Raw genomic sequence first — 112,244 nt, forward strand, 5'->3', positions numbered from 1 at the left:
GGGCGCCGCAAGGGTTCGCGTCGGGTCGCTCGCGCGGCCGCTGTGGCGCGACCTCATCACTCGGACGGCCCGTCCGGCCCGTCCTCGACCGACAGGGTGCCGCCCGACAGGTCGTCGTAGAGGAGCCGCGCCTCCGACGCCGGGCCGCGGCGCAGGCCGAGACCGAGGACCCGCACGGCCAGGGTCGCGTGGGGCGCCGCCACCGTGACCACGTCACCGATGCCGATGGCCTTCGCGGGGTTCTCGGCCCGGCTGCCGTTCACCCGCACGAAGCCGTCGGAGGCCAGCCGCGCCGCGAGCGACCGGGTCCGCGCGAAGCGCGCGAACCACAGCCACTTGTCGAGGCGCTGCCGGTCCTCGCGCATCCGCCGCGGATCAGCGCTTCCCGCCGTCGCCGGCCTCGAGCTGCGCCTTCAGAGCCGCGAGCTTGGCGAAGGGCGAGTCCGGATCCGGCGCCCGCTCGCGCCGCGGCGGCCGCTGGTCGGGCCGCGGGCCGGAATGGCGCTGCTCGGCGCCGCGCTGGTCGTCGCGGCGTTCTGGACGGCCGCCCTCGAAGCGGTCGCGGCGCGGACCGCGGTCCCGGCCGGGGCGCGGGCCGCCGTCGCCCTCGGCCCGGCGCTGCTCGGGCCGGCCACCGTCGGGACGCCCCTGTCCCGGGTGCTGGCCCTGCTGGCCACCGTCGCGGCCCCGCCCCGCCCCGCGGGGACGGTTCTGCGGGCGCTGGTGGGCCGGGCGCTGGTGGCGCTGCAGGCGCCAGACCTCGATCTGCGGGATCTCGGCTGCGCCCTCGCCCTCGGCACCAACGGCCTCGGCCGTCTCGGCCGTCTCGGCCGCGGTCTCCTCGGCGATGGGTTCGGCCGCCGGCGCGGCGTCCGCCTCGGCCGGCTGCTCCGCCTCGGCGTGGGGCGACTCGGTCGCAGATGTCTCGGTCGCGAGCGCCTCGGTCGCGGGCGCCTCGGTGGCCGCGTCGACCGGCGTGCCGGCCGACTCGTCCGCAGTCTCGCCCTCGGCGGGCTCCGCCTCGGGGGCGGCCGGGGCTTCCTCGGCCGCGTCAGCGTGATCGGCGGTGGTCTCGACACCCTCGGCGGCCGGGGCCTCGTCGCCCACCGGCTCGGCGGCATCAGCCTGCGCGGCGACAGCCTCCTCGGAGGACGCCTCGGCGGCGGTCGGCGCCGCCGGTGCGGTGGCGGCAGCGGGGACGAGCGACACCGTGATGGCCGGGCCGGGGCGCGCCTCGGAATTGTAGCCGAGCGACTTCAGGATCGAGGCGAAATCCTCGCCCGAGCATCCGACCAGCGAGGTCATGCCGACGGTGGCCACGAAGCCGTCGCCGTCGGCGGTGCCGTCCGGCGGGGCGCCCGGGGTGGTACCGGGCCGGTAGGCGATCGCCGGGCGGATCAGGTCGGCGAGCCGCTCCAGGATGTCGACCCGCACCGCCCGCTCGCCGCTGACCCGGAAGCCGGCCGCGCGGTAGAGGCCCTTGGCGATCTCGCGGTCGACCTTGATCGAGGTGCGGCCGGAGCCGGCGAGATGCGCGATCTCGTCGAGGCCGCGCTGGTCGAGGCCGCCGTTGCGCAGGGCCCAGAGCTGGGCCGCGAGCGTGCGGGGCGCCGGCTTCAGCAGCGCCGGCAGGAAGATGTGGTAGGCGCCGAACCGGACGCCGTGGCGGCGGAGGGCGCCGCGGCCCTCCTGATCGAGGCTGCGCATCTCGTGCGCCACCTTCGAGCGCTCCAGCACGCCCAGCGCCTCGACCACTTGGTAGCCGATTCCCTTGGCGAGGCCGGTGAGGTCTGCCGCGGTCTCGATCTCCATCAGCGGCCCGAGCAGCCGCACGATGTAGGCCTTCAACCACGCGTCGAGGCGCGCCTCGACCTTCTCGCGATGCGCGCCGGTCAGGCTGTCGTCCGCCAGCAGACGGATCTGCGGGGCGAACAGCTTCTCGCCGGGGGTGAGCTTGGCGACGGGCGCGCCGGTCCAGCGGAGCGTGCCGTCGTGCGAGAGCACGAGGGTCGAATCGGCCGTTGCCGAAAACCGCTCGGCCCGGGACTCGATCTCCCCGGCGAGCGCCTTCTCGGCGGCGCTCCTCAGGGTTTTGGCCTCGTGCCCCTCGGCGCTGGCATCGGGAACGAACAGGAATCCGTGAAGGTGGCCGACATGCTGACCCTCGACGGTGACGTCACCGTCGGCGGTGATCTGGGCTTCGAGCATCGTGTTCTCTCTCAGGCGCCGCATCAGGACGCTTGTGCGCCGGTCGACGAAGCGGCTCGCGAGGCGTTCGTGCAGGGCGTCGGACAGCCTGTCCTCTACCCGACGCGTCTCGCCCTGCCAATGTTCTGGGTCGCGCAGCCAGTCGGGACGGTTCGCCACGAAGGTCCAGGTGCGTCCCTGGGCAATCCGGCGGGACAGCGTGTCGATGTCGCCGTCGGTCCGGTCGATCATCGCGACCTGCTCGGCGAACCACGTGTCGGGGATGCGGCCCGCCATGCCCTTCATGAGGAACCGGTAGAGCTGCGCCACGAGATCGGCGTGCACCTGCGGGTGGACCTTGCGGTAATCCGGCACGCCGCAGACGTCCCACAGGCGGCGCACCGTAGCGGCGCTCCGCGCCATGTCGCGGATGTCGTCCTCCTTCATGAGGATCTCGAGGGCCTGCTGGTCCTCCCCCATGGGCGCGCGCGCCAGGCCCGATTCGCGCGGGTGCTCGTCGAGGCTCGCCTGCAGGCCCTCCAGGCTGCCGAAGCTGAGATCCGGATTGCGCCACTGCAGGATGCGCAGGGGATCGAAGTCATGGCTCTCCAGCCGCTCCACCAACTCGGCCTCGAAGGGCGGGCAGCGTCCGGTCGAGCCGAAGGTACCGTCCGCGAGGTGGCGGCCGGCGCGCCCCGCGATCTGGCCCATCTCGGCGGGGGTGAGCTTGCGGAAGCGGGTGCCGTCGTACTTCCAGTTGGCCGCGAACGCGACGTGATCGACGTCGAGGTTGAGGCCCATCCCGACCGCGTCGGTGGCCACGAGGTAGTCGACGTCGCCCGCCTGGTACATCTCGACCTGGGCGTTGCGGGTCCGCGGCGAGAGCGCGCCCAGCACCACCGCGGCGCCCCCGCGCTGGCGGCGGATCAGCTCGGCGATCGCGTAGACCTCCTCGGCCGAGAAGGCGACGATGGCGGTGCGCCGCGGCAGGCGCGACAGCCGCTTCTCCCCCGCGAAGGTGAGTTGCGAGAGCCGCGGCCGGGTCGTCGTATGGACGTTGGGAATGAGGTCCTGGACCAGCGGCAGCATGGTCGAGGAACCGATCAGCAGGGTCTCCTCCCGGCCGCGCACGTAGAGCAGGCGGTCGGTGAAGACGTGGCCGCGATCCATGTCGGCGGCGAGTTGGATCTCGTCGATGGCGACGTACGCCACGTCGAGGTCACGCGGCATCGCCTCGATGGTGCAGATCCAGTAGCGCGGCCGGTCCGGCTTGATCTTCTCCTCGCCGGTCACCAGCGCGACCTTCTCGGGGCCCACCTTCGCGACGACGCGCAGGTAGACCTCGCGGGCGAGCAGCCGCAGGGGCAGCCCGATCATGCCGGTCGGGTGGGCGAGCATCCGCTCGATGGCGAGATGCGTCTTGCCGGTGTTGGTCGGCCCGAGGACCGCGGTGACGCCGCGGGCGCGGGCCTCGCGGGACAGCGAGCGGCTGGGCGTGGGGCGGAGCAGCGCGTCGATGGTCGGCGGTTCCTTCGAGCGGGAAGGCCGTCGCGGCGCCGTCGCGGCGCGGGCGGGGAGGCGGGTTCGACCGGCCGACCGCGTCGGGGACGCTAGGGCCGGTACGGTCCTCCCCCATATGGGATGCCGCCGCCGCCAGGTCCAATCTGCGGCGTGATCATCGGGTAGACGTCGATCTGCGTCGTCGGCGTGCCCGGCTGCGGCGCGAGGTCGGCGCAGAGCGTGTCGGGGGTCGCGACGAGGGGGCCGCGGCGGGGCGGCCTGTTCTCGACGACCTCGGCCGACGAGAAGGCGTCACCGCCGCACCCCGGATCGGCGGACCCGGCACTGAGGGACTGCGCCGCGGCCGGCCCCGCGAGCGCGGCCAGGGCGAGGGCGAGGGCGATTCGGAGGGCAGGCGAGCACATCCGGGCATTATCGCCGGGAACGTGAAGATTCCCTCCACCCGCGCGGCCGCGGTCCCCGCCGCGAGGGTTCCCACCGGCCCGGCGCCTCCCTGGGTCATCTCGCAGCACGCGCCGATGGCGCGGGCCGCGTCGAGCCCGGCTGCGACCGGTACGTCGATCAGTCGACGCCCTCGACGAGCACCACCTCGCCGATGCCCGCGGGCCGCCGCTTGGCCACGGCGGCCTGGTACTCGGGCGAGAAGTAGTAGGTGCGCGCCGCCTCGTAGGATTCGAATTCCAGCACGACGTTGCGCGGACGGCCCTCGCCCTCCAGCGCCTCGCAGCGGCCGCCGCGCACCAGCGGCTTGCAGCCGTACTTGCGCATCGCCTCGGAGGCCATGGCGGCGTAGTCCTTGTAGGTGTCCGGGTCGGTGACCGTCATCCGGACGATGATGTAGCCCTTCGGCACTGCTGACCTCCCCGCGCGGCTGCCGCGCCGCGCCGAGGTGCCGGGAAACCGGCCGCCGGTCAAACGCTCCCTGCGGCAGTTGCCCGTGCAGCCGCTACTGCCCGGGCAGGCTCGCCTGCGCGACACTGTTGCCAGCGGCGCCGGCCGTGCCGGTGGTCGTCGGCGTGCCGCTCTGGCTCCAGCGGGTGGCCTCGATGATGTTGGTGCCGATCGTGGTGAGCACCGAGATGCGCAGCGGGATCAGGACGCGCGTCCCCTCGACGGGGGCGAGCCAGACCGACATCTCGCGGTTCTCCTCCATGAACTTGACGCCCGGCCGGTCCGGCCGGTGGCCGGCGACCGCCTGGTAGCGGGCGTTGCATACGAGGACTTGCCCCGCATAGCCGGGCTTCTGCACCGGGCGGGTCTCGGCGTAGCTCAGCACCACGTTGAAGCGGGTGGCGCCGTCGAAGACCGGCAGGGTCCGGTTGCAGTTCTCCGGGTCGAGGGGCTCGCCGCGCCCCTGGGTCGGCATCAGCAGCGCGCTCACCGGGTCGATGATGCCGCGCTTGTTGGCCGGGGTGACCGGCACGCGGTCCTGCATGTCGACGAGCGGCGGCGTGATCTCGGCCTGGACGACGTTGCCGCGCGCCAGGGCCATGCGCACCGCGATGCCGGAACTCGCCGTCTGGGTGGCGATGGCGAAGGCGCCGGGCTGCGGCGCGGCCGAGAAGCTTCCCGAGGCCCGGGCGGAGCCCTTGCCGCCGGTGATCGCGCCGACGAGGCCGGTGAGCACGGCCGACACGTCCATCAGGTAGCGGTCGCGGTCGAAGGAGCCGGCCAGGCGGGCCGTGCCGATCGGGAGACCGGCGAGGTTGATACCGTAATCGACCGCCACGGTCGCGGCGGCGGGCGCGGCCCGCTTGGCCCGCGACGTCCGCGCGCCGGCATCGGTCGGGGCCGCGAGGACCGCGACCGCGAGGAGGCTGCCCGCGAGGCGCCCGGCAGCGTGCTTCTTCGACGGCTTGATCATTCGACGGATTGGCGTGGCGCTCATGATCCGGATCGCATCCCAGGGCGGGCGGGCCAAGACACTCGCTCGAACGCACCCTCTCGAACACACCCGCTCGCCGACGTCCTCTGCGACGCACGGAGCGGGGAGAGGCGCCTTCCTGCAGGTGGAAGAAGGCTATATCCCGGCATCGTGGTTAACAGACCGTTGGTCGTCCGGCGCGATGCTGAACCCCGCCGGCACCTTGACGCACCGCGCCTTCGTCGCCTATAGGCTCGCGCCTTCAACAGGACTCCGCCGGACCTGGAACACGCAATGGGCGCCGCCCGCTGCGACGATGATCGCGCCGGCCGCGATCGGGTCTTCACCGGGCGGAACGAGACGGGATCGTTTTTTATCATGGCGCGCCGCTGCGAACTCACCGGCAAGGCCGTTCAGGTCGGCCACCTCGTGAGCCACTCGAACCGCAAGACCAAGTGCCGGTTCCTGCCGAACCTGTGCAACGTCACCCTCCAGTCCGACGCGCTGGGCAAGCGCGTCCGCCTGCGGGTCACGGCGCACGCCCTGCGCTCGGTGGAGCACCGCGGCGGCCTCGACGCCTTCCTGATCAAGGCCGGCGAGGGTGACCTGTCGCAGACTGCCCGCCTCCTGAAGCGCGAGATCCATAAGAAGCTCGCCGAGACCCCGGCCGCCGCGGCCTGAGTCGTCGGGCTTCACGCCCCTATCGGACGGTTTGAACCGCCGTGGCCGTCGAGGCCGCGGCGGTTTCCGCTTGTTTGCGGCTGGCATGCCACTCCAAGCAATCCAGAGCTCGGCCGCAGGCTGCCGTCAATGTCCGGCCGATGCCCCTGCGCCGTCGTTGCGAGCGGAGCGAAGCAATCCAGGCGGCGCCACGTGGACAAGCCCCGCGCTGCCCTAGGTCACTTCGCTGCGCTCGTGATGACGGAGGGGGCTTCGCCGTCCAAGTTGCGAACATGAACTGTGTCGAGGTTCGGTCCGGATCTGCCGGCTTCCTCGACGCGGATCGTCTGTTGCGCGCGGCAGCGCGGGGCGTGATTACCGCCGCCCGCCCGCCGCGCGCAGCATCCGCCCCGTCGGCGCCGCGCCGTCCTCCTCGAACAGCTCGGCGAGCTTCTCGGTCATCGCCCCGCCGAGCTCCTCGGCGTCGATGATCGTCACGGCGCGGCGATAGTACCGGGTCACGTCGTGGCCGATGCCGATGGCCAGCAGTTCCACCGGCGAGCGCGTCTCGATCTCCTCGATCATCCAGCGCAGGTGCCGCTCCAGGTAGTTGCCGGCATTCACCGACAGGGTCGAATCGTCCACCGGCGCGCCGTCGGAGATCACCATCAGGATCTTGCGCTGCTCCGGCCGCCCGAGCAGGCGCTTGTGCGCCCAGTCCAGGGCCTCGCCGTCGATGTTCTCCTTGAGCAGCCCCTCGCGCATCATCAGCCCGAGGTTCTTCCGCGCGCGCCGCCAGGGCGCGTCGGCCGACTTGTAGACGATGTGGCGCAGGTCGTTCAGGCGACCGGGATTCGGCGGCTTGCCGGCGGCGAGCCACGCCTCGCGGCTCTGGCCGCCCTTCCAGGCCCGGGTGGTGAAGCCCAGGATCTCCACCTTCACGCCGCAGCGCTCCAATGTCCGCGCCAGGATGTCGGCGCAGGTCGCCGCGACGGTGATCGGCCGGCCGCGCATCGAGCCCGAATTGTCGAGGAGCAGCGTGACCACCGTGTCGCGGAAATTGGTGTCCTTCTCCTGCTTGAAGGAGAGCGGCTGGTACGGGTCGATGACCACGCGCACGAGCCGAGCCGGGTCGAGCTGACCCTCCTCCAGATCGAACTCCCAGGCGCGGTTCTGCTGGGCGAGAAGGCGGCGCTGGAGCCGGTTGGCGAGGCGGCCGACCACGCCCTGCAGGTGCGAGAGCTGCTTGTCGAGGTAGGAGCGCAGGCGCGACAGCTCGTCGGCGTCGCACAGCTCCTCGGCGTGGATGACCTCGTCGAACCGCGGATTGAACACTTTGTACTCGGGCCCGCGCGCCTCGTTGCCCTGCCGCTGCGGCGGGCGCGAGGCCTCCGAGGCCTCCTCCGACTCCGCGTCCTCGGCCTCCTCGGGCAACTCACCGGACGGTGCGTCGGCGGATTCCTGGGCGCCCTCCTCGATCTCGTCGGAGGCCTCCTCGGAGGTCTCGATCTCGGCGCGCTCGCCCTGGCTCTTCTCCTCCGAATCGCCCTCGCTGGGGTTCTGCTCGTCGTCCTGGGCGTCGTTCTCGTCGTCGTTCTCGTCGTCCTCCGCGTCGAACGGCGTCTCGTCCGACATGTCGAGGGAGGTGAGGAGGTCGCGCACCGAGCGGGCGAACTTGCGCTGATCCTCGATCGAGCCGAGCAGCCCGTCGAGGTTCGGGCCAGCCTTGGCCTCGATATGCTCGCGCCACAGCTCGACGATCTTGGTCGCGGCCTCGGGCGGCTTCTGGCCGGTCAGGCGCTCGCGCACCATCAGGGCGACGGCATCCTCCATCGGAGCGTCGGCCCGGTCGGTGATGGACTCGTACTTGCCGCCGCGATGGTAGCGGTCCTCCAGCATCGCCGAGATGTTGCTGGCCACGCCCGCCATCCGGCGCGACCCGATCGCCTCGACCCGGGCCTGCTCGACCGCGTCGTACACGGCGCGCGCGGGTGCGTTCTCGGGGGCGAGACGGCGGTGGACGGCCACGTCGTGGCAGCCCAGCCGCAGCGCCATGGCGTCGGCGTTGCCGCGCAGCACCGCGACGTCCTGCGCCGAGAGCTTGCGCGGGGGTTCGGGGAGGCGGGCCTTGTCGCCGGTGAGCGCCGGCCGGTCGGTCGCGTAGGTGACCTCGACCTCGGAGCGCCGGGCGATGGCGCGCAGGCACCCGGCCACCGAGCGCTTCAGGGGCTCGGCCACAGGTTCGCGGCGCTCGCCGGGCTTGCGGTTGGAGATGGACATCAGCGCTACCGGTCGTCCTCGAACGCGAAGGGGCGGTTCAGGATCTCGTCCCAGCTGTAGGGACAGTCCGCGGGCAGGGTTTCGGGCGATCGCTTCATCTCGCGAGCGGCTCGGATCCGACCGACCCGGTAGCCTTCGCTGGCGGCTTCGGCGATGCGCGGCTTGAGACCTGGATTTTTGCGCACCTGCCTGTCGATCCGCACGCGCTGTTCCGCAATCGTCAGCGACCAGCTTCGGCTGCGCCGCTCGGGCTGGTGATCCCATTTGAGGGCGTGGGCGAGAAGCACTTCGATCGCGCTCTCGAGCTTATCGTACTGCTCCGAACCCACGTCGCTCAGCTCCTCGGCGATGTTGTCGAGGTCGAGCGCGTCCACCCGGCCGGCGCGGAGCAGTGCCACCTGCTCCTGAACCCAGGTGTAGAGATCGTCCGCGTGGCGGGTCCGTCCCCGCGCGTGCGCAGTCGCCGGGGCGTCCTCGCGCGTCGGGGCCGGATGAGCCATCGCGTCCTCCATGCGGGTCAGCTCAGCGCGACGTTCACCGCGCTCTCGGGCAGCTCCTTGCCGAAGGCGCGCTGGTAGAACTCGGCCACCAGCGTCCGCTCCAGCTCGTCGCACTTGTTGAGGAACGTCACCCGGAAAGCGAAGCCGATATCCTTGAAGATGTCGGCATTCTCGGCCCAGGTGATCACCGTGCGCGGGCTCATGACGGTGGAGAGGTCGCCGTTCATGAAGGCGTTGCGGGTGAGATCCGCCACGCGCACCATCCGGTTGACGATGTCGCGGCCTTGGTCGCCCCGGTAATGCGTCGCCTTCGACAGCACGATGTCGACCTCGCGGTCGTGCGGCAGGTAGTTCAGCGTGGTGACGATCGACCAGCGGTCCATCTGGCCCTGGTTGATCTGCTGCGTGCCGTGATAGAGGCCCGACGTGTCGCCGAGGCCCACCGTGTTGGCGGTGGCGAACAGCCGGAAGGCCGGGTGCGGGCGGATCACGCGCTTCTGGTCGAGGAGCGTCAGCCGGCCCGAGAGCTCCAGCACGCGCTGGATCACGAACATCACGTCCGGGCGGCCGGCGTCGTACTCGTCGAACACGAGCGCGACGTTGTTCTGCAGCGCCCAGGGCAGGATCCCGTCCTGGAAGGCGGTGACCTGCTTGCCGTCCTGCAGGACGATGGCGTCCTTGCCGACGAGGTCGATGCGCGAGACGTGGCTGTCGAGGTTGATCCGGATGCACGGCCAGTTCAGCCGGGCGGCGACCTGCTCGATATGGGTCGACTTGCCGGTGCCGTGATAGCCGGTGACCATCACGCGGCGGTTGCGGGCGAAGCCGGCCAGGATCGCGAGCGTCGTCTCCCGGTCGAAGATGTAGTCCGGGTCGACATCCGGCACGTGCTCCTCGGGCTCGGCGAAGGCCGGCACCTTGAGGTCGAGGTCGATGCCGAAGACATCGCGGACGGAGACGGTGCGGTCGGGCAGCGCGGCGGGCGTAGCGTCAGAGAGCATTCGGAACCTCGTGAGGCGCGGGCGCTCCACTCCCAAACAGTGAAGCATCCGCGCGGAAGGACGTCGAGCCGGGCCTCCGCGGCGGGGCGGAGCCATCCTTAGACGGCGGCGCGCTCGCGCGCCACCGACCGGCATGGATCCCATATAGGGCCGCCCCGCGCGGTTTGCCCTATCCTGGGTGCGAACCGGCGTGCATCGTTCGTGCCGCTCAGCAGAGACCGGCCGCGCGGAGCACGTCGTGGGCGCGAATGATGTCGCGCAGGCGCTCCTCGAAGGAGCGGTCGCCGCCGTTGGCGTCCGGGTGGAAGCGCTTCACCAGCACCTTGTACTGCGCCTTGATGGCAGCCGCGTCCGCGCCCTCCTCGAGGCCCATCACGTCGAGGGCGCGGCGCACCGTCGCCGAGTGCTTGGGCTTGCGCGGCTCCTCGGGCTGGCGGGCACGCCGGCGCGCGTCGCCGACGCCCTCGCCGCGCAGGATGCCGAGGGGATCGACGTAGGCCCAGTCCCGAACCGGCTCGTCCGCCGGCTTGGCCTCGCCGGTCCGGTTCACGCCCATCGCCCAGGTTGGGCGATGACCGATGATCGCGTCCTTCTGGTAGGCCTGAACGGCGGCGTCGTTCATGCCATCGAAGTAATTGTAGGTGGCGTTGTAGGCGCGGACATGGTCGATGCAGAAGCGCCAGTACTGGCCCTCCGCCTTCCGCCCCTTCGGCGCCCGGTACAGGCCCGGATGGGTGCAGCCGGGGCTCTCGCAGCCGGCTTCCGCGGCGGGCTTCGGCTCGTCGCAGGTCGGCTTGATCCGGATGCTGTCGAACAGGCGCGAGTTGAGATCCATGACGGGCCGATTATGAGGGGGCGGACCTGAGACACAAGGGCACCGGGCCTGATGACGCATGCGCGGGATCGGGCTTGACGGCGCCCACGGACACGACGCGAGGGCACGATGACGGACGGTGCGGGCGCGGGCGGCACCCTGCGGGACTGGATGGAGGCGCGGCTGCGGGAGCAACTCGCGCCGGCGCGGCTCGACGTGATCGACGAGTCGCATCTGCATGCCGGCCACGCGGGAGCGCGGCCGGGGGGCGAGACCCATTACCGGCTCGACATCGTCGCGTCGGCATTCGAGGGCAAGAGCCGCGTCGAGCGGCACCGCTTGGTGAACGCGCTGCTCGACGACGCGTTCAAGCGGGGCCTACACGCCCTCGCGCTCCGCGCCCGCACGCCGGCCGAGGCGGCCTGAATCGGGGCCCCGCTGGGGACGCGGGCGGGATCGCGCCGACGGGGTACGGGACGGGAGGCACGGGACAGATATGGTGACGGAGCCGCCGATCCGCATCCGCGCGCCCGCGGGCTGCGCACCAGACGCGGGCGCGCGGCCGGGGAGGGTGCCATGCCCCTGCGGGTAACGCCGCGCATCGCCATCGACGAGGACGAGATCGAGCTGTCCTTCATGCGCGCCTCGGGCGCCGGCGGACAGAACGTCAACAAGGTCGAGACCGCGGTCCAGCTGCGCTGGGCGGCGCTGGCCTCGCCCGCCCTCGACGAGCGGGTGCGGGCCAATCTGGTGCGGCTCGCCGGGCGGCGGATGACCAAGGACGGCGTGCTCGTCCTCGCCGGGCAGCGGCACCGGACGCAGGAGCGCAACCGGGCCGACGTGCTGCAGCGGCTCGTCGATCTGGTGGCGGAGGCGGCCAAGCCGCCGCCGCCGATCCGCCGGCCCACGAAGCCGACCCGGGGCTCGCAGGAGCGGCGCATCGGCGCGAAGAAGAGCCGCGCCGCGATCAAGCAGGGCCGGGGCAGCGTCCGGGATTCGGACGGCTGACCCCGATCCCGCCGCCGCGGCCGGGTCTCAGTGGATCGCGTCGATGACCTCGGCCTTCGGGCTGGCGTCGGGCGCCGGGGAGGAGCCCGCCACCAGGGTGCTGCCCGGCTTGGCGATGGTCAGGACGATCGCGATCATCGCCAGGATGGCGGCCAGCGCCGCCGGGAACAGGAAGGCCGATTCGCCGTAGCGCATGTCGAGCAGGCCGCCGACGACGGCGCCGGTGCTGAGCCCGGCCCAGAGCGGCGCCTGGATCCAGAAGGACGGCGCCACCGTGCCGAGCAGCAGGTTGGCGCAGCCCGTGCCGAAACGCACCACGGCGCCCGTGACGTAGGTGAGCGCCAGGGAGCGGCCGCCCTCGTCCTGCAGCGTCGCGTTCTGGAGGCCCAGCGCCAGCACGATCGGGTAGGCGTGGAGCGGGTAGGCGAAGGTGCCCCAGGGCATCAGCAGGCCGCCGGCGAGCAGCAGGGCCTGGAGCGTCAGCAGCACGGCGAGGCGCCAGCGCCCGACCCAGGCGGCGATCAGCGTCCCCAGGAAGGCGCCGAAGCAGAACATGCAGATGGTGCTGGCGACGCGGCTGACATTCTCCCAGTCGGCGTTGGCGACCGCCACGCCGAAGCGGGTGGTGTTGCCCGACATGAACGACATGAAGAGCTGCGAGAATTCCAGGAAGCCGATGGAGTCGGCGCAGCCCGCGAGCGCCGCGAGGGCGATCGCGAAAGGGATGCGGGTTCGCGGATCGGCGGGAAACGACTTGTCGGCCGGTGGCTCAGGTTTCCGCTCCGGTGCTGCACCACCTGTCCGACTTCCGTATTCCGCCATGCTGATCCCCCGATCGAGCCGCCGCGCCTAGTCGCGGTCGACTGACAATGGACGAATAGCGGAGCGGTTTCATGCCGATGTGCGCCGCAACACAACGACGCGCCCCGGCACCGGCCGTCCGCCCTCGCGACGGACTTCCGCCGGTCTCGTCGTCAGCAGCTCTAATCCGGACGCGGCTGCCGTCGCCGCGATGTGGGCCTCCGCGTGGGCGTAGCGGCCGTCCTCGCCCAGGACGGAACCGGGGCCGTCGTGGGATTGCACCGTGACGGCGCCGAGCCCGCCCGGCCGCAGGACCCGCCCCACCCGCGCCAGGAACGTCGCGAGGTCCGCGACGTAGATCAGGACGTCCGCGGCGAGGCAGAGGTCGGCCGAGGCTTCCGGCAGGTCGGCCAGGGCGGCGCCGAGGTCGCCCTCGACGAGGCGCTCGTAGAGCGGCCGACCCCGCGCCGTCTTGGCCCGCGCCAGCGCCAGCATCCCGGGGGAGAGGTCGATTCCGGTGAGATGGTCGACCCGGTCGCGCACGACCTCGCCCATCAGCCCCGTGCCGCAGCCGAGATCGAGACCGACCGCGAAGCGCTCCGGAACGCGCGGCAGGGCGTCGCGGACAATCTGCGGGCCGACATAGCCGAGGCCGTCCACGAGGTGGCGCTCGAACCGCGGCGCGTAGCCGTCGAACAGGGCGCGGACATAGGCCGGCGACAGGACCGGGAGGGTGTCGCCGCCGCCCAGGCGGACGAGATGCGCGCGCACGCCCAGCCGGTCCTCGGGATCGATGTCGAGGGCGCGGGAAAAGGCCTGCGCCGCCGCGTCGCGCAGGGCCGGATCGGGGCCGGCGGCGGCCAAGCCCGCGCGCGCCCGGCCCAGCAGGAGCCAGGCCGGCGCGTAGCGCGGGGCGCGTTCCAAGACCTGCTCGGCGAGGTCGGCGGCGCCCGCGTGGTCGCCCTCGGCGAGGCAGGCCTCGGCGTAGCGGTAGCGGCGATCGGCGAGAAGGTCGCCGGAACTGAGCTGCGAGGCCATGCGTCTGCCGGGTCGGGGGCGCCTATATACCGGGGCCACCGGCGGACTCCACCGGCAGCACGGACCCGATGCCGATACGCGCCAGCGATCTCCTCACCCTGACCCGCGAGGGTCTCTACTGCCCCCTCGGGCGCTTCCACGTCGATCCGACCTGGCCCGTGGAGCGCGCGCTGATCACGCACGGGCACGCCGACCACGCCCGCGCGGGCCACGGCCAGGTGCTGGCGACGCCCGAGACCCTGCGGATCATGGCGGTGCGCTACGGCGCGGATTTCTGCCGCCAGCGGCAGGAGGCGCAGCTCGGCGCGGCGCTCCGCGTCGGCGACGTGACCGTGCGCTTCGCCCCGGCCGGCCACGTCCTCGGGTCGGCGCAGATCGCCATCGAGCGGGACGGCGTCCGCGTCGTGGTGTCGGGCGACTACAAGCGCGCGCCGGACCCGACCTGCCTGCCCTTCGAGGTCGTGCCCTGCGACGTGTTCATCACCGAGGCGACCTTCGGACTGCCGGTCTTCACCCATCCCGATACGCGGGGCGAGGTCCGCAAGCTCCTCGAATCGGTGAAGCTGTTCCCGGAGCGCGCCCACATCGTGGGCGCCTACGCGCTCGGCAAGGCGCAGCGGGTGATGGCGCTCCTGCGCGAGGAGGGCTGGGACCGCCCGATCCACCTGCACGGCGCCATGGAGAAGCTGACGACGCTCTACAAGGAGGAGGGCGTGCCGCTCGGCGACACGCCCAAGGTCGTGGCCGCCGAGCGGAAGGACCTGCACGGGGCGATCGTGCTCTGCCCGCCCTCGTCGATCCAGGACCTGTGGTCCCGCAAGTTCCCCGACCCGGTGACCTGCTTCGCCTCGGGCTGGATGCGGGTGCGCGCCCGCGCCCGCCAGAAGGGCGTCGAGCTGCCGCTGGTGATCTCCGACCATTCCGACTGGCCCGACCTGTGCCGCACCATCCGCGACACCGGCGCCGGCGAGGTCTGGGTGACCCACGGCCAGGAGGACGCGCTGGTCCACTGGTGCGGGACGCAGGGGATCCGGGCGAAGCCGCTCCACCTGCTGGGCTACGGCGATGACGGCGAGGTCGAGGGGACCTCGGAGGCAGGCTCCGAGGCGGAGGCGGCGGCGTGAACGACTTCGCCCACCTGCTCGACCGCCTCGCCTACGAGCCGCGCCGCAACGCCAAGCTGCGCATGCTCCAGGACTACTTCGCGCGCACGCCCGATCCCGAGCGCGGCTACGCGCTCGGCGCCATGACCGGCACGCTGAGCTTCCGCGAGGCCAAGCCGGCCCTGATCCGGGGACTGGTCGAGGAGCGGATCGACCCGGTGCTGTTCCGGCTGTCGCACAATTACGTGGGCGACCTCGCGGAGACGACGGCGCTGATCTGGCCGGGACCGGCGGAGGCGCCGCGGGAACCGGGCCCCGGCCACAACAACCCGCCGCCGCATGTCCCGACCCTGGCCGAGGTCGTGGAAACCCTCGCGACCATCCCCAAGCGCGATCTGCCCCGCCATCTCGCCGACTGGCTCGACGCCCTCGACGAGACCGGGCGCTGGGCGCTCCTGAAGCTGGTCACCGGCAACCTGCGGGTCGGCGTCTCGGCGCGGCTCGCCAAGACGGCGGTGGGCGCGCTGGGCAACCACGACGCCGACGCCGTCGAGGAGGTCTGGCACGGGCTGACCCCACCCTTCGAGACCCTGTTCGCCTGGGTCGAGGGCCGGGCCGAGCGGCCCGAGACCCTGAACCCCGCGCCGTTCCGGCCGCCGATGCTGTCGCACCCGATCGAGGAGGAGGCCGACCTCGAGAAGCTGGAGGCCGGGGCGTTCTCGGCAGAGTGGAAGTGGGACGGCATCCGCGTCCAGCTCGTCGGCGGTCTCGACCGGGCCGGCCAGCAGGTCGGGAAGGTCTATTCGCGCACCGGCGAGGACATCACCGGGGCGTTCCCGGACCTCGCCGAGGCCATCACCTTCGCGGGCGCCCTCGACGGCGAGCTGCTGATCCTCCGCGAGCATCGGGTGCAGAGCTTCAACGTGCTGCAGCAGCGCCTGAACCGGAAGGCCGTGACGGGCAAGCTCCTGGAGGAGTTCCCGGCCCACGTGCGGGCCTACGACCTCCTCACCCTGGAGGGCGACGACCTTCGGGCAGAACCCTTCGCGGAGCGGCGGCGGAAGCTGGAGGCGCTGGTCACGCGCCTCGACCACGCGCGGATCGACATCTCGCCGCTCGTGCCCTTCGCGGACTGGGAGGCCCTGGCGGCCGCCCGGGCGGACCCGGCCTCGGTGGGCGCCGGCGCGGATGCCGACGCCATCGAGGGCGTGATGCTCAAGCGCCTCAACAGCCCCTACCTGCCGGGACGCCCCAAGGGACCCTGGTGGAAGTGGAAGCGCGAGCCGCACATCGTCGACGCCGTGATGATGTATGCCCAGCGCGGGCACGGGAAGCGCTCGTCCTTCTACTCGGACTACACGTTCGGGGTCTGGCGGGAGGCGCCCGAGGGCGGCGACGAGCTGGTGCCGGTGGGCAAGGCCTATCACGGCTTCACCGACGCCGAGCTCGCCAAGCTCGACCGCTACGTCCGCAACAACACCACCAAGCGCTTCGGCCCGGTGCGCGAGGTCGCCCACGGCCGCGAGGCCGGGCTCGTTCTCGAGATCGCCTTCGAGGGCGTGCAGCGCTCGACCCGGCACAAGTCGGGCGTGGCCATGCGCTTCCCCCGGGTCAGCCGCATCCGCTGGGACAAGCCGCCCGCGGAGGCCGACCGGATCGACGTGCTGGAACGGATCCTCGCCCGGGGCGAGCGCGAGATCGCGCCGGGCGCGGCCCTGATGGAGAAGACCGCATGAGGCAGGGACACGGCCGGGAGGGCAGGATCGGGCCGGTCGAGACGCTCGCCTCCGGCGCGGTGGAGCGCCACGCGAGCGGGCGCCTCACCATCGCGACCCCGGGTCCGGGCTTCACGGATTTCACCGCCGCGGTGGCCGCGTTCGTGCGCGGCAGCGGCGTCCGGGACGGTCTCGTCACGGTGTTCTGCCGGCACACCTCGGCCTCGCTGACCATCCAGGAGAACGCCGATCCCGACGTCCAGACCGACCTGATGACCGCGCTCGACGGCTTCGCGCCGCGCCACGCCGGCTACGTCCACGGCGCCGAGGGGCCGGACGACATGCCGGCCCATATCCGCACCCTGGTCACCGATTCGGCCCTGACCATCCCGCTGGTCGGCGGGGCGCTGGCGCTCGGCACCTGGCAGGGGATCTACCTGATCGAGCACCGCGACCGGCCGCACCGGCGGGAGATCGTGCTGAGCGTCCTCGGGGCGTGACGCGTCCGCCGGCGTCGCGCGGGCGGCGCGGGCCGGCTCAGCAACACGCGGTCACACACCGTCGGTTAACCATAGTGGGTCCTTATCGGCCTCCGTCGGATCGGGGACCGTGCCGCTCCGGCGAACGGAGACCCCGATGGGCCTTTACACCGCGCTCTCGAACTCGATTTCCGGCGCCTCGGCGCAGTCCCTGGCCCTGAACAACATCTCGGGGAACATCGCCAACACCCAGACGGTGGGCTTCAAGTCCACCGAGACGCGGTTCGCCGACATGCTGGCCGAGACCCGGGACGGCACGCAGCTGACCGGCGGCGTGCTGCCGAGCACGCGCAACAGCCTCAACATCCAGGGCACGATGCAGTCGACCGGTGTGGCGACCAACCTCGCGATCTCGGGCAACGGCTACTTCGTCGTCAAGAAGAACACCGGGACGCCGGACAGCCCGGCCTTCGCCGGCGACACCGGCTACACGCGGCGCGGCGACTTCGCGCCGGACGCCAGCGGCTACCTCTCCAACGGCGCGGGCTACTACCTGTTCGCCGGCCCCTCGGCGACGACCCCCGTCCAGGTTCCGACCGGGGCGAGCACCCTGGCGAGCCTCGCGGTCTCGCCCGCCGGCACCCTCACGGGCACAGCCGCGGACGGCAGCACCCTGGCCCTCGGCACGCTGCAGCTGGCGCAGTTCGGCATGCAGGACAACCTCGCCTCGCTCGACGGCGGCACCTACGTGGCCACCGGCCAGTCCGGGACGCCGAGCTACGGCCTCAACGGCGCGACCATCACGGCCGGCTCGGTGGAGCAGTCCAATGCCGGGATCTCGGATCAGTTCTCGAAGATGATCGAGACCCAGCAGGCCTACACGGCCAACACCAAGGTCATGAGCACCACCGACCAGATGCTGCAGGACGCCATCGCGATGTACACCTGAGGCGGCCCCGTCAGAGGAACTTCAGCGGGTCCTTCTCGGGCGGGGGCGGCGCCACGTCGGCGCGGTTCCACCAGCCGCCGCCGAGGGCCACGAACAGCGCGGCGGTGTCGGCGTACTGGGTGGCGCGCGCCGCCGCCGAGGTCACCAGCGCCGAGAGGTAGCCCTGCTGCGCGATCAGCACCTGCGAGGAGGTGATCGCCCCGGCCGTGTACTGCTTGCGGATCAGCGCGAGGCTCTGGTTCGTGGCGCTCACCGCCGCGTCGGCGGCGGCCACGGCCTTCGCGTCGGCCTGGAGCGCGCGCAGCGCGTCCGCGACGTTCTGGAAGGCGGTGATCACCGTCGCCTTGTACTGCGCCTGCGCCTCCGTCAGCGATTCCTCGGCGGCCCGCTGGCGCCGGAACAGGGTGCCGGCATCGAAGATCGGCGCCGTCGCCTGCCCGACGATCGTGAAGAACGCCGCGCCCGGGTTGGCGATCTGGGCGATCCGCGTGGCGCTGGAGCCGCCCGTGGCGGTCAGGCTGAACTGCGGCAGGCGGTTCGCCAACGCGACGCCGACATTGGCACTCGCCTGCTGCACCAGGGCCTCCGCCGCCTTCACGTCGGGGCGCTGCTGCACGAGCCGCGAGGGCAGGCTCACCGGGAGCCGGGTCGGCAGGCGCAGGGCGGCGAGGTCGAAGGTCTCGGAGACCTCGTCGGAGGGCAGGCGTCCCGCCAGGGCGGTCAGCAGGTTGCGCTGCTGGGCGAGCGCCTTCTCCAGCGGCGGCAGGAGCTGCTGCGACAGCGCCAGCGCGGCCTGCTGCTGCACCACGTCGGCCCCGGCGATCTGACCCAGCGAGAGCTGCTTGTTGTAGAGCTGCAGGACCTCGGTCTGCGCCTGGATCACCTTGCGGGTCGCGTCGATCTGCGCCCGCAGGGACGCTTCCTGGATCGCGGCGGCGACGACGTTGGCGGTCAGGCTCAGGTAGGCCGCCTCCAGCTGGAAGCGCTGGTTCTCGGTGGTGGCCTCCAGCGACTCGATCTGCCGGCGATTCCCGCCGAACACGTCGGGATTGTACGAGACCACCGCCTGCGGCGTGGACAGGCTGTAGAGGTACCGGCTCTGATTGTTGAGGGGCGATTGCAGGTCGAGGCCGGGCGCCAGCGCCCCCTGGACCTGCGGCGTCGCGGTCAGGCTCGGGTAGAGGGTGCCCTTCTGGGCCAGCACGTTCTGCTGCGCCACCCGCAGGGAGGCCTGCGCGGCCTCCAGCGTCGGGTTGTTGGCGAGCGCCTGCTCGACGACGCGGTTCAGGGCCTTCGAGTGGAACAGCCTCCACCACTCGCCCGGGATGTCGGCGCCGGACACGAAGCTCTGGTCGGCCGAGCCGCCCTGCCGGGTCCGGATGTTGTCGGCCGCGGAGGGATTCTGCAGCGGTTCCTTGGTGTAGCGGCCGACCGGCGGAGCCTCGGGCGCCACGAAGTTCGGGCCGACCGCGCAGGCCGACAGGCCCAGGGAGGCCGCCAGCCACGCGGTCGCCCGTCCGCACCGTCTCGGCGCAAAGCTCACCATCCCGCCCCCGAAAACCTCACCTCGGTAGAGCGGCGCGACCCGCTGCCAAGTCAATCCGACCGTCCCCAGGCGGCGCGCGCGGCGCGGCCGTTGTGGCCCCCCTGCAACGGGCCGCGCGCCGGCCCGCGTGGTCGTGAGCCGGCTCACGCGGCGGCCCGGTGCGCGGGCCGCGCCCGGGCGTCCGGGTTCGGGCGGCGGCGGGAGAACAGCGAGATCAGCACCGGGACGATCACGAGGATCAGGTTCGGCGCCAGGATGATGCCGCCCACCACCACGAGCGCCAGCGGCTTCTGCACCTGCGAGCCGATGCCGGTGGAGACCGCGGCCGGCAGCAGGCCGACGCAGGCCGCCACGCAGGTCATCATCACCGGGCGCATGCGGACCACGGCGGCGTGCCAGACCGCCTCTTGCCGCTTCCAGCCCTCGTCGAGCAGCTGGTTGTAGTAGGCGAGCAGGATCACCCCCTCCATGGTCGAGATCCCGAACAGCGCGATGAAGCCGATCGCCGCCGAGATCGAGAACGGCGTGCCGGTCAGCGCCAGGGCGAAAATGCCGCCGATCATCGCCATCGGGATGACCGACAGGGTCAGCAGCATGTCGGCCACCGATGAGAAGTTGATGTAGAGGAGCAGCGCGATCAGCAGCAGCGTGATCGGCACCACGAGGCTGAGGCGGGCGGCCGCCTCCTTCAGGTTGGTGAACTGGCCGACCCATTCCAGCCGGTAGCCTGGCGGGAGGTCGACCGCGTCGGCGACCTTTCGCTGGGCCTCGAGCACGGCGCTGCCGAGGTCGCGGCCGCGCACCGAGAACTTCACCGGGATGTAGCGCTGCTGGTCCTCGCGGTAGATGAACGAGGCGCCGGAGACGAGGTCGACGTCGGCGATCTCGGAGAGCGGCACCTGGATCACGCCGCCGTTGGGGTTCTGGGCGCCGACTGCGATGTTGCGGATGCCGGCGAGCGAGGAGCGGTACTCCTTGGCGAGCCGCACCCGCATCGGGAAGTGGCGGTCGGAGCCGTACTCGTAGAGGTCGCCCGCGGTCTGGCCGCCGATCGCCGCCTGGATCGTGGTGTTCACGTCGCCGATCGAGAGGCCGTAGCGGGCGGCCTTGTGGCGGTCGACGTCGATCCGCACCGTCGGCTGGCCGAGGGATTCGAACACCGACAGGTCGGTGACGCCCGGGACGGTGGCGAGCGCGGCCTTGACGGCGTTGGCGGTCTTGGTGAGCTGCGCGAGGTCGTTGCCGTAGATCTTGACCGAGTTCTCGCCCTTCACGCCCGAGGCCGCCTCCTGGACGTTGTCCTCGATATACTGCGAGAAGTTGAATTCGATACCGGGGAATTCGGCCTCCAGTTTCTTGCTGAGGTCCTGGATCAGGGTCTCCTTGTCGAGGCCCTTGCGCCACTGGTCGATCGGCTTGAGCGGCGCCAGGATCTCGACGTTGAAGAAGCCGGTGGCGTCGGTGCCGTCGTTCGGGCGGCCCTGGTGCGACAGGACGGTGGTGACCTCCGGAACCTCCTGGAAGATCTTGCGCATGCGCTGGACGTAGCCGTTGCCGGCCTCCAGCGAGATCGAGGACGGCATCGTCCCGCGCACGTAGAGGTTGCCCTCCTCGAGACGCGGCAGAAATTCGAGGCCGAGGTTGCGGGCCGTGAGGCCCGAGACCAGCAGCACCGCCAGCATCACGGCGACCGCCAGGATCCGGTTGCGCAGGCCGAAGCGCAGGGCCGCCTCGTGGCCGACGCGCAGCACCCGCACGATCAGGGTGTCGCGCTCCTCGAGCTTCTTCGGCAGCATGAGGGCCGAGAGCGCGGGCGAGACGGTGAAGGTCGCCAGCAGGCCGCCGAGCAGCGCGTACGCGTAGGTCTTGGCCATCGGGCCGAAGATATGGCCCTCGACGCCGGTCATCGTGAACAGCGGCAGGAAGCCGACGATGATGATCGTCGCCGAGAAGAAGATCGCCCGGTTCACCTCGCGCCCGGCGACCGCGATGGTGCCGAGCCGCCCGGTGAGGCCGTCGGGCGGATCCTCGCCCTTCACGTGATCGGGCTCGGCGATGTGGCGGAAGACGTTCTCCACCATGATCACGGTCGCGTCGACGATCAGGCCGAAATCGATCGCGCCGAGCGACAGCAGGTTGGCCGAGTCGCCGCGCACCACCAGGATCAGGATCGCGAAGCCGAGCGCGAACGGGATCGTGGCCGCCACGATGATCGCGCTCGTGAGCGAGCCGAGGAACAGCCACTGCACCACGAAGACCAGCACCACGCCGAAGACGAGGTTGTGCATCACCGTGTGGGTGGTGGTGTGGATCAGGCCCGAGCGGTCGTAGATCCGCTCGATCTTCACGTCGGGCGGCAGGATCGTGGAGCTGTTGATCTTGTCGATCTCGGCCTCGACCCGCTCCAGCGTCGGCAGGCTCTTGCCGCCGCGGGTCATGAGCACGATGCCCTCGACGATGTCGGGCTGGTTGTCGTGGCCGACGATGCCGAGGCGCGGGGCGTTCGACACGCGCACCTCCGCCACGTCCCGCACGAGCACCGGGGTGCCGTTGACGAGGCTGATCATCGTGTCGCGAATGTCGTCCATGTCGCGGATCAGGCCGATGCCGCGCACCACCGCCGATTGCTGCCCGACGTTCAGCGTCTGGCCGCCGACGTTGATCGAGGCGTTGTTCAGCGCGTTGGTCAGCTGCACCAGGGTCAGGCCCTGGGCCTGGAGGCGGTTCAGGTCGACCGCGACCTCGTACTCCTTGGCCTTGCCGCCGAAGGCCGTGACGTCGACGACGCCGGGGATCGCCTTGAACCGGCGCTGCAGCACCCAGTCCTGCAGGGTCTTCATGTCCATGGGCGAGTAGCCCGCCGGGCCGACGAGCTTGTAGCGCATGATCTCGCCCACCGGGCTCGTCGGCGAGATCTGCGGTGTGGCGCCGTTGGGCAGGGTCGGGGCCTGCGACAGGCGGTTGAGCACCCGCTGCAGCGCCTGCTCGTACGTGTACTCGTAGTTGAACTGGACCTTCACGTCCGAGAGGCCGAACAGCGAGATCGTCCGGACCACCTGGGCGTTCGGGATGCCGGCGAGCGCCACCTCCAGGGGGATGGTGATGTAGCGCTCGATCTCGTCGGCCGACTGGCCCGGATTCTGGGTGATCACGTCGACGAGCGGCGGGACCGGATCCGGGTAGGCCTCGATGTTGAGCTGCGTGTAGGCGCCGTAGCCGACGCCGAGCATCACGACGAACAGCAGCACCACCAGCACGCGCTGGCGCAGCGAGAAGGCGATCAGGGCGTTCATCGGATCCCCGCTCAGGACGCCTTGTCGCCGGTCGCCGCCCGGTCGATGAACAGGGCCCCGCGAGTGACGACCTGCTCGCCCGCGCTCAGGCCCTGGACGACCTGGGCGTTGTCGCCGTTGATCAGGCCGAGCTTGATGTCGCGCGCCTCCACGGCGCCGTCGGGCCGCGCCACCCAGACGTGGGTGCGGTCGCCCTCGTACACGATGGCGGCCACCGGCACGCTCGGGCTCGGCTCACCCTTGCCGGTGATGATCGTGTAGGTGGCGAACATCTCCGGGCGCAGCACCCGGTCCGGGTTGTCGACCTCGCTGCGCACCGCGAGGCGCCGCGTCGCCGGGTCGAGGCTGGAGGCCATGTAGTTCACCCGGGCCTTGAACACCCGCGCGCCGAAGCCCGCCACCTTCGCCTCGACCTCCTGGCCGATGCGGATCTTGGGGATCTCGCTCTCGCGGACGTTGGCCACGAGCCAGACCGTCGACAGGTCGCCGATCACGAAGACCGGGTCGCTGGAGGCCGAGAGGTACTGCCCGATGCCGACCTTGCGCTGGACGATCGTGCCGGCGATCGGCGCCCGGATCTGCGTCTCGGCGCTCATCGTGCCGTTCTTCTCGAAGGCGGCGATCTCGGCGTCGGTCTTGCCCAGCAGGCGCAGGCGGCTCCGCACCGCGTCGAGGGCGCCCTCGGCGGTCTTCAGGTCGCTCTGGGCGGCGATGACGTCGTTCTGGGCCGACTGGTAGTCCTTCAGTGCCGTCGCGCGGGCCTGGAACAGCTCCTGCTGGCGCTGCGCGATGGTCTGGTCGAGCTTCAGGAGCGCCTGCTGCTTCTGGAGGTTGTTCACGGCCGCCTGATAGTCGTTCTGCGCCTGGACCATGTCGGTGGCCTCGAGCGTCAGCAGCACGTCGCCGGCCTTCACGTCGTCGCCGGCGCGGACCAGGACCTTCGTCACCCGGCCGGCATAGGGCGAGACCACCGGGACGTTGTCGTCCTCGTTGAGGGCGATCCGTCCCTCGGCCGAGCCCTCGGGCCGGAACACGAGGTTGGCGACCGGCAAGATTTCGAAGGCGGCCCGCTGCTCCTTGGAGGGCCGGAACACCCGCTCCACCGGGCCGGCCTTCTCCACGTCGATGCCCGGGTCGGGGTTGCCCGGGGCGAACAGCCCGGTCACGGCCGCGACGAGGTGCGCGGCGGCCTCGCGGGTCCGGTCGGGAAACGCGATGGCGGCGCCCAGGGCGGCCGCGAGCAGGACGGCGGCGATCAGCAGGCCGGGCCACCGGCGCCCGCGCGCGGAGACGGCGACGGCCTCGTCCTGGTCCAGCGGATTTCGGGCGTCCATGCGGATGATCTTCTAGGTCCGGACCGAGAGTCCGGGCTGGGTGACGAGAGTACGATACGTGCCCGGACGACGCCTACATCAATGCGGTCGCTGGTGCTTTTCTATGGCGCGCCGCGGGAAGATTCGGGCGGTACGGCGTGCCTAGAGCAAAGCTTGTCCGACAGGCAATCGATCCGGCGCCCCGGTCGCGAAACCGTGTGGCCCCGTCTTCCTTTGACGGGATTTGTTACAATATGACAACGCTCGCGGGTCCAGGCCCGCGCGATCCCGCACCCGTCACCGAAGAAGCCGTCATGTCCGATACGAGCAACGCTTCCGCCCCGGCCGCTCCCGGTTCCGCCGCCGGCAAGATCCCGGTCACCGTGCTCACCGGCTACCTCGGTGCGGGCAAGACCACGCTCCTCAACCGGATCCTCACCGAGAACCACGGCAAGCGCTACGCCGTGATCGTCAACGAGTTCGGCGAGATCGGCATCGACAACGACCTCGTCGTCGGCGCGGACGAGGAGGTGTTCGAGATGAACAACGGCTGCGTCTGCTGCACGGTGCGCGGCGACCTGATCCGGATCATGGACGGGCTGGTGAAGCGCCGGGGCAAGTTCGACGCGATCATCGTCGAGACGACCGGCCTCGCCGACCCGGCCCCCGTGGCGCAGACCTTCTTCGTCGACCAGGATGTCGGCGAGGCCGCCCGCCTCGACGCCGTGGTGACGGTGGCCGACGCCAAGTGGCTGTCGGACCGCCTGAAGGACGCGCCGGAGGCGAAGAACCAGATCGCCTTCGCGGACGTGATCCTGCTCAACAAGAGCGACCTCGTCTCCCCGGCCGACCTCGACCGCGTCGAGGCCGAGATCCGCACGATCAACCCGCTGGCCAAGCTCCACCGCACGCAGAACTGCGCCGTGCCCCTCGACGCGGTCCTCGAGCGCAACGCCTTCGACCTCGACCGCATCCTCGACGTCGAGCCCGACTTCCTCGAGGCAGGGCACCACCACCATCACGATTCCGACATCCGCTCGATCTCGGCCAAGATCGAGGGCGCGGTCGACCCGGACAAGTTCATGCCGTGGATCTCGAACCTCACCCAGTCGCAGGGTCCGGACATCCTGCGGTGCAAGGGGATCGTGGCCTTCCCCGACGAGCCGAAGCGCTTCGTCTTCCAGGGCGTGCACATGATCCTCGACGGCGACGTGCAGGGGGACTGGGGCCAGGACGAGAAGCGGGTCTCGCGGGTGGTGTTCATCGGCCGCAACCTCGATCCGGCGGCGATCAAGGAGGGCTTCGAGGCCTGCCGCGCCTGAACGGGCGCCGCCTCCCCGGCGCCCCGCGCCGGGAAGGCGATTCTCAACGTTTCCGTGGCATCACGGACGGCGCGGGCCCGCGTAACCGGCCCGCGGAGCCCGCGTATCCATGGCCCACACCGCAGCGCCCGCAGGCCCGGTCCCGTCCGGGTCGGCGGGCGGAATCCCGCTCATCGCGGCCGTCGAGGGGCTGGGCAAGGCGCTGTTCGCGGCGTTCGTCTTCTTCGCCTGCTTCGCCTTCTCGGAGACCTCGCCCTACGACGCGGTCGCGATCCCCACGATCCTGCTCTGGCTCTGCCTCGGCGTCCGGCTGCACCGCGGGGCGGTGCCCCTGGTGGCGCTCCTGCTCCTCTACCTCGCTGGCATCGTCACCGCGCTGCTGCCCTACCTGAACGAGGAGTTCCCGGTCACGTGGACGGTGCAGCTGGTCTATCTCTCGATCACCTGCATCTTCTTCGCGATGTTCTTCGCGGACGACACGCACGCCCGGATGGAGCTGGCGCTCAAGGCCTACACGGCGAGCTGCGTGTTCTCGGCGGCGCTGGGCATCGTCGGCTACCTGCAATGGCTCGGGATCGAGGACCTGTTCTACAAGTACGACCGGGCCTCGGGCACGTTCCAGGACCCGAACGTCTTCGGCTCGTTCCTGACGCTCGGCGCGCTCTACCTGATGCACGGCCTGCTCACCGGCTCCACGCGCCGGCCGCTCGTGTCCCTCGCCGGCCTGCTGATCATCGTGGCCGGCATCTTCCTGTCGTTCTCGCGCGGGTCCTGGGGCGGGAGCGCCGTCGCGGTGCTGCTGATGGTGGGATCGGTCTACGCCGGCAGCGACTCCCCGCGCCTGCGCCGCCGCATCGTGCTCCTGACCCTGGCGACCGTCGTTCTCGGCACCGTCGCGGTGATCGGGCTGCTCTCGGTCGACCACGTCCACAAGATGTTCGAGACCCGGGCGGCCCTGACCCAGGACTACGACCAGGGCGAGACCGGCCGCTTCGGCAACCAGATCCGCGGCTTCGCCATGCTGCTGGAGCGGCCGTTCGGGATGGGGCCGATGCACTGGCGGCTGATCTTCGGGCTCGAACCGCACAATTCCTACATCGGCTCCTTCGCCAACGGCGGCTGGCTCGGCGGGGCCGTGTTCATCGGCCTCGTGGTGGCGACCGGCCTCGTCGGCTTCCGGCTCCTGGCGCGGCCGTCGCCGGTCCGGGCGCACGCCCAGATCGTCTGGCCGGCGCTGCTGATGTTCTTCCTGCAGGCCGTCCAGATCGACATCGAGAAGTGGCGCCACGTCTACATGATGCTGGGCATGGTCTGGGCGCTGGAGGCCGCGCGGTTGCGCATGGGCACCCGGCCGCAGGCGGGCGCGCTTGAAACGCGGCGCTAGGCGCGGCATCGCTCGGTCGCGGCCGATCGGCACCCGGAGACGGTACGTGAGCACACAGCCGGACAACGAGCGCGACCGGCTCGCGGCCCTCGAGGCCCTCGCGATCCTCGGGACACCGCCGGAACCGCATTTCGAGGCCGTCTGCCGGACCGCCCGGCGCCTGTTCGGCGTGCGCAGCGCGTTCGTGGCCTTCCTGGGCGACACGCACCAGTGGCTGAAGACGCCCTGTGCCGGGGTGCCGACCACGATGCGGCGGGACGAGAGCTTCTGCCAGCACACGATCCGCAGCGACGCCCTCGTGGTCGTCCCCGACGCGCGGCTCGACGCGCGCTTCCGCGACCTGCCCGTGGCCGCCGCGCCGGACGGGATCCGGTTCTACGCGGGCGTCGCCCTGAGCCTCCAGCCGGGCCTGCGGGTCGGAACCCTCTGCCTCGCCGATCCCGAGCCCCGCTCCGACTTCTCGCCCGAGGACGCGGCCGCCCTCCGCGACCTCGCCGAAATCGTCGTGGCGCATCTGCGCCTCACGGAGGCCAACGCGCGGCGCGACCGGGAGATCGCGCAGGCGGCGATCCGCGAGGCGCTGATCCGCGAGCAGCACCGGGAGATCAACGCCCGGGCCCGCGCCCAGGAGGCGGCGAACCACCAGCTCACCATGGCCGAGCAGCTCGCCAGCGTCGGGAACTGGCGCGTGGAGCTCGCGGACGGGCAGCCGGTCTGGTCGGCGAGCCTCTACGCGATCGCGGGCCGCGACCCGGCGACGCCGCCGCCGCATCTCGACGCCTTCGCGCAGATCTACCACCCCGACGACCGCGCCCGGCTCGAGGCGATCGTCGCCGACGCGATCGCCCGCGGGGTCCGGTTCGATTTCGAGGCCCGGCTGCTGCGGCCGGACGGCGCGCTGCGCGACGTGGTCGTGCGCGGCATGGCCCGGGGGGAGGGGGCGGGCGCCGGCCTGTTCGGCGTCCTGATCGACGTGACCGAGCGCCGGCGCGCCGAGGACGAGGTTCGCCGCAGCGAGCTGCGCTACCGGGGCCTCGCGGAGGCGCTGCCGCTCCTGGTCTGGACCATGCGGGTCGGGGACGGTCAGGCGACCTACGCCAACGCGCAGTTCCAGGCCTATTACGGGCCGATCGGGCCCGAGCGCGCGGAGCGCCTCGTCCGGAACCACCCCGAGGATGCCGCCGCCATGGAGGCGGCCTGGATCCGGGCGGTCGAGACCGGCACGGGCTACAGCGGCCAGTGGCGGATCCGGCGCCAGGACGGCGTCTACCGGTGGCACAAGCTCTCGCTGATCCCGATCCGCCTCGACCCGGCGGACGGCGCGGTGGCGGAGTGGCTCGGGACCGCCCTCGACGTCGACGACATCGTCACGGCGCGGCTCGCCGTCGAGGAGGCGAGCGGCCTGCTCGACATCGCCCTCGACGCCGCGGAGGCCGGCACCTGGGACTGGGACATGCGCACGGGGCTCGCCGTCCTCAGCCCGGAGAGCGCGCGGATGCACGGCCTGCCGGAGACCGGCGGCGCCCACACGATCTCGGCCTCCGCGTGGACGGCGCTGATCGATCCGGACGACGTCTCCGATGTCTGGAACGAGATCCGGCGGGCGGTCGAGTCCGGCACCCCCTACGCGGCCGAGTTCCGGGTCGGCGCGCGCTGGCTCTACGCGCGGGGCCGAACGCTCGGCGGCACCGACGGGCAGCCCCAGCGGATGGTCGGCCTCCACCTCGACATCACCGAGCGCAAGGCGGTCGAGGCGGCCCTGCGCACCGCCACGCGCGACGCCGAGGCGGCCCGCACCGAGGCGGAGCGGGCGAGCGCGGCCAAGAGCGAGTTCCTGGCCGCCATGAGCCACGAGATCCGCACCCCGCTGAACGGCATCCTGGGCTATGCCGAGTTGCTCCTCGACGGCGACGCGATCCAGAACGAGGACCGGCGGCGCCTCGAGCTGATCCAGAGTTCCGGCGCGGCCCTGCTCACGGTCGTCAACGACATCCTCGACTTCTCGAAGATCGAGGCCGGCGAGCTGACCCTCGATCCGGTCACCTTCCCGCTGGCCTCGACCGTCGACAGCACGGTCTCGATCGTGCGGGGCAGCGCGCTCCGCAGCGGCCTCGCCATCGAGGCCCGGATCGACCCGGCCCTGCCGACCTTCGTGGTCGGCGATGCCGGGCGCCTGCGACAGGTGCTGCTCAACCTGCTGAACAACGCCGTGAAGTTCACGCCCGAGGGCTCGGTCACGGTGACCGCGGAGCGGGAGGGCGACGGCGTCGCTCCCGACGGGCGCCCCGGCGACGCGGTCCGGTTCTCCGTGGTCGATACCGGCATCGGCATCGCGCCGGCGCAGCAGGACCGGCTGTTCAAGCGGTTCAGCCAGGTCGACGGCTCGATCAGCCGGCGCTTCGGCGGCACCGGCCTCGGCCTCGCGATCTCCCGGCACCTCGTGTCGCTGATGGGCGGCGAGATCGGGGTCGAGAGCCGCGAGGGGGCGGGCTCGACCTTCTGGTTCCGGCTGGTGCTGCCCCGCGGCGAGCGGGACACCGCGGCCCCGGGCGCCGCGGCCGACGCGAGTGGGCCGTCGCGGCCGCCCCCGGCCGCGGCTCCGGCGGCCGGCGAGGTCCCGGGCGCGCCGCTGCGGCTGCTCCTCGTCGAGGACGTGCCGCTCAACCAGGAACTCGCCTGCGCGGTGCTCGAATCCCAGGGCTACGCGGTGGACGTGGCCGGGGACGGCGCCGAGGCGATCACGGCGGTCGGGTCGTCCGTCGCGGCCGGCCGGGCCTACGATCTCGTGCTGATGGACGTCCAGATGCCCCGCGTCGACGGGCTCACGGCCACGCGCCGCATCCGCGCCCTCGCGCCGCCCGCCTGCGACATCCCGATCGTCGCCATGACCGCCAACGTCCTGCCGTCGCAGATCGAGGAGCTGCGCGAGGCCGGGATGGACGACCATGTGGGCAAGCCGTTCCGGCGGGCCGACCTCTTCGCCACGATCAGCCGCTGGACGGCGCCGGGCGCGCGGCGGCCGGCGCGGGCCGAGGTGCCGCGCCGCCTGCCGCAGGTCGATTCGGCCGTGCTCGACGCGGCGGTCCTGACCGAGATGGAGGCGAGCTTCGGCACCGATCGCGTCGGGGCGCTGCTCGATCTCCTGGCGAACGAGCTGTCCGAGCGGTTCCGGCCGAGCGAGACCGACCGCCTGCAGATCGCCCACGACGCGCACGCCCTGGTGGCGGCGGCCGGGCTGCTGGGCTTCGTCGGCCTGTCGAGCCTGTGCCGGGAGGTCGAGGCCGCCGCCCACGCGGGCGCCGACCTGATGCCGCTGATCCGGCGCCTGGAGATCCAGCGGGCGACCGCGCTCCGCGCCATCCGGCAGCTGCGCGCGGCGTGAGTCCGCGCGCGGGTATCGAGGACCCTTTCCGTCGTCGCGGGCGGAGCGAAGTGACCCAGGGTCGGCGCGCCGCCGGTGAGCGCCGCGTTGCCCTGGATCGCCTACTCCGCTCGCAGAGACGGCGGCCCCGGAGCCGTCAGTCGGGAAGAGAGTCCCCCGGCTCCTCCGGCAGCGGGTCGCCGGTCCAGGTCGTCGCGAAGGCGGCGAGCTCCCGCGCATCGGCGAAGGCCGCCACGGTGACCTCGCGCGCGGCCGGCTCCGCCCCCGGATAGGGGGCGAGCAGGACGCGCACCCGGGCGAGCCGGCCGCTCGGCGCCTTCTCGGCGATCCAGGCCTGCGCCTCCGGCGTGAACCGCTCCGGACCGTCCAGGGCCCGGGCGTCGGTGCGCAGCACGACCACGTAGGTGCCGAGGCTCGGATCGGCCTCCTGCACCGCCTTGACGATGTCGATCACGGGTTTTCCGCGAAGTCGTTGATCTGCACCTGGGCCTGCGCCGCGGTGAAGTTCGGGATGTCGGCGAAGATCTCCTCGCCGTGGGCGGCGACGGCCTTCTTGAAGGCGTCGACCGACTCGAAGGTCAGGAGGGCCATCACCTGGAACGGGGCGGTGCCGCCGTCCGGCGTGCCGGCGCCCTTGACGACCTTCGCGTCGTGGAGGCCGAGGGACGACCAGCGCTCGCGCACCAGCGGCATGTGGTGGCCGAGGTAGTAGCCCATGTCGAAGCTCGGGCCGGCCGGGTACATCACGCTTACCAGGATCATGGCGTTTCCTTCCTGTGTCGCGCCCGGTCGATCCGGGCGCCCGTCCTCGGGTCGTACGGCGACGGTCAGTGCAGCTTCACCCGCGGCTCGGTGCGCCGGGTCAGCGCGCGGGCCAGGGTGTCGAGGGCGGTCTTGGCCGTGCCGTGCAGCGCCCGCTCGTGCATCTTGTAGAGCGAGCGGTACATCATCCGGGCGAACAGACCGGCGATGAGCATGTTCTTGCCGCGCACGAACCCCATCAGGCTGCCCACGGTCGAGTACTCGCCCAGCGAGACCAGCGAGCCGAAATCCTTGTACCGGAACGGCTTCAGCGGCTTGCCGTCGATCTTGGCCGGGATCTGGCTGATCAGGTGGCTCGCCTGCTGGTGGGCCGCCTGCGCGCGCGGCGGCACCGGCGTGTCGGAGCCGGCCTCGACCAGGTAGGCGCAGTCGCCGATGGCGAAGATGTCGGGGTCGCGGGTGGTCTGCAGCGTCGGCGTCACCACCAGCTGGTTGGTCCGCGTCGTCTCCAGGCCGCCGATGCCCTGCAGGAAGGGCGGCGCCTTCACGCCCGCCGCCCAGACGACCAGCTCGGACGGGATGAAGGTGCCGTCGGCGAGCTGCACGCCGTCGGCGCGCACCTCGGTGACCCGCGCCTTCACGCGCACGTCGACGCCGATCTTGCTGAGGAGCTGCATCACCTCGGCCGAGAGGCGCTGCGGCACCGCCGGCAGGATCCGGTCGGCGGCCTCGACCAGGGTGATGCGGATGTCCTTGCCCGGGTCGATCTTGTCGAGCCCGGTCGAGACGACGTGGCGCAGGGTCCGGTGGAGCTCGGCGGCGAGTTCCGTCCCGGTCGCGCCCGCGCCGATCACCGTGACGTGGAGCTGGCCGGGCCGGACCGGGCCGGCCTGCGTGTGCGCGCGCAGCGAGGCGTTCACGAGGCGCTGGTGGAAGCGCACCGCCTGGTCCTGGGTGTCGAGGGCGATGGCGTGCTCGGCGACGCCCGGCGTGCCGAAATCGTTGGTGGTGGAGCCCACCGCCATCACCAGCGTGTCGTAGGGGACGGCGCGCTCGGGCGTGATCTCGCGCCCTTCCGCGTCGTGGCTCGCGGCGAGCTGGATCGTGCGCGCCTCCCGGTCGAGCCCGGTCATCCGCCCGATCCGGTAGCGGAAGCCGTGCATGTGGGCGTGGTGCAGGTAGTCCACCGCGTGGTGGCCGACGTCGAGGCTGCCGGCCGCCACCTCGTGGAGCAGCGGCTTCCAGATATGCGTCCGGGCGCGGTCCACGAGGGTGACGTGCGCGCGCTTGCCGCGCCCGAGCTTGTCGCCGAGCTTCGTGACCAGCTGCAGTCCGGCGGCGCCGCCGCCGACCACCACGACGCGATGAAGGCCCGACTCGTTCTCGACGGATGCCATCGACACTCTTTCTCCTCCCGGACCGGGATCAGTCGCCGGCCTCCTTACACGGCCTGGGTTGCCGAATACCACATCGCCGGCCGCGACCCCCGGTCACGAGTGCGACGTCGCGCACCGGGCGGGCGGCGCGCGGGGCCCGGTCAGGCCGACGGGGCGCCCGGCTGGCGCAGCGGGTGCGCCTCCGCGACCGCCGGCAGGGCGAGGCAGGCCTCGGCGATTCGCGCGACCGTCGGGTAGGCCGCCGTGTCGATGCCGAAGATGCCCGTCCCGACCCAGAGGCTGACGAGGCAGAGGTCGGCATGGCTCACCGAATCGCCCTGGCAGAACCGGCCCGTCCCCGGCTCGGTGGCGAGGCGCGTCTCCAGGGTCCGGAGGCCGGTCTCGAAGGCGTTGCGCAGGAAATCCAGCATGCGCTCCCGGGGCAGGCCGTAATGCTCCATCAGGAAGGTGCGCACCCGGGGCACGTAGAGCGGGTGGGTGTCGCACGCGACCACCTGCGCCAGCGAGCGGGCCCTGGCCCGGGCCCGGGGCTCCTCGGGCAGGAGGCGGACGCCGCCGCGCGTCTCCTCCAGGTAGTCGAGGATCGCCAGCGACTGGGTGAGCGGCGGCCCGTCGCCGTCGAACAGCGCCGGCACCGCGCCCTGCGGGTTGATCTTCCGGAACGCCGGCTCGTGCTGGTCGCCGGCGTCGAGGTCGATGAAGGTCTCCTCGTAGGCGATGCCCTTCAGCTTCAGGGCGATCCGCACCCGGAAGGCCGCGGCCGAGCGCCAGTTGCCGTACATGTGCATGGGTCAGCGATCTCCGACGGGGTCGAGCGAGCACAGCCGACTTCGCTGCGGCCCGCAAGGGGGCTGCGCGCGCGGCGGCCCGGGGGCGACAAGCGGTCCCGCCGGGCCCATATCGGTCTCCCGCCCCGGAGAGCCCGCACGATGGCCGATCAGACCGACGCCCGCCGCTTCATCCCCCTGAACATCGCGGTCCTGACCGTCTCCGACACCCGCCGCCCGGAGGACGACCGGTCGGGCGACACCCTGACCCAGCGCCTCACCGAGGCGGGGCACATCCTGGCGGCCCGGTCGATCGTCCCGGACGAGGTCCCGGCGATCCGCGCGCGGGTGGAGGCGTGGCTGCGCGACCCCGGCGTCGACGTGGTGATCACCACCGGCGGGACCGGCTTCACCGGCCGCGACGTCACCCCCGAGGCGCTGGAGCCGCTGTTCGAGAAGCGCATGGACGGCTTCTCGGCCGTGTTCCACCGGATCTCGTACGACAAGATCGGCACCTCGACCCTGCAGTCCCGCGCCACCGCGGGGGTCGCGCGGGCGACCTACGTGTTCGTGCTGCCGGGCTCGCCCGGCGCCTGCCGCGACGCCTGGGACGGGATCCTGGCCCAGCAGCTCGACTACCGGCACCGGCCCTGCAACTTCGTGGAGATCATGCCGCGCCTCGACGAGCACCTGCGGCGCGGCGCGAGCCTCACGGTGTGAGGCCGCGCGCTACGCGAGGTTCCCCTCCTTGCGGCGCAGGACCGAGTGCTTGCGGCCGTAGAAGAAGTACACGACGAGGCCGATCGCCATCCAGATCACCAGCCGCAGCCACGTGTCGAGGGGCAGGCCGATCATCAGGAGCAGGCAGGACAGGATGCCGAGGATCGGCACGACCGGCACGGCGGGCGCCCGGAACGGCCGCTTCATGGTGCGCTCGGCCCGCCGGAGGTAGAGCACCGAGCCGCAGACGAGGATGAAGGCGGCCAGCGTGCCGATGCTCACCATCTCGCCGAGGATGTGGATCGGCACCAGGGCCGCCACCACGGCGACCGCGGCCCCGATCATCGCCTGGCTGCGATACGGCGTGTGGTAGGTCGGGTGGACGTGGGAGAACATCTTCGGCAGCAGGCCGTCCTGCGCCATGGTGAAGAAGATCCGGCTCTGGCCGTAGAGCAGGACGAGGATCACCGTCGTCAGCCCGGTCAGCGCCCCGAGCTTGATCAGGAACGCGAACCAGCCGATGCCGATCACGTCGACGCCCTTGGCGATCGGGTCCGGGACGTTCAGGTCCTTGTAGGGCACGAGGCCGGTGAGCACGGCGGCGACGAGCACGTACAGGATCGTGCAGACCGCGAGCGAGCCCAGGATGCCGATGGGCATGTCCTTCTGGGGCTTGCGCGCCTCCTGGGCGGCGGTGGAGACCGCGTCGAAGCCGATGAAGGCGAAGAACACCACGCCCGCGCCGCGCAGGACGCCGCTGTAGCCGAAATGGCCGAAGGTCCCGTCGTTGTCCGGGATGAGCGGGCTCCAGTTCGCGGCGTTCACGTGGCCCCAGCCCAGGGCGATGAAGGCGACCACGACGGTGAGCTTCACCGCGACCATGATGTTGTTGAAGAGCGCCGATTCCTTCGTGCCCCGCATCAGCAGGATCGTGATCAGCGCCACGATCAGGACCGCCGGCAGGTTCAGCAGCGCGGTTCCGCCGCCCTCGATCGGCGTGCCCGGCGCGTTGGCGAACTGCGCCGGGATCACGATGCCGACGCTCTTCAGGATGCTGGTCACGTAGCCCGACCAGCCGACCGCCACGGTGGCGGCGCCCATGGCGTATTCGAGGATCAGGTCCCAGCCGATCAGCCACGCGAAGAACTCGCCGAGCGTCGCGTAGGTGTAGGTGTAGCTCGATCCGGCGACCGGGATCAGGGCGGCCATCTCCGAGTAGCAGAGGCCGACGAAGGCGCAGGCGATGCCGCCGAGCACGAAGGACAGCATGATCCCCGGCCCGGCATACTGGGCCGCGGCCGTGCCGGTCAGGACGAAGATGCCGGCGCCGATGATCGCCCCGATGCCCATCGCGGTGATCGAGAGGGCGCCCAGCGACTTCGAGAGCTGCTGCTCGCCCTCGCCGCTCTCGACGATGTCCTCGACCGACTTGCGCCCCATCAGGCCCGACGAATCCATTGCACCATCCTTCCAGATCGGGGTGGCTCAGCGCGCGTCATCATGTCCGGAGACGGCGACGATCCTGCCGCGCTTTCAGAGTTGTAGAGGCGGATCGACCGACAACAACGTGAGCGGGCGCAAGATTCTTTCGAGCAAGATTCTCCCGAGCAAGATCTTTCCGGTCAGGCGCGCTCGATCCGGGCGATCAGCGGCCTGACCTTGAGGCGACCCGTGAACGCGCCCTCGGCACGCAGGGCCTCGCGCCGGACGACGTCGCCGGCCCGGGCCTGCCGGGCGCCGACGACGGTCTCCGCCCGTCTGACGAGCCGGCCGAGCCAGCGCCCGGCCGGGCGATGAAGGCGGCCGAGCGCCGTCTCCGGCCGCGCGGTCCCGACGAAGCGGTCGAGGGTGCGGATCCAGCCCTCGGCCGGGACGTCGCCGGCCTCCAGGCACAGGATCCAGTCCCGCCGGGCCGCGGCGGCGCCCGCCGCGTAGGGATTGCCGCCCCGGTGCAGCACGAGGGTCGCGCCCGTGGCCTCCGCGACGGCCGCCACGGCCTCGCTCTCGCGGCCCGCGACGATCACCGCGTCGCCGACGAGGCCGCCGGCCACGCCGGAGACGAGCACGCTGAGCGTGTCGGCCAGGCGATCGATCGCGTCCGGATCGGCCGGTTCGGCCAGATAGGTCACGGCGGAGAGCATGAGCGCGCGCATAGACGATTCTGCGGCGCCGTAAACTGCCCCGCGGCCCGCGCGCCGACGCGCCGCCGTTCGGGCGGGCTGCAGAGCCGCATTTGCCTGAAAAAAAGGCGCCCTTCGCCATCGCGTTCGCTCTATGTTCTTATATGGATGCGTGAGGGAGGCGAGTCGTCATGGGGGACACGCGCGACGGGACCGCCTCCGGGGCCGCGCCGCGACTCGGGCCGAGCGTCGCGGAACCGGCCGCCCGGCGCGGGCGCGGCGCGACGGCCAACCCGACGGGCCGGTACGAATCCGCCCGGCGCGAGGCGTTCCAAGACGAGACCTGGACGGCGGACGCTCCGGCACCCCTGCGCACGGAGGTCACGCCGGAGCGGTCCGCCCGGATCATCGCGCACAACAGCTCGCCCGACATCCCGTTCGACCGGTCGATCAACCCGTACCGGGGCTGCGAGCACGGCTGCATCTACTGCTACGCGCGCCCGACCCATGCCTGGCTCGGACTGTCGCCGGGGCTCGACTTCGAGTCGCGGATCTTCACCAAGCCGGACGCCGCCCGCCTCCTCGCCCGCGAGATCGCCGCGCCGGGCTACCGGCCCGACACGATCGCCCTCGGCACCGCCACGGATCCCTACCAGCCGGTCGAGCGGGAGCACCGGCTCACCCGCGCGGTTCTGGAGGTGCTGCGGGAGGCCCGCCACCCCGTCAGCATCACCACCAAGTCGGACCTCGTGCTGCGCGACCTCGACCTCCTGGCCGAGATGGCGGCGGAGAACCTCGTGCTGGCGGCGATCTCGCTGCCGACGCTGGATCCGGACCTCGCCCGCCGCCTCGACCCGCGGGCGCCGCGGCCGGGCAAGCGGCTCGCGGCGATGCGGGGCCTGAGCGCGGCGGGCGTGCCCGTCATGGTCAACGTCTCGCCGATCATCCCCGGCCTGACGGACCACGAGATCGAATCGATCCTGGCCGAGGCGCGCGCGCACGGGGCGAGCCGGATCGGCCACGCGCTGCTGCGTCTCCCGGGCGAAGTCGCGGACCTCGTGGCGGACTGGTTCACCGAGCATTATCCCGAACGCAGGGCGCGGGCCTTCGCACTCCTGCGGGAAGCCCGGGGCGGGCGCGAGAACGACCCGCGCTTCGGCCACCGCTTCCGCGGGGAAGGCGCCTACGCGGCGATGATCGGCCAGCGGGTCCGGCTCGCCGGCACGCGTCTCGGTTTCGCCTTCGGGCGCATCGCGCTGAATCGCGACGCCTTCCGGAAGCCCGGCGCGCAGCTGGCGCTGTTCTGACACGCGACCGACGCGGCGGCGCGCGCGAGACGGCGGACCTGTCCCACAGTACGGTTCAGCGAAAATTCCAGTCATTTTGGCCGGAAGCGGCGTAAAAATACATTTCTAAAGATAGAAAACGACTCAAATGTTGCTTCCAAAGTGGATTTTTAGATTTCTAACGTGTGGGGAAAATCGCAGAACGTAAGATTGACATCTGTGTCATTGTGGTTCAAATGCCTGAGATCGCGAGGTTTATTGCGAGATTTTGACCAAGTTTGATTGAGTTATCGAATTTCAATTCTATACTGAGGGTCGTTCTGTGCGTAAGAGCGCGATTTTGTCCGGCGTCCGTGTCCGCAGATCCCGCCAATGGACGCTGTGCGCCGTGATCCGGTCGCGAGCGAGCCGCGCGCCGCGGCCCGGCTCGGTCCTGCTGGTCGCGACTGCCGGCCTTCCTTGAGACGGTAGCGTGTCGGGGTTTCGACCTCCGATGCCGACCGGGCGAACTCCCGGACTCGCCGCGCCCTCGCCGCGCCCTTCGAGCGAACCGGGCCGGCGCCGCGTCGGGGTGCCTGTCGCGTCGCTCAGCCTTTCCGTCGACCGAGGCCGACCGGCCGCCCTGCTCGAACCGGGCAGCCCGGCGGCGGGCCGCACGCCTCGACGCACCGCGAAGAGAGATCCCGACCCTCATGCTGCGTCTTCCGCGTCCGTCCATCGGCACGATCCTGTGCGCGATCCTGTTCTCACTCAGCGCCATGCTGCTGGCCGCGGGTGCCCGGACGGCGCTGGAGGCCGGGGCGCAGGAGCGGGAGAGCCGCCGCGTCGTCGCGCTCACGGAAGGCAGCCGTATCCTCCTCGAGATCCTGCTCGCCGTGCGCCTCGAGCGGGGGCGGACCCTGCAGGCGCTGATCGCCGCGGACAGGATCCCGCCCGCCGACGCGGCCCTGATCGCCCGACAGCGCGCGACCCGGATCGATCGGCTGGAGGCGCTCCTGAGGCTGGTGCGCGCGGTCGACACCGCCGCGGTGGCGAAGACGGTCGATCCGCTCCGACGGGCGCACGAGGCCGTCACCGGCCTGACGTCGCGGATCGACGCGGCCCTCGCGGTCCCGGTCGCGGAGCGCGACGCCGCGACCGCGGAGGTCGCCGCGACCGCCTTCCGGGATCTGCTCGACGCGCTGACGGCGACCAGCGGGGCCGTCGACGTCACGATCCCGCGCCGGGACGCGGCGCTGGCCCGCGCCCTGGACATCAAGCGCGCCGCCTGGATCACGCGGGTCGCGATCGGCGGCAACGTGGCGCGGGCCGAGACGGCCGTGACGCGGGGCACGGGCTAGTCCGAGGAGGAGCGCCTCGCGGAGGCCGAGGAGCGCGGCCGCGTCGCGGCGAGCTGGGCGAATCTCGTCGATCACATGGACGACATGCTGCCGCGGGCGGTCCAGGACGCCTTCGTGAGGGCGGGCAGCAGCAACTTCGAGGGTGAGGTCGCGGCGCGGCGGCAGGCCTTGCGGGCGGCCCTGAGCCGGGGCCAGCCGCCGGGCGTCGCGATCCAGGACCTGCGCGACCGCAACACGCGGGAGGTCAACACCATCGCCGACCTCGCCGAGGCGGCGCTGAACGCGATGGTCGCCCGCGCGCAGGCACTCTTCGCTGAGGCGGGGGCGACGCTGCTGCACACCGGCCTGTTCCTGGCCGCATCGGTGCTGCTCGCCGGTGCCGGCGCCGTCGTCGTCGTCCGCCGCGTGCTCGGGCCGCTCCGGGCCATGATCCAGGCGATGCGGGCGCTCGCCTCCGGCGACGTCGCCGCGGAGATCCCGGCCCGCGGGCGGCGGGACGAGATCGGCGCGATGGCGGCGGCCGTGGAGGTCTTCCGGGACAACCTCGTCCGCACCCGCGCCCTGGAGGCAGAGGCGGACGAGGCGGCGCGCGCCGCGGAGGCGCAGCGCCGGACCATGACGCACACGATGGCGCAGACCTTCGAGGCGGCGGTGGCCGGCATCGTCGGGCAGGCATCCGCCGCCGCGGCCGAACTGCAGACCACGGCCTGGGAGATGACCACCACAGCCCAGGAGACGGCCAGCCAGTCCGATACCGTGGCCGCGGCCGCCGAGGAGGCGTCCGCCGGCGTCAGGACGGTGGCCGCCGCGGTGGAGGAACTCGGCACCTCCGTCCAGGAGATCGGGCGGCAGGTCCAGGGCTCGTCCGAGCTGGCCCGGAGCGCGGTCGGCGAGGCCGACCAGACGGCCGCCCTGGTGGCGGCGCTGAACGCGTCCGTCGCCCGGGTCGACGCCGTCGTCGAGCTGATCGCCCGCATCGCCGCGCAGACGAACCTGCTGGCGCTCAACGCCACGATCGAGGCGGCGCGGGCCGGCGAGGCCGGGCGCGGCTTCGCGGTCGTCGCAACCGAGGTCAAGGAACTGGCCGCCCAGACCGGTCGGGCCACCGACGAGGTCGGCCGGCAGATCGGCGAGATCCGGACCGTGACCGGTCAGGCGGTGCGGGCGATCGGGACGATCACCGGCCGGATCGGGGAGATCGACGCCGTGGCCGCCGCCATCGCGGCCGCGGTGGAGCAGCAGGGGGCGGCGACGCAGGAGATCGTCCGCAACGTCGCCCAGGCCAATGCCGGCACGCAGGAGGTCACCGGCAACATCGCCGGCGTGGCGCAGGCGGCCGACCGAACCGGCCACGCGGCCGACCACGTGCTGACGGCCGCCACCGCGCTCACGCGTCAGTCGGAGGAACTCGCCGCGGAGGTCGAGCGCTTCCTCACCGGCGTCCGGGCCGCGTGACCCGTCGCCCGGCTCAGTCGAAGCCGCGGGTGAAGCTGAGCCGGTGGTGGGGACTGCGCCCGAGCTGCGACAGGCCGGCGCGGTGGACGGCCGTCCCGTAGCCGACATTGCGCTCCCAGCCGTAGCCGGGATGGCGCCGGGCGAGCCGCCGCATCAGCTGGTCCCGGAGCACCTTGGCGACGATCGACGCGGCGGCGATCTGGGGCACCAAGTGGTCGCCGCCGACGACGGCGCGGCCGGGCAAGCCCGGCAGGGCGTCGCGCCCGTCGACCAGCACGGGCGCGGCGAGGCCGAGCCGCGCCACCGCCCGCGCCATGGCGTCGAGGGTCGCGCCGCGGATGTTGATCCGGTCGATCAGGGCGCGCGACCCCGCCGCCACCGCGACCCGCGCGTGGGCGCGGATCAGGGGGGCCAGCCGGTCGCGCACGGGCTCGGGGACGCGCTTGCTGTCGTCGAGGGCCGCGAGCAGGTCGGCCGGGATCGCCGCCGGATCGAACCAGACCGCGGCCACCACCACGGGTCCGCAGAGCGCGCCGCGCCCGACCTCGTCGCAGCCGATCGCCGCCGGATAGGCGGCGGCCCGGGCGGGATCGAACGGCCCGGCTATCGGGGACCGGGCTCTAGCGGACCCGGCCGGTCCGGCGGGCGATCTGACTGGCGATCTGACTGGCGGCTTGGCGGGCGGCATCGCGCCCTCCTGCCATTCCGCGCGGACGCCGTCACGCGTCAGGCGGCGTCGCGGGTGCTCCGGGCGCCGCCATGCGCCTCGACGATGTTGCCGAAGAACTGCCGGGCGCTCACGTCCCAGCCGCGGCGCAGGGCCTCGGCCCGGCACTCGGCGCGCGACAGGCGCAGCGCCGCCAGCGCGGCGACCCGCAGATCCGGGTCGAGCACGCCGACCCGCGTGCCGCCGACGACGTCGTTCGGACCCGGCACCGGGAAGGCCGCCACCGGGAGCCCGCTGGCCAGGGCCTCCAGGAGCACGATGCCGAACGTGTCGGTGAGGCTCGGGAAGACGAAGACGTCGCAGGCCGCGTAGACCGCCGAGAGCGCCGCGCCGGTGCGGGTGCCGAGGAAGCGCGCCTCCGGCGCGAGCGCCTGCAGCCGCGCGCGGTCCGGACCGTCGCCGACCACCACCTTGGTGCCGGGCAGGTCGAGGGCGAGGAAGGCCGCGACGTTCTTCTCCACCGCCAGCCGCCCGACGTAGAGGAACAGCGGCCCCGGCAGGCCGGCGAGTTCCGCCGGCACGGGCGTCCCGGGCTCGGCCGGCCGGAACCGCTCCGTGTCCACGCCCCGGGTCCAGCGCATCAGCCGGCCGAAGCCCCGCGCCGCGAGCTCGCCCTGGAGCGAGGCGGTGCTGACCATCGTCCCGCGGGCGGCGCCGTGGAACCGGCGCAGGTACGCGTAGGACCACGCCTCCGGCACCGGGGCGCGGGCGGCGAGGTATTCCGGGAAGCGCGTGTGGTAGCTCGTCGTGAAGGGCAAATCGTGCGCGAGGCAGTGCCGGCGCGCCGCGAGGCCGACCGGCCCCTCCGTGGCGATGTGCACGTGGCTCGGCCGCTCGGCCCGCCAGCGCGCCGCCACCCGCTCGCGCCCGGCATAGGCGAGGCGGATCTCCGGGTAGCCCGGCAGCGGCAGCGAGCGGAAATCCGCGACGGACAGCAGCGTCGTGGCGAAGCCGTGCTCCGGCGCGCGCCGGACCATCTGCTCGAGGGAGCGCACGACGCCGTTCACCTGGGGGTGCCACGCGTCGCTGGCGATCAGGAGCTTCACGGCGCCGCCCTCACGCCACCGCGCGCCGGCCCGGCAGGGGCTGCGGTACGACCTCGGCCTCCCGCGCCCGCAGGAGGCTCGGGTAGTGCAGCACCTCGATGCGGCCGTCGTAGTGCTCCACGAGCCCGGTGCAGGATTCCACCCAGTCGCCGGTGTTGAGGTAGCGCAGGTCGCCGATCGGCCGGTCCGCGGCGTGGTGGATGTGGCCGCAGATCACCCCGTCGGCGCCCTGGCGGCGGGCCTCCTCGGCCAGGATCGTCTCGAAGCGGCCGATGAAGCTCACCGCGTTCTTCACGCGCAGCTTCGCCCAGGCCGACAGCGACCAGTAGGACAGGCCGAGCCGCCGGCGCACCTTGTTGATCAGCGTGTTGAGGGAGAGCGCCAGCGTGTAGGCGCCGTCGCCCAGATGGGCGAGCCACGGCGAGTGGCGCACGACCATGTCGAACTGGTCGCCGTGGATGACGAGGTAGCGCTTGCCGTCGGCCGCCTCGTGGATCGCGGTCTCGGCGAGCTCGATGCCGCCGAAGCTCGTGCCCACGTAGTCGCGCAGGAACTCGTCGTGGTTGCCGGGCAGGTAGACGATCCGCGCGCCCTTGCGGACCTTGCGCAGGAGCTTCTGCACGACGTCGTTGTGCTCCTGCGGCCAGTACCAGCCCGAGCGGAGCTGCCAGCCGTCCACGATGTCGCCGACGAGGTAGATCGTGTCGGCGTCGTAGTCCTTCAGGAACGACAGCAGCAGGCCGGCCTGGCAGCCGCGCGTGCCGAGATGCAGGTCGGACAGGAACAGCGTCCGCACGCGGACCGGCATCTCCTCAACCTCGGCCACGGCATCCTCTCCCGGCGGCTGTACGGTGTCGGGATCCAGAGCGCGATCGCATCTCAGTTTGATGACGCGAGGTCCGGACCGCGCGGCAAGACTTCGGTGTGCGGTGCCGCGAAGGCTCTCAACCAGCGCTCGACTTCGTTGCGCCGCACAAAAAATTTTTTTGCCAAGTTCCGGAAGTTTTTCCGGTTTTCCTTTCAAGCCTCACCGCCTCATAATACCAAGAACCGGCCGCTCGGCACGAGCACGGCCGGACCTTGACAGGAAGGCGGCGAGGACGGCCCTGGAGCCGTTGGACGGGACGGCAATTCGGAGGCGACCGGCGCGCGGGGGCGCGCCGCGACGCGAGCGGCGTGAGGCCGCCTGCCGCTCCGCGGAGACCCCCCGATCACGGCAGAGGATGGCGTTCGAGGGGGTGCGGCGCGAGCCGCTCTCGACGGCGCCGGACCGACTCCCTGAGGACGCTTGGACAACCCGGCGCGGGTTCACGCCCGCGCGCAATGGACTTTTCGGAGGAAACATCATGGCCGCAACCCGGCGCCCCGGTCGCAACCACCTCTTCATCCCGGGCCCCACCAACATCCCGGAGCGCGTCCTGCGCGCCATGCACGTGCCGTCGGAGGATCACCGCTCGCCGAGCTTCCCCGAGCTGGTGAAGCCGCTCCTGCACGACTCCAAGATGGTGTTCGGCTCGACCAACGGGACGGTCATCCTGTTCCCGTCCTCGGGCACCGGCATCTGGGAATCGGCCCTGTCCAACACCCTCTGCCGCGGCGACAAGGTGCTCACCGCCCGCTACGGCCAGTTCAGCCACCTCTGGGTCGACATGGCCCAGCGCCTCGGCCTCGACGTGATCGTCCAGGACGAGGAGTGGGGCGCCGGCGCCGATCCGCAGAAGATCGAGGAGGCGCTGCGCGCCGACAAGGATCACGCCATCAAGGCCGTGATGGTCGTCCACAACGAGACCGCCACGGGCGTCACCAGCGACATCGGCGCGGTGCGCAAGGCGATCGACGCCGCCGGCCACCCGGCCCTGCTGTTCGTGGACGGCATCTCGTCGATCGGCTCGCTGCCGTTCTACATGGACGACTGGAAGGTCGACTGCGCCATCGCGGGCTCCCAGAAGGGCTTCATGCTGCCGGCCGGCCTCGGCCTGATCTGCATCAGCCCGAAGGCGCTCAAGATCGCCGAGGGCGGCACCGGCCGCAACGACCGGCTCGGCCACGCCTACTTCGCCTGGAAGGACCAGCTGGCCGCCAACGCCACCGGCTACTTCCCCTACACCCCCGTCCTGCCGCTGCTCTACGGCCTCCGCGAGGCCCTGGAGATCGTGAAGGAGGAGGGGCTGGAGAACGTCTACCACCGCCATCACGTGCTCGGTGAGGCGACCCGCCAGGCGGTCGCGGCCTGGGGCCTCAAGCCCTGCGCCAAGGAGCCGAAGTGGAACTCCGACACGGTCACGGCGATCGTGGTGCCGGAGGGCGCCGACGCCGCCAAGGTGATCACCCACGCCTACGAGCGCTACAACCTCTCGCTCGGCGCCGGCCTGTCGAAAGTCGCCGGCAAGGTGTTCCGCATCGGCCACCTGGGCGACCTGAACGAGCTGTCGCTGCTGGGTGCCATCGCGGGCGCCGAGATGGCCATGCTCGATTGCGGCATCAAGGTCACGCCGGGCTCGGGCGTCGCCGCCGCCTCCAGCTACCTGCGCGAGAATCCGCTGCATAAGGCGTGATCTGCGCCCGCGATCGGGGCGGGACCGGGTTGCCGGGCCCGCCCCGACGCGCAAGTAAGAACAAGACTATCGAGGAAACCGCCCGTCGTACGAGAGGGGTCCTATGACCAAGAAGATCGTGTTCCTGGATCGTGAATCCCTCGATGCCAGGGTCCGACCGTTCAATTTCCCCCACGAATACGTCGAGCACGAGTCGACCTGGACGCCGGAGGAGATCGTCTCCCGCCTCAAGGGCGCGGAGATCGCGCTGATCAACAAGGTCCCGATGCGGGCCGAGACGCTGAAGCAGCTCCCCGACCTGAAGCTGATCGCGGTCGCCGCCACTGGCACCGACGTGGTCGACAAGGCCCAGGCCAAGGCCCAGGGGGTCACGGTCGTCAACATCCGCAACTACGCGTTCAACACCGTGCCGGAGCACGTGGTCGGGCTGATGTTCGCCCTGCGCCGGGCGATCGTGCCCTACGCCAACTCGGTGCGGCGCGGCGACTGGGCGAAGTCCAAGCAGTTCTGCTACTTCGACTATCCGATCTACGACATCGCCGGCTCGACGCTCGGCATCGTCGGCTACGGGGCGCTGGGCAAGTCGATCGCCAAGCGCGCCGAGGCGCTGGGCATGAAGGTCATCGCCTACGACGTGTTCCCGCAGGACGGGCTGGTCGATTTCGAGACGATCCTGACGCAGTCCGACGTGATCACGCTGCACGTGCCGCTGACCCCCGACACCAAGGGGATGATCGGCGCCGCCGAGCTCAAGAAGATGAAGAAGAGCGCGATCCTCATCAACACGGCCCGCGGCGGGCTCGTGGACGAGGCGGCGCTGCTCGAGGCGCTCAAGGACGGCACCATCGCGGGCGCCGGGTTCGACGTGGTGGCGCAGGAGCCGCCCAAGGACGGCAACATCCTGTGCGACGCCGACCTGCCGAACCTGATCGTCACGCCGCACGTCGCCTGGGCGAGCAAGGAGGCGATGCAGATCCTGGCCGATCAGCTCGTCGACAACGTCGAGGCCTTCGTGGCGGGCAAGCCGCAGAACGTGGTGGAAGCCTAAGCTCAAGATCTGCGACGGGCGTTCCCCTCCCCCTGCGGGGAGGGGCCAGGGGTGGGGGTGGTGCAGGAGGCACCGCTCCGCGCGATTCAGCACCACCCCCACCTCCGGCTCCTCCCGCAAGGGGCGGAGAGGGGCTGCGTCCACGCACCGACCCAACCAACATCAGCGCCGGCGCCTCACGGGCGCGACGGAAAGGTCCCAGGAAAATGACGAAGAAGCTGCTGTTCCTGTTCGACACCGATGCCGTGCCGAACGTGTTCGACACGGTCGTCGGCTACGACGGCGGCGCCGACCACATCACCGGCTACGGCGGCGTGAATCCCGACAATGTCGGCGCCCTGGTCGACGGCACGATCTACACCCGCGGCGGCTCCGAGAAGAAGTCGACGGCGATCTTCGTCGGCGGCGGCAGCATGGCGGCGGGCGAGGCGCTGTTCACCGCCGTCAAGAAGCGGTTCTTCGGCCCGTTCCGGGTCTCGGTGATGCTCGATTCCAACGGCTCCAACACCACGGCCGCCGCGGGCGTCGCGCTGGTGGCCAAGGCCGCCGGCTCGCTCCAGGGCAAGAAGGCCGTCGTGCTGGCGGGCACCGGTCCGGTCGGCATGCGCTCGGCCGCTCTGCTCGCCGGCGAGGGCGCCGAGGTGACGATCGCGGGCCGCGCCCTCGACAAGACCCAGGCCGCCGCGGACCAGATCAACACGCGCTTCAAGGTCAACGTGAAGGCCGCCGCGACCCCCGACGAGGCCTCCCGCGTCGCTCTGGTGAAGGGCACGAACCTCGTGTTCACGGCCGGCGCCATCGGCGTCGAGCTGCTGCCGGAAGCCGCCTGGGCGCAGGAATCGTCGATCGAGTTCGTCGCCGACTACAACGCCCAGCCCCCGACGGGCATCGGCGGCATCGACGTGATGGACAAGGGCAAGGAGCGCAACGGCAAGCAGGCCTTCGGGGCGCTGGGCATCGGCGGCCTGAAGCTCAAGCTGCACCGGGCCTGCGTCGGCCAGCTCTTCGAGAGCACCGACAAGGTGCTCGACGCCGAGGAGATCTACGCCCTCGCCAAGACGATGGCCTGAGGAGGCGCCGGTGACCGAGACGCATCGCCCCGAGACCGACAGCATCGAGAAATTCCTGACGGAGCTGGCGAGCGCTGCCCCCACCCCCGGGGGCGGCGGCGCGGCGGCGATCTCCGGCGCCATGGGCGCGGCCCTGGTGTCGATGGTCTGCAACCTCACCATCGGCAAGAAGAAGTACGTCGAGGTCGAGGCCGAGCTGAAGGAGGTCCTGGCCAAGTCCGAGGGCCTGCGGGTCGTGCTCACCGGCATGATCGGCGAGGACGTCCAGGCCTTCGACGCCGTCATGGGCGCCTACGGCCTGCCCAAGAACACCGACGACGAGAAGGCGGCCCGCGCCGAGAAGATCCAGGCGGCGCTCAAGACCGCCTGCGACGTGCCGCTCGCCTGCTGCCGGGCCTGCCGCGCGGTGATCGACCTCGCGGCCATCACCGCCGACAAGGGCAACCTCAACGTCGTGTCGGATGCGGGCGTGGCGGTGCTCTCCGCCTATGCCGGCCTGCGCAGCGCGGCGCTGAACGTCTACGTGAACGCCAAGGGTCTCGAGGACCGCGCGTTCGCCGAGGAGCGTCTGAAGGAGCTGGAGGATCTGCTCGGCGATGCCGGCGCACTCACCGAGAAGGTCTACGCGGTCGTCAAGGACAAGGTGAACTGAACCGGCGACTTGGGTCACCACCACGCGTCACAGCGTGTCCGGTCGGCGCCGTCGACGCCGCCGTCTCTGCGAGCGAGTGAAGCAATCCAGTCGGCGCCAACCTCGCAGGCGTCGCGCTGCCCTGGGTCGCTTCGCTGCGCTCGCGATGACGGACAGAGCGTCCTGAGCGAAGCGCTCCGGCGTACTTTGTATCGATTCAACAGTCGAGGCCGGGTGCATCGTGCTCCCGGCCTCGCTGTTTTCCTGTATGCTGCGTTGCAATATGAAATACGATCTGTGTTGCGACCGCGAAAAAGTCGCGGTCAATCAGGAGCTTAAAAAATTTGACGGGCGTAATCTTTCGACTCAACTAAAGTAGAGGGCGTCAACGGCGGCAACGAACCGCGGAGGAGGCGCCGAATGGACGTCCACGAGTATCAGGCCAAGGAGCTGCTCGCGAGCTTCGGCGTGGCCGTCCCGAAAGGCGCGATCGCCTTCAGCCCGGACCAGGCGGTCTACGCGGCCACCGAGCTCGGCGGCTCGTTCTGGGCCGTGAAGGCGCAGATCCACGCCGGCGCCCGCGGCAAGGCCGGCGGCATCAAGCTGTGCCGGACCTACAACGAGGTCCGCGACGCCGCGAAGGACCTCCTCGGCAAGCGCCTCGTCACCCACCAGACCGGCCCCGAGGGCAAGCCGGTCCAGCGGGTCTACGTCGAGACCGCCGACCCGTTCGAGCGCGAGCTCTACCTCGGCTACGTGCTGGACCGGAAGGCCGAGCGCGTGCGGGTCATCGCCAGCCAGCGCGGCGGCATGGACATCGAGGAGATCGCCGCCAAGGAGCCCGACTCGCTCATCCAGGTGGTGGTCGAGCCGGCGGTCGGCCTGCAGCAGTTCCAGGCGCGGGAGATCGCCTTCCAGCTCGGGCTCAACATCAAGCAGGTCTCGGCCGCGGTGAAGACGATCATGAACGCCTACCGGGCGTTCCGCGACTGCGACGGCACCATGCTGGAGATCAACCCGCTCGTCGTCACCAAGGACGACCGGGTGCTGGCGCTCGACGCCAAGATGAGCTTCGACGACAACGCGATGTTCCGCCGGCCGGGCATCGCCGACATGCACGACCCGTCCCAGGGCGATCCCCGCGAGGCGCAGGCCGCCGAGCACAACCTCAGCTATATCGGCCTCGAGGGCGAGATCGGCTGCATCGTCAACGGCGCGGGCCTCGCCATGGCCACCATGGACATGATCAAGCACGCGGGCGGCGAGCCGGCGAACTTTCTGGACGTCGGCGGCGGCGCGTCTCCGGAGCGGGTCGCCACGGCCTTCCGGCTCGTGCTCTCGGACCGCAACGTGAAGGCGATCTTGGTCAACATCTTCGCCGGCATCAACCGCTGCGACTGGGTCGCCGAGGGCGTGGTCCAGGCCGCCCGCGAGGTGAAGATCGACGTGCCGCTGGTGGTCCGGCTCGCCGGCACGAACGTCGAGGCCGGCAAGAAGATCCTGGCCGAGAGCGGCCTCGATCTCATCACCGCCGACACGCTGGCTGAGGCGGCCAAGAAGGCGGTCGACGCCTGCTCCGCCGCCAAGACGCAGCACTGAGAGGGGAGACCGCGCCATGAGCATCCTCATCGACGAGACCACCCCGATCATCGTCCAGGGCATCACGGGCGACAAGGGCACCTTCCACGCCAAGGAGATGCTGGATTACGGCACGAACGTCGTCGGCGGCGTCACCCCGGGCAAGGGCGGGCGCACCCATCTCGGCCTGCCGGTGTTCAACACCGTCAAGGAGGCGGTGGCGGCGACCGGCGCCACCACGTCGATCACCTTCGTGGCGCCCCCCTTCGCGGCGGACGCCATCATGGAGGCGGCCGATGCCGGCCTGCGGCTGGTCTGCTCGATCACCGACGGGATCCCGGCCCAGGACATGATGCGGGTGAAGCGCTACCTGTACCGCTACCCGAAAGAGAAGCGGACCATGGTGGTCGGCCCGAACTGCGCCGGCATCATCTCGCCCGGCAAGGCGATGCTCGGCATCATGCCCGGTCACATCTACCTTCCGGGCAATGTCGGGGTGATCTCCCGCTCCGGGACGCTGGGCTACGAGGCCGCCTCGCAACTCAAGGAACTCGGGCTCGGGATCTCGACCTCGGTGGGCATCGGCGGCGACCCGATCAACGGCTCGTCCTTCCTCGACCACCTCGCCCTGTTCGAGACCGACCCGGACACCGACGCGGTCCTGATGATCGGCGAGATCGGCGGCCCGCAGGAGGCCGAGGCCTCGGCCTGGATCCGCGAGAACATGTCGAAGCCGGTGATCGGCTTCGTGGCCGGGCTGACCGCCCCGAAGGGGCGCCGCATGGGCCATGCCGGCGCGATCATCTCGGCGGCCGGCGACAGCGCCGCCGAGAAGGCCGAGATCATGCGCTCGTATGGGCTCACGGTCGCGCCGGATCCGGGCAGCTTCGGGCAGACCGTGGCCGACGTGCTGGCCCGGGCCGCGTAGCGCGGCCGGCCCGCCTTACGTCCCGGAACGCGGCGCGGGTCCTCTCTCCCGAGCGGGAGAGGGCGCGCGTCGCACTGGGCACCGGCCGATGCGCGCCTCCCTCCCGGAGGTGACGGCGCATCGCGCCGAACATCCTCGAGAAAGACCGTGCGCCACGAGGTGGCTCCATGACCCGCACCCTTCACGCAACCCCCGGTCTCGTCGATGCCACGGCCTTCGCGCCGCCGGTGATCGTCGGCACGTCGTCGGAGCAGGCGCTGGACATCCTGTTCCAGGCGCTGCTCGACGTCGCCCGCCGGCACGACCCCGACCTCGAGGCGGTCCTGCACGGGACGGCCGACATCTCGCGCTTCTCGCCGCAGATGCTGGCGCGCGCGCTGCAGGTGCAGGGCATCTGGTTCCAGCTGATCTCCATCGCCGAGCAGAACGCCGCGATGCGCCGACGCCGGCACGTGGAGCGCACGGAGGGGCGGGCCGCGCTCGGCGGCTCCTTCGCCAAGGTTTTTTCCGACGCGCGCAAACAGGGGGTGCCCCCTGAAAAAATCCAGGCGCTGCTGAGCGACCTGCGCATCCGCCCGACGCTCACCGCCCACCCGACCGAGGGCAAGCGGGTGACGGTGCTGGAGAAGTTCCGCCGGATCTACCTCGTCCTGCGCGAGCTGGAGATGCCGCGCTGGACCGACCGTGAGCGCAACGGGCTCATGAACGAGCTGCGCGACCAGATCGAGCTGGTCTGGATGACGGGCGAGCTGCACCTGGAGAAGGCCACGGTCGAGCGGGAGGTGGCCTGGGGGCTGCACTTCTTCGACGAGACCCTGTTCGAGATGCTGCCCGAGACCCTGGAGACCCTCCACGAGGCGCTGGCCGAGACCTATCCGGGCACGGAGTTCAGGGTGCCGCCGTTCTTCCAGTTCGGCTCCTGGATCGGCGGCGACCGGGACGGCAATCCCTACGTCACGGCGGCCGTCACCCGGCAGACTCTGCACCGGAACGCGCTCGCCTCGCTCACGCGCTACCGCGACGGCGTCCGCGAGCTGGGGCGGACCCTCTCGCTCACCGAGCGCTCGCTGCCGCTGCCCGAGAGCTTCCGCGCGGAGCTCGACCGGAATCTCGCCGAGAGCGGCCAGGCCCGCGCCATCACCCGGCGCAATCCGGGCGAGCCCTATCGCCAGTACCTCTCCTGCGTCCTGCGCAAGATCGAGGCGACCATCGCCCGCAACGAGGGCGAGCACCCGTCCGGCCCCGACTATGCCAGCGCGGACGGGCTGATCGAGGACCTGCGCACCCTGGAGCGCGGCCTGACCGAGGCCAAGTGCGGGGCGCTGGCGCGCGATCTCGTCCGCCCGGTGCGGCGGATGGTCGAGATCTTCCGCTTCTCGACGGTCCGCCTCGACCTGCGCGAGAACACGACCCGGACTACCGACACGCTCCACGCCCTCTGGCGCCAGCGCAACGGCGACGGCGAGCCGCCGGCCCTCGGCTCGGCCGCGTGGCGCCAGTGGCTCGACACGGAGCTCGCCCGGCCGCGCGATCCCGAGCGGTCCTTCGAGGACCTGCCCGACGCGGCCCGCGAGACGCTCGCCACCTTCGCCCTCGTCGCCGAGATGCGCGAGGCCCTCGACCGCGAGGCGTTCGGCGCCTTCGTGCTGTCGATGACCCGCTCGGTGGAGGACGTGCTCGGCGCCTACCTGCTGGCCAAGGAAGCGGGGGTGTTCCTCGACGCCGCCGGGACGGAGATCTGCCCGCTGCCGATCGTGCCCCTGTTCGAGACCATCGACGACCTGCGCGCCGCCCCGGCGATCATGCGGGCGCTGCTCAACGTGCCGGTGGTCCGCCGCTCCACCCGCTGGCAGGGCGGCGTGCAGGAGGTGATGATCGGCTACTCCGACTCCAACAAGGACGGCGGCTTCGTCGCCGCCAACTGGGAACTCTACAAGGCGCAGAGCAAGCTGACCCGGCTCGGCGAGGAGCTCGGCGTCGGGATCGCCTTCTTCCACGGGCGCGGCGGCTCGGTGAGCCGCGGCGGCGTGCCGACCCAGAAGGGCATCATGGCCCAGCCGCCGGGCTCGATCCGCGGCCGGTTCCGGACCACCGAGCAGGGCGAGGTCGTCTCGTTCAAGTACGCCAACCGCGGCACGGCCGCCTACCAGATGGAGCTGCTGGCAGCCTCGGTGTTCGAGCACGCGCTCGCCGGCGACGGCGAGCGGGCGGGCCCCGGCCACGACGACGCCCTCGAGGCGCTCGCCGGGGCCTCGCGGGCGGCCTACGTCCAGCTGCTGCAGACCGACGGCCTGGTCGATTACTTCCAGGCGGCGAGCCCGCTGGACGAGATCTCCCTTCTCAACATCGGCTCGCGTCCGGCCCGCCGCTTCGGCGCGCGCTCGCTCTCGGACCTCCGCGCGATCCCCTGGGTGTTCGCGTGGTCGCAGAACCGGCACGTGATCACCGGCTGGTACGGCGTCGGCTCGGGGCTGGCGAGCTTCATCGACGTGCGCGGCCGCGACGGCGAGGCGACCCTCAAGCGGCTGTTCAACGAGTCCCGCATCCTCCGCCTCGTCCTCGACGAGGTCGAGAAGACGCTGATGATGGTCGATCTCGACATCGCCCGCGCCTACGCGGGCCTCGTCCAGGACGCGGGCGTGCGGGACCGGATCTTCTCGATGATCGAGGCCGAGTACGCGCTCACCCGCGAGATGGTGCTGCGGGTGAGCGGCGGCACGGAGCTGGCCGAGCGCTTCCCCCTGTTCCGGGACCGCCTGAAGGGCCGTCTCCCGACGATCAACCAGGTCAGCCGCGAGCAGGTCGAGCTGCTCGCTCGCTACCGCGCGGAGACCGACGAGGACCGGCGCGAGGCGGTGAAGTCGGCCCTGCTCCTGTCCATCAACTGCATCGCGGTCGGCTTCGGGGCGACCGGATAGGGGAGGGTTCAGCGGGCTCCCTCTCCCGCGCGGGAGACGGGACCCGTGCCTCGATCCCGTACCGGGAACCCGGTCCATTCGTGCAGCCGCGCCCTGTCAGCGACCCACGCGCGCGCCATTTGCCGCCGATGAACGGGACCGCATCCCGCAACGGCACCAGAACCGTCACCAGGAGAGAGAACCCAAGATGAGCTTCACCCTGATCCAGCAGGCCAAGCCGCGCCTGCACCGCTCCGAACTCGCCGTGCCCGGCTCCAACCCGACCTTCATGGAGAAGTCGGCCTCCTCGGCGGCGGACGTGATCTTCCTCGATCTCGAGGACGCGGTCGCCCCGGACGACAAGGAGAAGGCCCGCACCAACATCATCCAGGCGCTGAACGACCTGGATTGGGGCAACAAGACCATGATGATCCGCATCAACGGTCTCGACACCCACTACATGTACCGCGACGTGGTCGACATCGTCGAAGCCTGCCCGCGGCTCGACATGGTGCTGATCCCCAAGGTCGGCGTGCCGGCCGACGTCTACGCCATCGACGTGCTGGTCACCCAGATCGAGCAGGCCAAGAAGCGCGAGAAGCAGATCGGCTTCGAGGTGCTGATCGAGACGGCCCTCGGCATGGCCAACGTCGAGGCAATCGCCCAGTCGTCGAAGCGGCTGGAGGCGATGTCCTTCGGCGTCGCCGACTACGCCGCCTCGACCCGCGCCCGATCCACCGTCATCGGCGGCGTGAACCCCGACTTCTCGGTGCTGACCGACAAGGACGAGTCCGGCAGCCGCCAGACCCACTGGCAGGACCCGTGGCTGTTCGCCCAGAACCGCATGCTGGTCGCCTGCCGCGCCTACGGACTGCGCCCGATCGACGGACCGTTCGGCGACTTCTCGGATCCGGACGGCTACCGCTCGGCGGCCCGCCGCTGCGCGGCCCTCGGCTTCGAGGGCAAGTGGGCGATCCACCCGAGCCAGATCGAGCTCGCCAACGAGGTGTTCACGCCCTCCGAGGCCGAGGTCACCAAGGCCCGGCGCATCCTCGAGGCCATGGAAGAGGCCGCCAAGGCCGGCCGCGGCGCCGTGTCCCTGGACGGCCGCCTCATCGACATCGCCTCGATCCGCATGGCCGAGGCGCTGATCGAGAAGGCGAACGCCATGAAGGGCTGAAGACAGCTCCGACGCGGGCGGATCCCGGCCCCCTGACCGGGATCCGCCCTCCGCACGGCGAGGAACGTCTCGTCCTTGCGAGCGCAGCGAAGCAATCCAGGGTCGCAGCTACGGCGACATGCGTGTCGCTGCCGGGTTGCCTCGCTGCGCGCGCGAGGACGGCGGCGCCGCGCGGCCCGAGTCCCGTCAGAAAGGACGATCGTCCGGCAACCGCGCCGCTGCCATCTCGCCCGGCGTCGGGTCCCGGTGAACCACGATGCCGCTCGACCGATCCGCCGCGATGAGCCCGAGCCGCGCGAACCCGTCGAGCCAGCCGTCCATCGGCCAGATCCCGTGCCGGTCGTGAAAGCGGGCCGCGTTGGCGACGATGTCGCGGAAGTGCTGCAGCGGCGGGTCGTAGCCCGGATGATGCTGGTGGTAGGCGCGGGGGCCGCCGAGGAACAGGATCGGCGCGCCGGCCCGCTCGGCCCGGAAGGCGAGGTCGGTGTCCTCCGCGCCGTAGCCCGAGAAGGTCTCGTCGAAGCCGCCGAGGCGGTCGTAGGTCGCGGCCCGCACCGCGAAGGCGAGGGACCAGAACAGGCCGGGCTGCGGCGCCGGCGCCACCGTGCCGGCGGGCGGGAAGACCCGCACCGGGTGCGGCGCGCCGAGACGCGCCAGATCCGTCTCGCGCCACCCGTCCGCGACCGCGCCGGCCGGCAGGTAGCCGATCTCGCAGCAGATCAGGCCGTCCCGCTCGGCCACCGCCCGTGACAGGCCCGCGACGAGCCCCGCCGAGGGGATGCAGTCCACGTCGAGGAAGATCAGCGTGTCGGCACTGGCGGCCCGGCGCCCGGCATTGCGCGCCGCGGCGAGCGGCAGGCCAGCATGCGGGAACGGGACGCGCTCCACCGGGAAGGGCAGGGTCGGGTAGGGCGCCGCGTCGTCGCCGATCTCGACGACGACGCAGCGGTCGGGCGGGTCGCCGCGGCCGAGGCCTTCGAGCAGACGGGTCAGGTGCGCGCGCCGGCCCTTGTTGAGGGTGATGACCGCGACGCTCACGGGGCGGTTCCGGCGCGCAGGACGTCGATGCGGTACTTGTCCGTCCGCGCCTGGCTCAGGACCTGGGCGAAGGGCGCCGACAGCCGGATGAAGCCCTCGGCGGCGCCGTCACCCGAGAGCGGGTAGTCGGTCTCGCCCAGCCAATGCACCAGCACGATGTCGCCGCCGGGCGCGATCGTCGCGCCGGCCCGGCGCACGAGCGCGGCGAAATCCTCCGGGGCCAGGAAGTACAGGAACTCGGAGAGGACGATCAGGTCGAAGCGCTCCTCGGGCCAGTCCGCCGGCATCGTGCCCTGCCGGATCTCGACGTGGGGGCGATCCGCGCAGCGCGCCCGGGCGTCCTCCAGGGCGGCCGGGACCAGATCCGTGGCGAGCAGACGCTCGCAGCGCTCGGACAGGGCGTGGGTGAAGACGCCGATGGAGCAGGCCGGCTCGAACGCGGCCCGGTAGCGCGCCCGCGGCAGGGCCGCCAGCGTCGCCGCGTACTTGTCGCGCTCGTAGGACGACGAGGTGAAGCGCCAGGGATCCGGGTCGCTGGCGTACATGCCGAGGAAGTAGTCTTCCGGCAGCGTCTGCGTCCGGCGGCTCATGCGGGGACCGCGACGAAGCGCTCGTAGGGGCCGCAGAGCCGGTCGATCATGGCGGGCTCGAGCCGGAAGCCCTGGGGATCGTCCGCGATCAGGTCGGTGGTCTGCGATTCGTGGGCGGCGACGGCTCGCGCCTTGGTCTCGCGATAGGCGGAGACGTCGAGGCGCAGGCCGGCGGGGCTTGGCCCGACCTCGGTCTCGGGCGGCAGGGTCCAGCCCCAGACGGGGTACTCGTAGACGCGGACCCCCGGCATCTGCGGCCGCGCGAGGGCGACGATCGCCGCGGCCGCCTTGTGGTCGCAGTGGGGATCGTGGCGCCACGTGACGAAGACCGCGCCGGCCCCGATCGCCGCGGCCGCGCGGGCGACCGCGGACGCGGCGGCCTCGGCCTCGGGGCCGGCGCTCGGGACGTGCGCGTCCGGGAGGTGCAGGAAGGTGACGGCCTCGGGCCCGAGGCCGAGGACCGCCACGGCCCGCCGGGTCTCCGCCTCGCGCAGGGCGCGCAGTTTCTCGGGCGGGTAGAGACGGGAATGCGTGTGCGACCCGCAGCCGTCGCTGACCACGACGAGATGCACGGGCCGTCCAGACGCCCGGGCGGCGGCGATCAGCCCGCCGCATCCGAGGCTCTCGTCGTCGGGATGGGGCGCGACCACCACGAGCCCCCGGCTCCCCAGGAGGGCGTCGAGGCTCGCCACGGGCAGCGCGTCGGCGGCGGCGAGGAAGGCGTCGGCGCGCATCAGCGGCCTCCGATCCGGTCGGATGCCGACAAGACGAAGGCCAAGAGAAAGCGCCGGTCGCACCGCGACGGGCTGCTGACGGGATCGATCACGGGACGCTCCACGGACGGTGCGCGGGTTGTGGCGTCCCGGGTTGTCAGGCGCGGCGCATGAACGCGCCATGAGCGGCGCGTTCGGGTCGGCCGGCGGGTGTCAGCGATCGTTCTCGGTGGTGAGCGCGTCGGCGCGGGTGCCCTCGTCGACGCCCCGGCCCGCCGCGAGGTGGACGCCGGGCGTCGGCGCATCGCGGAAGACCGCACCGGCGGCGCTGAGGGCGCTGCGCAGGGCCTCGACCTGGCCACTGGGCGCGTCGCTGTAGCCGCCCTCGAAATCCCGCACGAATCGCTCGTCCAGGCCGACCTTGCCGGCGAGATCGGCCTCCGACCAGCCGAGCAGCCCGCGAGCCGCCCGCGACTGCGCCGGGGTCATGGCGAGCGCCCGGGTCCCGCTCTGCGCGCCCTCGTCCGATCCTGCCAAGGTGATCCTCCTGCTTCGCACTGATCAACAACGATCGCGGTCCCGGATCGTTTCCGGGCGGTCTTCGGCCGAGCGCGACCATAATTGTGCTGAAATCCTGTCGCATCCGGCAAGGCGCAAGGATTCGGAGCGGCCCACGCGAGGGGCCGGACCGCGCGGCCCGCGCGGCGTTTCCGGACCGGGATGACCTGCGCGCGGCGCGCGCGACATGGGGACTGGACGATGAGAGGGGTGCTGATCGCGAGCTTGGCCTGTGCCGTGCTGGCCATGGACCTGACCGCGGCGACGCAGGCGCAGGCGCAGATGGGCGGCTCGCCCACGGGCTTCGGCCGGGGCAACCGCCGGCCGGGCGGCGAGGAGGAGAAGAAGCCCCAGTACGTGCCGGGGACCAAGGCCAGCGAGAAGATGTTCCCGCTGGACTCGACCTGGACCGCCGTGAGCCTGAACGGCAAGCCGTTCACGGGCGGCGACCGGCCGAGCTTCATCATCGACAAGCAGTACCGCGCCCGCGGCTACGGCGGCTGCAACACCTTCGCGGCGACCGCCTTCCCGCTCAAGGAGCAGCACATCGCCGTCGGCCCGCTCGCGCTCACCAAGAAGAGCTGCGACAAGGGCCTCGCGGCCGCCGAGCAGGCGTTCTTCATCGCCCTGCGCACTTCGGCCGCGTGGGACATGGTCGGCTCGCAGCTCGTTCTGAAGAGCCCGAACGGCGAGCTGAAGTTCGACCGGGCCCTTTAAGGGCCGGTTCACCACGCCGAACGACGACGGCCGCCGATTCAGACGCTCTTGAGGGACGTCGGCGCTCACTCCTCCGGTATCGAGGAGTGCGCGGATGCCAGTCGGGATCGGGATCGGACGCGGGGATCCCCTGCGTCCCGCGGTGACGCGGACCGCGCGCTTCTCGGGACCCGAGGGCTTCCATCCGGGCGCCCTCTGGCTCGCCGCGGCGGCGCCGCTCCTGGCGACCCTCCTCCTCCTCGTCCGGCTCGCGGCCTGAGGGGAGCCTGCGCCGACCGGTCCTAGCCTAGCGGGTGCCGGTCGCGTCCGGCGCCCGCGAGGTCTCGGAGGCGCGGTGCGTCTCGGGCGAGGCCTCCGAGCGCAGCATCACGGGCGGGAACAGGGCCGCCAGACCCGCGGCCACGCCGTACAGGACGGGATCGGCGTTCGCTCCCGCTTCGGGCGGACGGAGATCGCTGGTCAGCTTCGTGCGCCGGCGGGCATCGCGCGCGTTCGCGAGCATCTGTCCGCGTCTCCGTTGTTAGCGTGTTCGAAACGGTCAATGCCGCGTTCCGCGTTTCGTTGCCGCGGACGTCCGATATTTCTCCCGGCCCTCGATCGCGGCCGATTCTCAGCCGCGGCGCCGGAGGATCGGCACGGACCGACCGTCCGGCAGCGGGCAGGCGACCGGGACGACCTCGACGATCGACGCGCTCGGACAGCGCGCCCGGCAGCCCTCGGCCGCCGCGATCTGATCGCCGCCGCAGGCGTCGGCGAAGCAGAAGGTCCCGAGATCCTCGCACGTCGCCCGGAACCGGCCCAGCGCCGCCGGCCCCCGCAGGTCCGCGGCCCCGGTCCCTTGCGTCAGCAGGAGAAGCGTCAGACCGATCAGGGCCGGGTGGCGTGCCATCTCTGTCTCCGATCCGGGTCGCGACCGCTTGCGGAGCCAGCCTAGCATTGGCAGCCTGGACGCGCCGTACCATTCCCGCGACACGTGCCGCGCGTCATCTGTCGCGATCCCGGCCGCGCCGCGCGGCCGATACCACCGCTCTTCCGTGAAAGGCCGCCATGCCGCTCTACGCCCTCGACGAGCACGTCCCCGACCTCGCCGACCCGGCCCGGGTCTGGATCGCGCCCGACGCGCAGGTGATCGGCCGGGTGCATCTCGGTCTCGATGTCGGCATCTGGTTCGGCGCGGCCCTGCGCGGCGACAACGAGCCGATCCGCATCGGCGACCGCACCAACGTCCAGGAAGGCGTGATCATGCACGTCGATCCCGGCTTCCCCCTCGTGATCGGGACCGACGTCACGATCGGGCACGGCGCGATCGTGCACGGCTGCACCATCGGTGACGGCAGCCTCGTCGGCATGGGTGCGACGGTTCTGAACGGGGCCCGGATCGGCCGCGGCTGCCTCGTCGGCGCCAACGCGCTGGTCACCGAGGGCAAGGAGTTCCCGGATCACAGCCTGATCGTCGGGGCGCCGGCCAAAGCCGTGCGCACCCTCGACGAGGCCGCGATCGAGGGTTTGCGGCAAGCCGCCCTGCGCTACGTGGAGAATGCCCGGCGCTACCGGGCCGGGCTGCGCCGCATCGACGGCTGACGGGTACGGGCCGCTCCCCGGAGGAGCGGCCGGAACACCCTTACTTCTTGGCCTTGCCGCGCTCGATCGCTTCCTCGATCAGCCGGTGGGCCTCCTCCTTGTCGCCCCAGCGGACGAACTTGACCCACTTGCCGGGCTCCAGATCCTTGTAGTGCTCGAAGAAGTGCTGGATCTGCTGGATCGTGATGTCGGGCAGGTCGGTGTAGTTCTCGACCCGGTCGTAGCGCTTGGTCAGGTGGCGCGAGGGCACCGCGATGATCTTCTCGTCCTCGCCGCCCTCGTCCTGCATCACCATGACGCCCACGGGACGCGCGCTGATGATCGCGCCCGGCAGCACGGCGCGGGTGTTGGCCACCAGCACGTCGCAGGGATCGCCGTCGCCCGACAGGGTGTGGGGGATGAAGCCGTAATTGCCCGGGTAGAACATCGGCGTGTACAGGAACCGGTCGACGACCAGCGCGCCGGATTCCTTGTCCATCTCGTACTTGATCGGCTCGCCGCCGAGCGGCACCTCGACGATCACGTTGACGTCGTGCGGCGGCTTCTTGCCGAGCGGGATGGCGTCGATCTTCATGGCCTGTCGCTTCCGGAATGCGGTCTCGTCCGCTTCCCGGATCTCTTAGAGGCGCCGCCTGGCAAAGCAAATCAGTCGATGGTACGGCCCGGCAACGAGCGCTGGAAAACGTTAGCCGAAGAGAAACCCGACCTTCGGGAGCGGGAGGCCCGCCACGCGGTCCAGCACCCGCGGGCCGGCGACGCCGCCGAGCCCTTCGTAGAAGGCGCTGGCGCGGGCGTTGTCCTCCAGGCTCCACACGCCGAGCCGCGCGAGGCCGTGATCCGCGAGGTCGTTGCGCACCGCCCGGAACAGGCGGCGGCCCAGGCCGACGCCCTGGTACTCCGGCAGCAGGTAGAGTTCGTCGATCTCCGCCTCGGTGCCGAGCGACCGGCTGCGCGTCCGACCGTAGGCCGCGTAGCCGACGACGAGTTCGCCTGTCTCGACCACCGCGATCGGCCGGCCGCGGCGCAGGGCGCCCCGCCACCAAGCCCGGTCCCGGGTCGAGATCAGCCGCTCCAGGGCGACGCCCGGGATGATGCCGCGATAGGCCTCGCGCCACGACGCGTCGAACACCTTGGACAAGCCGCCGAGGTCGGCCTCGCGGGCCCGGCGGATGCTCGTGGTGCGCGTGCTCATGGGCCTCGGGCCTCCCATCGTCCGACCGGCGGATAACTCGCGCGGTCCGCGCAGGTTCGATGCCGATCCGGGCGGAGTGAAGGCAAGAACGGCGCCGGATCGCGTCGGTGTGTGGTCGACCGCGTGCCGGTCGGGTGCCGGGCCCGCGAATTGCCGGGCCGCCGGGTGGCTGGTAGAGCCCGGGCTCGTTCCCTCGGCAAGCCCGGCCTTGTTCAACCGCTTCCTCAAGCCCGAGACGCGCTACGCGCGCCGCATGGCCCGGATCGCCCGCTTCGAGCGGCCGATCGCCGGCCCCGGCGACCGGCTGATGGCCTGGGCCAGCATGCTGCTGATGGACCACGGCGTGTTCCGCCTCGCCTACCTCAACCGGCACCGGGTCGGCACCGGCGCCGTCTGGCGCTCGGCCCAGCCCGGTCCCCACCAGCTCGCCCGCTTCCGGGCCGAGGGCGTGCGGACGATCATCTCCCTGCGCGGCGGGCGCGAGCACGGGTCCTGGCCGCTGCAGCGCGAGGCCTGCGAGCGCCACGGCCTCAAGCTCGTCGAGTTCGTTCTCCGCTCGCGGGAGGCGCCGGACCGCGCCACCATCCTCGGCGCCAAGGCGTTCTTCGCCGGCATCGAGTACCCGGCCGTGATGCACTGCAAGTCCGGCGCCGACCGGGCCGGCCTCGCCTCGGCCCTGTACCTGATCCTGCACGAGGGCCGCCCGGTGGCCGAGGCCGCCCGGCAGCTCTCCGCCCGCTACGGCCATCTCCGCTTCGCCAAGACCGGGATCCTCGACGCGTTCTTCGCCCGCTACCGCGTCGAGGGCGAGGCGCAGGGCCTCGACTTCCTGACCTGGGTCGAGACCGTCTACGATCCCGAGGCGCTCAAGCGGGATTTCCGGCCGGGCTTCTGGTCGGATCTGGCCGCCGACCGCATCCTGCGGCGGGAGTGAGGATCACTCCGCGGGCGGCCGCGCCGCCTCGCGGAACGGGTGGGCCGGGTAGGTCCCGATCACCCGCAGCTCGCGCGAGAAGAAGCCGAGCTCGTCCAGCGCGCGGCGGAGGCCCGGATCCTCCGGATGGCCGTCGACCTCGGCGTAGAACTGCGTGGCGGTGAACTCGCCGTCGACCATGTAGCTCTCGAGCTTCGACATGTTGACGCCGTTGGTCGCGAAGCCGCCGAGCGCCTTGTAGAGGGCGGCCGGGATGTTGCGGACGCGGAACACGAAGCTCGTCACGCAGGGCTCGGCGCCCTGGGCGACCGGCTCGGGCTCGGGGGAGAACACCACGAACCGGGTGGTGTTGTGCGCCTCGTCCTCGACGTCGCGCTCGAGGATGTCCAGGCCGTAGACCTCGGCGGCGAGAGCGGGCGCCAGGGCCGCCCGGCTCGGGTCGCCGATCTCGGCGATCTCGCGGGCCGCCCCGGCGGTGTCGCCGGCGACCACGGCCTTCAGGCCCAGCCGGCGGATGATGCGGCGGCACTGGCCCAGCGCGTGGACGTGGCTGTGGACGCTCCTCAGCGCCTCGAGCTTCGTGCCCGGCAGGACCATCAGCTGGAAATGGATCGGCAGGAAGTGCTCGGCCACGATGTGCAGCGGCGAGATCGGGATCAGGTGGTGGATGTCGGCGACGCGGCCCGCGATCGAGTTCTCGATCGGGATCATCGCCCGCTGCGCGCGCCCCTCCGTCACCGCCGCGAAGGCGTCCTCGAAGGTCGGGCAGGGCAGCGGCGTCCAGTCCGGATAGGCCTCCGCGCAGATGATGTGCGAGTTGGCCCCGGGCTCACCCTGGTAGGCGATGGTGCGGTCGGTCATGGCGGCGCGGATTCGTTCGTCGGTCAGTTCAGGCGCCGACCCTGCAGCAGGGCGCGGGCCCGTTCCAGGTCGGCGGGGGTGTCGACGCCGAGCGGCAGGTCGTCGACGATGGCGGCATCGATGCGCATGCCGGCCTCGAGGGCCCGCAGCTGCTCCAGCTTCTCCCGCACCTCCAGCTCGCCGGGCGGCAGGGCCACGAACCGGCTGAGCGCCGTGCGCCGGTAGGCGTACAGGCCGATATGGTGCCAGAGGGGCCCGTTGCCCCAGGGCGCGCGGGCGCGGGTGAAGTAGAGGGCGCGCAGGCGCCCGGGACCGACCGCGTGGCCGACGAGCTTGACCACGTTGGGGTTGTCGGCCTCGTGCGGATCGGTGATCGGCGCGCAGAGGGTGACGATGTCGACGGTGCGGTCGGCGAGCGGCGCGACGGAGGCGCCGATGATCGCCGGGTCGATGGTGGGCAGGTCACCCTGCACGTTGACGACCACGTCGTGGCGGCCCTCCGGATCGACGATCTCCAGGGCCTCGGCGAGGCGATCGGAGCCCGACGGGTGGTCGGCCCGGGTCATCACCGCGAGGCCGCCCGCGGCCTCGACCGTGCGGGCGATCTCCGCCGTGTCGGTGGCGACCACCACCGGGCCGATCCCGGCCTCGACGGCCCGGCGCCAGACATGGACGATCATGGCCTCGCCGGCGATGTCGGCCAGCGGCTTGTTCGGCAGGCGGGTCGCGGCGAGGCGCGCCGGGATCAGGACCAGGGGATCGGACATCGAGATTCGGATCCGGATGCGCGGATCGAGCGGCCGCGACGGGAGGCGGCCGGCTGCTTAACAGGCCGGCCCCCGGTTGTCGTCCCCCGGGAACGGGCCTGCGGAAACGGGCCGGGCCGCGGTGGAGAAAAGGTGCCACCCGGTGACAAGCTGGACAATTCGGTGGAACAATCCTGCGCCGGAGCGACGCGGAACGCCCCTGCGGCATTGTCAGGAGCGGCCCGGAACCGCTAAGGCAACCTCGAAATCTTCCAATGTCCGGTGTCCGAGCCCGCTCGCCCGTGTCAGGCGCGCGTTCGGCACGGCCGAGTTGCGAGAAGAGCATGAACTCGTTCGAGGTGAACAAGGTCCTGGGTGCGGTCCTCGGCGCCCTTCTGTTCGCGGCCGGATCGGGTTTCGTCGCCGAATTGATCTACCACCCGAAGCCGGCGGGCAATGCCGGCTACGACCTGCCCGAGCCGCAGCCCGAGACCGCCGCGGCGGCGCCCGAGGCCAAGGTCGAGCCGATCGCCGTCCGCCTCGCCAGCGCCAATGCCGAGAAGGGCGAGGCCGGCACCAAGGCCTGTCACGCCTGCCACAGCTTCGAGAAGGGCGGCCCGAACAAGGTCGGCCCCGACCTGTACGGCATCGTCGAGCGGCCGAAGGGCGCGCATGCGGGCTTCGACTACTCGGCGGCCATGAAGGAGAAGGGCGGCACCTGGACCTACGCCGACCTCGACGAGTTCCTGACGAACCCGAAGGCCTACGTGAAGGGCACCAAGATGGCCTACGCGGGCATCGCGGCGCCGCAGGAGCGGGCCAACGTCATCGCCTACCTGCGGACGCTCGCCGAATCGCCGAAGCCGCTGCCGGCCGTCGAGAAGACCGACGCCGCGCCGGCGGCCGCGCCCGCCGCGGCCAAGCCCGAGGACAAGCCTGCCGCCGACAAGCCCGCGGCCGACAAGCCGTCCGCCGACAAGCCCGCCGCCAACAAGGCGTCCGAGGGTAAGGACAGCCCGGCCAAGCCCGCCGATACCGGCACCGCCAAGCCGGTCGAGGCGAAGTCGCCCGGCAGCCCGCGCACGACCGGCGAGTCGAGCGACCGCAACGCGCCGGCTCCCCCGGCCAGCGCCCACGACAGCGACCAGCAGGGCCAGCCCTCGAGCCTGATCCCCGCCGAGCCGACCGCGCCGACGGCGCCGGCCGCCAAGGAGCCGGCCGCGAAGGCCAATCCCGAGGCCGTCGAGCGGGCGAAGGATCTGGAGGTCGGCGGCCCGACCAAGGATCTGAACGCTCCGCTGCCGACCCCGCAGCCGCTGCCGAAGGAGTAGACGGCACGGCCGGGTGCGGGGCCGGGCACGGTCCCGCCCCTCGCGTGCCTGGCGCGTTCCGCCGGCATGGCTCCGGGCGTGGCCCTTGCTCTAAGGCGGCTGCGCCCCGGCATCCGGCCGGATCGAGAACCGCGTAGGGCCCCTTGACTGATCGACGTCCCGCCGTGCCGGAGCGCCGGGCCCCCCTGCCGCTCCTCGTCGCCGTGACCATGACCGGAACGGTGGCGCTGCACATCTTCGTGCCGGCGCTGGCGGCGGCGGCCGTCGACCTCGGCACCAACGCCGCCGGCGCGCAGCTGACGATCACCGTCTACCTGATCGGGCTCGCGGGCGGTCAGCTCCTCTACGGGCCGCTCTCGGACCGGTACGGGCGGCGCCCGATCCTGATCGGGGGACTTGGCCTCTACCTCGCCGGCCTGCTCCTCGCGATCCCCGCGCCGAATATCGGGGTCCTGCTCGTCGCCCGCGTCCTGCAATCCCTCGGCGCCTGCGGCTCGCTGGTGATCGGCCGGGCGATGGTCCGCGACGTCTCGACCCGCGAGGACGCCGCCCGGAAGCTCGCGATCCTCACCACCGCGATGACGCTCACGCCCGCGCTGGCCCCGGCGATCGGCGGCGTTGTGAACGAGGCCTTCGGCTGGCGCGCGGTGTTCGTGGTGCTGGCCGGCCTCGTCGCCGTGCTGGGTGCGCTCGTGGTCTTCACCCTGCCCGAGACCAACCGCCACAAGGTGGCGTTGCCGGGCTTCGTCGCCGTCCTGTCCGGCTACCTGCGGCTGGTGCGGGTCCCGGTGTTCCGGGCCTACCTGGTGGCGGGGGCCTGCGGCGGCACCAGCCTGTACGCGTTCCTGGCGGTGGCGCCGTTCCTCCTCGTGGACCGGCTCGGGCGCTCCTCGCAGGAGGTGGGCTTCGACTGCCTGATCGTCGTGTTCGGCATGGTCGGCGGCGCCGTCCTGGCGAGCCGGCTCGCCGCCCGGGTGCCGATCCGCAAGGCGGCGCGGAGCGGCAACCTCCTCTGTATCGGGGCGGCGCTGTCGCTGCTGGTCGTGGACCGCACCGGCATGCTCGGCGTGGTCAGCCTGATCGTGCCGCTCTTCGCCTACGCGGTGGGCGTCGGTCTGCTCAGCCCCAACGCGGTGGCGGGTCTGATGAACGTCGACCCGCACGCCGCCGGGTCGGCCTCCAGCCTCTACGGCTTCACCCAGATGACGTTCGGGGCGCTGTTCACGGCCGCCGCCTCGGCGTGGCCGGCGACCTCGGCGACGCCGGTGGCGCTGGCGCTGCTCGCGGCCGGGCTGATCGCCGCGCTGGCGCTCCGGCGGGCCTGAGCGGGGTTTCGAACGGTCGAGCGCCGGCCCTGGCGGCGCTCGCTGCTCGGCGGACCCGTCGGCCCCCTCCGTCGTCGCGAGCGCAGCGAAGCGACCCAGGGTCAGCGCGCCCTCCGTAAGTGTGGCGCTACTGGATTGCTTCGCTCCGCTCGCAATGACGGCGGCTGCGTGTGGGTTGAGCTGAGCCATTCACGCGCATGCAGAAGACCAGCCCGGTGCGGATCGAAATCACCGTCAGAGAGCTGAGGCACGCCCGTCGGGCCCCGTTTCAGGTCCTGACCGCCTCGATCGGGCCCGACACGCCCGCACGGAACTCCTCGGCCAGTTCCAGCCACAGCAGGCGCGCCGGGTCGACCGGTCCCGGCAGGGTCAGGCGCCCGGGCGGAACCGGCGTGAACCCGAAGCGGGCGTAGTAGGGCGCGTCGCCGACGAGGATCACCAGACCCTCGCCCGCCCGCCGCGCCCCCTCGATCGCCGCGCGGGTCAGGGTGCCCCCGATGCCGCGACCCTCGAAGCTCGGATCGACCGCCAGGGGGCCGAGCATCACGAAGGGCGTCGCCCCGGTCCGCACCGGCCCCATCCGGACCGAGCCGACGAGGAGGCTGCCGACCGAGGCGGTGATGCCGAGGTCGATCCGCTCGGCCGCGCCCTCGCGGAGGCGGTAGGCGGTGCGGGCGAAGCGGCCGGGCCCGAAGGCCCGGGCGTGGAGGCGCTCGATGGCGGGGGCATCCTCCGGCCGCTCCGGCCGGATGACGAGGGACAGATCGGTCACGGGGTACTCGCGGGTCGGACGGGCGCCGCGTAGCAGCGCCGGGCCGGACCCGCAAACCGTCGCGCTACTCGGCGGCGGCCAGGGCGGGCCGCGCGCCGTCCTGCGTGAGCCTCAGGAAGCCCAGGGCCGCGAGCCAGATCACCGCGCCGCAGGCGGAGGCGGCGCCGAGGACCAGCGCGAAGCCGCCGCGGTCGTGTAGGAGGGCGATCGCCGGCACCACGAAGCCGCTCGCCGTGAAGCCGACGAAGTAGCGCACGCTGTAGGCGCGGGCCCGGTAGGCGGGCGGCACGTAGCGGGCGATCATCGCGTCGTTGATCACCACCTGCCCGTAGATCGCCGTCATGGCGAGGACGAGCCCGGCGAGCAGCGGCAGGCCGGTCGAGACGGCCGCGATCCCGAGCCCGAGCGGCTGCAGCACCGACAGGGCCACGAACAGGGACGGCAGGCTGTAGCGGTCGATCAGCCGGCCCATGGAGAGCTGCATCAGCGCGCCGAACAGGAAGACGCCGGTGGCGATCGAGCCGGTCAGCGCCAGGGGCAGCGCCTGCCCGACGCCCTCGTCGATCACCTTGGGCAGGCTGATCGTCGTCAGGTTGAAGGTCAGGCCGCCCGCGAAGATCGACAGGGCGAACATCGCCATGAGCGCCCACGGCCGGGTCACCGGGATCACGGCCGCGCCGCCGGCCTTCCGACCCGCGGCGTCGCCGTCGCCCGGGACCAGGGCCACGAAGGCGGCCCCGCAGGCGAGGCAGACGAGGCCGGGAACGATGAAGGCCGCGCGCCAGCTGACCGCGGCGGCGAGCAGCGCGGTCAGGCCGGAGGCCGAGGCCGCGCCGAGATTGCCCCAGACGCCGTTGATGCCGAGATCGTGCCCGAGCCGGCGCGCATGGGTCACCAGCATGGCCGAGCCGACCGGGTGGTAGATCGCCGAGGCGAGCCCGAGGACGCAGAGCCAGAGGGCGAAGCCCAGCGGCGTCGAGGCGCTCGCCACGCCCAGGCAGGACAGGCCGTAGCCGAAGAAGAACACCGCCAGCATGTTGCGCCGCCCGAACCGGTCGGCGAGCGAGCCCATCGGCAGCGAGCACAGGCCGAAGGCCACGAAGGCGCCGGTGGCGAGCCCGATCAGCTCGCCGTAGCCGAGCCCGGTCTGGGCCGCGATGGCGATGACCGCGGTCGGGTAGATCAGCAGCACGAAGTGGTCGAGGGCGTGCGCGACGTTGACGAAGCGCAGGGTGCGGCGGGACAGCGTGTCCGAATCCATCGCGGCGTATCCTCCGGGACGAACCCCTGATAGCCTGACCCGATGGCGGTGTTGGGCCGGATATGTATGCGAACGGGCCAATCTCGACGGAGGCGCGCGGCGCCGCGGGGCGGTCGACCGAGGCGGCCGACTATCAGGACGTGCCCCGCCCGGTCGCGGTGATGCCCAAGACCTACGCGGCCGGGATGCACCTCGCCCGGCACTTCCATCCCCGCGCGCAGCTGCTCTACGCCACGGCCGGGCTGATGATGGCGTTCGCGGAGGACGGCACCTGGGTGGTTCCCGAGGGGCACGCCCTCTGGATCCCGCCGCTTCTGCCGCACGCGGTCGCGACCCACGGCGCGGTCGCGATGTGCTCGGCCTATCTCGATCCCGCCGCGGTCCGGTCCTTCCCGGCGAGCTGCCGGGTGATCGCGGTGTCGCGGCTCCTCGCCGCCGCGCTCACCGCGCTGGCGGAGGAGCCGGTGCTCTACGCAGAGGCGGGCCGCGGCGGCCACCTCGCCGCCCTCGTGCTCGACGAGATCGGCCGGGCCCCCGCGACGCCGCTCGCGCTGCCGCTCCCCCGCGACCCGCGCCTGCGCCGCGTCTGCCTCGCGCTGATCGAGGATCCGGCCTCGGAGGCCGATCTCGACGCCTGGGCCGACCGTGCCGGCGCGAGTCGGCGCACGCTCACGCGCGGGTTCCGCGCGGAGACCGGCCTCAGCTTCGGCGACTGGCGGGCGAGAGCCCGCGTGATCCGGGCGCTGGCGCTGGCGGCCGAGGGGCGGCCGCCGCAGGCGGTCGCGGCGGCCGTGGGCTACCGGAGCGCGCAGGCGCTGCGCACGACCGTGGCGCGGGTGCTCGGCGCCACGCGTTCGCTCCGCGGCGGAACGCCCTGAGCGCCGCCTAGGCTGCCTGCCGGGGCTCCTCGAAGAGCTCGTCGGCCGGGCCGAAGAACTCGAACTTCACCCGCTCGGCCGGGACGCCGCGGCGCAGCAGGCCGGTGGCGAGATCCCGCAGGAACGGCTTGGGACCGCACAGGTAGTAGGTCGCGCGGTCGTGCGGCGTGTGCTCCGCGAGCCAGTCCGCCGTGATCAGGCCCTGGACGTCGTAGTGCTCACCCGGCCGGTCCGCGGCTTCGGGCTCCGCGTAGAACGTCACGAGCGTCGCGGCGCGGGCCCGCGCCGCGAGCGCCCGGGCGTGGTCGCGCAGGGCGTGGACGCGGCCGAACAGGGCGCCGTGGACGTACCAGGTCGGCCGGTCCGGGCTGTCCGCCGCGATGGTCTCGAGCATGCTGATCATCGGGGTCAGCCCGACGCCGCCGCTGACCAGCACCACGGGCGCGTCGCTCTCGGCGTCGAGGCTGAAGTCGCCCGCCGGTGCGGCGACCTTCAGCACGGTGCCGGGCCGCGCGTGGTCGTGCAGCCAGTTCGAGGCGATCCCGGCCGGACGGCCCGGCGCCGCCTCGCGCTTGACGGTGATGCGGTAGGCCCGGTCGCTCGGCGCGCAGGACACCGAGTAGTTCCGCTTCAGCACGCCGCGGCCCGGCAGGTCCAGGAGGAAGCCGAGATACTGGCCCGGCCGATGCCGCAGCACCGGGCCACCGTCGGCCGGCACCAGGACGAAGGAGTGGATCGTCTCGCTCTCCTGGGTCACGCTGTCGACCACGAAGTCGCGCCAGCCGTTCCAGCCGCCCGGCTTGGAGGCGTGGTCGCGGTAGATCGCGGCCTCCCGGCCGATCAGCAGTTCCGCCAGGAACCAGTAGGCCTCCCCCCAGGCCGTGGCGATCTCCGGCGTGGCGGCCTCGCCGAGGACATCCCCGATCGCGCCGAGGAGGGCGTCGGCCACGTGCGGGTAGTGCTCCGGCAGGATGTTCAGGGCGACGTGCTTCTGCGCGATGCGCTCGACCGCGCCCGCCAGGACGCCGAGATTGTCGATGTTGCGGGCGTAGGCGAGCACGGCCTGGGCCAGGGCCTTCGGCTGAGAGCCGGTCTCGCCGTGATGGGACTGGTTGAAGAGGTCGCGGATCTCGGCGTTCTCGAAGAGGCGCTCGTACATGCGCTTCGTGATGGTGAGGCCGTGGGCCTCCAGGGCCGGCACGGTGGCCTTGATGAGAGCGACGGTGGCGGGGGAGAGGGGCGCGGGCATGGCACAGCTCAAAAGGTGGATATCACATACTTCTTTTAGCGCCCCCTCGAAAAGATGCAAGCGAAATACATCTTATAGGGACGATGCCTGTTCGCCTGCCTGCGGTGGTGCCGGTCCGCGGCTGCGCGTACGGACTCGGACCGCGGCGGACATCGCATCGCGCCACGGCAGGGATCGTCTTCTGGAGTTGAGATGCGCCTGACCCGCTACACGGATTACGCGTTGCGCACGCTGATCTACGTCGGGCTCCACGAGCCCGAGCAGAGTTCGATCGCCGGGATCGCGCGCGCCTACGGCATCTCGGAAAATCACCTGACCAAGGTGGTCCACCAGCTGGGTCGGCTCGGCCTGATCCGGACGATCCGCGGCCGGGGCGGCGGCCTTCGGTTGGCGAAGCCGCCGGAGGAGATCGTCGTCGGTGCAGTGGTGCGCCAGACCGAGGACGACCTGGCGCTGGTCGAGTGTTTCGGCGGCGGCGCCTGCGCCATCACGGCCCCGTGCCGGCTCCGGCGGGTGCTGGGCGAGGCCCTGGCGGCGTTCCTCGCCGTCCTCGACCGCTACACCCTGGCGGACCTCCTCGGCGCGCCGGACGGCGACGCCATCGCGGCGCTGCTGGGCCTGGCCGGCCCCCCGCGCGACGAGCCGCCGGTGCCGGCCGGCGCCGCGAGCCTCCCGGAGACCTGAGGATCCGCGCGCCGCGCGGTCAGGTCGCCCGCGCCGAGAAATCGATCCGCGGGTCGATCCAGACGTAGATCAGGTCGGACAGCAGGTTCACCGCGAGCCCGAGCAGCGAGAAGATGTAGAGCGTGGCGAACACCACCGGATAGTCGCGCCCGACGATCGCCCGGAACGACAGCTCGCCCAGGCCGTCGAGGGAGAAGATCGTCTCGATGAGCAGCGAGCCGGTGAAGAAGGCCGAGATGAAGGCGCCCGGAAAGCCCGCGATCACGATCAGCATCGCGTTGCGGAATACGTGCCCGTAGAGGACGCGCCGCTCGGAGAGCCCCTTCATCCGCGCGGTCAGCACGTACTGCTTGCGGATCTCGTCGAGGAACGAGTTCTTGGTCAGCAGGGTCGAGGTGGCGAAGGCGCCAATCACCAGGGCGGTCAGCGGCAGCACCATATGCCACGCGTAGTCGGTCACCTTGTGCCAGGGCGAGAAGCTCTCCCAGCCCTCGCTGGTCAGGCCGCGCAGCGGGAACCACTGGTAGAACGAGCCGCCAGCGAACAGGATGATGAGCATCAGCCCGAACATGAAGCCCGGGATCGCGTAGCCGATGATCACCACGAAGGAGGTCGCGCGGTCGAAGCGCGTGCCGTCCGCCACGGCCTTGCGGATGCCGAGCGGGATCGAGATCGCGTAGGACAGCAGCGTCATCCACAGGCCCAGCGAGATCGAGACCGGCAGCCGCTCCTTGATCAGCTGGATGACCGTGACGTCGCGGAAGTAGCTGCGGCCGAAATCGAACCGGGCGTAGTCCCAGAGCATCTTGGCGAAGCGCTCGGGCGCCGGCTTGTCGAAACCGAACTGCTTCTCAAGCTTGGCGATGAATTCCGGGCTCAACCCCTGTGCGCCGCGGTAGCGCGAACTGGCGTCGCCGCCGCCGCCCGACGACCGGCTGGCGCCGCCGAGGTCGCCCGAGCCGCCGGTGACGCGGGACATGGCCCCGTCGCGCTGGCCCTGGAGCTGCGACAGCACCCGCTCCACCGGGCCGCCGGGGGCGAATTGCACGATCGTGAAGGTGATCAGCATGATCCCGAACAGGGTCGGGATCATCAGGCCGATGCGGCGCAGGATGTAGGCGAGCATGGCGTCAGTCCCGCCCGATCCGCTTGGCCTTGTCGGCGTCGAACCACCACGTCCCGGGGGCGCCGAGGTCGTATTTCGGCGGGGTCGCCGACCGGCCGTACACGTCCCAGAGGGCGAGGCGGTGGGTCGAGGCGTACCACATCGGCACCCAGTAGCGCCCGGCCCGCAGGACCCGGTCCAGGGCCCGGCAGGCGGTGGTCAGGTCCGCCCGCGACGTCGCGTCGGCGACGGCGGTGAGCAGCGCGTCGATCGCCGGGCTCGCGATCCCCGAGAGGTTGTTGGAGCCCGCGGTCCCGGCGGACCGGGAGCCGTAGGTCTCGCGCAGCTCCGCGCCGGGGGTGAGGCCGCTGCTGTAGCGGCGCGGCGTGACGTCGAAGTCGAAATCCTTCAGCCGCGCCTGGTACTGAGACGGGTCGACCGTGCGCAGGCTCGCCTTGATGCCGAGCAGCCCCAGGTTGCGGATGAAGGGCTGCGTGACCGCCTGGAAGACCGGATCCTCGTCGAGGAACTCGAGGGTCAGGGGCTGGCCGCCGGGCAGCAGCAGGTTGCCACCCTGGCGGGTGCAGCCGGCCTCCCGCAGGAGCGCGTCGGCGCGCTTCAGCAGCGCCCGGTCCTGGCCGGACCCGTCGGAGACCGGCGGCGCCCAGGCCTCGCCGAACACCTCGGGCGGCAGGTCCTTGAACGGCTCCAGCAGGGCGAGCTCCTCGGCCGAGGGCTTGCCGGTCGCCTTGAGGTCGGAATTCTCGAAGAACGAGGCCGTGCGCGCGTAGGCGCCGTACATCAGGTTGCGGTTCGACCATTCGAAATCGAAGCACAGGCCGATCGCCTCGCGCACCCGCGGGTCGCGGAACGCCGCGCGGCGGGTGTTGATCCACCAGCCCTGCGTGCCGCTCGGCCGCGCGTCCGGCACCGTCTCGCGGACAACGCGGCCCTCGGTCATCGCCGGGAAGTCGTAGCCGGTCGCCCAGACCCGGGCGGTGAACTCCTCGCGGAACGTGAAGGCACCGCTCTTGAACGCCTCGAAGGCCACGGTGCGGTCGCGGAAATACTCGTAGCGGATCGCGTCGAAGTTGTTCTGGCCGACATTCACCGGCAGCTCGGCGGCCCAGTAATCCGGGACGCGCTCCAGGCCGATGGACCGGCCCGGATCGACGGTGCCGACCCGGTAGGGACCGGAGCCGAGGGGCGCCTCCAGGGTCGAGGCCTCGAAGTCCCGGCCGGCGTAGTAGGCGGCGGAGAAGAGCGGCAGCTGCGCGACGAACAGCGGCAGGTCCCGGGCGCGGCCCGGCTCGAAGGTCACCACGAGCCGCCCGTCGTCCTCGGCCCGGGCGTCGGTCATGGGCCGGATCACCTCGGCGATCTCGGGGTGGCCCTTGTCGCGCAGGAGCTTGAGGCTGAAGGCCGCGTCCCGCGCGGTCAGCGGCGAGCCGTCGTGGAACCGCGCCTGCGGGCGCAGCGCGAAGGTGTAGGTCAGGCCGTCCGGGCTGACCGTGACGGCGCGCGCCACCAGCCCGTAGAGGGCGTCCGGCTCGTCGAGGGCGCGGACCATCAGGCTGTCGAAGGTCAGGGGCATGCCGGCGGCCCCGTCGCCGCGCAGCACGTAGACGTTGAGCGTGTTGAAGGTGTTGAGCGACTGGTTGCCGGTCGTCGCGGCGAGCTGCGCCGAGAAGCGCCCGCCGCGGGGCGCCATCGGGTTCACGTAGTCGAAATGCGCGAAGTCCGGGCCGTATTTGAGCTCGCCGAAGCTGGACAGGCCGTGGCGCTCCTGCGCGTCGGCCGCCCGGGCGGGGCGCCACGGCGGCATCGCCGCGAGCGCGCCGGCCCCGAGGACCAGCCCGCGCCGGGTCGGCATCCCGGGACCGCCCGTCAACGGGGCGCCCCGGTCTTGGCGGCGAGCTTCTCGTCGTACCACCACGTCGTCGGGAAGCCGGAGCTGGCGTAGAGCGGCAGGATCGCCGGGTGGCCGAACCGGTTCCAGCGCAGCGTCCGCTGCTGGTCGGAGGACCATTGCGGGACGACGTAGTCGTGGGCGAGGAGCACCCGGTCCAGGGCCCGGGTCGCCGCGATCACGGTGTGCCGGTCCTTGGCGAAGATCACCGTCTCGATCAGGGCGTCGATGCCGGGATCCTTGATCCCGATCAGGTTGCGCGAGCCGGGCTTGTCGGCCGCGGCCGAGCCCCAGTACTCACGCTGCTCGTTGCCCGGCGAGAGCGACTCGCCCCACGACGCCGTGGTGACGTCGAAGTCGAAGTTGCGGATGCGGTTCTGGTACTGCGCCTGGTCGATCACCCGCAGGGTGGCGTCGATGCCGATCAGCTTCAGCTGCGCCGCGAACGGCAGGATGACCCGCTCGAAGGTGTTCTGGAACTCCAGGAACTCGACGGTCAGCGGCTCGCCGGTCGCCTTGCTGACCATCTTGCCGCCGCGCAGCTCGTAGCCGGCCTCGCGCAGCAGGCCGACGGCCTCGCGGAGGTTCCTGCGCACCGCCTCGGGGCCGTCGTTGACCGGGTTGGCGTAGGGTGTGGTGAAGACCGAGGCCGGGACCTTGTCCTTGACGCTCTCGAGGATCGCCTTCTCCTCGCCCTCCGGCAGGCCCGAGGAGGCCAGCTCCGAGCCGAAGAAGTAGGAGTTGATGCGCTTGTACAGGCCGTAGAACAGCGCCTTGTTCATCTCCTCGTAGTTCATCGCCAAATTGAAGGCCCGGCGGACGCGCGGATCCTTGAACTTGTCCCGGCGCGTGTTGAACGCGAAGGCCTGCATGATGCCCATGCCGCGCTCGGGGAACGCCTCCTTGATCAGCCGGCCCTCCTTCACGGCCGGGAAATCCTCGTAGGCGGTCGCCCAGTTCCGGGCGATGTTCTCGATCCGGAAATCGTAGAGATCGCCCTTCAGCGCCTCGACCAGCACGGTGCCGTCGCGGAAATACTCGTAGCGCTCGGTGTCGAAGTTGTAGCGCCCGGCATTCACCGGCAGGTCCTTGCCCCAGTAATCGGGCACGCGGGTGTAGGTGGTGGTGCGGCCCGGCTCGAACTTCGCGAGGCGGTAGGGGCCCGAGCCCAGCGGCGGCTCCAGGGTCGTCTCGGTGACGCTGCGCGGCTTGCCGTTGGAATCCTTGGCGGTCCACCAGTGCTTGGGCAGGACGCGGAGCTGCCCGATCACCTGCGGCAGCTCGCGGTTGCCGGTCTCGGTGAAGGTGAAGGTCACCTCGCGCGGCCCGGTCACCTCGGCCTTGGCCACGGTCTGGTAGTAGGCGGCGTAGAACGGGCTGTTGGCCTTCAGCACGTCGAAGGACCAGACCACGTCCTCGGGCGTGATCGGCTTGCCGTCGTGCCAGCGGGCGTTCTCGCGCAGCCGGTACGAGACCGAGCCGAGATCGGGGGCGATCCGCACCGCCTCGGCGAGCAGGCCGTAGGAGGTGAACGGCTCGTCCGACGACTCGGTCATCAGCGGATCGTAGATCTGCTGGATGCCGTTCTCGAGGTCGCCCTTCAGGCCGGCGACGACGATGTTGAAATTGTCGAACCCGCCCTGGGCCCCGAACCGGACCATGCCGCCCTTGGGCGCGGCGGGGTCGGCGTAGTCGAAATGCTTGAAGTCCGGGCCGTATTTCGGCTGGCCCATCAGCGTGATCGCGTGGGTCCACTGGCCGTTGGCGGCCGGCAGGGTGGCCGGCACGGTAGGCGGCGTCGACGGCATCGCGGCCGGTTCCTGCGCACGGGCCGGGGCGAGCTGGAGGCAGGCGACGAGGAGTGTCGCGGCGAGGAGGCGTCCAGTCACGGTCTGCGCTGTCACGGGCAGGCTGTCTCCGTTGGTTCGAGCCCGCGCCGGACGCGGACTCTCTCGACATGTCAGGGGGTCATAGGACGCGGACCGCCGCCCGTCGACCATGCGGGAGCGCACAGGGCCGCACGGGGCCGAAGGCGCGCCCAGCCGCAAGTCTGCGTCACGCCGCCCGCCCCCGCCGGCCCTCGACCAGCCACATGGCGAGAAGGGCGGCCGCCAGCGCGGCCAGCGCCGCGAGGCCGAGTGCCAGCGGGTAGACCTCGACGCCGCGGATGTTGGCGCTGTCGCTCGGCCGGAAGCCGATCCAGTCGCTGCCGGCGAGGCGGCCGCCGCGCACAAGCGCGAGGCGCGGCACCTGGATGCCGCCGGACTCGGCGACCCGGCGGACCGAGCCACCCGACCCGTCGGCCGCGGCTTTCAGGCGCTCGGTGTCGCTGAACACGTCGGCGAGCTCGCGCGGGTTGGCCGGCCCGACGCTGACGAAGGCCACGAGGTTGCCCGACCGCAGGGTGTGCAGGCCCAGGGTCTCCGCGTCGAAGGTCGCGGTGAACAGGCCGGGCTCCTGGGGCTTGAGCGTCAGCGTCGTCACCTTGCCGGTGGGGCCCGTCACTGTGACCGGCTCGGCCTGATCCGCCATCGTCTGGCGCTCGACCCGCACCTCGCGGCCGCGCCCGGTGGTCTGGGCGCGCAGCGCCTCCTCCTCCAGGGCCGGCTCCTTCATCAGCCAGTGGCCGAGGCGGCGCAGCAGGTCGAGATAGGGGCCGCCCTCCTGGTAGCCCCGCGCCCACAGCCAGGCGTGGTCGGACAGGAGCAGGGCGACGCGGCCCTTGTCCTCGCGCGACAGCGCGAGCAGCGGCAGGCCCTCGGCCCCCGACAGGATCGGCTGGATCCCCGGCCGGGTGCGGGCCTCGACGATGCGCAGCCAGTCGCCCCAGGCGGGCGGGTTCGCGTCCGAGCCCGGCAGGGCGCGGGTCACCGGGTGGCGCTGGCCGACCTGCGTCGGCGTCGCCTTGTAGGGCTTCTCGACAACCCGGCCGTCGGGGTCGCCGGGCAGGATGCCGGCGAGCCGGGTGCGGGCGAGGCTGGCCGGTCCGGCGAATTCGGGGCCGGCGGCGATCAGCAGGGCGCCGCCCTCGCGGACGTAGCGGACGATGTTGTCGAAATAGGCCTGCGGCAGCACGCTCTGATTGGCGTAGCGGTCGAAGATGATCAGGTCGAAGTCCTTGATCTTCTGGACGAACAGCTCGCGCGTCGGGAAGGCGATCAGGGAGAGTTCCGAGATCGGCGTGCCGTCCTGCTTCTCCGGCGGCCGCAGGATGGTGAAGTGGACCAAGTCGACGTTGGCGTCCGACTTCAGGAGATTGCGCCACGTGCGCTCGCCCTGGTGCGGCTCGCCGGAGACGAGCAGCACCCGGAGCTTCTCGCGGATCCCCTCGATCGGCAGGACCGCCCGGTTGTTGACCGTGGTGAGCTCGCCCGGCAGCGGCTCGACCTCGATCTCCACCACGTTCGGGCCGCCGTGCTCGATGCGCAGGTTCAGGGAGAACGGCTTGTCGGTGGCGACGTCCCGCCTGCCGATCTCCTCGCCGTCGCGGCGCACGGTGACGACCGCGTGGCCGGTCCCGCCGCGCTCCATGACCTCGGCGCGGATCGTCAGGTCCTTGCCGACGATGCCGAAGCGGGGCGCCTCCAAGAGCTTGATCTGCCGGTCGCGCTCGTCCGGGTGACCGGTGACGAGAACGTGGAGCGGCGCCTTGATGCCGAGCTGGGCCAGGGAGGACGGGATGTCGTGCACCACGCCGTCGGTGAGCATCACGATCCCGGCGAGGCGCTCCGGCGGGACGTCGGCAAGCGCCTGGCTCAGGGCCGTGAACAGCTTCGTGCCGTCGTCGCCGTCCTTGGAATCGGGCACGTCGATGAAGCGGGGCTCGATATCGGTGAGCGCACCGAACCGGCGCTGCAACTCGGCGCGGACCGCGTCGGTCATCTGCGGCCGGTCGCCGAGCTGCTGGGACCCGGACCGGTCAACCACGATGGCGGCGACGTCCTTCACGGGCTCGCGGTCTTCGCGCACCAGCGCCGGATTGGTGAGCGCCGCCAGCACCAGGGCGAGGACGAGGACGCGCAGCAGCGCGGTGCGGCCCCGGGCCAGGACGGCGAACACCGCCAGGACGGCGACGATCGCGCCGAGGACGGCGATGGCCGGCCAGGGCAGGAGGGGCGTGAAGCTGAGGCTCAGCATGGGGCGGAGCGCTCCGAATCCGTGAGGCTGCGCCGCGCTTCGTTCCGGGCACCGCCACGCTCACGCGGCGGCGCGGGCAGGCGCGACGGGCTCCTTCTCCCGCGCGGGAGAGGGCTGGGGTGAGGGTCAGGAAGGTACAGGCTCGAGCACGTTGTCGATGTGCCGGCAGGGAGCGCCGCGTCCGGGGAGATCTGGCCCCTCACCCTGTCCCTCTCCCGCACGGGAGAGGGGACCCGCGCCCCGTCCTGCCGACGCAGCGCCGCGCGCGCGCTTCGAATCTGCAGGCATGCAGAGGAGGGAGGGGAGGCGGCCGCGCGCCGTGTGTCCGAACCGATCACTGCCCCAGCCGCTCCAGCAGCGCGGGCACGTGGACCTGGTCCGCCTTGTAGTTCCCGGTGAGCGTGTACATCACGATGTTCACGCCGCCTCGGAACGCCATCTCGCGCTGGCGCTGGTCGCCGCCCACGACCGGGTAGAGCGGCTCGCCCCGGCGTCCCACCGCCCAGGCGGCGGCGAGGTCGTTGCCGGTGATGATGATCGGGCTCACACCGTCGCCGGCGCGGGCCGGGCGGCGCTCGGCGCCTTCCGCGGCCGGCGGCAAAGCCTCCACCCAGGTCTGGCCCGTGGCGTAGCGGCCGGGGAAGCTGTCCACGAGGTAGAAGGCCTTGGTCAGCACGTGGTCGGCGGGCACCGGCTCCAGTTCCGGCACCTCGAGCGTCGCCAGCATCTTCCGGAGATAGGCTCCTTCCGGGGTGGGCGGCCCGCCCGGCCGCGCGGTGAGCGCGTCGCGGGTGTCGAACAGGACCGTGCCACCGTTGCGCATGAACGCGTCGATCTTGCGGATCGCGACGTCCGAGGGCTGCGGCCGGTTCGGGGCGATCGGCCAGTAGATCAGCGGGTAGAAGGCCAGCTCGTCCTTCGCCGGATCGATCCCGGCGGGCTCGCCGGGCTCCAGGGCGGTGCGCGCGGCCAGCATCTGGGTCAGGCCGGTGAGGCCGGTGCGGCTCGCCTCGTCGACGGCGGCGTCGCCCGTGATCACGTAGGCGAGGCGCGTGACCAGCGCCGACTCGATGCCGTTCGGTCGGTTGGCCGGCGGCTCCTCCGCGCGGACCGGGCGCGCCGGCAGGGCGGCGAGCAGGACGAGGCCGGCGAGGGCCAGCACGGCCGGCCGGCCGCGCAGGCGGGCCGCCAGACCGCCGCGGCGCAGGAAGCCGCCGAGCCACAGCCCCGCCAGGGTGTCGAGCGCCAGCAGCAGCAGCGCCAGGGTGAACAGGCTCGGCCGCAGGTCCAGGGTCTCGGCGCCGGCGAGGGATCCGAACCGGGCGCCCTCGAGCGCGGCGGTGTCGAGGGGCTTCAGCCGGTCATCCGGTTTCAGGGCGTTCACGCTGATGCCTCCGTCCGGCGGGCCGTAGAAGCCCGGCGGATGCTCGAGGTTCGCCCGGTCGGCGTAGTCGGCCGACACCGCGGTGGCCGAGGCCGGCGGCGAGCCCAGCGCGCCGAACCCGTCCAGCGTCACCCGCGGCGCGAGCACCGGGGCCGCGGCCCGCGTCGCGTCCCCCTGGACCGGCGCCGCGGCGCCGGCCAGCGCCACGACGCGCCGGAGCATGTCGATGAACAGGCCGGAGAGCGGCAGGTTCGACCACGTCGTGTCGGCAGTCACGTGGAACAGCACGATCGTGCCCTGGCCGCGCTTCTGCGCGGTGACGATCGGCGTGCCGTCCTGGAGCGACGCCCAGGTCCGGCTCGGCAGGTCGCCGTCCGGCTCGGCCAGGATCTGGCGGCGCACGCCGATATCGGCCGGCGGCGTCAGGCCCGCGAAGGGGCTCTCGGGCGGGAACGGGGCCAGGGTCTTGGGGCTGTCCCAGGAGAGCGTGCCGCCGAGGGTCCGGCCGCCCCGCCGCAGCCGCACCGGCACCAGCGGGTCGTTGCCGGCGGCGAGCCGCGGGCCGGCGAAGCGCAGCAGCATCCCGCCGTCCTTCACGAAGCTCTCGATCCGCGCGGTGGTCTTCTCGTCGAGCGCGCCGACATCGGCCAGCACGAGGACCGAGACCTGATTGTCGAGGAGCTGGTTGATCGAGTCCGCCGTGCCCTTGGCGCCTCGGGGCTCCTGCACGTCCGCGAAGGGCTGGAGCGCCCGCGACAGGTAGTAGGTCGGCGCCAGGAGAGGCTGCGCCTGGTCGAGGGTGCCGCCGAATACGAGCCCGACCCGGCGCCGCTTGCCGCGCTCGTCCTGCAGCACCACGGCGCAAGCCGAGCGCTCGCCCGCGATCTCCAGCCGGCTGATGCTGTTGCGCAGCTCCACAGGCATCTCGAAGGTCGCGTCCGCCTCGATGGCGTCGGCCGCGAAGGCGAAGTCGCGCTCGGCGAGCGGCAGGCCCTTCTGGTCGAGCGCCCGGATCACGCCCGCGTCGCGCCCGTTCGGCGCCGCCCGCAGGACGTGGGTCACGAGCTTGCCGGCGTTCTCGGTGGCGGTCAGGGCGAGGGCCGGCGGCCTGTCGGCCCGCAGCACCGTGAGGGCCGCGCCCCTGTCGCCCGCGAGGTCGGCCAGCCCCTTGGCGAAGCGCGTGTCGCCCGCGCCGGCGACGCCGTCGCTGATCCAGACGAGGCCGGCGCCCCGGTTCTTGTCGAGGAAGGTCTCGATCGTCGCGAGATGCGCGTCGCGGGCGGGGAGGATCGGGCGCGGCGCGAGGGCGCGCAGGCGCTCCAGGGCAGCGGCCGGCGTCTTTGCCTCGAAGGCCGCGGGGGCGTCGGCGAGGCCGATCACCGCGACGGGCCGTCCATCCCGGGCGGCGCCCTCCACGGCGTCGGTGGCGACGCGCAGGCGGTCGCGCCAGTCGTGGGCGGCGGGAAAGCCGTTGTCGAGGAGCACGAGGAGCGCGCTGCGCCCACCCCCGGCCCCGACGCCCCCGGCGTTCCAGACCGGGCCCGCGACCGCGAGGATCAGCGCGGCGGCGATCAGGAGCCGCAGGATCAGCAGCCAGGGCGGCGTGCGCGCCGGGGTCTGCCGCTGCGGGATCAGGTCGGCGACGAGCTTGAGCGGCGGGAAGTTGATCCGGCGCGGGCGCGGCGGGGTCACCCGCAGCAGGAACCACAGGGCCGGCAGGCCGATCAGGGCGGCGAGCGCCAGCGGCGCCGCGAAGGTCAGACCCAGCATGGCGGCCTCACTCGGTGCCGCGGGCGGCGATGAGCGTGGCGAGCCGCAGGGCCGCCTCGCTCGCCGGCCGGTCCGTGCGGTGGATCGTCAGAGTCCAGCCCTGGCCGCGGGCGATGGACGCCAGCGCGGCCCGGTGCTCGGCGATCCGGGCCCGGTAGCGCGCGCCCCAGGCGTCGGCGTCGCCGATATCGAGGCTGAGACCGCCCTCGAGATCGTGCAGGACGGCCTGGCCGGTGAACGGGAAGGTCTCCTCGATCGGGTCCGCCACCATGAGGAGATGGCCGCGGCTGCCGCGGCCGGCGAGGCTCTGCACCGAGGCCGCGATCCGGTCGGGCTCGGTCAGGAAGTCGCCGATCAGCACCACCTCGTCGAAGCGGGCGGGGCTGGCCCGGGGCGGCAGGTCCTGGGTGAGGCCGGCCGTGTCGGCCACGAGGGCCTGGGCCAGGCGCTCGACGATCCCGCGGGAGGCGCTCGCGCGGGTCAGGCCGAGGAGCCCGACCCGCTCGCCGCCCTCCACGAAGGCGTCCGCCAGAGCGAGGCCCACGATCAGCGCGCGCTCGATCTTCGGGGCCGAGGCGAGGTCCGAAACGAAGCCCATCGAGGCCGAGCGGTCGATCCACAGCCAGATGTTGTGGGCGGCCTCCCATTCGCGCTCGCGGACGTAGAGCCGGTCGTCCCGGGCCGAGCGGCGCCAGTCGACGCGGGCCGCGGCCTCGCCGGTGACGAAGGGGCGGAACTGCCAGAAGCTCTCGCCCGGCCCGGCGCGGCGGCGGCCGTGGAGGCCGTGGGCCAGCAGGCTCGACACGCGGCGCGCCTCCAGGACGAGGCGGGGCATCTTGTCGGAGAGGGCGGTCGCGCCCTCGCTCTCGCGCCGGCCGGGGGTGCGCCTGCCGGCGTCGAGGGCGTTCGTCGCGACCAAAGTCAGAGCTTCTCCGCGAGCTTGGCGATCAGGCCCTCGATGGTCTCGCCGTCGGCGCGGGCGGTGTAGCTCAGCGCCATCCGGTGCTTGAGCACCGGCTCGGCGAGCGCCTTCACGTCGGCCACCGACGGCGCGACCCGGCCCTCGATCAGCGCCCGGGCGCGGGCGGCGAGCGTCAGCGCCTGGCTGGCGCGGGGGCCGGGCCCCCAGAGGAGCTTGTCCTTCACGATGGCGTCGCCGCTGTCCGGCCGGGCGGCGCGCACGAGGTCGAGGATCGCCTCGACCACGGCCTCGCCCACCGGCAGCCGGCGCACGAGGCGCTGGGCGGTGAGCAGCTGCTCGGTGGACATCACGGCCCGCGGGCGCGCCTCGTCCACGCCGGTGGTCTCGATCAGGATCCGCCGCTCGGCGGCGCGGTCGGGGTAGCCGACGTCGATCTCCAGGAGGAAGCGGTCGAGCTGCGCCTCGGGCAGGGGATAGGTGCCCTCCTGCTCGATCGGGTTCTGGGTGGCGAGCACGTGGAACGGCCGCGGCAGGTCGTGGCGGGCGCCCGCCACCGAGACGTGGCCCTCCTGCATGGCCTGCAGCAGCGCCGACTGCGTGCGCGGGCTCGCGCGGTTGATCTCGTCGGCCATCAGGAGCTGGGTGAAGACCGGCCCCTGCACGAACCGGAAGGCCCGGCGGCGCGCGGCGTCCTCCTCCAGGATCTCGGTGCCGAGGATGTCGGAGGGCATCAGGTCGGGCGTGAACTGCACGCGCCGCGCGTCGAGGCCCAGCACCGTGCCCAGCGTCTCGACCAGCTTGGTCTTGGCGAGGCCCGGCAGGCCGACCAGCAGGCCGTGGCCGCCGGCCAGGATGGTCACGAGTGCGAGATCGACCACTTTCTCCTGGCCGAAGATCACCCCGTGGATCGCCTCCCGCGCCGCGCCGACGTCGGCGAGGCAGCTCTCGGCCGTCGCCACGATGCCGTCGTCCAGGGTGGTGGCCGGGCTGATCCCCTGCGTCATGCCGATATCCATCTCCTGCCCGGGCCCCGCGGGACCCGCCGGCCAATCCCGCAAGTGTGGGGCTTCAGGTGCCGGGCTGGCAAGGTCGGGATCGCCGCACGCCCGTTCGCGGCCGCGTTGGCGACGTCCGTACGCCCTCGCCGAGACCGGAGCCGCCCGCGATGGGTCGGACGCCGATCCCGCCCCGCTCTTGGCGTCGGCGACCCGGACCTTTAGGAAGGCGCCCAAGCCGGGGCGATCCTCACCCGCGACCGCCGGACCGGCCGAACCCTCTGATGTCTCTCGCGGATCGCGGCGTGGGCAGCTTTGCGGGCTTCCCGCGTATCCGGACCTGACCATGCGCCTTCGAGATGTGTTCGTCGTCGGATCGTCGGAGAAGGCCGGCCTCGCCGGCGCGGCGCAGTCCCTCGCCCGCCCGCTGACCCGGCGCCTCAAGGGCCGCCGCCGCACCGAACCCCGCCAGGCAGACCTCGTCCGCGCGGTCAAGGAATCCGGCCTGTTCGACCCGGCTTGGTACGCGAGGCGCTACCCCGACGTGGTCGGCGAGGGGATCGATCCGGCGGTGCACTACGCGGTCCATGGTGGGCGCGAGGGGCGCTGGCCGCACCCGCTCTTCCACGGCGACCTCTACCTCGATTCCGTCCCGGGCCTCCGGGCCGAGGGCACCAACCCGCTGCTCCACTACCTCGACCGCGGTGCCGCGGCGGGCATCCGCCCCAATCCGCTGTTCGACCCGGACTGGTACGCGACGCGCTACCTCGGCGGCGCGGAGCACCGCGCCCGGGCGTTCTCCGACTTCCTGTCGCGGGGCGACACCGACCCGTCGCCTCAGTTCGACACCGCCTGGTACCTGTCGCGCTACCCGGATGCCCGCGCGGCCGGCGGCAACGCGCTGAGCCACTTCTTCGAGACCGGCCGGAAGCAGGGCTACCTGCGCAACCCGGAGGAGTTCGCCGGCCTGTCGCGGCACGTCGACCTGATCCGGCGGTCGGGGCTGTTCGACGCCGCGTTCTACCGCGAGCGCTGCCCCGAGGCCGAGACCAGCGGGCTCGAGCCCCTGGAGCACTACGTGATGGCCGGCGGCTACCGCCGCTACGCGCCCCACCCGCTGTTCGATCCCGACTGGTACGCGGCCCAGTCCGCCGCGGTGCGGGCCGACAGCCTCAACCCGCTGGTCCATTACCTGGAGCACGGCGCCGCCGAGGGCCTCGACCCGGGGCCCTGGTTCGCCACGCGCTGGTACACCGAGACCTACCTTGAAGACGACGCGGCCGGGCAGAACCCGCTGGCGCATTTCCTCGCCGATGGCGGGCGCACGACGAGCCCGTCGCCGCGCTTCGACGCGCCCTGGTACCGCGCCCGCTACCCGAAGGTCGCGGCGCTCGGCCTCAACCCGCTGATCGACTACGTCACGACCGGCCTGGAGGCGGGCCGTCTGACCCGCCGCGTCCCCGGGGCCGCGGTGCCGGAAGCCTCCGACGCGCGCCTCTCCTGCCTGAAGCGCGAGCCCCGGCGGCACGGCCGCACCGCCCTGTTCATCACCCACTGCCCCGAGGGGCGGATCCGCGGCCACGTCGAGCCCTACCTCAAGGCCTTCGCGGAGAACGGGACCGACCTCGTCCTGATCATCGCCGCCGACCAGCACAAGAACGCCGTGCCGCAGGCGATCCTGGATCTCTGCGCCTCGGTCTACCTGCGCGAGAACAGCGGCTTCGACTTCGCCGCCTGGGCGCATGTCCTCCTGGAGGACACCGACCTCCTCGATTCCGAGACGCTCTACCTCGCCAACGACAGCCTCGTCGGCCCCCTCGACCGCGACGACTTCGCCGGCCTGCTCGCGAAGATCGACGCCTTCCCGGAGGCGGTGATCGGCCTCGCCGACAATTTCTACTACAGCCACCACCTCCAGAGCTTCTTCCTGGCCCTGAAGCGGCGCTGCCTGTCCTCCTACGCCTTCAACCACTTCCTCCTGTCGGTGGCGAACTGGCCGGACAAGAACGCGGTCATCACCGAGTACGAGCTGACCTTCTCGCAGCGGATGCGGGCGGCCGGGCTCGGGATGCGCAGCCTGTTCTCGGCCCAGAACAAGCACATGTCGCTGGTCAACGACCCGCGCAACAACCGCACCCTGTTCGACTGGGAGAACATGCTCAGCCAGGGCTTCCCGTTCGTGAAGCGCTCGCTGCTGGGCGAGCACGCCGCCATCGGCGGGGCGGCGGTGCGGGAGGCGATCGCCGAGCGCGGCTTCGACCTCGACCGGCTCGATGTGACCTACACGTATCCGGGGGCCAGGATCTGGGCCGACCTGCGCCGGCCCCGGGCGCCGGAGCGGCCGCAGCGCGTCGCCTACGTCTCGCCGATGAACTACGCCAACGGCCTCGGCGTCGCGGCCCGGAGCTACGCGCGGGCCCTGCATCGGACCCCCTTCGCGCTGAACGTCCACCCGATGGAGCGGCCGTTCCACGTCCACGCCCGGGTGGCGCCCGCGTGGCAGGCCCGGACCTTCTCGGGCCCCGCCGACGTCGCGCTGGTGCATTTCAACGGCGACAGCTGGCACTCGCTGATGAGCGACCGGCAGCGGGCGATCGCCGCAGAGGCGCGGCTGAAGATCGGGCTGTTCGTCTGGGAGACCTCGCACGTGCCCGGGGGCTGGCTGCCGACCGTCGACGGCCTCGACGCGATCTGGGCGCCCACCGAGTTCTGCGCGGCGATCTTCCGGCAGATCACCGACATCCCGGTCGACGTCGTGCCCTACGTGGTCGAGAACGAGGCCGGCGAGCCGGTGAGCGCCGCCGCCAAGGCGAACCTGCGCAAGGCCTTCTTGATCGACCCGTCCAGGCGGGTGATCCTCTACGCCTTCGACGGCTCCAGCTACCTCGCCCGCAAGAATCCGCACGCGCTGATCCGGGCCTTCCGGGCGGCGGGTCTCGGGCAGGCCGGCTGGCAGCTCGTGCTCAAGACCAAGCACGTGTTCGACCTGCCCGAGGAGGGCAAGAAGCTCCTCGACCTCGTGGGCACGTCCGGCGACGTCGTGGTGATCGACCAGCCGCTCTCCCAGAACGAGCTCGGCGCGCTGTTCGATCTCTGCGCGGTCTACGCGTCGTCGCACTCCTCGGAGGGCTTCGGCCTGACGATCGCCGAAGCGATGGAGATGGGCAAGGTCGTGGTCGCCACCGATTACGGCGGCTGCCGCGACTTCCTCGACGCCACCTGCGGCTTCCCCGTGAAGGCCGAGGTCACGGCCCTCGACCAGACCTACGGCCCGTACCTGCGCGGCGCCGAGTGGGGCCAGGTGGACGAGGCGGACCTCACCCGGGCCCTCAACGACGCGGCCCGGGCGGTGACCGGCGGCGACGCGGCCCGGATCGGCGCCGCCGCCCGGGCCCGCATCCGCGAGCGGCTGTCCATCGGCGCGGTGGCGCGGGCCATGGAGGCGAGCCTGACCCGCCTCCTGGCCGCCGAACGGTCCTGAATCCCCGGAGACGCGACCCGTGTTGAAGAAGAAGCCGGTCCCGGCCCCGTCGGCCTCGTGGGGCACGCTCCCGTGGCCGGACGCGATCCTGCCGCTGCCCCTCGACGGGCAGTTCCGCCCCCTCGACGAGCGCCGGCTCGCCCAGGTCGCGGCCGGCCAGTTCCCCGCCTGCCGGGCGATCTTCGTCGCCCCCGCGGCTTCCGAGCTGCGCCCCGACCTCGCGGCGCACCTGACGCGCGCGCTGGCGGCGCGGCCCGATATCGGCGTCTTCTACGGCGACGACGCCGTGGTGGACGGCGCCGGCCAAGTCCGCAGCGTGCACTGCAAGCCGGCCTTCAACCCGGCCCTCCTCATGGCCGACGACTATATCGGCTTCCCGCTGCTGATCCGCGTCTCGGCCCTGGCCGGCCTGAGCCCCGATTTCGGCCTGCGCCACGGCAGCGCCGCGTGGTTCCGCTTCCTGCTCGGCGCGATCTCCGCGGGGATCGGCATCGACCGGATCCCCCAGACCCTGATCGCCTCGCCGCTGGAGCGCCCGAAGGCGACGCGCACTGCGCGCGCCCACGCCCTCGACCGCTGGTTCGAGACCTCCGGCATGCCGCTGCGCACCGCCCCGGGGCTGACCCCGGACACGCTGGAGATCCGCCGGAGCTTCGACGCGCGGCCGGCCGTGACCCTGGTCGTGCCGACCAACCAGAGCCGCCCGAAGGACGATCAGGGCCGCGCCGTGGAGGGCGCCAAGCCCCACGTGATCAACCTGCTCGACAGTCTCGGCCGCAGCACCTACCCGGCCGACCGGATCCGCGTGCTGATCGGCGACGACGTGGCCGACGACGCGATCTACCGCGGCCGCTCCGACCGCTTCACCGTGACCCGCCTGCTGACGACCCGGGCTCCGGGCGAGCGGTTCAACTACGCGGCCAAGATGAACGCGCTCTGGCGCGCGGCCGAGACCGACCTCGTCATCCTGATGAACGACGACCTCGTGGTGCGCCGGCCCGGCTGGATCGAGGCGCTCCTGACCTTCGCGCTGGACCGCGGCGTCGGCGGCGCCGGCGGCCGGCTGCTGTTCCCCACGGGCAAGATCCAGCATGCCGGCATGACCGGCGGCATCTTCGACGTGTTCGCCCACCCCTGGTACAACCGGGACGCGGCGGAGCCGACCTACGGCGACTGGGCCCTGACGCAGCGCGACTGCTCGGCGGTGACCGGGGCGCTCTTCGCCACCCGCAAGGCGGTGCTGGAGGCGGTCAACGGCTTCGACGAGGGCTTCGCCCTCGACTTCAACGACGTCGACCTGTGCCTGAAGATGCGGCAACTCGGCTACCGCATCGTCTACACGCCCTTCGCCGAGATGGCGCACCACGAGAGCGCCTCGCGGCAGACCAGCTTCGCGCCGGGCTCGCAGATCGCCCGCTTCCTGCGCCGCTGGGGCGACGTCATCGCGGAGGATCCGGCCTACAGCCCGCAGCTGCGCATCGACACCGACGTGGTCGCCCCACGGGCCGACGCGACGCGCTGGATCGCGGAGCGCCGAGCGGACGCCGCCTGAGCGGCCGGCGCGCCCGGGTTAAGCTAAACGCGCGAAGTTCGGCGCGGCGGCCTGGAACGGGGCAGTCCGAGCCTCTACCCATCGTGGCGGATGCGCGGACGGAACCGTCCGCGCCGGGGTGGGGAGCCCAACGTGAAGAAGCCGCTCACCGCCGCCGCCCTCCTCGTCGGCCTCGCCCTGGTCGGCCTCGCGGCGGAGATCCGGCTGCACGAGCGGGGCCGTCCCGTCGCCAGCACGGCGGTCCGGTCGGGCGGCGCCGCCTTCGCCCCGGCTCCGATTCCGGCGGGCTGGGTCGTCTCCGGCGACCCCGTCACCGAGGTCGCGGAGGTCTCGCAGACCCATGACGGCAGCGCGCAGGTCTACCTGTGGCGCACCACGGCCAGCACGTTCCGCTGGACCCACCACGCCGACGAGATCATCACCATCCTCGACGGCGAGGTCTTCGTCACCGACGCCGACGGCAGCCGCCACCACCTGACGCCGGGCGACGTGGCGCATTTCCCGGTCGGGTCCGTCCAGCTCTGGGAGGTGCCGAGGACGCTCCTGAAATCGGCGATCCTCAAGCACCGCAGCCCGACCCTGGTCGAGGCGTCCCTGCGCTGGCTGCGCCGGGCGCGGGCGCTCGTCGCCGGCTGAGGCGCGGGCGCCGGCGGCATCCGCCGCGCCGAGCCGACGAGGCGTAATCTAGGTTGAAGCCCGCGATCCGGTGACACGGCTTGCTAAGGCTCGGCGCGGCATCATCGGCGCTCCGACGCCGCGAACCGACCCGATGTCCCCACCCCGCGACCTGCAGCTCGACGCCGCGCGCGGTCTCGCCGTGCTGCTGGTCCTCTCCGGCCACCTGCTGCAGCCCGTCTTCTACGGCCCGTCGGGGCCCGAGCCGGGGCCGGCCCTCGCGGTCTGGCGGGTCATATACGCCTTCCACATGCCGTTCTTCTTCCTGCTCTGCGGGATGGTCGACCGGATCAAGGGCGAGGCGAGTCTCGGCGAAGCCTGCCGCTCCGCGCTGCGGCTCGTGGCGGTGACGCTGGCGTTCGGCACCCTCGCGCTGGTGCCCCAGGCCCTCGCCGGCACCCTGTCGCCCGGGGACGCGCTGGGCGACGCGCTGTGCGGCCGCGACTTCGGTCTGGGCGTGCTCTGGTTCCTGGTCGCCCTGGGGCTTGTGCGGGTGATCGATGCCGCCGCGCGCGCGGCGACCTTCCCGGGCGGCTACTGGATAGTTCTGGGCGGCGCCCTGGCCTTGTCGTGGACCTGCAGCGCGCGGGCGTTCCCGTACTGGCAGGTCCACGCGCTCGTGGGCGCCCTGCCGTTCTACGTCGCGGGCCTGAGGCTCGGGCCACGGGCGTTCGACGTGTCGGCGCTGCTCGGCGCCTGCGGCCTCGCGGTGCTCCTGCTCTGCGCGCCGCGGAACTTCGTCCACGTCGCGACCGGGCAGTACGGCGACCCGGCGCTGTTCGCCGTGACGGCCGCGGCGGGCTCGGCGTTCGCGCTGGCGGTCGCCGGCCGGCTGCGCGGCCCGTCGCGCGCCGCGGCGGCCGTGATGGGGCGGGCGAGCTTCGAACTCTACATCGTCAGCGGCGTCTTCCTCCTCCTGGCGCCGCACTGGCCCGCCTGGGACCGGTGGGACGGCCTGGTGCTGCTCGCCGCAATCGGCCTGCCCCTGCACCTGATCGCGGCTCGCGGGCTGCGCGGGCCGATCCGGGCCGTCCGCGCGGCCGCCGACAGTGTTGTCGACGGCTTGGTCGACGGGCTCGCCGGCCGCCGGCGTCGCGCGCGGCCGGGCTTGCCCGGGGCGGATCCTTAAGACTTGTGCGGGACGATCCGCCGGCATTCCGGCCGCAAGACCTTCGATGACAGCGCCACACGCCAGGGGCCCCGATGTTCGCTGAGCGCCCGCGCGGCGGCGTCGGCGCGTGGCCCCTCATCGCCGCCACGCTGGTCGCCACGATCGTCTGGATGGCGGTCGCCGGGCTGCACTTCGCCTGGGACAGCGCCCTCGTCACCCTCGCGGCCTGCGGCGGGCTCGAGGCCCTGGCGCGGGTCTACCGCACGCGACGCCCCGAGCCGCGCATCGCCGCGACGCTGAGCGCGCTGGCGCAGGTCATCGCCTTCAGCGCCTGCGCGGCCGCGCTGTCGTACACCGTCGCGAGCACCGGCGGCCCACTCTGGGATTCGACCTTCGACGCCTGGGACCGGCGGCTCGGACTGGATTGGCGCGCCTACCTGGCCTTCGTGGACGGCCATCCGCGGCTCGGGCTCGCGCTCTCGCTGGCCTACCGGAGCCTGATCCTGCAGACCATGCTGGCGGTCATCCTGCTGGGCTTCAGCGGCCGGCTGCGGGCCTTGCGGGACTTCGTCCTGGCCTTCGCCCTCGCCGGCACGGTGACGGTCCTGATCTCCGCGCTGACGCCGGCCCTGGCCAACTTCGTGTTCCTGGGCCTGTCCCCGGCGGACTTCCCCAACCTGCACCCGGCCGCGTCCTACGTCCACGTCGCGGACCTGACCGGCCTGCGCGACGGGACGCTCCGGACGATCTCCCTCGACCACGTCGAGGGCATCATCACGTTTCCGAGCTTCCACGCGGCGCTGGGGGCCCTCTACATCTGGGCCTTCTGGCACCTGCGCGCGGCCCGGATCCCGGCCCTCCTCGTCAACGTCCTCCTCATCGCCGCCACGCCGATCGACGGCGGCCACTACTTCGTCGACGTGATCGCCGGGCTGGTCATCGCGGCCCTGGCGATCTGCGCCGCGCGGGCGCTCGGGCGGCGGCGGGCCGCGGACGCGCTCCGCCCCGGAGCGCGCGAGGGCGGACCCGCGCCCGGGCGGGCCTGACGCGCGCGGCCCGCGGGCGCCTCAGAGCGCCTCAGAGCGCCTCGCCCCGCATCAGCCGGGGCCGCGAGTCGCGCGCGGCCGCGGCCTCGCCGATGAAGAAGCGCTTGAGCCCCGGCAGCCTGTCCACGATCCCGAGGCCGAGGTCGCGGGCGAGCCGCAGCGGCAGGGCGTCGTTCGAGAACAGCCGGTTCAGCCCGTCGGTCGCCGCCGCCATGGCGAAGCTGTCGAAGCGCCGGGCGCGCTCGTAGGCGCGCAGCACGTCGGGGCTGCCGGGGTCGAGGCCGAGGCGCAGCGCGCCGGTCACGGATTCGGCCAGCGCCGCGGCGTCCGCGAGCCCGAGATTGAGGCCCTGGCCGGCGATCGGGTGGATCACGTGCGCCGCGTCGCCCAGCAGGGCGAGGCGCTCGGCGCGGAAGGCGCGGGCGATGCCGAAGGCGAGGGGGTGACGGCTGGGGCCGTGCTCCAGCGCGAGCGCGCCGAGATCCAGGGTGAACCGGCGCTCGATCTCGGCGAGCACCTCGTCGGGGCCGCCGGAGAGCAGGGCCTCGGCGTCGTCCGACCGCTCGGTCCAGACGATGGAGGAGCGGTGCCCCAGGGGGCCGCCGTCCCGCAGCGGCAGGATCGCGAACGGGCCCGCGGGCAGGAAGTGCTCGAAGGCGCGGCCTTCGTGCGGCCGGGCGTGGCCGATCGTCGCCACGATCCCGACCTGCGGGTAGGACCAGCCGACCCAGCCGATCCGCGCCGCCTCGCGCAGCCGCGAGCGCGCGCCGTCGGCGGCCACCAGCAGGTCGCCCCGCAGCGTCTCGCCGGTGGTGAGCGCCGCGCGGATCGCGGCCCCCTCCGGCAGCGCGCGCACCACTCCGGCGGCGACGATCGCGACCCCCGCCGCCCGGCAGGCCTCCGCGAGGGCCGCGGCGAGCGGCTCGGCCTCGATCATGTGGGCGAAGGGCTCGCCGTCGTCGCGCTCCGCGTCCGCCTCGCGGCCGAAGGTCAGGAAGACCGGCCGCACCGGGTCGGCGAGGCGGCTGTCGCTAATCACCATCTCGCCGATCGGCTCGGCCGCTTCGGCGACCCGGGCCCACAGGCCGAGGCGCTCCAGCATGCGCCGCCCGCCCGCCGCGAGGGCGTAGGCGCGGCCGCGATGCCGGGCGGGATCGGCGGCGCCCGGGTCGATCACGGTCACGGCCAGCGCCGGCCCGTGGGCCTGCTTCAGGGCGAGGGCCAGGGCGAGGCTGGGCAGGCCGCCGCCGGCGATCAGGAGGCTGCGGCTGCCGGGGCGAGGCGTCTCGGCCGTCATCGGGGCGGATCTCCTAGGGGTCCCGCGCGGGACGCGTGGATTGGTTCGTCCGAAAAGCCTATGTCGCACGCGGGCAACGAACGGAAACCCCGCGGGTCATGACCGACGCCAACACCGACGCGATGACGGACGCCGTCGCCGAGCTGATCGCCATCCTCGACCTGGAGCGCCTGGAGGTCGACCTGTTCCGCGGCCAGAACCCTAAGACAGGCTGGCAGCGCGTCTTCGGCGGGCAGGTGGTGGCGCAGGCGCTGGTCGCCGCGACCCGGACGGTGCCCGACGACCGTCCCGCCCACTCCCTCCACGCCTACTTCATGCTGCCCGGCGACCCGCGCACGCCCATCGTCTACGAGGTCGAGCGGATCCGGGACGGGCGGAGCTTCACGACCCGCCGGGTCAAGGCGATCCAGCACGGGCGCGCGATCTTCGCCACGACGGTCTCCTATCAGGTCGTCGAGGAGGGGCTCACGCACCAGCCGGCGATGCCGGCGGTGGCCGGGCCCGAGGGGCTCCTCGACGGCAAGGCCCTGGCGGCGGCCGGCGGCACCGGGATGCCGGAGGCGATCGCCGCCTATTTCGGCCGCGAGCGGCCGATCGCGCTGCGGCCGGTCGACCTGAACCGCTATCTGCCCGCCGGCGCGGGCGGCCGGGCGCCGGACCCGATCTTCAATGTCTGGCTGCGCGCGGCCTCGGCGCTGCCGGACGATCCGGCACTCCACCGGGCCGTGCTGGCCTACGCGTCCGACATGACCCTCCTCGACGTCTCGCTGATCCCGCACGCGCGCTCGGTGTTCGACCCGACGATCCAGGCCGCGAGCCTCGACCACGCGCTCTGGTTCCACCGGCCCGTGAAGATCGACGACTGGCTGCTCTACGCCCAGGACAGCCCCGTCGCGGGCGGCGCCCGCGGCTTCGCCCGGGGCCAGATCTTCGACCGGGCCGGCAACCTCGTGGCGTCGGTGGCCCAGGAGGGTCTGATCCGCCCGACGCGGGATTAAAACGCGTTGCCGCGCGTGTGTTGCCGACACGCAACGGGGCGAGATGCACGGAATTGGGCAGATTGCCTCGTCTTTGTGCGGCGGCGCGACCAGACCTGCCCGCGATCTGGCTGCATCGGGCTAATCGATGGGCAAAATGGCGACCGGCGAAAATGTTCCCGGCCAAGCTTGTCTGGCATAGTCCTTGAATAGCGGCCTTCGACCGCGGGTCATCCCGAGCCTGCGGACGGTCCGGGTCGGCTCGTCCCGCAGGTCGGGTGACGGCAACGGTTCCCGAGGACTTCGAAGGGGGCGTCGCCCATGAAAATCGTGATGGCCATCATCAAGCCGTTCAAGCTCGAGGAGGTGCGCGACGCGCTCACCGGAATCGGCGTGCACGGCCTGACGGTGACGGAGGTGAAGGGTTATGGCCGCCAGAAGGGCCACACCGAGATCTACCGCGGCGCGGAATACGCCGTCAGCTTCCTGCCGAAGCTGAAGATCGAGGTCGCCGTCGCCTCGGACCTGACGTCCAGCGTGATCGACGCCATCGCGGGGGCCGCGCGGACCGGCCAGATCGGCGACGGCAAGATCTTCGTGATGCCGCTGGAGAAGGCGGTGCGCATCCGGACCGGCGAGACCGACGCCGACGCCCTCTGATCCGCGGCCCGGTGCGCCCGGGCCCGCCGATCCCCAGACCTCCTGAAACACTACGGACTTGAGACCGGGAGCCACGTGCCCATGAAACTTCGTCATGCCCTCATGCTCGGCTTGGGAGGAGCGGCGATCGCCGCCCTCCTGATCGAGCCGTCCCTCGCGCAGACCCCGACACCCGAAGCCGCCTCGCCGCCGCCCTCGCCGATCCCCAACAAGGGCGACACGGCCTGGATGCTGATCTCGTCGGCCCTGGTGCTGATGATGAGCATCCCGGGCCTCGCGCTGTTCTACGGCGGCCTCGTGCGCACCAAGAACATGCTGTCGGTGCTGACCCAGGTGTTCGCGATCGTGTCGATCGTCGGCCTGCTCTGGGTGTTCTACGGCTACAGCCTCGCCTTCACGAGCGGCGGCGGCCTCAACGACTTCATCGGTGGCTTCTCGAAGGCGTTCCTGAAGGGCGTCGACGCGAACTCGACGGTCGCGACCTTCTCGAACGGCGTCGTGATCCCGGAATACGCCTATCTGTGCTTCCAGATGACGTTCGCCATGATCACACCCGCGCTGATCGTCGGCGCCTTCGCCGAGCGGATGAAGTTCTCCGCGCTGGTGGTGTTCACGATCCTCTGGGTCACGATCATCTACTTCCCGATGGCCCACATGGTCTGGTACTGGGCCGGCCCGGACGCCGTCGGCAACGCCGCGAAGGCGCTGGCCGCCGCCACCGACGACGCCTCGAAGGCGACCGCCCAGGCGGCCCTCGACGCGGTCAACAAGGATGCCGGCTTCCTCTTCCAGAAGGGCGCCCTCGACTTCGCGGGCGGCACGGTCGTGCACATCAACGCGGGCATCGCCGGCTTCGTCGGCTGCCTGATCATGGGCAAGCGCATCGGCTACGGCCGCGACCTGCTCGCCCCGCACTCCCTGACCATGACGATGATCGGCGCCTCGCTGCTGTGGGTCGGCTGGTTCGGCTTCAACGCCGGCTCGAACCTCGAGTCCAACGGCACCGCCGCCCTCGCCATGCTCAACACCTTCGTGGCGACCTGCGGCGCCGCGGTGGCGTGGCTGTTCGCCGAGTGGGCCCTCAAGGGCAAGCCGTCCCTGCTCGGCATGCTGTCGGGCGCCGTCGCCGGCCTCGTCGCGGTCACCCCGGCCTCCGGCTTCGCCGGCCCGATGGGCTCGATCGTGCTCGGCCTCGTCGCCGGCGTGGTCTGCTTCGTGATGTGCTCCACCGTGAAGAACGCGCTGGGCTACGACGACTCGCTGGACGTCTTCGGCGTCCACTGCATCGGCGGCATCCTCGGCGCGCTGGCAACCGGCATCCTGGTCGACCCGAACCTCGGCGGCGTCGGCATCCCCGATTACACCTCGAAGCCGGGCGAGCTCGCCGTCGGTGCCTACGACATGATGAGCCAGCTCATCGTCCAGGCCGAGGCGGTCGGCCTGACGCTCCTGTGGTCGGGCATCGGCTCGGCGATCCTCTACAAGCTCGTCGACGTGACGATCGGCCTGCGCGTCACGCAGGAGGAGGAGCGCGAGGGTCTCGACATCGCCGATCACGGCGAGCGCGCCTACAACTACTGAGACGGACGGCGCGGCCCCGCGGGGCCGCGTCTCCCGAACGAGAAAACCCCGGCTCCGTGAGGACCGGGGTTTTCTGTCGCGTCAGGCCGTCATCGCGAGCGCAGCGAAGCGACCTAGGGCAGCGCTGCGGTCGGAATCGGAGCGAAGCCCTGGATTGCTTCGCTCCGCTCGCAAAGACGATGCGGGGCGGCGATCGGGCATCGACCCCGAAGCATTTACGCCGCCCGCGTCAGCGCCGCCTTCTCCTCCGCGAAGGCCCAGTCGAGCCAGGGCGTCAGCGCTTCCAGATCCGAGGTCTCCACGGTGGCTCCGCACCAGATCCGCAGGCCCGCCGGCGCGTCGCGATAGGCGCCGATGTCGAGGGCGACACCCTCGCGGTCGAGGCGCTCGACGATCCCCGCCGCGAAGGCCGAGACCGCCGCGTCGCCGCGGGCGAGCACGTCCGGATCGGCGATCACGAGGCAGACGCCCGTGTTCGAGTAGGTGGCGGGATCGGCGGCCAGCGGCGCGATCCAGGGCGTGCGCGCGACCCAGTCGTAGACGACCTTCGCGTTGGCGTCGGCCCGCGCGTGCAGCGCCTTCAGGCCGCCGATCCGCTCGGCCCAGTCCAGGGTGTCGAGGTAGTCCTCGACGGCCAGCATCGAGGGCGTGTTGATCGTGTCGCCCTTGAAGATGCCCTCGATCAGCTTGCCGTCCTTGGTGAGGCGGAAGATCTTCGGCAGCGGCCAGGACGGCGTGTGGCTCTCCAGCCGCGCCACGGCGCGGGGCGAGAGGATCAGCATGCCGTGCGCCGCCTCGCCGCCCATCACCTTCTGCCAGGAGAAGGTCACGACATCGAGCTTGTCCCAGGGCAGGGGTTGGGCGAAGGCCGCCGAGGTCGCGTCGCAGATCGTCAGGCCCTCGCGGTCGGCCGCGATCCAGTTGCCGTCCGGCACCTTCACGCCGGCCGCGGTGCCGTTCCAGGTGAAGACCACGTCGCTGTTCTTCGTGTCGATCGCCGCGAGGTCCGGCAGGATCCCGTAGGGCGTCTGGTGAATGCGCGGCGCGATCTTGAGCTGCTTCAACGCGTCCGTGACCCACTCCTTGCCGAACGCCTCCCAGGCGGCGACCTCGACGGGTTTCGGCCCGAGCATCGTCCACATGGCCATCTCGACGGCGCCGGTGTCGGAGGCCGGCACGATGCCGATCCGGTAGTCGGACGGCACCTGCAGGACCGTGCGGGTCAGGTCGATCGCCCGGCCGAGCTTGGCCTTGCCGAGGGGGGAGCGGTGCGACCGGCCGAGGGCGGCGTCGGCCAGCGCGGCCGGGGTCCAGCCGGGGCGCTTGGCGCAGGGGCCGGAGGAGAAGTGGGGCACGCGCGGGCGCTGCGTGGGGCGGCTGGTCATGGCGGATCCATCCTTGCAGAGGGCCGCGCTCCCGGGGGAGGCGCGTCCCGGCTCGCGCATGCGCCGAAACCGGCCGGCTTGCAAGCGCCCGTCCCGGCGGCAGTCTTCGCGGCGCTGCCCCCGGTCGGGACACGGCCCCGGGCGGCGGGGAACAGTCGATTAATCCCGGCCCGTTAGCCTTAATGAGGTGCCGCGTAGCGTTTGAGGTGCGCCGATGACTTTCCACAGCGCCGCGATATTGGCGGTCTGGTCCGTTCTACTCTTGGTTATTGGGGCCTTAATTCCCCGCCTCCTGCAGGCGAGCCGGACACCGCGGCTGGTGCCGCAGCCGCTGCGGCTCGACCCGCCGGATTACGACCGCGACGGCCCGGTGATCGACCTCGAGCCGGCCTGACCGGGGCTGCCCCCGGGGCGCAGGTCCGGGCGCCGCTCGGCGGTGATCCGCTCGGCCTCCGCCCGCCGCCAGCGGGCGATGGCGGCGTGGTTGCCGCCGGAGAGGACGTCCGGGATCGCGCGGCCCTCCCAGTCGCGGGGGCGCGTGTAGTGCGGGTACTCGAGGAGCCCGCCCTCGAAGCTCTCCTCGACGCCGGATTCCACCTTGCCCATCACGCCGGGCAGGAGGCGCACGCAGGCGTCCAGAACCACCAGCGCGGCGATCTCGCCGCCGGACAGCACGTAGTCGCCGATCGAGACCTCCTCCAGGCCGCGCCCGGCGATGACGCGCTCGTCGACGCCCTCGAAGCGGCCGCAGACGATCAGCGCGCCCGGTCCCGCCGCGAGGTCGCGCACGCGCGCCTGGGTGAGCGGCCGGCCGCGGGGCGACATCAGCAGGCGCGGGCGCGGGTCGACGGCCCCGGTTGCGGCGTCGAGGGTCGCGGCGTCGATGGCGGCGCCGAGCACGTCGCAGCGCAGGACCATCCCGGCCCCGCCGCCGGCCGGCGTGTCGTCCACCGAGCGGTGGCGGCCGAGGCCGTGCGCGCGGATGTTGCGGGCCTCCAGGGTCCAGTCGCCCCGCGCCAGGGCGTCGCCCGACAGGGACACGCCCAGCGGGCCCGGGAACATCTCCGGGTAGAGGGTGAGGATCGTGGCCCGCCAGGGCGTGTCCGCGCGCGTCATGGCGCTTGATGGCGCGCGGGGTGCGGCACGGTCAACGGGCCCGGCACCGCCGGCGCGCCCCGCGGGTTGTCGGCCATGATCCGCGCCCTCGCCCTCCTCGCCGCCGCCACTGCCGCCCTGGCCGGCCCGGCCCGCGCCGCCGAGCCGCTGGCGCCCCCGGGCGCGCCCGCCGCCGCCTTCCCCGGGCCCGACCGGCCGGTGGCCGAGATCGTCGCGCCGCGCTGGTCCTCGGAGGCCGAGCGCGACAGGGCGGGCGAGTTCGCGCAGGTGGCCGAGGGGATTGGCATCGCGCCCGGCGAGACGGTGGCGGATATCGGCGCCGGCAGCGGCTACTACGCGGTGCGGTTGAGCGCGCGGGTCGGGCCGCGGGGCCGCGTGCTCGCCGAGGACGTGACGCCGTCCTACCTGGCGGCCTTAGAGAAGCGGGTGAAGGCGCTCGGGAACGTCACGGTCGTGCGCGGCGAGCCGCACGACCCGCGCCTGCCCCCGGCCTCGGTGGACGCGGCGATCCTCGTCCACATGTACCACGAGATCACCCAGCCCTTCGGCCTGCTCCACAACCTCGCCGCCGCGATGCGCCCGGGCGGCCGGGTCGGGATCGTCGACGCCGACGCGATCCCGTCGCGGCACGGCACGCCGCCGGCGCTCCTGCGCTGCGAGCTCGCCGCCGCGGGCTACCGGGAGACCGGCTTCCGGCCGCTCGCTGACGGGGCCTACCTGGCAATCTTCGCGGCCCCCGCCCCGGAGGCGCGCCCGCGGCCGGAGACGGTCCGGCCCTGCCGGGACGACGCGACGGCGCGGTAGCGGCGCCTCAGGAGCGCCAGCGCAGCTCGCGGCGCTCCAGCGGGTTGACGAACGGGCGCCCGTCGCGGGCCGCTTCCAGGGCCTCGCGCTTCAGCCGGAAATACCATTGCGAGGGCAGGTCGCCCTGGCCGAACAGCACCATGGTGGGCTTGCGGTCGAGCCCGTCCTGCGCGTGCTGGAGCACCTGCTGGTCCTGGGTCAGGAACTGCCGCATCAGCGGGCGCGCGATCGGCTTCAGCAGGTTCAGGGCCGGCATGCTCCAGTAGAGCGCGTTCGTGAGCAGCGTCCGGTCCGGCGTCAGCGGCGTCGCGAAGGTGTAGTTCGCGACCCGCTTCGCGCCCGCGCGGATGCGCTCCAGGCGCACGCCGGGCAGGCGGAACTCGATCTCGACCTCGGGGACGCCGCCGAGCAGGCGGTAGACCGGCGAGCTCGTCGTGGTCGCGTGGCTGGTCATCACGAAGCCGTGGGGCACCGGCTGGAAGGTCTTCACCTTCTCGCGGAGCTGCTTCGAGGGTCGGAACCACCACGAATCGTGGACGAAGGCGACGTGCCCGGGATCGACGAGGCTCAGCGTCGTCAGGTCGAAGGAGGCCTCGACCTCCAGCTCGACCACGAGGGAGCCGGCCGGCTCGAAATCCAGCGCCGGCACCTCCGGTACCGCGCCGGCGGCAGGGCCGAGATGCGGGTTGACCCAGAGGAAGCCGGCGCTCTCCCGGACGGGGAAGCGCTGCACCTGGATGCGCGAGAAGTCGGCGGCGTCGTGCTCCGACAGGGTCGGGACGTCGCGGCAGCGCCCGTCGGTGCCGAAGCGCCAGCCGTGGAACGGGCACATCAGGGTGTCGCCGTCGAAGCGGCCCTTCGACAGGGCCATGCCGCGGTGGGGGCAGCGGTCGCGCAGCGCGAAGGGCGCGCCGTCGGGGGCGCGGCCCAGCACGATCTGCTCGCCGTTCAGCGCCACGGCCCGCAGGGCCGACCGGCCGCCCGCCCTGCCGAGGCTCCGGGACTGCCCGACGCAGTACCACGCGTTGCCGAGCGGCTGGCGCATCGCGTCGGGATCGAGCGCGGCCTCGTCGGCGGGGCGCGGCGGGTTGGCGAAGGGCGCGTTCAAGGCGGTTCGGGCAGACCTCGGGGCGCCCGTCATACGCCCGGCCGCCGGGACGGGGAAGCGCCGCGCCGGGGAGGACAAACGGGCGCAGGCACGGGGCTTCACAAGCCGGGCGCGGCCACCTACCTTCGCCTCACCCGCAACCAACGAAAGGAGGTGATCCAGTGTCTCATTGTCATCAGCCGTGTGTCTCGGCTCATCGGACCTGGACCGTCGCCTCCGGCGCGTCGCTCTAAGACGCGTCAGAGACCCGATCTCGGGACAGTTCCGCCGGACAACACGGTTCGGCAATGGAAGGGCCACCCTCTCGGGTGGCCCTTCGGCGTTTCAGGGTCCGGACACGCGGTCGGCGCCGCTCAGCGCCGCTGGGACTGGAACAGCGGTTGGGCCAGCGCCTCGGTCCGGGCGCGCCACAGGTCCCGCTCCTCGCGCAGGGCGTCGCGCTCGCCGGCCAGGGTCAGCCGCTCGGCCCGCAGGGCGTCCCGCTCGGCGATCGCCCGGTCGCGCTCGGCGCGCAGCTCCTCGCGCTCGGCCCGGAAGCGTTCCCGCTCGCCGCGGAACTCCTCGCGCTCGACGCGGACGTCCTCCTGCTCGGCCCGGAGATCCTCCAGGGAGCCGATCTCGTCGCGGATATGCTCGCGGAGCGTCCGGATCTCGTCGGCCAGGATGGCCTGCAGCTCGTCCTGGCGCTCGGCCTCGACGCGGAGCCGGGCCTTCAGCATCAGGTTCTCGGCCATCAGCTCGGCGATGTCGGGATCCTCGGCCGCGGCCCGCGGCGCCTCGGGGGCCGGGACGACGCGGGGCGACCACGCCGTCTCCCCGCCGCGCGGCCGCTTCGCCTCGGGCAGGGTCTCCTCGGGCCGGGCGTCGCCGCGGGCCTCGGCCGGCGCCTGGGCCTTCATCGCCGTCAGCCAGTCGCGGAGCGGACCGGTCGCGGGAAAGCTGCCGGACTCGGTCGGCGAGTGAGAGCGGGCGGGTTCCGACATCGGCGGGCGTCCTGATCGAATATGGCCCGAAGACAATCCCAACATGCTTAACGATCGGTAAAGGTTAACACCGATCGGCGGCCCGTTTCGGCACCGCCGCGGCGCCAGGCCGGCCGAAAAATTGACTTTCCGGCCGGCTGCCGCTACGCCCCGGCCTCCCGATCCGTAGCAGATCGACCGATGCCAAGCCGACCGGTCCCGCGAGGCCGGAGGTCAACGCCCGACAGCGCGTCCGCGCCCTCGGGCGCGATGGGCGTTGGCCGATATGCGAGGACGGGATCCGCCGGCCGAGGCACCCGCATGACGCGAGATCAAGAAGCGTTGAAGATCGAGGACGCGATCAACGAGACCTGCCCGTGGTCGGGCAAGCCGATCTCGGCGGACTCGCTGACGCTCTACAACGGCGCCGTGGTGGGCTTCTGCAACCCGGACTGCCGGGACAAGTTCGCCAAGGCCGTGCGCGGCTTCGAGGCCGCCCTCCAGGCGCGCCGCGTCGAGCGCGCCGGGCTCGAGCAGTAACGGCGGGGCGTCAGGAACATGTTCGAAGGCCTGTCCGACCGCCTCTCCGGCATCCTCTCGGGGCTCACCCGTCGCGGTGCCCTGACCGAGGCCGACGTCACCGCCGCCATGCGCGAGGTGCGCCGCGCCCTGCTGGAGGCCGACGTCGCCCTCGAGGTGGTCCGCGGCTTCACCGACCGGGTGAAGGAGAAGGCCGTCGGCGCCGTCGTGCTCAAGTCGGTGACGCCCGGCCAGATGGTCGTGAAGATCGTCAACGACGAGCTCGTCGCGATGCTCGGCACCGACGCCGAGACCGTCGACTTGAATGCCCCCGCCCCGGTGCCGATCCTGATGGTCGGCCTGCAGGGCTCGGGCAAGACCACGACCACCGCCAAGATCGCCCGGCGCCTCTCCGACCGCGAGAAGCGCAAGGTCCTGCTCGCCTCGCTCGACACCCGCCGCCCGGCCGCCATGGAGCAGCTCGCGGTGCTGGCCAAGCAGGTCGGCGTGGAGAGCCTGCCGATCATCGCCGGCCAGTCGGCGGTGCAGATCGCCAAGCGCGCCATGGACGCGGCCCGCCTCGGCGGCTTCGACGTGGTGATGCTCGACACCGCCGGCCGCACCACGGTGGACGAGGGCCTGATGGCCGAGGCCGCCGAGGTGAAGGCCGCGACGAGGCCCCACGAGGTGCTGCTCGTCGCCGACGCGCTCACCGGCCAGGACGCGGTCAATACCGCCCGCGCCTTCGACCAGCGGCTCGGCGTCACCGGCATCGTGCTGACCCGCATGGACGGCGATTCCCGCGGCGGCGCGGCGCTGTCGATGCGCGCCGTCACCGGCAAGCCGATCAAGCTCGTCGGCGTCGGCGAGAAGGTCGACGCGCTGGAGGAGTTCCACCCGGCCCGCGTGGCCAACCGCATCCTCGGCATGGGCGACATCGTCTCGCTCGTCGAGAAGGCCGCCGAGACCATCGACCACGAGCAGGCGCTCCGCACCGCGGAGAAGATGCGCAAGGGCAAGTTCGACCTGGAGGATCTCTCCATGCAGCTCGCCCAGATGGAGAAGATGGGCGGCATCGGCGGCCTGATGGGCATGCTGCCCGGGATGGGCCAGATCAAGAAGCAGGTCGAGGGCGCCAACCTCGACGAGAAGATGTTCAAGCGCCAGCGGGCGATCATCTCGTCGATGACCCCGCAGGAGCGGAAGAACCCCGACCTCCTCAAGAACAGCCGCAAGAAGCGCATCGCGGCGGGCTCGGGGGTCGACGTCTCGGAGATCAACAAGCTCCTGAAGATGCACCGGACCATGGCCGACATGATGAAGGCGATGGGCCAGGGCAAGCGCGGGATCGGGCAGGCGCTCGGCTCGATGTTCGGCCTGGGCGGCGGCGGGATGGGCGGTGGCATGGGCGGTGGAATGCCCGGCCTCCCGCCCGGCATGCCGGAGCCGACGCCGGAGCAGATCGCGCAGCTCGAGAAGCAGTTCGGCGGCAAGCTGCCGCCGATGCCGCCGGGCCTGGGCGGGGGCGGGATGCCCAAGCTTCCCGGACTTCCGGGCCTCGGCGGTCCGAAGCTGCCGGGTCTCGGTGGGTTCATGCCGGGGAAGAAGAAATGAGCGTGCTCGCGGCCCAGGCCGTCGATCCCGAACTCGCGCGCCTGCGGGACAGCATCGACAACTTCGATGCGGCGCTGATCCACCTCCTCGCCGAGCGATTCCGCTGCACGCAGCGGGTCGGCGAGCTCAAGGCCCGAAAGGGGATCCCCCCTTCCGATCCGGACCGGGAGGCCCGTCAGGTCGCCCGGCTCCGCAAGCTCGCGGTCGAGGCCAAGCTCGACCCCGACTTCGCCGAGAAGTTTCTGGCCTTCGTGGTCAAGGAAGTCATTCGGCACCACCAGTCGATCAAGGCGGACCACGAGTCCCAGATCGAGCAACAGCGAAAGTAGTCAGACCATGGCCCTCAAGATCCGTCTCACCCGCGGCGGCGCCAAGAAGCGCCCCTACTACCGCATCGTCGTCGCCGACGCCCGCGCCCCGCGCGACGGCCGCTTCATCGACAAGGTCGGCGCCTACGACCCGATGAAGGCCAAGGACGATCCGGCCCGCATCGTGCTCGACAACGAGAAGATCCAGAGCTGGCTCGCCAAGGGTGCGCAGCCGACCGACCGCGTCCTGCGCTTTCTCGACCAGGCCGGTCTCGCCAAGCGCCCGACCCGCAACAACCCGCAGAAGGCCGAGCCGGGCGAGAAGGCCAAGGAGCGCGCCGCCAAGCGCGCCGAGAAGGCCGCCGCTCCCGCCGAGGACGCCGCCGCGTAAGGCGCACCGGTCATGGCGCGCCGCCCCGCAGGTCCCACCTCCCGCGACGGCGGCCGCCGAGGCCGCACGAGCTCGGCGATCGGCAAGATCGCGCCCGACGCGGCGACCTCGCCCAAGGCGCCGGCCCCCAAGCCGGCGCCCCGGCCCGCACCGCCCGATCCGAACCTCGTCCTGCTGGGCGAGTTCGGGCGGGCGCACGGCCTCACCGGCGAGGTCCGGCTCAAATCCTACACCGGCGATCCGCAGGCGATCGCCGGCTACGGAACGCTCCAGACGGCCGACGGCCGGACGCTGACGCTCGCCGACGTGCGTCCCGCCCCCGGCCCGTCGCCCGACATGCTGATCGCCCGGGTCAAGGGCGTCTCGGGCCGCAGCGCCGCGGAGGCGCTCAACCGCGTCGCCCTGTACGTTCCGCGCGACCGTCTGGCCGCGCCCGAGGACGACGACGAGGTCTACGCCGCCGACCTGATCGGCGCCGCGGCGGTGGACGAGGCCGGGACCCTCGTCGGGACGATCGTGGCCGTGCCGAATTACGGCGGCGGCGACCTCCTGGAACTGCGCTCACCGAACGGCGGCGCCACCGCGCTCCTGCCCTTCACGAAGGCCTTCGTGCCGGTCCTCGACGTGGCGCAGCGCCGCGTCACCGTCGTCGCGCCGGAGGACCTGTTCGCGGCGCCGGGTGAGAAGCCCGCCGACGATCCGGGCTAGGGACGGCGGTCGGTCCGCGCGCCGGCGGCGCGTCCGGAGGCCGGGCGGCGCCCTGGCCGCGACCGCCCTCAGTGCCCCCCGGCCGGCGCCCCGCCGCCGAGCTTGACGCTCTTCAGGCTCAGGGCCAGCGGGACCGCGCAGGCCGCGACGAGGCCGAGCACCCAGAACACGTCGATATAGGCCCAGTAGGCCACCTGCGTGCTGAGGACGCTCCCGATCCACGCCGTCGCCTGGTTCTGGGCCTCGATCCCGGCGTAGCCGTGCTCGGAGAAGTACTGCGTCGCCTGCCGCATGGTCTCCTGATACGCCGGCGAGGCCGGGTTGACGCTCTCCACGAGGCGGCTCTGATGGAACTGGCTCCGGTAGGCCAGGATGTTCTGCGCCAGGGAGACGCCCATCGAGCCGCCGACGTTGCGGGCGACGTTGATCAGCGCCGAGGCCTGGTCGGTCTGGTCCTTGCGGATCCCCTCGTACGAGGCCGAGGTGATCGACAGGAACACCATCGGCAGGCCGATGCCGATATAGACCCGCGACCACGCGAAGAACGCGAAGGTCGTGCTGCCGTCGATCCGCGTCAGGTCGTACATGCCCAGCGCCACGATGGTCATGCCGGTGGCGATCAGCCATTTCGGCTGGACGTAGGACGAGATCCGGCCGGTGAGGAACATCATCACCACCGTGACGATGCCGCCCGGGCCGAGGACGAGGCCCGACAGGGTGGCGGTGTAGCCGTAATATTCCTGCGTGATCTGCGGGATGAACTGCGTGGTGGCGATCAGGATCGCCCCGGTGAACATCATCACCAGGAAGCACGAGCCGAACTGCCGGTTGCCGATGAGGCGGAGGTCGACGGCCGGGTTCTCGCGGGTCAGCAGCCACGGGATCATGGCGATGAACGAGACGACCATCAGCACGCCGGACACGTTCATCAGCGTCGAGGTGCCGAACCAGTCCTTCCGCTGGCCCTCGTCGAGGATCACCTCCAGCGAGCCGAGGAACAGGGCGACCAGCACGAAGCCGACGATGTCGAAGCGGATGCCCTTGCGCACCAGGGCGCGGCGCTCCTTCTTGGCCGCGTCGCTGTCCTCGATCAGCCAGTACATCAGCCCCAGCGCGATCACGCCCACCGGCCCGTTGATCAGGAAGCACCAGTGCCAGGAGGCGTTGTCGGAGAGCCAGCCGCCGAGCGTCGGGCCGATCACCGGCGCCACCACGATGGCGACCCCGTAGAGCGCGAAGGCCTGGCCGCGCTTCGCCGGTGGGAAGGAATCGGCCAGGATCGACTGCGCGAGCGGCGCCATGCCGCCGCCGCCGAGCCCCTGCATCACCCGGAACAGCAGCAGCGATTCCAGGCTCCAGGCGAAGCCGCACAGGATCGACGAGACGGTGAACAGCGCCACCGACCACATGAAGAACGCCTTGCGGCCGTAGCGCTTGGCCAGGAAGCTCGACGCCGTGAGCGTGATCGCGTTGGCGACGAGGTAGCTCGTCACCACCCAGGCCGCCTCGTCCGGACCGACCGCGAGGCCGCCCGAGATGTAGCGCAGGGCCACGTTGGCGATGGTGGTGTCGAGCACCTCCATGAAGGTCGCCAGCGCGACCACGCCGGCGATCAGCCACGGATTGTGGCCGCCCGGCGCCTTCCCGGACGCGGACCTGCCGCCCGCCGCCTTGCCGCCTGCCGCCTTGCCCGCACCCGGCCTGCGCCCGGGCGCGGCCGCGCTCCCCCGGCCGGCCACGTTGCTCACCGCACCGTGACGGTCGGGACGATCGACATGCCCGGGCCGATCGACACGTCCGTCGGCCAGGTCTTGACCACGATCTTGACCGGGATGCGCTGGGTCACCTTCACGTAGTTGCCGGTGGCGTTCTGCGCCGGCAGCAGGCTGAAGGCCGTGCCCGAGCCCGGCTGCACCGAGGCCACCGTGCCCTGGATCTTGCGGCCGGGATACGCGTCGATCTCGATGTCGACCGGCTGGCCCGGCCGCATGTCGGTGATCTGCGTCTCCTTGAAGTTCGCCGTCACCCAGATATCGTCGGGCACGAACATCGCCAGGGTCTGGCCGGCCTGGGCGAGCTGGCCGACGCCGCCGGTGAGCCGCACGACGCGGCCGGCCTGCACGGCGCGGACCGTCGTGTAGCCGAGGTTCAACTCGGCCTGCTCGACCTGCGCCCGGTCGCGGCCGAGCTGCGCCTGGGTCGAGGCCTTCTGGGCCTGGAGCGAGCCGACCTGCTTCTGCGCGGCGACCACGCTGGCATTGGCGCTCTGAACCGCCGCCTGCCGCTGCTGCAGCGTCGAGGTCGCCGACTGCGACTGCTGGACCGAGCCGGAGCCGCGCTCGGCGAGGTCCTTGTAGCGGGCCGCGTCCTCCTGGGCGAATTTCAGCGCCGCCTCGGCGGTGGCGACCTGCGCCTTGGACACCTCGATGTTGGCGTACTGCGCCTGGATCTGCGCGTCGATGTTCTTGATGCCGGCCTCGTCAGCGGCGACCTGCGCCTTCGCCTGGTCGAGGGCGATGTCGTAGTCGCGCTGGAAGACCTGGAACAGGATCTGGCCGGCCTCGACGTGCTGGTTGTCGGTGACCGGCACGTCCACGAGGTAGCCGCCGACCTTCGGCTGGATCGAGATGCTGCGCGCGTCGACGAAGGCGTCGTCGGTGCTCTCGTAGGGGTGCATGTAGAGCAGCCAGTAGAAGAACACGCCGACGCAGAGCGCGACGACCGCGAGCCCGCCGAGCAGGAACGCGAGCGGGTGGCGCCGCAGGACGTTGGGGCGCCGCGCCTCGTCCCCGTCGTCGTCGGAATCCGCCGCGTCGTCGTCGGCCTGCCCGTCCTGCGCCTCGGGCGCGCCGTCGGCCTCGTCCGCGCCGGGCTTGCGCGCGGTCTCGCGGTCGGTCTCGCGGTCCGCGGCCGGCACGGCGCGGTTGAGATCGAGCACGTCGCGCTCGCGCGCGACGGCCCGGCCGTCGGCCGGCCGCGGGCGCGCCTCGTCCTCGGAGAGGTGCCGCTGATCGTCGAACATGGAAAGTCGTCGCCCGATGGGCCGGCCACCCGGGGGTGACCGGGCTTGTCGCATCGCCCGCCTCAGGCAGCAAAAGCCGGCCGCAGGCCCAAGGTTCCACGCGCGGATCAGCCCGCCTAGGAACGCATGCCGCACTGCGGCGTTCTGCGCCCGGAACCTTTGCCGTTCCCGGCCTCAAGGCCCAGGAGTTCGCCATGACCAGCAGCCCATCCCCGACGCCGAACCGCCCCGGTTCCGGCCCCGCGACCACCCCCACCGGCATCCCGCTCGTCGGCGCGGCGCGCCTCGACGCCATGAGTGCGGCCCTGGCGCGGAACTGGTGGCTCGTCGCCCTGCGCGGCGTCATCGCGGTCCTGTTCGGGGCGATCGCGTTCATCGCGCCGGGCGCCTTCGTGCTGTCCCTGGTCCTGTTCTTCGCCGCCTACATGCTCGTCGACGGCGTTGTCGCCGTCGTCGGCGCGGTCCGGGCCGCGCAGCGCCACGAGCGCTGGGGCTTCCTGCTGGTCGAGGGCCTCGTCGACATCGTGGTGGGCGTCGCGGCGGTGCTGGTGCCGGCCGCCGCCGTCTGGGCGTTCGTGCTGCTGCTCGCCGCGTGGGCGCTGGTCACCGGCGGCCTGATGATCGCCGCCGCCTTCCGCCTGCACCTCCATTACGGGCGCTGGTGGCTGGGCCTCGGCGGCGTGGTGTCGATCCTGTTCGGCCTCGCGCTGCTCATCAACCCGGGCATGTCGGCCCTGGTGCTGACGTGGTGGATCGGCTCCTACACCTTCGCCTTCGGCATCCTCCTGCTGATCCTGGCCTTCAAGCTGCGCGCCCAGCACGGGGCCGTCGGTCCGGGAGCGCCGCTCGGCCGGTGAGCCGGCCGGGACCGGATCGGGCCCCGTGGCCCGATCCACACGGTGGCGGCGCGATCGACGCGCCGCCCGTCCCGCGACCCCGCGGCTGCGGGACACCGCGACGGATGCGGCTTAGAAGGCTCGGTCGGCCGGATCGGCCGGTCCCGGAACACCCACCACGATGACGCCCGACGCGCCGGAACGCGCCCCGGCCGACGGGCCGAAACCGCCGAAGCCGGACCCCGCCGTCGACGCCCCGGACCCGCGGCTCGCCGCCCGGGAGGCCGGGCGGGCCGCGCGCGACCTCGCGCGCCATCTCCGGACCCTCTTCGCCGCGGCCGCGCTCGGCCTCGCGCGGACCGGCCGGGCCCTGTCGGCCCGCGCGGCGGAGCGCGCGGCGCGGGCGCGACGGGCACCGGCGGAGCGCCCGCCCGCCGTCGAGGAGACGGACGCGCGCGCCCTGAACCGGCGTTCCCGGCCGATCCTCGGCCGCCGGCACCCGGCCCTGCTCGCCGCCGCCCTGGTGGTCCTGCTGCCGGCCCTGGCGCTGGCGATCTACCTGTTCGCGGCCTTCGTGAGCCTGCCGCCGCTGGGCGGCGCCGTGGTCGAGACCGGCCAGCGGGCGATCACCGTCGAGGCCGACGACGGCCGGGTCTTCGCCACCCGCGGCAGCTTCCGCGGACAGAAGCTCACCGCGGCCGACCTGCCGCCGCACCTCGCCCAGGCGATCGTGGCGATCGAGGACCGCCGCTTCTACAGCCACTGGGGCATCGACCTGCGCGGCCTCGCCCGGGCGGCGTGGCGCAATCTCCGCGGCGGCGGCGTGCGCGAGGGCGGCTCGACCATCACCCAGCAATATGTCCGCCTGACCTCCCTCAACCAGGAGAAGACGCTCTGGCGGAAGGTGCAGGAAGCCTTCCTGGCGCTGCGGGTCGAGTCGACCATGAGCAAGGACGCGATCCTGCTCGGCTACCTCGACTCCGCGTATTTCGGCGCCGGCGCCTACGGGGCGGACGCGGCGGCGCGCCGCTACTTCGGCAAGCCCGCCAAGGCGCTGAACCTGCCGGAATCGGCGATGCTGGCCGGTCTGGTGCGGGCGCCCTCGCAGCTCGCCCCGACCCGCAACCTCGGGGGCGCCAAGGAGCGCGCCGACGTGGTGCTCCAGGCCATGGTCGAGACCGGCGCGATCTCGCAGGCCGAGGCCGACGCCGCGCGCAAGCAGAGCGTGACCCTGAAATCGCCCCCCGAGGCGCCGCCCGGCACCAACTACTTCCTCGACATGATCGCGGGCGACGTGAAGCGCCTCGCCGGCACCGACGGCGACATGACGGTGCGCTCGACCCTCAACCTCGACCTGCAGAGCCTCGCCGAGGGCGTCGTGGCCCGCCGCCTCGACAAGGACGGCGCCCGCCGCAAGGTCGGCCAGGCCGCCATGGTGGTGCTGTCGAAGGAGGGCGCGATCCTCGCCATGGTCGGCGGCCGCGACTACGAGGACAGCCAGTTCAACCGCGCCGTTCAGGCCAAGCGCCAGCCCGGCTCCCTGTTCAAGCTCCTCGCCTACCTGACGGCCTACGAGAAGGGCTACACGCCGGAATCCGTGATGGTCGACCGCCCGGTCCAGATCGGCGACTGGCAGCCCGAGAACGACGACGGCCGCTACCGGGGGCCCGTGCCCCTGCGGACCGCCTTCGCGCTCTCGATCAACACCGTGGCGGCCCAGCTCGGGCAGGATGTCGGCATCCCGGCGGTGATCGCCACCGCCCGCAAGCTCGGGATCCAGTCGGACCTGCCCAACGTGCCGAGCCTCGTCCTCGGCTCGGGCGCCGTGAGCCTCCTGGAGATGACCCGCGCCTACGGCTCGGTCCTGTCCGGGCGCACCCCGCTCCAGTCCTACGGTATCCAGGCGATCCGCGGGGCCGCGCCGCAGCCGCTCTACGTCCGCGCCGACGCGGGCCCGGGCCCGATGCTGGCGCAGGAGCCGCGCACCATGATGCTCGACTCGCTGCAGGCGGTGGTGGAATCCGGCACCGGCCGCGCCGCGCGGGTGCCCGGCCAGATCATCGGCGGCAAGACCGGCACGAGCCAGGATTTCCGCGACGCGTGGTTCGTCGGCATGACCCCCGACCTCGTGGTCGGGATCTGGGTCGGCAACGACGACGACAGCCCGATGAACCGCATGTTCGGCGGCGAGATGCCGGCCGGGATCTTCCACGACTTCGTCCAGCGGGCCGCCGAGAAGCTCGCGAAGGGCAAGGCCCGCCCCTCGGCGGAGCGGGCCGAGCCGGCCCGGGCCGCCGCCGCGCCCGCGGCCGAACCTGTCGCGGCCGGCGAGGTTCGCGGCGTGCCGGAGGTGATCGATACCGGCACCCTCAACCTGCGCGGGCGGGTCGTGCGCCTCCTCGGCGTGGTCGGCGAGCGCGGCCATCTCGCCCGCCAGCTCGCCAGCTACCTGCGCCGCCGCGAGGTGGTCTGCACCGGCCTGTCCGACGGGGCCACGGCCCGCTGCCGCATCGAGGGCGACGACCTCGCCGGGCTGATCCTGGCCGCGGGCGGCGCCCGCGCCTCCGAGGACGCCCCGCCGGACCTCCTGGGCGCGGAGGAGCAGGCGCGCGCCGAGCGGGTCGGGCTGTGGGGCCGGTGAGGGCCTAGCCCGTCCCGAGCTTCGCCAGCGTCCGCGGGTCGGGGTCGCCGTCGAAGTAGCGCGCCAGCGCGTCGGCGAAGACCGGCTCGCCCGGCACGGCGCGCGCGAAGAGCGTCATGCTGGAGCGGAACTTCAGATCGTCGGGCGAGCCGAAGATCGCGTGGGCCGAGAGCCCGGCGACGGCGTTGACGGCCGCCGTGCAGGCGCGCAGGCGCCCGCCGAGCACCGGGTGCGCCGCGTAGGCCTGCGCCTCCGCGAGAGACCCGATGGCGTAGCGCTGCGCCATCGGGCTCGCGCCGAGCCCGGCGATCTGCGGGAAGATGAACCACATCCAGTGGCTGCGCTTGTCGCCGGCCTGCAACTCCGCCAGGGCGCGCCCGTAGACGCCCTCCTGCGCGGCGACGAAGCGGCCGAGGTCGTAGGTGTCGCTCATGCGCGGCTCCGTTGTTCCGGTCCCGCACCGTCAACCGCGCGGCGCCCGCCGGTGATGCAGGCGCGGGTCCGGAGTGCCGCTGACGCCGCGCCGGGATTGGTGTAAGCGCCGCCCATGCTCGGAACGCTCGTCGCCTTCATGGTCGCGAACCCGGCGATGAGCCACGCCCTGACGGCGATCCCCGAGACCGCCGGAATGGCGGCCGTTCTGATCCTGCTGCGCAGTCCCCGACCGGAAGGCGTCGCGGCGCTCGTGGTCTCGACCTACTATTACGGCCGCGAGGCTGGGCAGCGGGAACACGTCCTCAAGCACGCGGGCTGGGACGCCGTTCAGGCGCATCTCGGCGCCGAGTTCCTGTACGGCTGGTCCCTGCCGAACCTGCAGCAGTGGGTGGCGCCGACCTGCGCGGCCTGGGCGGTCGCGGCCGCGATCTATCTGGTCCGGTCGCGGATGGCGCGGGCGGCTCTGCCGGGTACCCGGCTCAGGCGCGGGTGAACGGTCCGTCCGACGGCCCGATCTCGCTCCGGTCTCCGAGGAGCCGCCGGCCCGAGGCGATGATCTGGACCGTCTCGCGGCTGGAGCACTGGCGCCGCGCCAGGGCCTCCAGGTCGCGCAGGTAGTCGATGATGGGACCAGGCTGCTTGTCGGCTCGGCCGATCACCGGCTCGACCTTGGCGGTCACGAGGCCGCCGACCGTGTCCCAGAACTCCGCCGGTCGGATCGCGGCGTCGCCCATCGCAGGCTCGTGCATCCCCGGTCTCCGCTGTGCTCGCACCGCTCTTGTCGAGCGTTTCGGCCGCCGGCGCATTGACCCATGTTGAAGACGCTCCTCCGGAGCGCGGGGCTCGCGGCATCGTCATCCGCGCGCCGGGCGATCCGGCGGGGCAGCATCCGGTGCGCCGCCCCATAATGGACCGCGCCACCGCGCGCGTTTCGGATCGACCGCAGGGAGCCCGCATGCCCGCCGACGACGTCCCAACCCGCGATGCCCGCGCACCCGAGCCCGCACGGACGCGCGCGCCCCCAGCCGGGGAGAGCCGCCTCCGCTCGATCGCCAAGGCCGTGAGCTGGCGCGTCGTCGGGAGCCTCGACACGCTGCTGCTGTCCTACCTGTTCACCGGCAGCGTGCTGGTCGCCGGCTCGATCGCCTCGACCGAGACCGTGACCAAGACCGTGCTGTACTACCTCCACGAGCGCGGCTGGGGCCTGATTCCCCTCGGTCGCGCCTGAGACCCGTCCGGGAGGCCGCGTTGCCCGCCAGCTCCGCCCCGCCGCCCGGCGGCGTGACATCCTCGAGAGCCCGAACCGGAGAGAGCCGCATGCCGCAGATCACCGTCGGAGGACTCGGCCTCCGCTACCACCTCGAGGGCCCGGAGGACGCCCCGGTCGTCGCTTTCTCGAACTCGCTGGGGGCGACCCTGGAGATGTGGGACGCGCTGGTGCCCGCGCTGACGGGGCGTTACCGGACGCTGCGCTACGACACGCGCGGCCACGGCGGGTCGGAGACGCGCGACGGGCCCGTCGCGATCGCGGATCTGGCCGGCGATCTCGCGGGCCTTCTGGACGCCCTCGGCATCGGACGCGCCCATCTCGTCGGCCTCTCGCTCGGCGGGATGACCGTGCAGGCGCTGGCGAGCGCCGATCCCGGACGCGCGCTCAGCGCCACCCTGATGGCGACGGCGGCCTTCCTGCCGAGCC

Annotated in this window: 101 protein-coding genes (1 of these 101 running past the window's edge); 49 read left to right on the top strand and 52 right to left on the bottom strand. The window is 72.1% G+C overall.

Annotated features, from left to right (window positions below; translation table 11 throughout):
* Positions 1–56 precede the first annotated feature (56 nt).
* The 5 genes from ASG32_RS11445 to ASG32_RS11465 all read right to left on the bottom strand — a co-directional run bounded on the left by ASG32_RS11445 (position 57) and on the right by ASG32_RS11465 (position 5,596).
* Positions 57–365, bottom strand: coding sequence for an RNA-binding S4 domain-containing protein (locus ASG32_RS11445; protein ID WP_020092692.1), 309 nt, complete (start codon positions 363–365; stop codon positions 57–59).
* A 10-nt stretch (positions 366–375) separates the two neighbouring features.
* Positions 376–3,585 carry a helicase-related protein gene (locus tag ASG32_RS11450; RefSeq protein WP_056525813.1) on the bottom strand — a complete coding sequence of 1,070 codons (3,210 nt, stop codon included), beginning with the start codon at positions 3,583–3,585 and terminating at the stop codon, positions 376–378.
* Positions 3,586–3,797: 212 nt separating this feature from the next.
* A complete protein-coding gene (locus ASG32_RS11455; RefSeq protein WP_020092690.1) occupies positions 3,798–4,112 on the bottom strand; it encodes a hypothetical protein in 315 nt (104 codons plus the stop codon).
* A gap of 157 nt (positions 4,113–4,269) precedes the next feature.
* Positions 4,270–4,560, bottom strand: a complete 291-nt coding sequence (locus ASG32_RS11460; RefSeq protein ID WP_020092689.1) for a DUF1330 domain-containing protein — start codon at positions 4,558–4,560, stop codon at positions 4,270–4,272.
* Between the two features lie 94 nt (positions 4,561–4,654).
* A complete protein-coding gene (locus ASG32_RS11465) occupies positions 4,655–5,596 on the bottom strand; it encodes a DUF3108 domain-containing protein (RefSeq protein ID WP_244491894.1) in 942 nt (313 codons plus the stop codon).
* 354 nt (positions 5,597–5,950) lie between these two features.
* On the opposite strand from ASG32_RS11465, the gene rpmB reads away from it, so the two are divergent.
* A complete protein-coding gene (gene rpmB / locus ASG32_RS11470) occupies positions 5,951–6,253 on the top strand; it encodes a 50S ribosomal protein L28 (RefSeq protein ID WP_012320636.1) in 303 nt (100 codons plus the stop codon).
* Positions 6,254–6,607: 354 nt separating this feature from the next.
* Here rpmB and cobT read toward each other — a convergent pair whose 3' ends face one another.
* The 4 genes from cobT to ASG32_RS11490 form a co-directional block, all read right to left on the bottom strand.
* Positions 6,608–8,512, bottom strand: coding sequence for a cobaltochelatase subunit CobT (cobT, locus tag ASG32_RS11475; RefSeq protein ID WP_020092686.1), 1,905 nt, complete (start codon positions 8,510–8,512; stop codon positions 6,608–6,610).
* Positions 8,513–8,517: 5 nt separating this feature from the next.
* Entirely contained in the window at positions 8,518–9,024 is a 507-nt protein-coding gene (locus ASG32_RS11480) for a DUF29 domain-containing protein (RefSeq protein ID WP_082557830.1), read from the bottom strand.
* 5 nt (positions 9,025–9,029) lie between these two features.
* A complete protein-coding gene (gene cobS, locus ASG32_RS11485; protein ID WP_012320633.1) occupies positions 9,030–10,013 on the bottom strand; it encodes a cobaltochelatase subunit CobS in 984 nt (327 codons plus the stop codon).
* 208 nt (positions 10,014–10,221) lie between these two features.
* Entirely contained in the window at positions 10,222–10,848 is a 627-nt protein-coding gene (locus tag ASG32_RS11490) for a DnaJ domain-containing protein (RefSeq protein WP_020092684.1), read from the bottom strand.
* 108 nt (positions 10,849–10,956) lie between these two features.
* On the opposite strand from ASG32_RS11490, the gene ASG32_RS11495 reads away from it, so the two are divergent.
* On the top strand, positions 10,957–11,253 hold the full coding sequence (locus ASG32_RS11495) for a BolA family protein (protein ID WP_020092683.1): 297 nt from the start codon (positions 10,957–10,959) through the stop codon (positions 11,251–11,253).
* Between the two features lie 150 nt (positions 11,254–11,403).
* On the top strand, positions 11,404–11,835 hold the full coding sequence (gene arfB / locus ASG32_RS11500; RefSeq protein WP_056525821.1) for an alternative ribosome rescue aminoacyl-tRNA hydrolase ArfB: 432 nt from the start codon (positions 11,404–11,406) through the stop codon (positions 11,833–11,835).
* 27 nt (positions 11,836–11,862) lie between these two features.
* Here arfB and ASG32_RS11505 read toward each other — a convergent pair whose 3' ends face one another.
* Together ASG32_RS11505 and ASG32_RS11510 are read right to left on the bottom strand one after the other, a co-directional pair.
* The gene (locus ASG32_RS11505) at positions 11,863–12,657 is read right to left on the bottom strand and encodes a YoaK family protein (protein ID WP_056525824.1); all 795 of its coding nucleotides are present in this window, start codon (positions 12,655–12,657) and stop codon (positions 11,863–11,865) included.
* Positions 12,658–12,726: 69 nt separating this feature from the next.
* Positions 12,727–13,674, bottom strand: a complete 948-nt coding sequence (locus ASG32_RS11510) for a methyltransferase domain-containing protein (RefSeq protein ID WP_056525827.1) — start codon at positions 13,672–13,674, stop codon at positions 12,727–12,729.
* Positions 13,675–13,742: 68 nt separating this feature from the next.
* On the opposite strand from ASG32_RS11510, the gene ASG32_RS11515 reads away from it, so the two are divergent.
* From ASG32_RS11515 to ASG32_RS11530, 4 genes are all read left to right on the top strand, one after another.
* Positions 13,743–14,798, top strand: coding sequence for a ligase-associated DNA damage response exonuclease (locus ASG32_RS11515; RefSeq protein ID WP_056525831.1), 1,056 nt, complete (start codon positions 13,743–13,745; stop codon positions 14,796–14,798).
* The gene (locus ASG32_RS11520) at positions 14,795–16,513 is read left to right on the top strand and encodes a cisplatin damage response ATP-dependent DNA ligase (protein WP_056525835.1); all 1,719 of its coding nucleotides are present in this window, start codon (positions 14,795–14,797) and stop codon (positions 16,511–16,513) included. The genes ASG32_RS11515 and ASG32_RS11520 overlap by 4 nt, the downstream gene beginning before the upstream one ends.
* Entirely contained in the window at positions 16,510–16,992 is a 483-nt protein-coding gene (locus ASG32_RS11525; RefSeq protein WP_056525838.1) for a secondary thiamine-phosphate synthase enzyme YjbQ, read from the top strand. The genes ASG32_RS11520 and ASG32_RS11525 overlap by 4 nt, the downstream gene beginning before the upstream one ends.
* Before the next feature lie 136 nt (positions 16,993–17,128).
* Positions 17,129–17,920, top strand: coding sequence for a flagellar hook basal-body protein (locus ASG32_RS11530; protein WP_056525841.1), 792 nt, complete (start codon positions 17,129–17,131; stop codon positions 17,918–17,920).
* Between the two features lie 10 nt (positions 17,921–17,930).
* Here the strand turns inward: ASG32_RS11530 and ASG32_RS11535 are convergent, their stop codons facing one another.
* The 3 genes from ASG32_RS11535 to ASG32_RS11545 form a co-directional block, all read right to left on the bottom strand.
* The gene (locus tag ASG32_RS11535; protein WP_056525844.1) at positions 17,931–19,466 is read right to left on the bottom strand and encodes an efflux transporter outer membrane subunit; all 1,536 of its coding nucleotides are present in this window, start codon (positions 19,464–19,466) and stop codon (positions 17,931–17,933) included.
* Between the two features lie 143 nt (positions 19,467–19,609).
* Entirely contained in the window at positions 19,610–22,759 is a 3,150-nt protein-coding gene (locus tag ASG32_RS11540) for a CusA/CzcA family heavy metal efflux RND transporter (protein ID WP_056525847.1), read from the bottom strand.
* 11 nt (positions 22,760–22,770) lie between these two features.
* Positions 22,771–24,093, bottom strand: coding sequence for an efflux RND transporter periplasmic adaptor subunit (locus tag ASG32_RS11545; protein WP_056525850.1), 1,323 nt, complete (start codon positions 24,091–24,093; stop codon positions 22,771–22,773).
* A 293-nt stretch (positions 24,094–24,386) separates the two neighbouring features.
* Here ASG32_RS11545 and ASG32_RS11550 point away from each other — a divergent pair, with 293 nt between their 5' ends.
* The 3 genes from ASG32_RS11550 (at position 24,387) to ASG32_RS11560 (ending at position 30,160) form a co-directional block, all read left to right on the top strand.
* Positions 24,387–25,394 (top strand): GTP-binding protein, encoded by a 1,008-nt coding sequence (locus tag ASG32_RS11550; RefSeq protein WP_056525853.1) that lies wholly within the window; start codon positions 24,387–24,389, stop codon positions 25,392–25,394.
* A 109-nt stretch (positions 25,395–25,503) separates the two neighbouring features.
* Complete coding sequence (locus ASG32_RS11555; protein WP_056525856.1) at positions 25,504–26,778, top strand: O-antigen ligase family protein; 1,275 nt, start codon at positions 25,504–25,506, stop codon at positions 26,776–26,778.
* Positions 26,779–26,824: 46 nt separating this feature from the next.
* Positions 26,825–30,160, top strand: a complete 3,336-nt coding sequence (locus tag ASG32_RS11560; protein ID WP_056525859.1) for a GAF domain-containing hybrid sensor histidine kinase/response regulator — start codon at positions 26,825–26,827, stop codon at positions 30,158–30,160.
* Between the two features lie 136 nt (positions 30,161–30,296).
* On the opposite strand, the gene ASG32_RS11565 is transcribed toward ASG32_RS11560, so the two are convergent.
* The 4 genes from ASG32_RS11565 to maiA form a co-directional block, all read right to left on the bottom strand.
* Positions 30,297–30,614, bottom strand: coding sequence for a hypothetical protein (locus tag ASG32_RS11565; RefSeq protein ID WP_020092669.1), 318 nt, complete (start codon positions 30,612–30,614; stop codon positions 30,297–30,299).
* Positions 30,611–30,922 (bottom strand): EthD family reductase, encoded by a 312-nt coding sequence (locus tag ASG32_RS11570; protein ID WP_056525862.1) that lies wholly within the window; start codon positions 30,920–30,922, stop codon positions 30,611–30,613. Before ASG32_RS11570 ends, ASG32_RS11565 begins: the two co-directional genes overlap by 4 nt.
* A 65-nt stretch (positions 30,923–30,987) precedes the next feature.
* Positions 30,988–32,319: an NAD(P)/FAD-dependent oxidoreductase gene (locus ASG32_RS11575; protein ID WP_056525865.1), complete on the bottom strand. Its 1,332-nt coding sequence runs from the start codon at positions 32,317–32,319 to the stop codon at positions 30,988–30,990.
* Between the two features lie 140 nt (positions 32,320–32,459).
* Positions 32,460–33,107: a maleylacetoacetate isomerase gene (gene maiA, locus ASG32_RS11580; protein ID WP_056525868.1), complete on the bottom strand. Its 648-nt coding sequence runs from the start codon at positions 33,105–33,107 to the stop codon at positions 32,460–32,462.
* A 141-nt stretch (positions 33,108–33,248) separates the two neighbouring features.
* Between maiA and moaB the strand changes: the two genes are divergently transcribed.
* A complete protein-coding gene (gene moaB / locus ASG32_RS11585) occupies positions 33,249–33,806 on the top strand; it encodes a molybdenum cofactor biosynthesis protein B (protein ID WP_020092665.1) in 558 nt (185 codons plus the stop codon).
* A 9-nt stretch (positions 33,807–33,815) separates the two neighbouring features.
* Here moaB and ASG32_RS11590 read toward each other — a convergent pair whose 3' ends face one another.
* A complete protein-coding gene (locus tag ASG32_RS11590; RefSeq protein ID WP_056525872.1) occupies positions 33,816–35,264 on the bottom strand; it encodes an amino acid permease in 1,449 nt (482 codons plus the stop codon).
* Positions 35,265–35,428: 164 nt separating this feature from the next.
* The gene (locus tag ASG32_RS11595; RefSeq protein ID WP_020092663.1) at positions 35,429–35,959 is read right to left on the bottom strand and encodes a hypothetical protein; all 531 of its coding nucleotides are present in this window, start codon (positions 35,957–35,959) and stop codon (positions 35,429–35,431) included.
* Between the two features lie 158 nt (positions 35,960–36,117).
* Between ASG32_RS11595 and ASG32_RS11600 the strand changes: the two genes are divergently transcribed.
* The 3 genes from ASG32_RS11600 to ASG32_RS11605 all read left to right on the top strand — a co-directional run bounded on the left by ASG32_RS11600 (position 36,118) and on the right by ASG32_RS11605 (position 40,007).
* Positions 36,118–37,233 (top strand): PA0069 family radical SAM protein, encoded by a 1,116-nt coding sequence (locus tag ASG32_RS11600; RefSeq protein ID WP_056525875.1) that lies wholly within the window; start codon positions 36,118–36,120, stop codon positions 37,231–37,233.
* Between the two features lie 671 nt (positions 37,234–37,904).
* Positions 37,905–38,552, top strand: a complete 648-nt coding sequence (locus ASG32_RS35020; RefSeq protein ID WP_244491895.1) for a hypothetical protein — start codon at positions 37,905–37,907, stop codon at positions 38,550–38,552.
* 75 nt (positions 38,553–38,627) lie between these two features.
* Positions 38,628–40,007, top strand: a complete 1,380-nt coding sequence (locus ASG32_RS11605) for a HAMP domain-containing methyl-accepting chemotaxis protein (RefSeq protein WP_244491897.1) — start codon at positions 38,628–38,630, stop codon at positions 40,005–40,007.
* A gap of 13 nt (positions 40,008–40,020) precedes the next feature.
* Here ASG32_RS11605 and ASG32_RS11610 read toward each other — a convergent pair whose 3' ends face one another.
* Genes ASG32_RS11610 through ASG32_RS11620 form a run of 3 tightly spaced genes read right to left on the bottom strand, consistent with a single transcriptional unit; the run spans position 40,021 to position 42,606 of the window.
* A complete protein-coding gene (locus ASG32_RS11610; protein ID WP_056525878.1) occupies positions 40,021–40,695 on the bottom strand; it encodes a ribonuclease HII in 675 nt (224 codons plus the stop codon).
* Between the two features lie 38 nt (positions 40,696–40,733).
* Complete coding sequence (locus ASG32_RS11615) at positions 40,734–41,780, bottom strand: glycosyltransferase family 1 protein (protein WP_056525881.1); 1,047 nt, start codon at positions 41,778–41,780, stop codon at positions 40,734–40,736.
* Positions 41,781–41,790: 10 nt separating this feature from the next.
* A complete protein-coding gene (locus tag ASG32_RS11620) occupies positions 41,791–42,606 on the bottom strand; it encodes a UDP-2,3-diacylglucosamine diphosphatase (RefSeq protein WP_020092658.1) in 816 nt (271 codons plus the stop codon).
* A gap of 520 nt (positions 42,607–43,126) precedes the next feature.
* Between ASG32_RS11620 and ASG32_RS11625 the strand changes: the two genes are divergently transcribed.
* From ASG32_RS11625 to ASG32_RS11660, 8 genes are all read left to right on the top strand, one after another.
* The gene (locus ASG32_RS11625) at positions 43,127–44,335 is read left to right on the top strand and encodes an aminotransferase class V-fold PLP-dependent enzyme (RefSeq protein ID WP_056525884.1); all 1,209 of its coding nucleotides are present in this window, start codon (positions 43,127–43,129) and stop codon (positions 44,333–44,335) included.
* A gap of 103 nt (positions 44,336–44,438) precedes the next feature.
* The gene (locus tag ASG32_RS11630) at positions 44,439–45,383 is read left to right on the top strand and encodes a D-2-hydroxyacid dehydrogenase (protein WP_056525887.1); all 945 of its coding nucleotides are present in this window, start codon (positions 44,439–44,441) and stop codon (positions 45,381–45,383) included.
* A gap of 206 nt (positions 45,384–45,589) precedes the next feature.
* The gene (locus ASG32_RS11635; protein WP_042673897.1) at positions 45,590–46,453 is read left to right on the top strand and encodes an NADP-dependent methylenetetrahydromethanopterin/methylenetetrahydrofolate dehydrogenase; all 864 of its coding nucleotides are present in this window, start codon (positions 45,590–45,592) and stop codon (positions 46,451–46,453) included.
* Positions 46,454–46,463: 10 nt separating this feature from the next.
* Positions 46,464–47,105: a methenyltetrahydrofolate cyclohydrolase gene (fchA, locus tag ASG32_RS11640; protein ID WP_056525891.1), complete on the top strand. Its 642-nt coding sequence runs from the start codon at positions 46,464–46,466 to the stop codon at positions 47,103–47,105.
* A gap of 399 nt (positions 47,106–47,504) precedes the next feature.
* Positions 47,505–48,683: a malate--CoA ligase subunit beta gene (locus tag ASG32_RS11645; protein WP_020092653.1), complete on the top strand. Its 1,179-nt coding sequence runs from the start codon at positions 47,505–47,507 to the stop codon at positions 48,681–48,683.
* A gap of 16 nt (positions 48,684–48,699) precedes the next feature.
* Positions 48,700–49,590 carry a succinate--CoA ligase subunit alpha gene (gene sucD / locus ASG32_RS11650; RefSeq protein WP_010687110.1) on the top strand — a complete coding sequence of 297 codons (891 nt, stop codon included), beginning with the start codon at positions 48,700–48,702 and terminating at the stop codon, positions 49,588–49,590.
* A 167-nt stretch (positions 49,591–49,757) separates the two neighbouring features.
* Complete coding sequence (locus ASG32_RS11655; RefSeq protein ID WP_056525893.1) at positions 49,758–52,508, top strand: phosphoenolpyruvate carboxylase; 2,751 nt, start codon at positions 49,758–49,760, stop codon at positions 52,506–52,508.
* A 187-nt stretch (positions 52,509–52,695) separates the two neighbouring features.
* Entirely contained in the window at positions 52,696–53,667 is a 972-nt protein-coding gene (locus ASG32_RS11660) for a CoA ester lyase (protein ID WP_012320599.1), read from the top strand.
* Between the two features lie 186 nt (positions 53,668–53,853).
* Here the strand turns inward: ASG32_RS11660 and ASG32_RS11665 are convergent, their stop codons facing one another.
* The 4 genes from ASG32_RS11665 to ASG32_RS11680 form a co-directional block, all read right to left on the bottom strand.
* Positions 53,854–54,705 carry a galactosyltransferase-related protein gene (locus ASG32_RS11665; protein ID WP_056525895.1) on the bottom strand — a complete coding sequence of 284 codons (852 nt, stop codon included), beginning with the start codon at positions 54,703–54,705 and terminating at the stop codon, positions 53,854–53,856.
* On the bottom strand, positions 54,702–55,295 hold the full coding sequence (locus tag ASG32_RS11670; RefSeq protein WP_056525897.1) for an SAM-dependent methyltransferase: 594 nt from the start codon (positions 55,293–55,295) through the stop codon (positions 54,702–54,704). The genes ASG32_RS11665 and ASG32_RS11670 overlap by 4 nt, the downstream gene beginning before the upstream one ends.
* Positions 55,292–56,029: a PIG-L family deacetylase gene (locus ASG32_RS11675; protein WP_056525900.1), complete on the bottom strand. Its 738-nt coding sequence runs from the start codon at positions 56,027–56,029 to the stop codon at positions 55,292–55,294. Before ASG32_RS11675 ends, ASG32_RS11670 begins: the two co-directional genes overlap by 4 nt.
* 192 nt (positions 56,030–56,221) lie before the next feature.
* Positions 56,222–56,545, bottom strand: a complete 324-nt coding sequence (locus tag ASG32_RS11680) for an XRE family transcriptional regulator (RefSeq protein WP_020092648.1) — start codon at positions 56,543–56,545, stop codon at positions 56,222–56,224.
* Positions 56,546–56,767: 222 nt separating this feature from the next.
* Between ASG32_RS11680 and ASG32_RS11685 the strand changes: the two genes are divergently transcribed.
* Both ASG32_RS11685 and ASG32_RS34445 read left to right on the top strand, forming a co-directional pair.
* Positions 56,768–57,283, top strand: a complete 516-nt coding sequence (locus ASG32_RS11685; protein ID WP_056525903.1) for an META domain-containing protein — start codon at positions 56,768–56,770, stop codon at positions 57,281–57,283.
* A 94-nt stretch (positions 57,284–57,377) separates the two neighbouring features.
* Complete coding sequence (locus ASG32_RS34445; protein ID WP_170862923.1) at positions 57,378–57,542, top strand: hypothetical protein; 165 nt, start codon at positions 57,378–57,380, stop codon at positions 57,540–57,542.
* A gap of 27 nt (positions 57,543–57,569) precedes the next feature.
* Here the strand turns inward: ASG32_RS34445 and ASG32_RS11690 are convergent, their stop codons facing one another.
* Together ASG32_RS11690 and ASG32_RS11695 are read right to left on the bottom strand one after the other, a co-directional pair.
* Positions 57,570–57,785, bottom strand: coding sequence for a hypothetical protein (locus ASG32_RS11690; protein WP_020092645.1), 216 nt, complete (start codon positions 57,783–57,785; stop codon positions 57,570–57,572).
* Positions 57,786–57,893: 108 nt separating this feature from the next.
* Positions 57,894–58,172, bottom strand: coding sequence for a hypothetical protein (locus ASG32_RS11695; RefSeq protein WP_056525906.1), 279 nt, complete (start codon positions 58,170–58,172; stop codon positions 57,894–57,896).
* A gap of 158 nt (positions 58,173–58,330) precedes the next feature.
* Here ASG32_RS11695 and ASG32_RS11700 point away from each other — a divergent pair, with 158 nt between their 5' ends.
* Positions 58,331–58,864: a gamma carbonic anhydrase family protein gene (locus ASG32_RS11700; RefSeq protein WP_020092643.1), complete on the top strand. Its 534-nt coding sequence runs from the start codon at positions 58,331–58,333 to the stop codon at positions 58,862–58,864.
* Between the two features lie 40 nt (positions 58,865–58,904).
* Here ASG32_RS11700 and ppa read toward each other — a convergent pair whose 3' ends face one another.
* Positions 58,905–59,438, bottom strand: coding sequence for an inorganic diphosphatase (ppa, locus tag ASG32_RS11705; RefSeq protein ID WP_020092642.1), 534 nt, complete (start codon positions 59,436–59,438; stop codon positions 58,905–58,907).
* Positions 59,439–59,549: 111 nt separating this feature from the next.
* Complete coding sequence (locus tag ASG32_RS11710) at positions 59,550–60,056, bottom strand: N-acetyltransferase (RefSeq protein ID WP_056525909.1); 507 nt, start codon at positions 60,054–60,056, stop codon at positions 59,550–59,552.
* Positions 60,057–60,264: 208 nt separating this feature from the next.
* Here ASG32_RS11710 and ASG32_RS11715 point away from each other — a divergent pair, with 208 nt between their 5' ends.
* Positions 60,265–60,990 (top strand): tyrosine-protein phosphatase, encoded by a 726-nt coding sequence (locus ASG32_RS11715; RefSeq protein WP_020092640.1) that lies wholly within the window; start codon positions 60,265–60,267, stop codon positions 60,988–60,990.
* A 3-nt stretch (positions 60,991–60,993) separates the two neighbouring features.
* Here the strand turns inward: ASG32_RS11715 and ASG32_RS11720 are convergent, their stop codons facing one another.
* Complete coding sequence (locus tag ASG32_RS11720; RefSeq protein ID WP_056525912.1) at positions 60,994–61,851, bottom strand: prephenate dehydratase; 858 nt, start codon at positions 61,849–61,851, stop codon at positions 60,994–60,996.
* A gap of 23 nt (positions 61,852–61,874) precedes the next feature.
* Positions 61,875–62,618 carry a 3-deoxy-manno-octulosonate cytidylyltransferase gene (locus ASG32_RS11725; RefSeq protein ID WP_056525914.1) on the bottom strand — a complete coding sequence of 248 codons (744 nt, stop codon included), beginning with the start codon at positions 62,616–62,618 and terminating at the stop codon, positions 61,875–61,877.
* Between the two features lie 323 nt (positions 62,619–62,941).
* On the opposite strand from ASG32_RS11725, the gene ASG32_RS32385 reads away from it, so the two are divergent.
* Both ASG32_RS32385 and ASG32_RS11735 read left to right on the top strand, forming a co-directional pair.
* The gene (locus tag ASG32_RS32385; protein ID WP_082557831.1) at positions 62,942–63,928 is read left to right on the top strand and encodes a cytochrome c family protein; all 987 of its coding nucleotides are present in this window, start codon (positions 62,942–62,944) and stop codon (positions 63,926–63,928) included.
* Between the two features lie 143 nt (positions 63,929–64,071).
* The gene (locus ASG32_RS11735; RefSeq protein ID WP_234081219.1) at positions 64,072–65,253 is read left to right on the top strand and encodes a multidrug effflux MFS transporter; all 1,182 of its coding nucleotides are present in this window, start codon (positions 64,072–64,074) and stop codon (positions 65,251–65,253) included.
* A gap of 268 nt (positions 65,254–65,521) precedes the next feature.
* On the opposite strand, the gene ASG32_RS11740 is transcribed toward ASG32_RS11735, so the two are convergent.
* Both ASG32_RS11740 and ASG32_RS11745 read right to left on the bottom strand, forming a co-directional pair.
* The gene (locus tag ASG32_RS11740) at positions 65,522–66,025 is read right to left on the bottom strand and encodes an N-acetyltransferase (RefSeq protein ID WP_056525916.1); all 504 of its coding nucleotides are present in this window, start codon (positions 66,023–66,025) and stop codon (positions 65,522–65,524) included.
* 64 nt (positions 66,026–66,089) lie between these two features.
* Positions 66,090–67,286 carry an MFS transporter gene (locus tag ASG32_RS11745; protein ID WP_056525918.1) on the bottom strand — a complete coding sequence of 399 codons (1,197 nt, stop codon included), beginning with the start codon at positions 67,284–67,286 and terminating at the stop codon, positions 66,090–66,092.
* A gap of 62 nt (positions 67,287–67,348) precedes the next feature.
* Here ASG32_RS11745 and ASG32_RS11750 point away from each other — a divergent pair, with 62 nt between their 5' ends.
* On the top strand, positions 67,349–68,164 hold the full coding sequence (locus tag ASG32_RS11750) for a helix-turn-helix transcriptional regulator (protein WP_056525921.1): 816 nt from the start codon (positions 67,349–67,351) through the stop codon (positions 68,162–68,164).
* Between the two features lie 7 nt (positions 68,165–68,171).
* Here ASG32_RS11750 and hmpA read toward each other — a convergent pair whose 3' ends face one another.
* Positions 68,172–69,413 carry an NO-inducible flavohemoprotein gene (gene hmpA, locus ASG32_RS11755; RefSeq protein ID WP_056525924.1) on the bottom strand — a complete coding sequence of 414 codons (1,242 nt, stop codon included), beginning with the start codon at positions 69,411–69,413 and terminating at the stop codon, positions 68,172–68,174.
* Between the two features lie 192 nt (positions 69,414–69,605).
* On the opposite strand from hmpA, the gene ASG32_RS11760 reads away from it, so the two are divergent.
* A complete protein-coding gene (locus ASG32_RS11760; protein WP_056525927.1) occupies positions 69,606–70,097 on the top strand; it encodes an Rrf2 family transcriptional regulator in 492 nt (163 codons plus the stop codon).
* A gap of 19 nt (positions 70,098–70,116) precedes the next feature.
* Here ASG32_RS11760 and ASG32_RS11765 read toward each other — a convergent pair whose 3' ends face one another.
* From ASG32_RS11765 to ASG32_RS11795, 7 genes are all read right to left on the bottom strand, one after another.
* Positions 70,117–71,223: a microcin C ABC transporter permease YejB gene (locus tag ASG32_RS11765; protein WP_056525930.1), complete on the bottom strand. Its 1,107-nt coding sequence runs from the start codon at positions 71,221–71,223 to the stop codon at positions 70,117–70,119.
* 4 nt (positions 71,224–71,227) lie between these two features.
* Positions 71,228–73,075: an extracellular solute-binding protein gene (locus ASG32_RS11770; RefSeq protein WP_056525933.1), complete on the bottom strand. Its 1,848-nt coding sequence runs from the start codon at positions 73,073–73,075 to the stop codon at positions 71,228–71,230.
* 14 nt (positions 73,076–73,089) lie between these two features.
* The gene (locus ASG32_RS11775; RefSeq protein ID WP_082557833.1) at positions 73,090–75,015 is read right to left on the bottom strand and encodes an extracellular solute-binding protein; all 1,926 of its coding nucleotides are present in this window, start codon (positions 75,013–75,015) and stop codon (positions 73,090–73,092) included.
* Positions 75,016–75,166: 151 nt separating this feature from the next.
* Entirely contained in the window at positions 75,167–77,248 is a 2,082-nt protein-coding gene (locus tag ASG32_RS11780; protein WP_056525936.1) for a hypothetical protein, read from the bottom strand.
* A 334-nt stretch (positions 77,249–77,582) separates the two neighbouring features.
* Positions 77,583–80,402, bottom strand: coding sequence for a DUF4159 domain-containing protein (locus ASG32_RS11785; RefSeq protein ID WP_056525939.1), 2,820 nt, complete (start codon positions 80,400–80,402; stop codon positions 77,583–77,585).
* Between the two features lie 7 nt (positions 80,403–80,409).
* Entirely contained in the window at positions 80,410–81,321 is a 912-nt protein-coding gene (locus tag ASG32_RS11790; RefSeq protein ID WP_056525942.1) for a DUF58 domain-containing protein, read from the bottom strand.
* Positions 81,322–81,323: 2 nt separating this feature from the next.
* Entirely contained in the window at positions 81,324–82,328 is a 1,005-nt protein-coding gene (locus ASG32_RS11795) for a MoxR family ATPase (protein WP_056526168.1), read from the bottom strand.
* Positions 82,329–82,665: 337 nt separating this feature from the next.
* Between ASG32_RS11795 and ASG32_RS11800 the strand changes: the two genes are divergently transcribed.
* The 5 genes from ASG32_RS11800 (at position 82,666) to ASG32_RS11820 (ending at position 90,184) form a co-directional block, all read left to right on the top strand.
* Positions 82,666–85,800 carry a rhamnan synthesis F family protein gene (locus ASG32_RS11800; protein WP_056525944.1) on the top strand — a complete coding sequence of 1,045 codons (3,135 nt, stop codon included), beginning with the start codon at positions 82,666–82,668 and terminating at the stop codon, positions 85,798–85,800.
* A gap of 19 nt (positions 85,801–85,819) precedes the next feature.
* The gene (locus ASG32_RS11805; RefSeq protein WP_056525948.1) at positions 85,820–87,352 is read left to right on the top strand and encodes a glycosyltransferase; all 1,533 of its coding nucleotides are present in this window, start codon (positions 85,820–85,822) and stop codon (positions 87,350–87,352) included.
* 132 nt (positions 87,353–87,484) lie between these two features.
* Complete coding sequence (locus tag ASG32_RS11810) at positions 87,485–87,988, top strand: cupin domain-containing protein (RefSeq protein WP_056525951.1); 504 nt, start codon at positions 87,485–87,487, stop codon at positions 87,986–87,988.
* A 133-nt stretch (positions 87,989–88,121) separates the two neighbouring features.
* Positions 88,122–89,156, top strand: a complete 1,035-nt coding sequence (locus ASG32_RS11815; protein ID WP_056525954.1) for an acyltransferase — start codon at positions 88,122–88,124, stop codon at positions 89,154–89,156.
* A 74-nt stretch (positions 89,157–89,230) separates the two neighbouring features.
* The gene (locus ASG32_RS11820; RefSeq protein WP_056525957.1) at positions 89,231–90,184 is read left to right on the top strand and encodes a phosphatase PAP2 family protein; all 954 of its coding nucleotides are present in this window, start codon (positions 89,231–89,233) and stop codon (positions 90,182–90,184) included.
* Between the two features lie 31 nt (positions 90,185–90,215).
* Here ASG32_RS11820 and ASG32_RS11825 read toward each other — a convergent pair whose 3' ends face one another.
* Positions 90,216–91,481, bottom strand: coding sequence for an FAD-dependent monooxygenase (locus ASG32_RS11825; protein ID WP_056525960.1), 1,266 nt, complete (start codon positions 91,479–91,481; stop codon positions 90,216–90,218).
* Positions 91,482–91,579: 98 nt separating this feature from the next.
* On the opposite strand from ASG32_RS11825, the gene tesB reads away from it, so the two are divergent.
* From tesB to ASG32_RS11840, 3 genes are all read left to right on the top strand, one after another.
* Positions 91,580–92,479, top strand: a complete 900-nt coding sequence (gene tesB, locus ASG32_RS11830; RefSeq protein WP_082557834.1) for an acyl-CoA thioesterase II — start codon at positions 91,580–91,582, stop codon at positions 92,477–92,479.
* A 300-nt stretch (positions 92,480–92,779) separates the two neighbouring features.
* Positions 92,780–93,118 (top strand): P-II family nitrogen regulator, encoded by a 339-nt coding sequence (locus ASG32_RS11835; protein ID WP_010683623.1) that lies wholly within the window; start codon positions 92,780–92,782, stop codon positions 93,116–93,118.
* Positions 93,119–93,199: 81 nt separating this feature from the next.
* Entirely contained in the window at positions 93,200–94,699 is a 1,500-nt protein-coding gene (locus tag ASG32_RS11840; protein ID WP_056525963.1) for an ammonium transporter, read from the top strand.
* Positions 94,700–94,914: 215 nt separating this feature from the next.
* On the opposite strand, the gene ASG32_RS11845 is transcribed toward ASG32_RS11840, so the two are convergent.
* A complete protein-coding gene (locus ASG32_RS11845; protein ID WP_056525967.1) occupies positions 94,915–96,084 on the bottom strand; it encodes a phosphoserine transaminase in 1,170 nt (389 codons plus the stop codon).
* A 351-nt stretch (positions 96,085–96,435) separates the two neighbouring features.
* The gene (gene trmD, locus ASG32_RS11855) at positions 96,436–97,200 is read right to left on the bottom strand and encodes a tRNA (guanosine(37)-N1)-methyltransferase TrmD (protein ID WP_056525970.1); all 765 of its coding nucleotides are present in this window, start codon (positions 97,198–97,200) and stop codon (positions 96,436–96,438) included.
* 75 nt (positions 97,201–97,275) lie between these two features.
* Here trmD and ASG32_RS11860 point away from each other — a divergent pair, with 75 nt between their 5' ends.
* A complete protein-coding gene (locus ASG32_RS11860; RefSeq protein WP_056525973.1) occupies positions 97,276–98,004 on the top strand; it encodes a methyltransferase domain-containing protein in 729 nt (242 codons plus the stop codon).
* Between the two features lie 7 nt (positions 98,005–98,011).
* On the opposite strand, the gene ASG32_RS11865 is transcribed toward ASG32_RS11860, so the two are convergent.
* Positions 98,012–99,145, bottom strand: coding sequence for an aromatic ring-hydroxylating dioxygenase subunit alpha (locus tag ASG32_RS11865; RefSeq protein ID WP_056525976.1), 1,134 nt, complete (start codon positions 99,143–99,145; stop codon positions 98,012–98,014).
* A gap of 320 nt (positions 99,146–99,465) precedes the next feature.
* Positions 99,466–100,095 (bottom strand): hypothetical protein, encoded by a 630-nt coding sequence (locus tag ASG32_RS11870; RefSeq protein ID WP_056525979.1) that lies wholly within the window; start codon positions 100,093–100,095, stop codon positions 99,466–99,468.
* Between the two features lie 300 nt (positions 100,096–100,395).
* On the opposite strand from ASG32_RS11870, the gene ASG32_RS11875 reads away from it, so the two are divergent.
* From ASG32_RS11875 to rimM, 5 genes are read left to right on the top strand one after another with little or no spacing between them, the layout of a single operon-like run.
* Positions 100,396–100,614 carry a glutathione S-transferase gene (locus ASG32_RS11875; protein WP_026604841.1) on the top strand — a complete coding sequence of 73 codons (219 nt, stop codon included), beginning with the start codon at positions 100,396–100,398 and terminating at the stop codon, positions 100,612–100,614.
* Between the two features lie 18 nt (positions 100,615–100,632).
* Positions 100,633–102,207, top strand: a complete 1,575-nt coding sequence (gene ffh, locus ASG32_RS11880; RefSeq protein WP_056525982.1) for a signal recognition particle protein — start codon at positions 100,633–100,635, stop codon at positions 102,205–102,207.
* Positions 102,204–102,536: a chorismate mutase gene (locus ASG32_RS11885; protein WP_012320554.1), complete on the top strand. Its 333-nt coding sequence runs from the start codon at positions 102,204–102,206 to the stop codon at positions 102,534–102,536. The genes ffh and ASG32_RS11885 overlap by 4 nt, the downstream gene beginning before the upstream one ends.
* Before the next feature lie 7 nt (positions 102,537–102,543).
* Complete coding sequence (rpsP, locus tag ASG32_RS11890; protein ID WP_020092607.1) at positions 102,544–102,906, top strand: 30S ribosomal protein S16; 363 nt, start codon at positions 102,544–102,546, stop codon at positions 102,904–102,906.
* A 12-nt stretch (positions 102,907–102,918) separates the two neighbouring features.
* Positions 102,919–103,614, top strand: a complete 696-nt coding sequence (gene rimM, locus ASG32_RS11895) for a ribosome maturation factor RimM (RefSeq protein WP_056525985.1) — start codon at positions 102,919–102,921, stop codon at positions 103,612–103,614.
* A 68-nt stretch (positions 103,615–103,682) separates the two neighbouring features.
* On the opposite strand, the gene ASG32_RS11900 is transcribed toward rimM, so the two are convergent.
* A complete protein-coding gene (locus ASG32_RS11900) occupies positions 103,683–105,353 on the bottom strand; it encodes a DHA2 family efflux MFS transporter permease subunit (protein WP_082557838.1) in 1,671 nt (556 codons plus the stop codon).
* Between the two features lie 5 nt (positions 105,354–105,358).
* Positions 105,359–106,636: an HlyD family secretion protein gene (locus ASG32_RS11905; protein WP_056525991.1), complete on the bottom strand. Its 1,278-nt coding sequence runs from the start codon at positions 106,634–106,636 to the stop codon at positions 105,359–105,361.
* Positions 106,637–106,830: 194 nt separating this feature from the next.
* Here ASG32_RS11905 and ASG32_RS11910 point away from each other — a divergent pair, with 194 nt between their 5' ends.
* Positions 106,831–107,493 (top strand): DUF308 domain-containing protein, encoded by a 663-nt coding sequence (locus ASG32_RS11910; RefSeq protein WP_056525994.1) that lies wholly within the window; start codon positions 106,831–106,833, stop codon positions 107,491–107,493.
* Positions 107,494–107,653: 160 nt separating this feature from the next.
* Entirely contained in the window at positions 107,654–110,113 is a 2,460-nt protein-coding gene (locus ASG32_RS11915; RefSeq protein ID WP_056525997.1) for a PBP1A family penicillin-binding protein, read from the top strand.
* A gap of 4 nt (positions 110,114–110,117) precedes the next feature.
* Here ASG32_RS11915 and ASG32_RS11920 read toward each other — a convergent pair whose 3' ends face one another.
* Positions 110,118–110,546 (bottom strand): DUF1810 domain-containing protein, encoded by a 429-nt coding sequence (locus ASG32_RS11920; RefSeq protein WP_056526001.1) that lies wholly within the window; start codon positions 110,544–110,546, stop codon positions 110,118–110,120.
* Between the two features lie 114 nt (positions 110,547–110,660).
* On the opposite strand from ASG32_RS11920, the gene ASG32_RS11925 reads away from it, so the two are divergent.
* A complete protein-coding gene (locus ASG32_RS11925) occupies positions 110,661–111,041 on the top strand; it encodes a hypothetical protein (protein WP_056526004.1) in 381 nt (126 codons plus the stop codon).
* On the opposite strand, the gene ASG32_RS11930 is transcribed toward ASG32_RS11925, so the two are convergent.
* Positions 111,028–111,297, bottom strand: a complete 270-nt coding sequence (locus tag ASG32_RS11930; RefSeq protein WP_056526007.1) for a hypothetical protein — start codon at positions 111,295–111,297, stop codon at positions 111,028–111,030. The two genes, ASG32_RS11925 and ASG32_RS11930, sit on opposite strands and share 14 nt — an antisense overlap.
* Positions 111,298–111,503: 206 nt before the next feature.
* Here ASG32_RS11930 and ASG32_RS11935 point away from each other — a divergent pair, with 206 nt between their 5' ends.
* Together ASG32_RS11935 and pcaD are read left to right on the top strand one after the other, a co-directional pair.
* A complete protein-coding gene (locus ASG32_RS11935; protein WP_020092598.1) occupies positions 111,504–111,776 on the top strand; it encodes a DUF2061 domain-containing protein in 273 nt (90 codons plus the stop codon).
* A gap of 89 nt (positions 111,777–111,865) precedes the next feature.
* Positions 111,866–112,244: the beginning of a 3-oxoadipate enol-lactonase gene (gene pcaD, locus ASG32_RS11940; RefSeq protein WP_056526010.1), read on the top strand. 419 nt of this gene lie beyond the right edge of the window; only the first 379 of its 798 coding nucleotides appear in the window; it begins with the start codon at positions 111,866–111,868; its stop codon lies off the right edge, out of view.

Origin of the sequence: Methylobacterium sp. Leaf361 (assembly GCF_001424445.1) — a bacterium.
GTDB lineage: Bacteria > Pseudomonadota > Alphaproteobacteria > Rhizobiales > Beijerinckiaceae > Methylobacterium.

What these genes read in the sequence shown, in the direction of transcription:
- ASG32_RS11700 (WP_020092643.1), top strand. Translation starts at nt 58,331, where the DNA reads ATGCCGCTCTACGCCCTCGACGAGCACGTCCCCGACCTCGCCGACCCG.
- ASG32_RS11925 (WP_056526004.1), top strand. Translation starts at nt 110,661, where the DNA reads ATGCTCGGAACGCTCGTCGCCTTCATGGTCGCGAACCCGGCGATGAGC.
- ASG32_RS11760 (WP_056525927.1), top strand. Translation starts at nt 69,606, where the DNA reads ATGCGCCTGACCCGCTACACGGATTACGCGTTGCGCACGCTGATCTAC.
- cobS (WP_012320633.1), bottom strand. Translation starts at nt 10,013, where the DNA reads ATGCTCTCTGACGCTACGCCCGCCGCGCTGCCCGACCGCACCGTCTCC.
- ASG32_RS11455 (WP_020092690.1), bottom strand. Translation starts at nt 4,112, where the DNA reads ATGTGCTCGCCTGCCCTCCGAATCGCCCTCGCCCTCGCCCTGGCCGCG.
- ASG32_RS11875 (WP_026604841.1), top strand. Translation starts at nt 100,396, where the DNA reads ATGACGCGAGATCAAGAAGCGTTGAAGATCGAGGACGCGATCAACGAG.
- ASG32_RS11935 (WP_020092598.1), top strand. Translation starts at nt 111,504, where the DNA reads ATGCCCGCCGACGACGTCCCAACCCGCGATGCCCGCGCACCCGAGCCC.
- ASG32_RS11885 (WP_012320554.1), top strand. Translation starts at nt 102,204, where the DNA reads ATGAGCGTGCTCGCGGCCCAGGCCGTCGATCCCGAACTCGCGCGCCTG.
- ffh (WP_056525982.1), top strand. Translation starts at nt 100,633, where the DNA reads ATGTTCGAAGGCCTGTCCGACCGCCTCTCCGGCATCCTCTCGGGGCTC.
- ASG32_RS11910 (WP_056525994.1), top strand. Translation starts at nt 106,831, where the DNA reads ATGACCAGCAGCCCATCCCCGACGCCGAACCGCCCCGGTTCCGGCCCC.
- ASG32_RS11505 (WP_056525824.1), bottom strand. Translation starts at nt 12,657, where the DNA reads ATGGCGGAATACGGAAGTCGGACAGGTGGTGCAGCACCGGAGCGGAAA.
- ASG32_RS11545 (WP_056525850.1), bottom strand. Translation starts at nt 24,093, where the DNA reads ATGGACGCCCGAAATCCGCTGGACCAGGACGAGGCCGTCGCCGTCTCC.
- ASG32_RS11840 (WP_056525963.1), top strand. Translation starts at nt 93,200, where the DNA reads ATGAAACTTCGTCATGCCCTCATGCTCGGCTTGGGAGGAGCGGCGATC.
- ASG32_RS11590 (WP_056525872.1), bottom strand. Translation starts at nt 35,264, where the DNA reads ATGGATTCGTCGGGCCTGATGGGGCGCAAGTCGGTCGAGGACATCGTC.
- ASG32_RS11625 (WP_056525884.1), top strand. Translation starts at nt 43,127, where the DNA reads ATGGCCGCAACCCGGCGCCCCGGTCGCAACCACCTCTTCATCCCGGGC.
- ASG32_RS11860 (WP_056525973.1), top strand. Translation starts at nt 97,276, where the DNA reads ATGATCCGCGCCCTCGCCCTCCTCGCCGCCGCCACTGCCGCCCTGGCC.
- ASG32_RS11870 (WP_056525979.1), bottom strand. Translation starts at nt 100,095, where the DNA reads ATGTCGGAACCCGCCCGCTCTCACTCGCCGACCGAGTCCGGCAGCTTT.
- ASG32_RS11535 (WP_056525844.1), bottom strand. Translation starts at nt 19,466, where the DNA reads ATGGTGAGCTTTGCGCCGAGACGGTGCGGACGGGCGACCGCGTGGCTG.
- ASG32_RS11720 (WP_056525912.1), bottom strand. Translation starts at nt 61,851, where the DNA reads ATGACCGACCGCACCATCGCCTACCAGGGTGAGCCCGGGGCCAACTCG.
- moaB (WP_020092665.1), top strand. Translation starts at nt 33,249, where the DNA reads ATGGCCGATCAGACCGACGCCCGCCGCTTCATCCCCCTGAACATCGCG.
- ASG32_RS11690 (WP_020092645.1), bottom strand. Translation starts at nt 57,785, where the DNA reads ATGCTCGCGAACGCGCGCGATGCCCGCCGGCGCACGAAGCTGACCAGC.
- ASG32_RS11670 (WP_056525897.1), bottom strand. Translation starts at nt 55,295, where the DNA reads ATGAGCCGCCGGACGCAGACGCTGCCGGAAGACTACTTCCTCGGCATG.
- ASG32_RS11530 (WP_056525841.1), top strand. Translation starts at nt 17,129, where the DNA reads ATGGGCCTTTACACCGCGCTCTCGAACTCGATTTCCGGCGCCTCGGCG.
- ASG32_RS11495 (WP_020092683.1), top strand. Translation starts at nt 10,957, where the DNA reads ATGACGGACGGTGCGGGCGCGGGCGGCACCCTGCGGGACTGGATGGAG.
- ASG32_RS11600 (WP_056525875.1), top strand. Translation starts at nt 36,118, where the DNA reads ATGGGGGACACGCGCGACGGGACCGCCTCCGGGGCCGCGCCGCGACTC.
- ASG32_RS11750 (WP_056525921.1), top strand. Translation starts at nt 67,349, where the DNA reads ATGTATGCGAACGGGCCAATCTCGACGGAGGCGCGCGGCGCCGCGGGG.
- arfB (WP_056525821.1), top strand. Translation starts at nt 11,404, where the DNA reads ATGCCCCTGCGGGTAACGCCGCGCATCGCCATCGACGAGGACGAGATC.
- ASG32_RS11480 (WP_082557830.1), bottom strand. Translation starts at nt 9,024, where the DNA reads ATGGAGGACGCGATGGCTCATCCGGCCCCGACGCGCGAGGACGCCCCG.
- ASG32_RS11595 (WP_020092663.1), bottom strand. Translation starts at nt 35,959, where the DNA reads ATGCGCGCGCTCATGCTCTCCGCCGTGACCTATCTGGCCGAACCGGCC.
- ASG32_RS11745 (WP_056525918.1), bottom strand. Translation starts at nt 67,286, where the DNA reads ATGGATTCGGACACGCTGTCCCGCCGCACCCTGCGCTTCGTCAACGTC.
- ASG32_RS11540 (WP_056525847.1), bottom strand. Translation starts at nt 22,759, where the DNA reads ATGAACGCCCTGATCGCCTTCTCGCTGCGCCAGCGCGTGCTGGTGGTG.
- ASG32_RS11570 (WP_056525862.1), bottom strand. Translation starts at nt 30,922, where the DNA reads ATGATCCTGGTAAGCGTGATGTACCCGGCCGGCCCGAGCTTCGACATG.
- ASG32_RS11525 (WP_056525838.1), top strand. Translation starts at nt 16,510, where the DNA reads ATGAGGCAGGGACACGGCCGGGAGGGCAGGATCGGGCCGGTCGAGACG.
- ASG32_RS11815 (WP_056525954.1), top strand. Translation starts at nt 88,122, where the DNA reads ATGTCCCCACCCCGCGACCTGCAGCTCGACGCCGCGCGCGGTCTCGCC.
- ASG32_RS11920 (WP_056526001.1), bottom strand. Translation starts at nt 110,546, where the DNA reads ATGAGCGACACCTACGACCTCGGCCGCTTCGTCGCCGCGCAGGAGGGC.
- rimM (WP_056525985.1), top strand. Translation starts at nt 102,919, where the DNA reads ATGGCGCGCCGCCCCGCAGGTCCCACCTCCCGCGACGGCGGCCGCCGA.
- ASG32_RS11515 (WP_056525831.1), top strand. Translation starts at nt 13,743, where the DNA reads ATGCCGATACGCGCCAGCGATCTCCTCACCCTGACCCGCGAGGGTCTC.
- ASG32_RS11835 (WP_010683623.1), top strand. Translation starts at nt 92,780, where the DNA reads ATGAAAATCGTGATGGCCATCATCAAGCCGTTCAAGCTCGAGGAGGTG.
- ASG32_RS11785 (WP_056525939.1), bottom strand. Translation starts at nt 80,402, where the DNA reads ATGCTGGGTCTGACCTTCGCGGCGCCGCTGGCGCTCGCCGCCCTGATC.
- ASG32_RS11800 (WP_056525944.1), top strand. Translation starts at nt 82,666, where the DNA reads ATGCGCCTTCGAGATGTGTTCGTCGTCGGATCGTCGGAGAAGGCCGGC.
- ASG32_RS11795 (WP_056526168.1), bottom strand. Translation starts at nt 82,328, where the DNA reads ATGACGCAGGGGATCAGCCCGGCCACCACCCTGGACGACGGCATCGTG.
- ASG32_RS11635 (WP_042673897.1), top strand. Translation starts at nt 45,590, where the DNA reads ATGACGAAGAAGCTGCTGTTCCTGTTCGACACCGATGCCGTGCCGAAC.
- ppa (WP_020092642.1), bottom strand. Translation starts at nt 59,438, where the DNA reads ATGAAGATCGACGCCATCCCGCTCGGCAAGAAGCCGCCGCACGACGTC.
- ASG32_RS11865 (WP_056525976.1), bottom strand. Translation starts at nt 99,145, where the DNA reads ATGACGGGCGCCCCGAGGTCTGCCCGAACCGCCTTGAACGCGCCCTTC.
- ASG32_RS11845 (WP_056525967.1), bottom strand. Translation starts at nt 96,084, where the DNA reads ATGACCAGCCGCCCCACGCAGCGCCCGCGCGTGCCCCACTTCTCCTCC.
- cobT (WP_020092686.1), bottom strand. Translation starts at nt 8,512, where the DNA reads ATGTCCATCTCCAACCGCAAGCCCGGCGAGCGCCGCGAACCTGTGGCC.
- ASG32_RS11510 (WP_056525827.1), bottom strand. Translation starts at nt 13,674, where the DNA reads ATGGCCTCGCAGCTCAGTTCCGGCGACCTTCTCGCCGATCGCCGCTAC.
- ASG32_RS11575 (WP_056525865.1), bottom strand. Translation starts at nt 32,319, where the DNA reads ATGGCATCCGTCGAGAACGAGTCGGGCCTTCATCGCGTCGTGGTGGTC.
- ASG32_RS11710 (WP_056525909.1), bottom strand. Translation starts at nt 60,056, where the DNA reads ATGAGCACGCGCACCACGAGCATCCGCCGGGCCCGCGAGGCCGACCTC.
- ASG32_RS11780 (WP_056525936.1), bottom strand. Translation starts at nt 77,248, where the DNA reads ATGCTGAGCCTCAGCTTCACGCCCCTCCTGCCCTGGCCGGCCATCGCC.
- ASG32_RS11675 (WP_056525900.1), bottom strand. Translation starts at nt 56,029, where the DNA reads ATGCGCGCCGACGCCTTCCTCGCCGCCGCCGACGCGCTGCCCGTGGCG.
- sucD (WP_010687110.1), top strand. Translation starts at nt 48,700, where the DNA reads ATGAGCATCCTCATCGACGAGACCACCCCGATCATCGTCCAGGGCATC.
- ASG32_RS11645 (WP_020092653.1), top strand. Translation starts at nt 47,505, where the DNA reads ATGGACGTCCACGAGTATCAGGCCAAGGAGCTGCTCGCGAGCTTCGGC.
- ASG32_RS11660 (WP_012320599.1), top strand. Translation starts at nt 52,696, where the DNA reads ATGAGCTTCACCCTGATCCAGCAGGCCAAGCCGCGCCTGCACCGCTCC.
- ASG32_RS35020 (WP_244491895.1), top strand. Translation starts at nt 37,905, where the DNA reads ATGCTGCGTCTTCCGCGTCCGTCCATCGGCACGATCCTGTGCGCGATC.
- rpsP (WP_020092607.1), top strand. Translation starts at nt 102,544, where the DNA reads ATGGCCCTCAAGATCCGTCTCACCCGCGGCGGCGCCAAGAAGCGCCCC.
- ASG32_RS32385 (WP_082557831.1), top strand. Translation starts at nt 62,942, where the DNA reads ATGAACTCGTTCGAGGTGAACAAGGTCCTGGGTGCGGTCCTCGGCGCC.
- maiA (WP_056525868.1), bottom strand. Translation starts at nt 33,107, where the DNA reads ATGCACATGTACGGCAACTGGCGCTCGGCCGCGGCCTTCCGGGTGCGG.
- ASG32_RS11695 (WP_056525906.1), bottom strand. Translation starts at nt 58,172, where the DNA reads ATGGCACGCCACCCGGCCCTGATCGGTCTGACGCTTCTCCTGCTGACG.
- trmD (WP_056525970.1), bottom strand. Translation starts at nt 97,200, where the DNA reads ATGACGCGCGCGGACACGCCCTGGCGGGCCACGATCCTCACCCTCTAC.
- ASG32_RS11685 (WP_056525903.1), top strand. Translation starts at nt 56,768, where the DNA reads ATGAGAGGGGTGCTGATCGCGAGCTTGGCCTGTGCCGTGCTGGCCATG.
- ASG32_RS11490 (WP_020092684.1), bottom strand. Translation starts at nt 10,848, where the DNA reads ATGGATCTCAACTCGCGCCTGTTCGACAGCATCCGGATCAAGCCGACC.
- ASG32_RS11825 (WP_056525960.1), bottom strand. Translation starts at nt 91,481, where the DNA reads ATGACGGCCGAGACGCCTCGCCCCGGCAGCCGCAGCCTCCTGATCGCC.
- tesB (WP_082557834.1), top strand. Translation starts at nt 91,580, where the DNA reads ATGACCGACGCCAACACCGACGCGATGACGGACGCCGTCGCCGAGCTG.
- ASG32_RS11630 (WP_056525887.1), top strand. Translation starts at nt 44,439, where the DNA reads ATGACCAAGAAGATCGTGTTCCTGGATCGTGAATCCCTCGATGCCAGG.
- ASG32_RS11725 (WP_056525914.1), bottom strand. Translation starts at nt 62,618, where the DNA reads ATGTCCGATCCCCTGGTCCTGATCCCGGCGCGCCTCGCCGCGACCCGC.
- ASG32_RS11915 (WP_056525997.1), top strand. Translation starts at nt 107,654, where the DNA reads ATGACGCCCGACGCGCCGGAACGCGCCCCGGCCGACGGGCCGAAACCG.
- ASG32_RS11930 (WP_056526007.1), bottom strand. Translation starts at nt 111,297, where the DNA reads ATGCACGAGCCTGCGATGGGCGACGCCGCGATCCGACCGGCGGAGTTC.
- ASG32_RS11820 (WP_056525957.1), top strand. Translation starts at nt 89,231, where the DNA reads ATGTTCGCTGAGCGCCCGCGCGGCGGCGTCGGCGCGTGGCCCCTCATC.
- ASG32_RS34445 (WP_170862923.1), top strand. Translation starts at nt 57,378, where the DNA reads ATGCCAGTCGGGATCGGGATCGGACGCGGGGATCCCCTGCGTCCCGCG.
- ASG32_RS11465 (WP_244491894.1), bottom strand. Translation starts at nt 5,596, where the DNA reads ATGAGCGCCACGCCAATCCGTCGAATGATCAAGCCGTCGAAGAAGCAC.
- ASG32_RS11770 (WP_056525933.1), bottom strand. Translation starts at nt 73,075, where the DNA reads ATGCCGACCCGGCGCGGGCTGGTCCTCGGGGCCGGCGCGCTCGCGGCG.
- ASG32_RS11905 (WP_056525991.1), bottom strand. Translation starts at nt 106,636, where the DNA reads ATGTTCGACGATCAGCGGCACCTCTCCGAGGACGAGGCGCGCCCGCGG.
- ASG32_RS11655 (WP_056525893.1), top strand. Translation starts at nt 49,758, where the DNA reads ATGACCCGCACCCTTCACGCAACCCCCGGTCTCGTCGATGCCACGGCC.
- ASG32_RS11765 (WP_056525930.1), bottom strand. Translation starts at nt 71,223, where the DNA reads ATGCTCGCCTACATCCTGCGCCGCATCGGCCTGATGATCCCGACCCTG.
- hmpA (WP_056525924.1), bottom strand. Translation starts at nt 69,413, where the DNA reads ATGCCCGCGCCCCTCTCCCCCGCCACCGTCGCTCTCATCAAGGCCACC.
- ASG32_RS11555 (WP_056525856.1), top strand. Translation starts at nt 25,504, where the DNA reads ATGGCCCACACCGCAGCGCCCGCAGGCCCGGTCCCGTCCGGGTCGGCG.
- rpmB (WP_012320636.1), top strand. Translation starts at nt 5,951, where the DNA reads ATGGCGCGCCGCTGCGAACTCACCGGCAAGGCCGTTCAGGTCGGCCAC.
- ASG32_RS11610 (WP_056525878.1), bottom strand. Translation starts at nt 40,695, where the DNA reads ATGCCGCCCGCCAAGCCGCCAGTCAGATCGCCAGTCAGATCGCCCGCC.
- ASG32_RS11550 (WP_056525853.1), top strand. Translation starts at nt 24,387, where the DNA reads ATGTCCGATACGAGCAACGCTTCCGCCCCGGCCGCTCCCGGTTCCGCC.
- ASG32_RS11450 (WP_056525813.1), bottom strand. Translation starts at nt 3,585, where the DNA reads ATGCTCGCCCACCCGACCGGCATGATCGGGCTGCCCCTGCGGCTGCTC.
- ASG32_RS11445 (WP_020092692.1), bottom strand. Translation starts at nt 365, where the DNA reads ATGCGCGAGGACCGGCAGCGCCTCGACAAGTGGCTGTGGTTCGCGCGC.
- ASG32_RS11605 (WP_244491897.1), top strand. Translation starts at nt 38,628, where the DNA reads ATGGACGACATGCTGCCGCGGGCGGTCCAGGACGCCTTCGTGAGGGCG.